This is a genomic window from Microvirga sp. jy35 (assembly GCF_056148915.1).
Genome location: NZ_JBWBEW010000012.1, coordinates 1 through 114,045 on the forward strand (window position 1 = coordinate 1; position 114,045 = coordinate 114,045).

The window sequence follows — 114,045 nt, forward strand, 5'->3', positions numbered from 1 at the left end:
TTCTCCTACCTGACCAAGCCCGTGGCCGACAACATGGCCAAAGCCTTCCGCGAGGAGTAGCCGCCACAAAAAACACCAGAACTCAAGAACTCCAGATACCCTTTCTGGCTTGAGGCGTTCGCACGTCCTGGCAGTCGGTCTGCCGCGGTTCGAGGAGGAAAATTCATGACGGGCAGGGGCAAAGTTCGTCGAGGACCGTGCCACTTCCGATAACAGCTGGAGGCGCCATTTTAGGGAGCGTCAAGGGTCAGCCGAGTGCCGATTCAGCTTTCCTTGTGCGAACCCACGCTTTCGGCGGCCCCATTCCTCATCAACGTTGAACCCTCTCAGAAGCTTGGACCAGCACTCGAGAGAGTTTCACTTGGGAACTGTCCGGGCAATTGATGGATCTCGGACATACTTACTGACCGATAAAGGCGGATGCCAGGATCGTCGTTGCGTAGGCCGATATCACAAAGAATGGGCCGAGCACGGAAGCCGACACAAGCAGGACAAGCGAGTTCTTGAGGATACGCATCGTGAGACTCCTTTACCTTGGAGCCTCAACCTTAGGAGCGATAGGGTTAACTGCAGGCTAACCTTGGCAGACGAAACGATGATCCTGGAAGAACCCCCGCACATCGTGAAATCAGTCTCACATGCGAGGGTCCGAACGCTCTCAGTCGCAGCGGCGAACACGCCGCGTCACGGAGCCACCCCAGCGGTCCTGTTCGACAATAGTGACGTTGCGGCATGATTCTTCATAGGCACCATAGCGCCGCTCATCGCGTCGGGCGTCACGCCGGCCCTGCTCGTATGCACGCTCACGTTCGGCGTCCCGGCGCTGACGCCACCGCTCGCGCCGCTCGTATTCCTCCTGCTGAGGATCGCGAACGCCGATCTGGGGGCGGCCATCGGGGCCGATGCCGAACTGGATGGACGGCTGAGCCATCGAGGGCGTGCCGATAAAAAGACCGGAGCCAATGGCGGCAACAGTCAAAAGAGCAAATTTTCTCATGGGCTTGATCCCTTCAGATAGTCGCGATGCAACGTCTGATGATCGGGGCGGTTCCAGCCCATGGCCCTGTCGCGGCACCTTGCCTCATAACTCGGAGACTTCTCAGGTTGTGCCCCTGGATGGCTTTACTCCCACAAAACTGCTGATCCTCTGGTAAAGGCTCATGCTCGGATCGAGCCGGGCGCAGCACCTCTTTCGATGATCTAGGCTTTGACGCGCTCACGGGGGAGATGCCGGATCGGCAGGTCAGGGGACTTCAATCGGCCTTCTGCGCCGGGCGTTGGACCTGCATGCAGCAGCTGCTCTCCCGCGGTGAGGCATTCCTGTCGGATGATCGGCCGGTATGACTTGCCCGGCGGGTCAATCGTTATCTGGCGGCCGGAAATGGGATCGAAAACGGTCATGAAGTTCGCTCTTGCCGAGGCGGCGAGATCTCGCCGCCTGCAGGAGAGAAACGGCTTCATCCATATTCCGTTCGGGGGGATGATCGTGCGGTGTGCGCTCCAGCACCAGAACCGGCAAGACGGTTCTGCGTCAGGGCCTTCGGCGTGCGATGATCCAGACCGCATGGACGATGCCCGGGATGTAGCCCAGGATCGTCAGCAGAATGTTGAGCCAGAACTGACCGCCCAGGCCCACGGTGAAGAACACGCCAACGGGCGGCAGAAGAATGGCGAGGATGATGCGAAGCAGGTTTCCCATGGTCTCAGGTCATTGTGCTCAGGTCTTGATGGAGATTATGAGTGGAACGGGATCGCGGTCCTCCTGTTCCACCCCGCGTCATGCAATCGTGACGCCGCCGTCCACCACCACGGTCTGGCCGGTCATGAAGCTTGCGGCCGACGACGCCAGGAAGGCCGCCACCGGGCCGATCTCGTCGGGCGTGCCGATCCGGCGCAGGGGCGTCTGGCTGTTGCGCTGCTCCAGGGCCTGCGGATCTTCCCACAAGGCGCGGGCGAAATCAGTCTTGACCAGGCCCGGGGCGATGCAGTTGATGCGCACGTTTTGCGGCCCCCATTCCACCGCGAGATTGCGGGCGAGCGCGAAGTCCGCAGCCTTCGAGATGCCGTAGCCGCCGATCACGCCCGTACCGCGCAGGCCTGCGATCGAGGAGACGATCACGACCGCTCCGCCGCCCCGCTCTGCCATCTCCGGGATGACGAGATTGCAGAGCCAGAGATTGCTCTTCACGTTGGCGCCCATGATCTTGTCGAAGGCCTCGTCGCTCAAGGAGCTCATGGGGCCGTAGACTGGATTGACGGCGGCGTTGCAGACCAAGATGTCGACCGGCCCGAGCCGCTCTCGCGTCTGAGCGACGAGCGCTTCGACTTCCAGTTTGCGCGAGATGTTGCAGGGGATGGCCATGGCCTCTCCGCCCCTCTCGCGGATGCCCTCGACCACAGGCTCGCACGCCTCGATCTTGCGGCTCGACACCACCACCCTGGCTCCGAGCGACGCCATGGTTTCCGCGATGGAGCGGCCGATGCCGCGGCTCGATCCGGTGACGATGGCCACCTTTCCGGAGAGGTCGAACGGGTTGGTCATGCGGCAGGCCCTGCATTGTGCGGCTTGTCGGCCGGCTTGTACTTGGCGAGTTCGATCTTCGCGACGGTCTCGCGGTGAACTTCGTCGGGGCCATCCGCGAGGCGCAGCACGCGGGCGCGGGCATAGGCGTAAGCCAAGTGGAAATCCTGAGACACCCCGCCGCCGCCGCAAACCTGGATCGCCCGGTCCACGACCTTCTGCGCCACGTTCGGCGCCACCACCTTGATCATGGCGATCTCGGCGCGGGCCGCCTTGTTGCCGACCTCGTCCATCATGCGGGCGGCCTGGAGCGTCAGCAGGCGGGCCTGGTCGATCTCCATGCGCGACTCGGCGATCCAGTGGCGGGTCACGCCGTGATCGGCCACGTGTCTGCCAAAGGTGCTGCGCGACAGGGCGCGCTTGCACATGGTCTCCAGCGCGCGCTCGGCGAGGCCGATGGAACGCATGCAGTGGTGAATGCGGCCAGGGCCCAGGCGGCCTTGCGCAATCTCGAAGCCGCGCCCTTCGCCGAGCAGGATGCTGGAGGCCGGCACGCGCACGTTTTCGAACACAACCTCCGCATGGCCGTGCGGCGCGTCATCGTAGCCGAAGACCGTGAGCGGACGGACCACTGTCACGCCGGGCGCGTCCATCGGCACCAGGATCATCGATTGCTGCTGGTGCTTGGGCGCATCCGGGTTCGTCTTGCCCATGACGATGGCGATCTTGCAGCGCGGATCCATGGCCCCGGAGGTCCACCACTTGCGCCCGTTGATCACGTATTCGTCGCCTTCGCGGCGGATCTCGGTGCGAATGTTGGTGGCATCCGACGAGGCCACCTCCGGCTCGGTCATGGCGAAGCACGAGCGGATCTCGCCGTCCATCAGGGGCTTGAGCCAGCGCTGCTTATGCTCCTCGGAGGCATAGAGAATGAGCGTCTCCATGTTGCCGGTATCGGGCGCGGAGCAGTTGAACGGCTCGGCTCCGATCGGCGAGCGCCCCATGATCTCGCACACCATGGCGTATTCGAGGTTCGTCAGGGAATCCGGATAGTGGCGCTTGGGCAGGAACAGGTTCCACAGCCCTTGAGCTTTGGCGCGCGCCTTCAGATCCTCCATCACCGGCGCCACGCCCCAGCGGCTGGGCATAGCGTTGAGCTGCTGCTCGAAGATCTCTTCGGCCGGATAGACATGTGCCTCCATGAATTCCGTGACGCGGTGGCGCAAGTCCTCGGCCCGTGGGCTTATGGGAAACAGCATTGGTTCCTCCTATCAGGCCGCGATCAGACCACCGGTTTCGGCGAGCTTGGACAGATGGTGGTCGGCATCGCCGAACAAGGTGTCGATCATCGTCACGCGCTTGAAGAGATGGCCGACCTTGTATTCCATGGTCATGCCGACGCCCCCATGCAGCTGGACCGCCTGCTGCCCGACGAAGCGGCCCGAGCGGCCGATCTGCACCTTCGCGGCCGAGATCGCCTTGCGGCGCTCCTCCGCATTCTGCTCCTGCGCCATCATGGCGGCTAACATTGCCATGCTGCGCCCCTGCTCGACGGCAATGAACATCTCGGAGGAGCGGTGCTGCAGCACCTGGAACGATCCGATGGTGGTGTTGAACTGCTTCCGGGTCTTCAGGTAATCGACCGTGAGCTTGAGCATCTCGTCCATGGCGCCGATGGCCTCGGCCGCAAGAGCCGCGATGGCGATGTCGGTCACCTTCTCCACCACGGGCAGAGCGCCTTCCGGGTTGCCGATAACGCTCTCGGCATCGACACGGACGGATTCCAGCGTCACCTCGGCGGCGCGTTGCCCGTCCTGCGTCGGGTAGCCCCGACGGGAAACGCCAGGTGCATTCGCATCGACGAGAAAGAGCCCGATGCCGTCGCGGTCGCGGCGGGAGCCGGCGACGCGGGCCGTCACCAGGAGCCTTTCGGCGCTGTCGCCATGCAGCACGACGCTCTTCTGCCCGTTGAGGATGAAGCTGCCGCCATCGCGCTGCGCAGCGGTCGCGACATCGAAGAGGTCGTAGCGCGACTGCCGCTCCGTGTGGGCGAGGGCGAGACGAAGATCGCCCGATGCGACCTGGGGCAGATGAGCCGACTTCTGCTCCTCGCTGCCGCCGTGGTGCAGCAGGCCGGCGCCGAGGATGACGGTGGCGAGGTAGGGCTCAAGCGCCAGCGAGCGCCCGAAGGCTTCCAAGATGGTCATGGTCTCCACGGGACCGCCGCCGAAGCCGCCATGGGCCTCATCGAAGGGAAGGGCGAGAAGGCCGAGCTCCGCGTAGGCGCTCCAGAGGTCCCTGCTCCAGCCCTCCGGCTCCTTGGCGTAGCGCTGGCGGCTCTCGAAGTCATAGCGGTCCGCCATCAGGCGATCGACGCTGTCCTTCAGCAGGCGCTGTTCTTCGCTGAGATCAAAGTCCATGTCGTGTCTCCTTGTCATTCCCGGCCGCAGCGCAGCGGGGGGAAGGGAATCCATCAATGTCGAGCAGGCGGGTGGATCCCCTTCCCGGTCCTGCGGACCGCCGGGGATGACATTCGTCGTCAGAACCCCAGGATCGCCTTGGCGATGATGTTCTTCTGGATTTCGTTGGAGCCGCCGTAGATCGAGATCTTGCGCCAGTTGAAATAGGTCGGCGCTGCGGTGCTGGCCCAGTCCGGACCGTCGATGGGCTCGTTACGGCCTTCCTCCTCCGGGTGGTAGGGCATGGCGAAGGGGCCGACGACTTCCATCAAAAGCTCGGTGGTGGCCTGTTGAATCTCCGAGCCCTTGATCTTGAGGATCGACGAGGCCGGATCGGGCTTGCCCTTCTCGCGCCGGCTCTCGGCGGCTACCACGCGCAGCTGCGTCATCTCGAGCGCCTTCAGCTCCACCTCGACGGCGGCGAGCTTCTCGCGGAAGCGCGGCACCTCGATCAGCGGCACGTCTCCGATGCGCTCCAGGCTTGCGAGTTCGCGCACCCGCTTCAGGCGCGCCTTCGAGATGCCGATGCGAGCAATGCCCACGCGCTCGTTGCCGAGCAGGAACTTGGCATAATCCCAGCCCTTGTTCTCTTGCCCGACGAGATTCTCGACCGGCACGGGCACGTCGTCGAAGAACACCTCGTTGACCTCGTGCCCGCCGTCGATTGTCTGGATCGGACGCACGGTGATCCCCGGCGTCTTCATGTCGATGAGCAGGAACGAGATGCCCTCCTGCTTCTTCACGGCGGAATCCGTGCGCGCCAGGCAGAAGATCCAGTCCGCGTGCTGGGCCAGCGTCGTCCAGGTCTTCTGGCCGTTGACGATGTAGACATCTCCATCGCGTTTCGCCGTGGTCTTCAGCGAGGCGAGGTCGGAGCCGGCTCCGGGCTCCGAGAAGCCCTGGCACCACCAGTCGTCGAGATTGGCGATGCGCGGCAGGAAGCGGCGCTTCTGCTCCTCGTTGCCGAAGGTATAGATCACCGGGCCGACCATGCTGACGCCGAAGGCAAGCGGTTCGGGGGCGGGCGCCTGCTGCAGCTCGTCGCGAAAGATGTACTGCTTCACCGGGCTCCAGCCGGTGCCGCCCCATTCCACCGGCCAGTGCGGCACCGCCCAGCCCTTGGCATTGAGAATGCGGCTCCAGGTGACGAGGTCGTCCTTGCTTGGATGATAACCCTGGATCATCTTGCGGCGGATGGAGTCGGGCAGGGCGGTGCGGAAGAATTCGCGAACCTCGTCGCGGAAGGCGAGCTCCTCATCGGTGAAGCGCAGATCCATGGGGGTTATCCTCTAGGCCGAGAAACGAAGGGAATGGGGGCGGCTGGTCATGGTGTGGCGTTCTCCGCCTTGCGGCGTTCTGCATCGCGCAGTTCGACCTTCGACAGCTTGCCGACCGAGGTGCGCGGAAGCGCCTCGCGGATTTCGAGAGCCGCCGGCATTTCGTGCTTGCCGACCTTGTCGGCCAGAAACGCCTGCAGCTCTTCCAGGGTGAAACCGGGCGCATCGTTCTTCAGCTTCACGAACACCTTGGCGGCTTCGCCGCGATAGGTGTCCGGAACTCCGATCACGATGGCTTCCTCCACCTGCGGGTGTTCGTAGACCGCCTGCTCGATCACCTGCGGATAGACGTTGAAGCCGCCGGAGATGATCATGTCCTTGCGGCGGTCGACGATGAAGAAATAGCCGTCCTCGTCGTGATAGCCGATGTCGCCGGTGAGGAGTCCGTCCGGTGTGAAGGCCTCGGCCGTCTCCTTCGGCTTGTTCCAGTAGCCGCGGCTGATGTTGAGGCCCCGGACGCGAAGCTCGCCGGTTTCGCGCACGCCGAGCACGCGGCGGGGCTCGTCGAGGGACAAGATGTCGAGCTCGACCCCCGGCATGGGAATGCCGATAGAGCCCGGCTTCGGCGGCCCCTTCAGCGGCAGGTTCGTGCCTGCGGGAGAGGTTTCCGTCATGCCCCAACCGCCGAGGAGACACTGTCCTGTGAGACGATGGAATCGCTCTCCCACCTCAACCGGCAGCGGCGCCCCTCCGGAGCTACAATGGATCATGGAAGAGAAATCGCGGTTCTCAATGCCCGGATAATTGGCCAGTGCGATCCACATGGTGGGAACGCCCGGAAAGGCAGTTGCCCGCTTCACCTCGATGTCCCGCAAGGTGGTCTCGGGGTCGAAGCGTAGGCGCAGCAGGATCTCGTTGCCGTTCCTGATCTGCCGCAGCAGGATCGTGGTCAGCGCGTAGATATGGAACAGCGGCAGGGCGCAGATCACCTTCTGCTCGCCAGGGCGCGTGTTCAACTGCGGGCCGAACCACGCCTCGTACATGGCAACCGCCGCCGTGAGATTGCCATGGGTGAGAATGGCGCCTTTCGGCGTGCCGGTGGTGCCGCCGGTATATTGCAGCAGGGCGATGTCGTCCGGCGCGATCGCGGGCCATTGTCCGGGCAGCGCCGCATCGCGCGTGAAGGCCTCAAAGGTGACGACGTCGGGCCGCTCCGGGATTGGCATCGTGGGCGCCGGGCACGGCCCCCACACTGCATCCTCGCCGACGATCAGCCGGTCCACATGCCCGGCATCCAGAAGTTTGAGCGCCATGGACAGCATGCTCGCGAGATTGGTGGTCACGAGAATGCGCGCGCCGCTGTCGTGCAGCTTGTGCGCCAGCTCTCGTTCGGCATCGAGCGGGCTCAGGTGAGCGAGGCGGATTCCGGCCTTGGCTGCGCCGAAGAAGGCATAAGGATGATAGGGCGTGTTCGGCAGATAGAGCGCGACCGCCCCGGCGGCATCGGCGGGCGAGCGGAGGAGGGCGGCGGCGAACGCATCGGCCTGACGACCGATCTCGGCGTAGCTGATGTGCCTGTCCCGGTACTCGATGGCCGGCCTGTCGCCATAGACCGCCACCGCCTCATCCAAGAGCTGCGGCAGCGTCGTTTGGACGATGGGTGCATCCCAATGAACGCCTGGCGGATAGGAGCGCTCCCAGGGAAAGGCCGTCCGGCTCATGATGCGTCCGCTCCATCCATGGTGACGACGATCTTGCCCATCGCCTTGCGCCGGCTCAAGGCCGCAATGGCCTCGCCGGCCCTGGCGAGGGGCACGCGTTCGGAAATCACCGGCTTGATTTGCCCACCAGCATAGAAATCGAGAAGTTCTCCCAGATTGGCCGCATTGGCATTCGGATCGCGTCTGGCGAAGGCGCCCCAGAACACGCCGACGATCTGGCAGGATTTCAGGAGCGGCAGGTTGAGGGGAATCTTCGGAATCCCGGCCGGGAAGCCGACCACCAGGAATCGTCCCTCCCAGGCAATGGCGCGCAAGGAGGCTTCCGAGTAATCGCCGCCCACAGGGTCGTAGATCACGTCGGCGCCGTCCGATCCGCAGGCCGCCTTGAACTGCTCGGCCAAGGCCTTGACACCATCACGGTCGAAGGGACCTGACGCATAGACGATGCTCTCGTCGGCGCCATGCCGCTTCGCAAGCGCCGCCTTCTCGTCCGACGAAGCGGCGGCGATGACCTTCGCGCCCATCGCCTTACCGAGCTCCACGGCTGCAAGCCCGACGCCTCCGGCTGCGCCCAGCACCAGCAGGGTCTCGCCTGCCTTCAGCCCGGCCCGGTCCTTGAGAGCGTGATAGGAGGTGCCATAGGTCATGACGAAGGCGGCCGCCTCGTCGAAGGGCATGGCATCGGGCATGGGGATGCAGCGGTCGGCCGAGAGGGCGAGCTTCTCGGCCATGCCGCCCCAGCCGCAGGAGCCGATCACCCGATCGCCGGCTTTCAGGAAGGACACGCCTTCGCCCACCGCCTCGACGATGCCGGAGACCTCGCTGCCCGGCGCGAAGGGGCGCTCGGGCTTGAACTGGTAGCGATCCTCGATGATCAGCGCGTCGGGGTAGTTCACCCCGCAGGCCTTGATGGCCAGCAGGACTTCGCCCGGCTTCGGGCAGGGCTCGGCCACGGATTCCAGCACGAGCGTCTCAGGTCCGCCCGGCTGTATGCTGAGTAGGGCCAGCATCCTTCGCTTCCTCCCCAGAAAGCGCGCACTATGTGTTTGAGGTAGGGTATCCCCGTCATCTCCAGATGCAAGCCGATTTTTCGAAAATAATAGGCGACGTGAATTTTCCTCATATTTTCAAATGGATTTGGGCTAGACAAAAACATACCGCTTTTGTCATTAATAGCACCAGACAAGGTCAGGAGCGCTCGTCGCCGCCGGCGCCGGGTGGCTTGGAATGAAGGGGCTGCACCGCCCCAGCGATCCAGGGAGGATCCCAAGATGCGTGAAGCTGTCATCGTTTCCACGGCTCGCACCCCCATCGGAAAAGCCTATCGCGGCGCCTTCAACGACACCCAGGCCCAGGCGCTGGGCGGCCATGCCATCGCCGAGGCCGTGAAGCGCGCCGGCATCGATCCGGGCGAGATCGGCGACGTCGTGATGGGCGCAGCGCTGCAGCAGGGCTCGACCGGGTCGAACATTGCCCGTCAGGCAGCCCTGCGCGCGGGCCTGCCGACCGGCGTCGCCGGCATGAGCATGGACCGTCAATGCGCCTCGGGCCTGATGGCCATCGCGACTGCTGCCAAGGAGATCGTGGTCGACGGGATCGGCATCGCGGTGGGCGGCGGCCTCGAGTCGATCTCTCTTGTCCAGAACGAGCATGCGAATCGCTACCGCGCCAAGGATCCCGCGCTCGTGGAGACGGTTCCGGCGCTTTACATGAGCATGCTCGAGACGGCCGAGACGGTGGCGGACCGCTACGGGATATCCCGCGAGGCGCAGGACGAATACGCCCTCAAGTCGCAGCAGCGCACCGCGCAGGCCCAGACCGAAGGGCGCTTCGCGGCCGAGATCGTTCCCATGACGACCAGCATGGTCGTGGTCGACAAGGCCACCGGCGCCGCCTCCCAGCGGGAGATCACGCTCTCGCAGGACGAGGGCAACCGCCCGCAGACGCGGCTCGAGGATCTGCAGGCGCTGAACCCCGTATTCAAGGATGGGCTGCGCGTGAAGGAAGGCCGCTTCATCACGGCCGGCAACGCTTCGCAATTGTCGGACGGCGCCTCGGCGGCTGTCCTGATGGAAGCCAAGGAGGCCGAGCGTCGTGGTCTGCAGCCGCTCGGCGCCTATCGCGGCATGGCGGTGGCCGGGTGCGATCCGGACGAAATGGGCATCGGGCCGGTCTTCGCCGTTCCGAAGCTGCTCAAGCAGCATGGTCTGACGGTGGACGACATCGACATCTGGGAGCTCAACGAAGCCTTCGCCTGCCAGGTGCTCTATTGCCGCGACCGGCTCGGCATTCCCAACGAGAAGCTCAACGTGAACGGCGGCGCCATCTCCATCGGCCATCCCTATGGCATGTCGGGGGCGCGCATGACCGGCCATATCCTCATCGAGGGCAAGCGCCGCGGCGCGAAGTACGGCGTCGTCACCATGTGCGTGGGCGGCGGCATGGGGGCTGCCGGTCTTTTCGAGATCTACTAAGACACGTCCTCAAGACAAGCGCACCGAATCAGGGGAGAGAACAGCATGAGCAGCGCGGCCGAGACGAGTTACGCAACCCGCATCAATCCCGTCGTCGAGTTGAGACGCGACGGCGAGATCGCCGTGCTCGCCGTCAACTCGCCTCCCGTGAACGCGCTCTCGGCGCAGGTGCGCGAAGGCATTGTGGAAGGCATCAGGCAAGCCGGCGCTGATGCGAGCATCAAAGCCGTGGTTCTGCATTGCGAGGGCCGCACCTTCTTCGCCGGTGCCGACATCAGCGAGTTCGGCAAGCCGCCGAAGCACCCGATGCTGCCGGAGGTCGTGGACTTCATCGAGGCCTCATCGAAGCCTGTGGTCGCTGCCCTTCACGGCACGGCGCTCGGTGGCGGTCTGGAGACGGCGCTGGCCTGCCATTACCGCGTGGCCGTGCCTTCGGCGAAGTGCGGCTTTCCGGAAGTGAAGCTGGGATTGCTGCCGGGTGCCGGCGGCACGCAGCGCCTGCCCCGCCTCGTGGGTCCGGAGCGGGCCATGGAGATGGTCACCTCCGGCAGCCCGATCCCGGCGAAAGCCGCGAAGGAGATGGGCATCGTCGACGAACTCGTCGACGAGAACGATCTGCTCGCAAGCGCCATCGCCTTTGCGCGCAGAGCAACTGCCGAGAACCGTCCCCTGAAGAAGGTGCGGGACCTCGATGACAGGATCGCGGCAGCGCGTGGCAAGCCGCAGATTTTTGATGCATTCCGCAAGGCCAATGACCGCAAGTTCCGCGGCTTCCAGGCGCCGGAATACAACATCCGCTGCATCGAGGCGGCCGTGAACCTGCCCTTCGATGAGGGCATCAGATTAGAGCGCCAGCTGTTTCAGGAACTCGTGAGCGGCGAGCAGTCGGCGGCCCAGCGGCACGTGTTCTTCGCCGAGCGCCAGGTCTGGAAGATCCCGGACATTTCCGACGATACGCCGACCCTGCCGGTGAAGAAGGTCGGAATCATCGGCGCCGGCACCATGGGCGGCGGCATCTCGATGAACTTCGCCAATGCAGGGCTGCCCGTCACAATCGTCGAGGCGAAGCCCGAGGCCCTGGAGAGGGGCCTGGGCGTGATCCGCCGCAACTACGACAGCACGGCCAAGAAGGGCCGCATGAGCGTGGAGGATGTGGAGCGCCGGATGGGGCTTCTCACCGGCAGCCTCAACATGGAGGATCTCGCCGATTGCGACCTCATCATCGAGGCCGTGTTCGAGAACATGGCGATCAAGAAGGAGATCTTCACCAAGCTCGATGCCATCGCCAAGCCCGGGGCGATTCTGGCCACCAACACCTCCTATCTCAACGTGAACGAGATCGCCGCGATGACGAAGCGGCCGGAACACGTGCTGGGCATGCACTTCTTCTCCCCGGCGAACATCATGCGGCTGCTGGAGGTGGTGCGCGGCGAAAAGACCAACAAGCAGGTGATCGCCACCGCCATGCAGCTCGGACGCCAGATCGGCAAGATCGCCGTGCTGGTGGGCGTCTGCCACGGCTTCGTCGGCAACCGCATGCTCGAGCCGCGCCAGCGCGAGGCCAACCGCCTGGTGCTGGAAGGCGCCATGCCCTGGGACGTGGACCGCGTTCTCTACGAGTTCGGCTTCCCCATGGGGCCCTTCGCCATGGCCGATCTTGCCGGCCTCGACATCGGCTGGTCGCGCGAGACCTCGAAGGGCGAGACCGTGCGCGAGATCCTTTGCGAGCAGGACCGCCGCGGCCAGAAGACGGGTGCGGGCTTCTATGACTACGACGAGAACCGCAACGCCAAGCCGTCCAAGCTCGTGGAGCAGATCATCCTCGATCTCTCGGCGAAGAAAGGCATCACGCGCCGGGAAATTTCCGATCAGGAAATCCTGGAGCGCTGCGTCTATACGATGATCAACGAGGGGGCGAAGATCCTGGAAGAGGGCATCGCCATCCGCTCCTCCGACATCGATATCGTCTGGATCAACGGCTATGGCTGGCCGGTCTATCGCGGCGGCCCGATGTTCTACGGCGAGCAGGTGGGCCTGGGCAAAGTGCTCGACCGGCTGCGCGCCTACGAAGCCAAGTTCGGAGGCGATTTCAAGCCGGCCGCGCTGCTTGAGCGCCTTGTCGCCGACGGCAAGGGGTTTCGCGATCTCTGAACAGAGATCGCGCCTGCCATGAGCGACACGGCTCCCGACCCGCGGCGTCAGACGCTGCTTGCCTCGTTTGACGGCGCACGTCCGAGCGCTCCGCACTGGTTCGATCAGGCACTGGCGCATGCGCCTGAGCGGGGCTTCACCGTGGCCGCAGGCGCCCGGATCGAAACGCTCACCTGGGGCGAGCGCGGCAGGCCCGGGCTCCTGTTCCTGCACGGCAACGGAGCTCATGCGGAATGGTGGAGCTTCATCGCGCCGTTCTTCTCGGGCGAATTTCGCTGCGCTGCCCTGTCATGGTCGGGCATGGGTGGCTCGGACCGGCGGGAGCGATACTCCTTCGACATCTTCGTCGAGGAGGCGATGACGATCGCCGAGGCGACGGGATTGTTCGCAAGCAAGGCCAAGCCTGTCTTCATCGGCCATTCCTTCGGGGGCTTTCCCATCATCGAGGCCGCCGCGCGGCACGGGGAGCGGCTCGGCGGAGGGATCATCATCGACACGCCGATCTTCTCGCCCGAGAGACGGAAGGAGCGGCGGGAGAAGGGCGCCGCCTGGGACATGCGCCCGCACAAGGTCTATTCGACCTTAGAGGCCGCTCTGCAGCGCTTCCGGCTCGTGCCGGCTCAGCCCTGCGAGAATCTCTTCATCGCCGACTTCATCGCCCGAACCTCGCTGACATATGTCGAGACGCCCGAAGAAAACGGGTGGACCTGGCGCTTCGATCCGTACCTCTGGCGCGACTACGAATGGGAGGACCCGGCTCCGTCCCTGTCAGCGCCCCGATGCCCGCTCGCGGTTCTGCTCGGCGCCCGGTCCACCCTGATGCAGGAGGGGGATATCGCGCGAATGCGGCGGATCCTGCCGCCCGTCACACCGGTGATCGATATCCCCGAGGCCTACCACCATGTGCCGATCGATCAGCCCCTCGCGCTTGTCGCGGCGCTGCGGGCCCTGCTGGCCGGCTGGGCCTCGGCGTCCGCCTCCGGCGAGAACACGCCGATGAACAGAGGCCTGGCGTAGATATCCGCCGCCGTTTCCCTCGTGACGCCCGAAATCCAGCGCTCGAGTTCCGCCGCCGCGTTGATGGCGCTGTCGACCACGTGGGCCGCCACGAAGGGGTCGAGCGGGCGGATCGAGCCGTCGACCATACCATCGACCACGAAGCTGCCGAAGCGCTGGGCCAGGCGGTCCATGGTGCGCTTCGTCTGGCCCCTGAGCCCTTCCGGCAGGGCGCTGAAGGCGGAGATGCGCAGCAGCGGCCCTTGATCGGAGATCTGGTAGCGGATCAGCTCGCTCGTTGCCGCGCAGAGACGGTCCCAGCCCGTCTCCCCATCCGCTTCTGCGGCCTGCTGGACCTGCCGCACCACGGCGAAGGTGCGCTCGAAGCAGGCGGTGACGAGATCGTCCTTGTTGTCGTTGTGATGGTAGAAGGATCCCTTGGTGACGTTCAGCCGGGCCGAGATCTTCTCCACGGAGGCCCCGCGATAGCCCTGTTCGTTGATCAGGATGGTGGCCGAGCGCAGGAACGCCTCGGGTGAAATTTCCTCGGCCGAGGGCCAGCTGATCTGCGGCAGCACCGTGGGGCGCCAGGCGGATCGCGGCGCGGCGAGCCCGTGGATGAGGATGTCGCTGATCCTGTCGGCGACGCGCCGGTAATCCTGGGGCTCGTAATGGTCGATCCAGTGCCGGACGCCGTGCATGACGGAGATCAGCAGATGGGCCCGCGCGTTCTTCTGAGCTCGGCTTAAGGAAGGCGCGCCGTCGAGGTCGTACAGACTGCGCAGGTGCCGGAACATCTGGTTGTAGGTGCCGAACACCAGCTCCACGTGCGGGCTGGTCAGGGACCGCATGTCGCTGAAGCTCATGAGCGGCGGCCGGGCTCCCGAGGCGCTCTCCGCCAGCCTCTCGCAATAGAGCCGCAGGATCGCCCGCAGGCGCTCCTGCGGCGTCTCCTGCTGCAGAGCGTCGGCGATGAGCTCGTCCAATGCTTCGATGGAGCGCAGGAGGCAGGCCGTCGCCAGCTCCTCCTTCTTGCGGTAATAATAGGTGACGCTGTTGGTGATCAGTCCGACGCTCTGGGCCACATCGGCCAGGGTCGTGCCCTTCAATCCTTTCTGATTGAAGAGCTGGACAGCCCCGTCAAGGATGGCCTGTCGCTTCTGCTCATAGCGTTTGGTTTGACGCGGGAGAGCGTTGGAGGTCGGCGTCATGGTAGTTTCGTGGCTCCTGGCCCGAGGGCCGGCCCAAAGGCTGCCCATGGTTGAGCTCCTAGCACGAATCCATGCCGGGAGCGATGCCGCGTGTGCAACAGTTCGACTGTACCGGTTATTCTAATAGAGAGTCGAGGGTGAATCCCGGGCTGCCGGAAATCGGTGCAATTCTGCTTCCATGATCCGTTGACGAGGCCATAGTCTCGTGTCAGTCTCCTTTCCAGACACAGGACAGGGCCAATGAAGCCCTGCCGGCGGTGCGACCTTGAAAAGGACCGTACCGTTCATTCGAGAGGAAACGATCCGAGGAGCCTGCTCCGTCCGGTTTGAGGGTCCAGTGCCGTAAGTCACAGGCCCTCGTTCCTGCTCCAGCCAGGCAGGAAATCGCGGTCGAGCACGGGAGCCCGGAGCCCAGGAGGAGGACGCGGCTCCTTGAACATCTTCTTTCAGCAGGTTCTGAACGGGCTGACGCTCGGGAGCGTCTATGCGCTCGTGGCCCTCGGCCTGACGCTGGTCTACGGGATTCTCCACATTCCCAACTTCGCCCATGGGGCGCTGTACATGGTGGGGGCCTATGCGGCCTTCTACCTGGTGGGTTCGCTCGGCGCGAATTACTGGGTCGCCATGGCTGGCGCGGCCGTTGTCGTGGCGGCTCTCGCGGTTCTGTCGGACCGTCTCATCTTTCATCGCCTGAGAAACGCGCCGCCGCTGCACGACATGATCGCGGCGATCGGCCTTCTGCTGTTTCTGGAGGCCGGCATTCAGGCGATCTGGGGTGCGGAATTCCACCGCCTTGCTCCTCCTTATCCGCAGATCGTGCGCATCTTCGATCTCGTTGCTCCCGCGCAACGCCTGATCATCATCGCGGCGGCGTTCGGGTTAATGCTCGTTCTCCACCTCTTCCTGACGCGCACGCTCACCGGCTCCACGATCATCGCCATGGCACAGAACCGGGAGGGAGCCTCCCTCGTCGGCATCGACGCCACGAAGGTGTCCGTTCTCACCTTCGCCATCTCCGGCGCCCTGGCGGCGGTGGCCGCGACGCTCTTTTCTCCCATCAACCTGATCTATCCCTCCATGGGCCATCTCGTGATCATGAAGGCCTTCGTGATCATCATCCTGGGCGGCATGGGCAGCATTCCGGGCGCCATCGTCGGGGGGCTCGTGATCGGGTTCGCCGAGAGCTTCGGGGCCTTCTACGTCTCCACGAACTACAAGGACATCATCGCCTTCGCGCTGCTCGTCCTGATCCTGTCATTCCGGCCCCAGGGCCTCTTTCCCAGCGGAGCCCGGTAATGACGTCGAAGACCTGGCAGAAACCCCTTCTCGCCGTCCTCCTGGCCCTTGCCGTTATCTTCCCGATGATCGCTGCGAACGACTACTACATCTACGTGATGTCGCTCGCCTACATCATGGCGATCGCTGCGGTAGGGCTGAACCTGATCCTGGGCTATACGGGCCAGCTCAACCTGGCGCATGCGGGCTTCATGGCCATCGGCGCCTATACGGTCGGGATCCTCACGGTCGATTACGGTGTGCCCTACTGGTTCGCCTTCATCGTGGCTGGTGCCTTGAGCGCGATCATCGGCTTCTTTGCCGGCCTCCTCTCGTTGCGGCTCAAAGGGCACTTCTTCTCGATCTTCACCCTCTGCGTCGGCTTCATGATCTATCTCATCATCGAGAAATGGGAGGCGCTGACCCATGGAACGGTGGGCATCATCGATATTCCGGCACCCACTGGCATTGGTCCGATCCGCTTCGACAACACCTGGTCGCAGTACTACCTCGTGCTGTTCTTCCTCGTGGTGAGCCTGTGGCTGATGAGCCGGATCGTGCATTCCTTGCTCGGGCGCGCCTTCATCGCCATCCGCAACGGTGAGGACTTGGCCGAGACGCTGGGCATCAACCTGATGCGCACCAAGGTTCTCGCCTTCGTGCTCTCCACGTTCTACGCCGGAATGGCCGGCGCCCTCTATGCGGGCTTCGTGCGCTTTATCGGCCCGGCCATGGCGCTGGAGAGCCACACCTTCGACATGATCGCCTTCATTCTCGTGGGCGGCATCGGCACCCTGTTCGGGCCGCTGCTCGGGGCGATCCTGCTCACCTGGCTCACCCAGTCGCTGCAGTTCCTGCAGGACTTCCGGATGATCGTGTTCGGCCCGCTGCTCATCCTCCTGGTCATGTACTTTCCGCAGGGCCTCATCGGCTACTGGCGCGAAAGGCAGGCGCGGCGGGCAGCGGCCTCCATGAAGGACAGGCGCCTTCAGCGATCCGTGATCGGCTCGCAGCAGGAGGTCAGCACCAATGCTTGAGATCCAGGGGCTGACCAAGCGTTTCGGCGGTCTGACGGCTGTGCGCGATGTGACCACCACCTTTGAGAAAAACCGGATCAACGCGATCATCGGCCCGAACGGCGCCGGCAAGACCACGTTCTTCAACCTGGTGAGCGGCTATCACAAGCCCACCTCCGGGCGCATCATCTTCGACGGGCAGGACGTCACGGGCCTGAGGCCCGATCAGGTTGCCAAACTCGGCGTAGCGCGCACCTTCCAGTCGACCACCCTTTTCGACAAGGCGACGGTGCTCGACAACCTCATCGTCGGGCATCGGCTTCGCACCACCTCCACCTTTTGGGATGTGGTGTTGAACACGCGCCGCTTGCGGGAAGACGAGCATCGCTGCCGCGCCAGGGCCGAGGAGGTGCTCGATTTCGTTGGCCTTTCGTCCGTGGCGCACCACCTGGCAGCGGACATCTCACAGGAGGAGCGCAAGCGCGTGGCGTTTGCCCTGGCGCTCGCCACCGATCCGAAGATCGTGCTCCTCGACGAGCCCGCCGGCGGCGTCAACCCGGAGGAGACGCTGGGTCTTGCCGAACTCATCAGGAAGATGATCCGCACGGGTCTGACCGTGTGCCTGATCGAGCACAAGATGGACATGATCATGAGCCTTGCCGACAAGATCGTGGTGCTCGACCATGGCGAGATGATCGCCGAGGGCACGCCGGCGCAGATCCGCTCCGACCAGCGCGTGATCGAGGCCTATCTGGGAGCTGACTATGCTGCGGCTTGAGGGAGCACAGCTCAATTACGGCAGCTTCAGGGCGCTCGACGGAATCTCGATCCATGCGGAGCCTGGCGAGCTCGTGGTGATGCTCGGCGCCAATGGGGCCGGCAAGAGTTCGCTGTTCCTGGCCATCAGCGGATTGCGCAAGCTCACCCGCGGCAACATCTGGTTCAGGGACCAGAACATCGCCGGGCGCAAGCCGTCCCAGATCGTGCAGTCCGGCGTCGTGCATTGCCCCGAGGGGCGCAAGCTCTTCCCCGAGATGTCCGTGCGCAAGAACCTGCTTCTCGGCGCCTATGTCCATCGCCAGGACAAGAAGGAAACGGAGAAGATCCTGAATCAGGTCTTCGAAATGTTCCCGATCCTGCACGAGAAGCGCCACGACATGGCCGGATCCTTAAGCGGCGGCCAGCAGCAGATGGTGGCCATCGGCCGCGCCCTCATGGGGCGGCCGCAGGTCCTGCTGCTGGACGAGCCGTCGCTCGGCCTCGCGCCCCTCGTGGTCAAGCAGGTGCTCGGAGTCATCAAGGCGATCAACGACAAGGGCACGACGGTGCTTCTCGCCGAGCAGAACGCCTATGCGGCTCTGCAGATCGCCCATCGCGCTTACGTTATCGAGAGCGGCCGGATCGTCATGGAAGGCGACCGGGACACCCTGCTCAACGATGAGCGCGTTCGGAAAGCCTATATCGGCGCCTGATCCGGCGCCGGTTGTGGAAGCCCGCGAACCTTGGAAGGTTCGCCAACAGAGAGACGGGAGCCGATCACGGTCGAACTCCTGCCCCATGAAGAAAGAACAAGAGGAGAGGAAAGCAAATGGCTCTTTGGAAACACCTGGTTCACACCGCAGGCGCAGTGACGCTTGCGGCCGGCTTCGCGTCCGTCGCATCGGCTCAGGAGACGGTGAACATCGGCTATACCGGCCCGCTCAGCGGCGGCGCTGCCCTGTACGGCAAGAACACCCTGGTCGGCCTCGAGATGGCCGCGAAGGAGATCAACGACGCCGGCGGCTTCGATGTCGGCGGCAAGAAGTACAAGTTCAACATCGTGGCGCTCGACGACAAGTACTCGCCGAGCGAAGCGGCCGTGAACGCCAAGAGGCTCAAGGCGCAGAACAACACGCCGATGGTCTTCACGCCCCATTCCGGCGGCGCCTTCGCGATCCAGGCCTTCAACGAGCAGGACAACTTCATTCTCGGCGCCTATACTAGCGTGCCGAACATGACCGAGCGCGGCAACAAGCTGACCTTACGCATCCCGCCGTCCTTCGCGGGCTATGTGCAGCCCTTCATCAATGTGCAGATGAAGACCTTCGGCAAGAAGCTCGCCATGGCCGGCGGCGACCACGACTATGCGAAGGCCTGGGCCCAGCTCTTCGGTCCCGCCTGGACGAAGGCCGGGGGCCAGATCGTGGCCGAGAACCCCATGTCCTACAACAAGGACACGGACTTCTACAGCGGCGTGAGCCGCGTGCTGGCAGCGAGCCCCGACGTGCTGTTCATCGGCGGCGCCTCCGAGCCGACGGCTCTGGTGGCCAAGCAGGCGCGCGAACTCGGCTTCAAAGGCGGCTTCGCCGTAATGGATCAGGCCAAGCTCGACGAGATGGCGGCCGTCACCGGCGGCATGGACATGCTCGAAGGTTCGGTCGGCGTTCTGCCGCTGATCTATGACAAGCGTCCCGGCACGGAGAACTTCATCGCGAAGTTCAAGAAGCTCTATGACCGCAATCCCGGCACGGAAGCCTCCTACCACTACTCGACCCTGAATGCCGTGGCCGAGGCCATGAAGCTCGCCGGCAGCGTCACCGACCCGAAGGCGATCCATGCCAAGCTGAGCGAGGCCTATGGCAAGCTGCCGCCGGAGAAGAACCCGGCGCGCATCACCAGCGTCGATGATCGCGGCGGCACCAACGCCAACATCGTGGTGGGCGTGGTCAAGGGCGGCAAGGTCGAGACCGTCGAGGCCGCAAGCCTCGGCCAGTAAAACCCTCGATGGGCAGGGCCGGCCTCGGAGCCGGCCCTGCCTTCTTCCACAGAGGTGCAGGCGATCCCCATGGATGCAATCCCCTTCGAAAGCCGCGCCGCCGGCATCCGGGAGAGGGTGGCCCTTCAGGGCTTCATGCATCTCGTAGGGGCACAGATCGGCGAACTGGCGCCCGGCTCCGCAACAATCTCAGTTAGTCGTCGGGATGCTCTACTTCAGCAGCATGGCCTGTTCCATGGCGGCGTCACGGCTTTCCTGATCGACAACGGCACGACCATTGCCGCCGCCACGGTGCTCAAGCCTGGACAGGGCGTTCTCACGGCCGAATACAAGCTCAACCTATTCTCGCCGGCCGATGGAGATCGGCTCATCTGCCGCTCGCGGGTGGTCAAGCCCGGAAAGCGCATGATCATCGTGACGGCGGACGTGTTCACCGAAAAGGATGGATGCGAGAAGCAGACGGCGGTTGCCCTCGGCACCATCGCGGTCCTGGATCAAGCCTCGATGCCGCCCCTGCGTGAGGCTGGACAAGTTCCGAGCGGCCGATAAATTCCTGACAACAAGCAAAAAACGGAGGGAAGAAATGATGTTGAATGGAATGATGATGGATCGGCAGCTGTCGATCCCTGCGATCATCGATCTGGCCGCGGAGGTGCACGCCACCACCGAGATCGTCTCGGTGGCGACCGAAGGCGGCATCCACCGCACCACCTACAAGGACATTCACAAGCGCATTGCCCAGTTGGCCCATGGCCTGCGGGCTCTCGGCGTCAAGCCGGGCGACCGCGTCGCGACCCTCGCCTGGAACGGCTACCGGCATTTGGAGCTGTACTATGCCATCTCCGGCATTGGCGCCGTATGCCACACCATCAACCCGCGTCTGTTCCCAGCACAGCTCGTCTACATCGTCAATCACGCGCAGGACACGGCGCTCTTCTTCGACATCACCTTCGCGCCGCTCGTGGCGGCCCTGCGGCCGAAGCTGCCCCAGAACATCACCTTCGTGGCGATGACCGGCCGCGAGACGATGCCGGCGCAGGAGGGGCTCGACGGTCTTAAATGCTACGAGGACCTGCTGACCGGACAGCCGGACACGATCACCTGGCCGGATCTCGACGAGAACACCGCTGCGGCGCTGAGCTACACCTCCGGCACTACGGGCGAGCCCAAGGGCGTGCTCTACTCGCACCGTTCGCAGGTGATCCACGCCATGACGTCGGTCATCGGCGCCTCGCGCTATTTCGGCATGGGGAAGAAGATCCTCCCCGTCGTGCCGCTCTTCCACGTCAACGCGTGGGCACTGCCCTATTCGGCGCCGCTCTCCGGCACCTCGCTCATCTTCCCGGGGGCCAAGCTCGATGGCGCGAGCCTGTTCAACCTCATGGAGGTTGAGAAGGTCGACAGCAGCTGGGGCGTGCCGACCGTATGGCTCGGGCTTCTGCACGAGATGAAGCAGAGGGGCCGCAAGCCGGAGGGTCTCGATTACGTCATCATCGGCGGCTCGGCGGCGCCGCAGCCGATGATCGAAGCCTTCGAGCGTGATTACGGCATCAGCGTCTGTCACGGCTGGGGCATGACCGAGATGAGCCCCATCGGCACCTTCGGCATGCTGAGCCCGGAGATGGAGCAGCTGCCCTTTGACGAGAAGGTCGCGCTCAAGGTCCGCCAGGGGCGCCGGCTCTTCATGGTCGACATGAAGATCGTCGATGAGAACGGCAAGGAGCTGCCCAAGGACGGCGTGGCCTTCGGCGAGCTCTGCGTGCGCGGACCCTCGATCGCCTCGGGCTACTACAACAACGAGGCCGCGACCGCGCAGGCCCTCGATCCGGAAGGCTGGTTCAGGACCGGCGACGTGGCCAAGATCACGCCGGACGGGTTCCTCCAGATCGTGGACCGCACCAAGGATCTCGTGAAATCGGGCGGCGAGTGGATCTCCTCCATCGATCTGGAGAACGCGGCCCTGGGCGCTCCGGGCGTCGCCAACTGCGCAGTGCTCGCCATGCCGCATCCGCGCTGGGGCGAGCGTCCGCTGCTGGTGGTGGTGCCGAAGCCCGAGGCGAAACCCGCGAAGGAGGATATCCTCGCCTATCTCGCCACCAGAGTGGCGACGTGGCAGGTGCCCGACGACGTGCTCTTCGTCGACAGCATCCCGCTCACGGCCACGGGCAAGATCTCCAAGCTTGAGCTGCGCAAGATCCTGAAGGACTATGTCCTTCCCTCGGCCGCGTGAGCGGCCGATGGCTCAGGATTACCTCAGCTCATTGTTCTCGGTCGCGGGCAAGACGGCGCTCGTGACCGGGGGCGCCACGGGAATCGGCCGGATGATCGCCGAGGCCCTCGTGCGGGCCGGCGCGCGGGTGCTGATCGCCTCCCGCAAGGGCGAGGCCTGCGAGGCTGTGGCGCGGGAGCTGAACGCGCTCGGTGCCGCCGGCACGGCGGAGGGCTTCGCCGGCGATGTGGGGACGGAAGCCGGCGTGACGGCTCTGGCCTCCGAGGTGAAGGCGCGCACGGCGCATCTCCACATCCTCGTCAACAATGCCGGCAAGACCTGGGGCGAGCCGCTGGAGAACTTCCCGCACAAGGCTTGGGACGGCGTGTTCTCAGTCAATGTGGCAGGGCTCTTCACGCTGACCCAGCAACTGCTGCCCCTGCTTGAGGCGGCAGCCAGCGACGACGATCCCGCCCGCGTCGTCAATCTCGGCTCCGTCATGGGTGCCGCGCCCATCGGCGACAACGCCTATTCCTACGCGGCCTCGAAGGCCGCCGTGCACCACCTCACCCGCATTCTCGCAAAGGAGTTCGCCCCGCGTCGCATCACCGTGAATGCGTTTGCGCCGGGTCCATTCCAGAGCCGCATGACGGCTTTCGCCACGGGCGACGAGCACAAGCGCGCGCAGGTTGCCGCCAGCATTCCCTTCGGCCGCATCGGCCGGCCGGACGACATCGCGGGGGCGCTGCTGTTTCTCTGCGGCCGGGGTGGAGCCTACACGACGGGAGCCATCATTCCGCTCGACGGCGGCATCGGCGTGGAGACCGGGCACAGGATCTTCGGAGAGGCGGCGCTATGAACGTGCATGCACCGCTGCCCGTCTCCATCGACGACCTGAAGAACCGAATCGGTCAGGAGGTGGGCGTCTCGTCCTGGAAGGTGATCGATCAGGACAGGATCGACCGCTTCGCAACTGTCACGGAAGACCTCCAGTTCATCCATGTGGATCCCGAGCGCGCTCTCGCGGAGACGCCCTTCGGCGGCACCATCGCGCATGGCTTTCTCACCCTGTCGCTCCTGTCCGCCATGGGGCAGGAGGCGCTGCCGACGATCAGGAACCGCACCATGGGCATCAATTACGGGCTGGAGCGTGTTCGCTTTCTCTCGCCGGTGCCGGTGGGAACTCGGGTGAGGGGACGCTTCACCCTCTCCGAGGTCTCCATGCGCTCCGCCGTGCAGGCCATGCTGCGCTACCAGGTGACCGTCGAGATCGAGGGGGCGGAGAAGCCGGCCCTTGCGGCCGAGTGGATTACGCTCGCTGTGGTCGGGTGACGCTTATGACGGCGCAAGCAGCAGCCCATCTCGACACGGAACGCCTCGCCCCCTATCTCGCGGCGCATGTTCCGGGTTTCGGCCACCTGATTGGGGCGGAAAAATTTGCCGGCGGCCAATCGAACCCGACCTTTCTGATCACATCGACGCAAAGCCGCTTCGTCCTGAGGCGCAAGCCGCCCGGAACGCTGCTGAAGTCGGCCCATGCGGTCGACCGCGAGTACCGGGTCATGGCGGCGCTTTCTCGCGCCGACGTGCCGGTGCCCCACGTCCTGCATCTGTGCGAGGACGAGACGATCATCGGCTCCATGTTCTATGTGATGGATTACGTGGAGGGCCGCATCTTCTGGGACGGCAGGCTGCCGGATCTTCGTCCTGAGGAGCGAAGCGCGATCTACGATTCCATGAACGCGGCGCTTGCCGCCCTGCACAGGGTCGATCCTGCAGCGGTCGGCCTCTCCGATTATGGCAGGCCGGGCAGCTATTTCGAGCGCCAGATCGCCCGTTGGACGGGCCAGTACCGCTCTTCCGAAACGCATCCTGTTCCAGCGATGGACGATCTCATCGATTGGCTCGAACGCCACACGCCGGAAGATGACGGGCGGGTGAGCCTCGTCCATGGCGATTACCGGCTCGACAACATGATCTTCGAGCCCTTGGGAACGCGCATCCTGGCGGTGCTCGACTGGGAATTGTCCACCCTGGGCCACCCCTTGGCCGATCTTGCCTATCAATGCATGCAGTGGAGGCTGCCCTCGGAGGGCGCGTTCCGGGGCTTAGGCGGCATCGATAGGAAGGCCCATGGCATTCCCACGGAAGCCGAGTATGTCGAGCTCTATTGCCAGCGGACAGGAACCGAGGTGATCGGCAACTGGCCCTTCTATCTCGCCTTCAGCTTCTTCCGCCTCGCTGCCATTCTCCAGGGCGTCTACAAGCGCTCCCTGGACGGCAACGCCTCCAATCCGGAGCGTGCCCGCCGGATGGGCGAGGCCGTGCCGATGATGGCCATCATGGCGCTGGAGGTCGTTGGAGCGCGCTGATCCTTCAGCGATCTCACTTGATGTTGAGCGCGCTCGTCACGAGCCGGTCGACGAGAACCGGCGCGTCGGCGGCCATGCGCTCGATCCCGGCTACGGCCTGGCGCGTCATGCGCCCGTTCAGGAACGCGTAGTCCATCACGATGGCGCTGACGAGCGCGATCACGGTCTTGAAGGCGCGCGAGGCAAGATCCGACCAGGTCATAGGGCCTCTCAGGGAAACGGTGTTCGCCTCATGCCTGAAAGGCTTAGGCAGATCAAGAGACAGACGGTCTCAGGCTTAGCGCCTCGTGCAGACCCATAGGGCCGCGTCAGCGAGAAGTGGTTCCGGCTGTCCGCTCCTGACGATGCGCCAAATCAAGACTTCAGCATCCACTCGTGGTCCGGGTCGTTGTGGAACTTCCAGACCCGCTTCGGGCCGGCCATCACGTTGAGGTAATAGAGCTCGTAGCCGTGCGGCGCGCCGACCGGATGATAGCCCTTCGGCACCAGCACCACGTCGCCGCTTGCCGCCGCAAGGGTCTCGTCGAGGGAGCGGTCGTCCGTATAGACCCGCTGGAGGGCAAAGCCCGAAGGGGGGTTGAGGCGGTGGTAGTAGGTCTCCTCGAGCAGCGATTCCTGCGGCAGCATGTCCCGGTCGTGCTTGTGGGGCGGGTAGCTCGACCAATGGCCCGAGGGCGTGATGACCTCGACCACGAGCAGGCTCTCCGCCGTCTCCGTTTCGGGCAGGATGTTGCGCACATGCCGCGTATTGGTGCCCTTGCCGCGGGTCTCCTGACCCACCTGATCGGGACCGATCACGCGAGCCGGCAGCTTGCCTTCCGCCGGCGCGGTGCAGACGGCGATCTCGCAATCGGTCTGCGCCTGCAGCGACCACTCCGATCGGGCGGGCGCATAGAGCGACCACGGATCGGCCTCGAACGGCGAGTTGCGCCCGCCGATCATGCCGAAGTCCTGGCCGGCGGCGCCAACATGCGCCTTGCCGGAAAGCATGACGATGCAGGCTTCCCGGTCACCTGTCGCTTGCTTCAAGGTCTGACCGCTTGTGAGCCGGTAGACCTCGAACCCCACATAGGTCCAGCCGGCTGATTCCGGCGTGATCGCGTGGATCCGCCCGTTGCCATCGGGCGTCGACGGTTTGACGAGAAGCTTTGACATCGCATGTCTTCCTTATCGCAGGCCGGCTTCCTTGAGGGACCGGGTAAGATTGGCATAGCCCATCTTGGCATAGGTGAGCGGATGCGCCTTCTTCGGGTCCTGCTCCGCCTCGATCACCACCCAGCCGCTGTAGCCCGGCAGTTCCCTGAACACGGAGACGAAGTCCACCATGCCGTCGCCTGGCACAGTGTAGACGCCCTCAATGACCGAATCGAGGAAGCTCCAGCCTTCCGCACGTGACTTCTCCATCACGGCTTTGCGCACGTCCTTGGTGTGCACGTGGCTGATGCGGCTCCGGTAGCGGCGGGCAAGCGCCGCCGGATCCGCGCCGCCCCAGGTGGCGTGGCCGGTATCGAGCAGGAGGTGAACAGCCTCGCCGGTCGCGTTCATGAAGGCGTCGATATCGGCTTCCGATTCCACAATGGTGCCCATGTGGTGGTGATAGACCACGCGCACGCCTTCCTGCAGGGTGCGCTCGGCCACTTGCGTGATGCGGCGGCCGAATTCGGCCCAGTCGCCACCCTTCATCACGGGCCGCTGCGAGAGCGGCTTGGATCGATCACCATGAATGGCATTGGAGGTTTCGGCGAAGACGAGCACGTTCGAACCCATGGCTTTCAGCAGGTCGAGATGCGGGCGCAGCGCCTTCATCTCCGCATCGGCATCGCGGGTGAGAAGCTCGGCGGAATACCAGCCGGACACGCAAGCCATGTCGAAGGGTGCGAGCGCCTTCTTCAGAGCCTCCGGCTCACGCGGAAACTTGTTGCCGAGCTCCATGCCCTCGAAGCCGGCCTCCTTGGCTTCGGCCAGGCACACCTCCAGCTGCGTCTCGCCGCCGAGTTCCGGCATGTCGTCGTTGGACCAGCCGATGGGATTGGCCCCGATGCGGATCGTCATGTTCTTTTTCCTTCTGTTCTTTTTGGTGTCGCATAATTTTTTTCGGCGAACCGGTTTCCACTTCGCCGGATCATGCTTCTCATCAATCGCCCACCCGCTGCGCGGCGAGGGCTGTCTCATAATCCTTGCGGGCGGTCTCAACCTGCTCGCGCACTGAAACCTCCGGCACCGCCACATCCCACCAATGGCCACCCGCATCGGTGGAGGCGAGGGGATCGGTATCGATGACGATCACGGTGCTGCGCTCCGCATTGCGCGCCTTCTTTAGCGCGTCCTCGAGCTCGCCGATGCCCTTCACCTTCACGGCCTGCGCTCCGAGGCTCGCCGCATGCGCGGCGAAGTCGATGTCAGGCAGGGTCACGTGGTTCGTATGCTGCAGGAGATTGTTGAAGCTCTCGCCGCCGGTGGCGCGCTGCAGTCGGTTGATGCAGCCATAGCCGCGGTTGTCGAGGAGCACCACCGTGAGCTTCTGGCCCAGCATCACCGAGGTGGCGAGCTCTGAATTCATCATGAGATAGGAACCGTCGCCCACCATCACGATCACCTCGCGGGTGGTATCGGCCATCTTCACGCCGAGCCCGCCGGCGATCTCATAGCCCATGCAGGAATAGCCGTATTCCAGATGATAGCCCAGCGCGGCGCTTGCCTTCCAGTGCTTGTGCAATTCGCCCGGCAGGCCGCCGGCCGCGCAGACCACCACGTCCGTCGGCTGCGAATTGCGCTGCACCGCGCCGATCACCTGCGCGTCTGAGGGCAGCTCCGCATTGGTTGGGTCTGTAAAGCGCGCGGCGGTGTCGAACCAGCGGGTCTTCTCCTCGCGCGCTTTCCCGGTCCAGGTGTCCGGCGCCTTCCAGTTGCCGAGCGCTTGGCTCAGCTCTTCAAGACCCACGCGAGCGTCGGCGACGAGCGGCAGCGCGTTGTGCTTCGTGGCATCGAAGGCCTGCACGTTGAGGCCAACGATGCGCCTGTTAGGGTTCTTGAACAGGGCCCAGGAGCCGGTGGTGAAATCCTGCAGGCGCGTGCCCACCGCGATCACCACGTCGGCCTCCTCCGCGAGCGCATTGGCCGCGCCCGTGCCGGTGACGCCCACGGCGCCGAGATTGGCCTGATGATCGTGCAGCAGGCTCGACTTGCCGGCTTGCGTCTCGCCGACGGAGAGGCCATGCCTCTCGGCGAAATCGGCCAGCGCCTTTTCCGCGGCGGAATAGAGCACGCCGCCGCCAGCGATGATGAAAGGCTTCTTGGCATTGCGGATGAGATCGGCGGCCTGAGCCAGTTCCGCATCATCGGGACGGATGCGGCGCGGTGTCCAGATCTTTTCCGCAAGAAAGCTTTCTGGATAATCGTACGCCTCGGCCTGCGTGTCCTGGCACAGCGCCAGCGTCACCGGGCCGCAATCGGCTGGGTCCGTGAGCACCGCCATGGCGCGCTGGAGCGCGGGAATAATCTGCTCGGGACGTGCGATGCGATCGAAGTAGCGCGAGACGGGCTTGAAGCAGTCGTTGGCCGAGACCGTGCCGTCGGAAAAGCTCTCGATCTGCTGCAGTACCGGATCGGGCCTGCGGTTGGCAAAGACGTCGCCAGGCAGGAGCAGCACAGGCAGGCGGTTCACATGCGCCACGGCGGCTGCCGTCACCATGTTCGTGGCGCCTGGGCCGATGGAGGTGGTGCAGGCCATCATGCGGCGCCGCCGCGAGGCCTTGGCGAAGGCGATGGCCGCATGGGCCATGCCCTGCTCGTTGTGGGCGCGGAAGGTGGGCAGCCGGTCGCGCACCCCATGCAGCGCCTCGCCCATACCGGCCACGTTGCCGTGGCCGAAGATGGCCCAGACGCCGCCGAAGAGCGGCATCACCTGCCCGTCGATCTCCGTCTTCTGCGCCGTCAGGAATCGGGCGACGGCTTGCGCCATGGTCAGGCGGATCGTGCTCATGCGTGTTCCTCTCGAATGGCGCCGACCTTGGCGGAGGGGCGCAGCCTTCTCAAGCTGGTCTTCAGGATAACAGGGGCGCTGGTGTCATGGGATCGCCTCCTTGAACTCACGCGGCCTTCGCGCGGCTGGAAGCCCGCTGCCAAGCATCAACGAGGCGCTGGAAGCGGGAGGCCATGTCGTCGATGGCGGCCTCATCGGTGATCTCGCCCTTCAGCCAGCGACGCGCAGCGTCGTTGAAGATCGTGCGGCCTACCGCGAAGCCCTTCACCTGCGGCTCCCTGGCGGCCGCCGCGAAGACCGCTTCCAGCTCGTCCTCAGGCGCTTCGAGGCCCAGCAGCACGATGCCGCGGCAATAGGGGTCGTTCGTCGTGATCACGTCGCCGATGGCATGCCAGGAGGCTTCGTCGCGCTGCGGTTCGAGCTTCCACCAATCGGGCTTGATGCCGAGATTGTACAGGCGCTGCAGGATGCCCGCGACGGTATCGGTCTTCAGCGCCCCGTGCTTGCCGGCGATGATCTCCACCAGCAGCTCGCGGCCGATGCGGCGGGCGGCATCGTGGAGGCGCAGCAAGTCGCGCTCCTGGCGCTCCTTAAGCTCCGGCGGATCGTCGGGATGGTAGAAGCACAGGCACTTGATGGTGTGCCCGACCGGCCATTCCACCAGCTTCGCGCCGAGCGAACCGCCCCCCTCGAAATCGAGCGGGCGCGAGCCCGGCAGCTCCACCGGACGGCCGATCCAGAAGGGATGGTCGGCGGCGCGGAACAGGGCCTCGCGGCCATAGGTGCCGTCGATCAGCATGCCGAAGCCGGGACGGCCATCGGCGACCCGCGCAGCGGCCTCGACGGCAAGCACCTTGAAACTGGAAATGCGCTCGACCGGCGCACCGATCTCGTTCGCCATTGTCTCGAGCTGCATGCGATGGTCGATGGCGAGCGCCATGAGGGTGTCGGATTGCGGCCGGCGCGTCGTTGCCCAGTGGATGTGGTTGATGTTCTCATCGAAGCGCAGGGCCTTGTGCCGGCTGCCTGTCTTCAGGAAGTGCTGCAGCTCCGGGAAGGTCGGGATCTCGGGCGAGCAGAGCAGGCGCGAGACCGCAAAGGCGCCGCTTGCATTGGCATAGGCGCAGCAGGTCTCGAGCGGCTCATCCCGCAGCCATCCGCGCAGGAAACCGGACAGGAAGGCATCGCCCGCGCCCAATACGTTGTAGACCTCGACCGGGAAGCCGGGACCCTTGATGCCATCGTCGAGCGATGCCGGAATGGCATCGGGAAAGACCACGCAGCCCATGGGACCGCGCTTGCACACGATGGTGGCCTTCGAGATCGCCCGAATGGCCCGGATGGCCTCGAGCGTATCCTCGGAGCCGCCGGCGATGTGCAGCTCCTCCTCCGTGCCTACGACGAGATCGCAATCGGCCAAGATGGGCTTCAGGTGCTCCGTCACTGCGTCAGAACGCACGTAGCGCGACTCGCCCGCGCCATGGCCGAGGAGACCCCAGAGATTGGGGCGATAATCCACGTCGAACACCACCTTGCGACCGTTCGCCTTCGCGAGGCGAATCGCCTTCTTCTGGGCGGTGGCGGTCGTTTCCCGGGCAAAATGCGTGCCCGTGACGACGATGGCTGCGGCGGAGGCGATGAAGCTCTCGTCGATGTCCTCTTCCGTCAGCGCCATGTCGGCGCAATTGTCGCGATAGAAGATCAGCGGAAAGGAATCCTCGTCTCGCACGCCGAGGATCACGAGAGCCGTGAGACGCTGCCTGTCGGTGACGATGCCCTGCGTCGCGACGCCTTCGCGCTCCATCTGCTCGCGGATGAAGCGGCCCATGGCCTCATCGCCGACGCGGGTGACGAGGCCCGATTTGAGCCCGAGCCGTGCCGTTCCGATGGCGATGTTCGCAGGGCACCCGCCGACCGCCTTGGAGAAGGACGCCATGTCTTCCAGCCGCCCGCCCACCTGCTGACCGTAGAGATCGACGGAGGAGCGGCCGATGGTGATGACATCAAGGGCTGGCTTCATGTTATTCCTCCCGCTTCCGGTTTTAGCGAACCGTGTGAGAGCCCGCGCGGCCCTTGCAGATATAGAACGTTTATTCTATTAGCAGCTTATGCTGGAATATCAATTCCAAATACTGCCGTAGCCGGCAAAGGATCTGGGGAGAAACATGATCAGGATCGCCGTTCTGGGCGCAGGCCGCATCGGCCGCATTCACGGGCGCAATGCCGCCAGCCATCCCGACGCCCGGCTCGTGGCGGTCGCTGATCCGCATACTCCCGCGGCGCAGGAGCTGGCGGCGGCGACGGGCGCGGAGGTCGCGTCGCTGGAGGAGATCGTCGAGCGCTCCGATGTGGACGCCATTCTCGTCTGCACGCCGACCACGACCCATGCCGACCTGATCGAGCGGGGCGCGCGTGCCGGCAAGGCGGTATTCTGCGAGAAGCCGGTCGATCTCTCGAGCGCCCGCATCGAGGCCTGCCTCGCCACCGTCGAGAAGGCCGGCACCCCACTGATGATCGGCTTCAACCGCCGCTTCGATCCGAACTTCGCGAGCCTTCGTCGCCGTCTCGCCGACGGCGAGGTGGGCGAGGTGGAGATCGTGACGATCCTCTCCCGCGATCCCGGTCCGCCGCCGGTAAGCTACATCGCCACCTCGGGCGGCCTGTTCCGGGACATGATGATCCACGATCTCGACATGGCCCGCTTCCTGCTGCTGGGCGACGAGCCGGTGGAGGTGCATGCGGTCGGCTCCTCCCTAGTGGACCCGGCCATCGGCCAGGCCGGCGACGTGGACACCGCTGCCGTGATGCTCAAGACCGCCAAGGGCCGGATCGTCCAGATCTCCAACTCCCGCCGCGCCACTTACGGCTACGACCAGCGCATCGAGGTCCACGGCTCGAAGGGCATGATCCGCGCCGGCAACATCCACCGCACGACGGTGGAGTTGGCGAACGCTTCCGGCATCACCGCAGATCCGGTGCAGGACTTCTTCCTGGAGCGCTATGCGGACGCCTATCGGGATGAGCTCGCCACGTTCCTCAACGCCATCCGCGACGGCAAGCCGTGCAACCCCACCGGCCATGACGGGCTTATGGCCCAGCGTCTTGCCGATGCGGCGACGGAATCGGCGAACGAAGGCAAGCCGGTGAAGCTTTAATCCAATGTGTCATCCCGGACGGAGCGCTGCGAAGATCCGAGATCGCCCTCAGAGCAGAGCATTGTCATTCCGGGACCGCGCAGCGGAACCCGGAATCCATAACCGCTACCGATGCAGATTGAAGCGCGGTGAATGCCGCTGCGTTCCTCCCGTAAACGTCGTGGTTCGAACATTACATCCTATATGCGATCCTGCGTCGGCTTCGCCGCCCGGGATGACGGGCGCTAGCCCTCCGCCCGCTTCTCAGCCGTACCGACCGCCAGCGCCATGGCCAGCGCAAACGACGCGGAAAGCGAACGGAAGGCGCCGAAATCGGCTTCCGCTACTTCGAGCCACACATCGGCGCTCGTCACAAGCGGGCTGAAGGCCGAGTCGGTGATCGCCACCACCGGTACATCCCGTTGCGCGGCCGCTGCCGCGAGGTCTGCCGTCACAGGCGCATAGGGCGTGAAGCTGATGGCGAGCACCGCATCCCGCTTCGTGGCGGTGGCGAGCTGCTCGGGACCGATCTGGCCCACATGGTCGATGAGGATCGCCCGCACTCCGAGCTTGCCGAACGCGTAGGCGCAATAGGCGATCACGGGAAAAACCCGGCGCGCGCCGAGCAGGTAGATCGTGTCGGCCTTGGCGAGCGTCTCGATGGCGCGGGAGAGTTCCTCCAGGCGCACGGATTCGCGCATCCGCTCCAGGGAGACGGAGGCGGCATGGGTGAAGCCTTCGAGCAGGGATGCGGCGTGAACGTGATGTCCTTCCGCCTCGCGCAGACCCTTCAGGCGCTCGCGATAATCCGGAAAGCGCTCCCGCAGGCGATCGCGAAAAATCTGCTGGAGGTGGGAGAAGCCGTCATAGCCGAGGCTTTTGGCAAAGCGCACCAGGGTGGAGGGCTGCACGCCCGCATGCTCGGCGATTCCCGCGACCGTACCGAAAGCCACGTCTTCCGGATGATCGAGGGCGAAGGCCGCAAGCTGCTTCAGACGCTTGGGCATGGCGTCGCGACGGCCGAGCAGGAGGGTCCTAAGCCCCTCATAGTCGCCTGGCGCTTCACTCGCGTCTGCCTCTGCGCCGCTCATCCTGCCCTCTGGCTCCATGCGCCCGTCAACGCCCATCAGGTCGGGCCCTTGACCCGATCCTACAAAAATGGAATAAAAATTCCAATACTGAAACAAAAAGGTTCTGACGTTCCGTTTTGGCGGACGATCGGATCGGCAGAGGGAACGCTGTACGAACGGTGATTCGCCTTTCGGCTCATTTGTTTTCTCTCTGCCTCCCTAGGCAAGCGGCCGGACAGCCGCTCTGACCATCGCGGCCGGATTCTTTCGCTGCGATGATCGAACGAGGAAACAATTGGGAGGAAGCCTATGAAAGCATTTGTTACCGGACTGGCGGCCGCAGCGGCTCTGACGCTCGCCACCGCAGCGCCCGCCTCAGCCCAGCAGAATTCCCGCATCATCGTCGTCAGCCACGGACAGGCGAACGACCCGTTCTGGTCGGTGGTGAAGAACGGTGTCGCGGCAGCCGGTCAGGACATGAAGGTCCAGGTGGATTATCGCGCGCCCGAGACCTTCGACATGGTCGCCATGGGCCAGCTCATCGACGCGGCCGTGAACCAGAAGCCCGCAGGCCTGATCGTGTCGATCCCCGACGCCTCGGCGCTTGGGCCGTCGATCCAGAAGGCCGTGGCCGCAGGCATTCCGGTGATCTCCATGAATTCGGGCTCCGACGTGTCGAAGAAGCTCGGCGCCCTGCTCCATGTGGGACAGGACGAGGTCGAGGCCGGGCGCATCGCAGGCGCCAAGCTCAAGGAGATGGGCGGCAAGGTCGGCCTGTGCGTGAACCAGGAGGTCGGCAACGTCTCGCTCGATCTGCGCTGCAAGGGCTTCACCGAAGGCTTCGGCGGCAAGGTGACGGTCCTGCCGGTTTCCAACGATCCGGCGGACATCCGCGCCAAGGTGAAGGCGGCGGTTGCCTCGGATGCATCCGTCGATACGATCCTGGCGCTGGGCGCCGGCACGGCGGGCGAGCCGTCGGTTGCCGCCGTGAAGGAGGCCGGCAAGACGGGGGCCATTCGGGTTGCCACCTTCGACATGTCGGCGGGCTTCCTCAAGTCCGTGGCGGGCGGCGAGGCGGTCTTCGCCATCGACCAGCAGCAATACCTCCAGGGCTATCTGCCGGTGGTGTTCCTGGCCAACTATGCCAAGTACGGCCTGATGCCGGGCGGCGATGTGGCCTCGGGCCCCAACCTGATCACCAAGGAAAAGGCCAATCAGGTGGTTGAGCTGTCCGCCAAGGGCATTCGCTAAGCCGGTCTGAAGCCCGCAGTCCACGGACTGCGGGCTTTTCATTTCGCGTCGTCATTCGGGGAGGCGCCCATGGTGAACACCACTCAGCCGACCGCAGATCTGTCCTCGGCTCCAACCGTCAAGAAGATCCAGGACGAGCGGCTGCGGGAGGTCTCCCTCGTGACCAAGATCATGCGGCGTCCCGAGCTCGGGGCGCTTGCCGGTCTCATCCTGGTCGCGATCTTCTTCGCCTCCACGGCCGATCCGTCCATGTTCACGCTGGCGGGCATCATGAACATCCTCTCGCCGGCAGCCCAGCTCGGGATCCTGGCCATTGCGGCGGCCCTGCTGATGATCGGCGGCGAGTTCGATTTGTCCATCGGTTCCATGGTGGCTTTCACGGGGCTCATCTTCGGCGCCTTCATCACCTTGAGCGGTTGGCCGCTGCTGCCGGCGATTGCCGCTACCTTAGGTGTCGCGGCCGTGCTCGGCGGCCTGAACGGCCAGCTCGTCATCCGTACGCGACTGCCCTCCTTCATCGTGACGCTCGCCTTTCTGTTCATCCTGCGCGGCCTCTCTCTCGTAGGCCTGAAATGGGCCACCGGCGGATCGACCCAGATGCGCGGCATCGGCGATCAGGCGGGCGAGGGCCTGATCCGCGAGCTCTTCTCGGGCGTGGCCTTCGAGGGGGTCTTCTCCTGGCTCGCCGCCAACGACCTCATCGGCAAGTTTCCCAATGGCACGCCGACGGTCACGGGTGTGCCGGTCTCCATCGTGTGGTTCGCCGGCTTCGCGCTTCTCGCCACCTGGATTCTCCTGCGCACCCGTGCCGGCAACTGGATTTTTGCCGCCGGCGGCGATCCCAACGCGGCGCGCAATTCCGGCGTGCCGGTGGACCGGGTGAAGACGGCGCTCTTCATGCTCACTGCCTTTGCGGCCGCGCTCGTGTCCGTTCTCACGGTGCTCGATGCCGGCTCGACCGATGCGCGGCGCGGATTCCAGAAGGAGTTCGAGGCGATCATCGCGGCAGTGATCGGCGGCTGCCTGCTCACCGGCGGATACGGCTCGGCCATCGGGGCGTTCTTCGGCGCCATCATCTTCGGCATGGTATCCATCGGCCTCACCTACACCCGGTTCGACTCCGACTGGTTCCAGGTTTTCTTGGGCGCCATGCTGCTGCTGGCCGTTCTGTTCAACAACTTCATCCGCCGCAAGGTGACGGGAGAGCGCTGATGGACGGACAAGTCCCCCTCATCGACATCCGAAACCTCGTCAAGCATTTCGGCTCGGTGATCGCCCTCTCCGGCGTGTCGCTCACGGTCAATCGCGGCGAGGTGATGTGCCTGCTCGGCGACAACGGCGCGGGAAAATCCACGCTGATCAAGACGCTGGCCGGCGTGCATAAACCCACATCCGGCGATTTCCTCGTCGAAGGCCAGCCTGTGAGCTTCGCCAGCCCGCGCGACGCGCTCGATGCCGGGATCGCGACGGTGTACCAGGATCTCGCGATGATCCCGCTCATGTCGGTCACACGCAACTTCTTCATGGGCCGCGAGCCGGTGAAGGGCATCTGGCCGTTCCGCCGCGTCGACTTCGACCATTGCGATGAGGTCACCCGCGAGGAGATGCACCGGATCGGCATCGACGTGCGCGATCCCCATCAGGCGGTCGGCACCCTGTCGGGCGGCGAGCGCCAATGCGTGGCGATTGCCCGCGCGGTCTATTTCGGCGCCAAGGTGCTGATCCTCGACGAGCCCACCTCGGCGCTCGGCGTGGCGCAGACCTCCATGGTGCTGAAATACATCCATCAAGTGCGCCAGAAGGGGCTGGGCGTGATCTTCATCACCCACAACGTGCGCCATGCCTATGCGGTGGGCGACCGCTTCACGGTGCTCAACCGCGGCAAGACGCTCGGCACATACGAAAAGTCCGGGATCCAGATCGAGGAACTTCAGAACCTCATGGCCGGCGGCAAGGAATTGCAGGCGGTTTCGCAAGAGCTCGGCGGGATGGTGTGATTGTCTCAAGCGATGTTCTCATCCATTCCCCTGAACGTCATCACCGGCCTTGTCCCGGCGATCCCGACTGATTGAAACGCTGAGCCTCACCGGATCGAGAATGGCCGGGACAAGGCCCGGCCATGACGTGGGAGTTTGTTCTAGCGAGTAATTAGTTTCAGGAGCACGCAGCATGACAGCACTCGGCATCGGCCTCATCGGCACCGGCTATATGGGCAAATGCCATGCGCTCGCCTGGAACGCCGTTGCGGCCGTGTTCGGGGATGTTGCGCGGCCGCGCCTTGCGGTGCTGGCCGAGCACTCGCAGGATCTGGCTGAGCGCAAGGCGCAGGAGCTCGGCTTTGCGCGCGCCACCGGCGACTGGCGCTCGCTCGTATCCGATCCGGCGGTCGATGTGGTGTCGATCACCACGCCCAACGCCTTCCATCCCGAGATGGCGGTTGCGGCGCTGGAGGCGGGCAAGCATGTGTGGTGCGAAAAGCCCATGGCGACGAAGCTGGCAGATGCGGAGCGGATGCTCGCCGCGGCCCGTGCGTCCGGCAAGGTCGCGGCGCTCGGCTACAACTACATCCAGAACCCGATCATCCGCCTGATCCGCCGCTTGCTCGACGAGGGGCAGATCGGGGACATCAACCACATGCGCCTCGAAATGGACGAGGACTTCATGGCCGATCCGGAGGCGCTCTTCTACTGGAAGAGCGAGGCGGGTTCCGGTCATGGGGCGCTCGACGATTTCGGCGTTCATGCCTTGAGCTTGATCTGGACATGGTTCGGCGGCGTGCGACGGGTCTGCGGGCATATGACGAAACCCTACGCGGATCGTCCGGTGCAGGGCGGCGGGCGCCGCGCGGTCGAGACCTACGACATCGCCACCACCCTGATCGAGCTGGAGAACGGCGCCTCCGGGGTGATCGCTCTGAACCGCTCCGCCTGGGGCCGCAAGGGGCGCATCGCCGTGCAGCTCTTCGGCTCGAAGGGCACCATCGTGTACGACCAGGAGCGCATGAACGAGGTGCAGCTCTACACCGTCGATGGGCCTAAGGAGACCCAGGGCTTCCGCACCATCCTCACCGGGCCGCAGCATCCGCCTTACGACAAGTTCATCCCGGCGCCCGGCCATGGGCTTGGCTTCAATGACCTGAAGATCATCGAGTGCCGGGAGCTCATCCACCGCATCGATGGCGAGAGCGCGCATCTGATCACGTTCGAGGACGGCATCCGCATCGAGCGCACGGTGGATGCGATTGCCAGGAGTGCGCATGAGGGGCGTTGGGTGGAGGTGGAAGGCAGATAGAAGGCAGATAGAAGGATGTGCGACGTTGATCCGCGTGTCATCCCCGGCGCACGAAGTGCGGGAAGGGGATCCACTCGCACGCTCCACGGCTATGGATTCCCTTCCCCTCCGCTGACGCGTCCTCCCGGGAATGACAACCACTCCGTCATGGCCGGGCTTGTCCCGGTCATCCCGATCATGTGAAGCGCCGGGCTTTTCCTCATCGGGATCACCGGCACAAGACCGGTGATGACGGGGGGTAACTTTACGGCCATACCTCGGATGAGCCGTGAGAATGGTTGCTGGTCAAGACGTGGATGGCCGGAACACATCCGGCCATGACGATCCGAAAAACTTAAGCCGCGTGCGCCTTCACCACCTCGAGAAATGCATCCGCGTATCGATCGAGCTTGGCCTGCCCGACGCCGTGGATCTCGCCGAAGGCGCGCACGGTCACCGGGCGCTTGACCGCCATGTCGATGAGGCTGCGGTCCGAGAAGATCACGTAGGCCGGCACACCCTCTTCCTTGGCAAGGCGCGTGCGCAGGGCCTTGAGGTCGAGGAGCAGGGGGTCGTCGGAGGGCACGATCGATTCCGCTTCCATCCGTCCGCGCCGGCGGCGGCGCTCGGCGGGCTTCATAAGTACGTCGGAGCGTAGCTCGATCCGCTCTTGGCCTTTGAGCACGGCGACGCCCCTGTCGGTCAGGGTCCAGCGCCCGTATTCGGCGAGTTCCAGGCCGATGAGGCCGGCGGCGTAGATCTGTCGCAGCAGCGAACGCCACTCCTGCTTCGACCGGTCGTTGCCGACCCCGAAGGTCTTGAGCTTGTTGTGGCCGAAGCGCCGAATGGAATCCGTGTCCTCGCCGACGAGAATGCTGATGAGGTGCTCCGTGCCGAAGCGCTCGCCCGTGCGCACGATGGCGGAGAGAATCTTCTGCGCCTCGATGGTGCCGTCGAAGGACATGACACCGTCGATGCACAGGTCGCAATTGCCGCAGGGCTCGGTGGTTTCGCCGAAATAGGCGAGCAGGGTCTGGCGGCGGCAGCGCGGCGCCTCGCACAGGGCCACCAGCGCGTTGAGCCGCTGACGCTCCACACGCTTCTGCTCGTCCGCCGCATCGCTCTCCTCGATCTGCAGGCGGCGCAGGCGCATGTCGTCGAGGCCGTAGAGGGTGAGCGTGTCGGCGGGCGCGCCGTCGCGCCCCGCACGGCCGATCTCCTGGTAATAGGCCTCGATGGATTTCGGCAGGGCCGCGTGCGCCACGAAGCGCACGTCGGGCTTGTCGATGCCCATGCCGAAGGCGACGGTCGCCACCATCACCACGCCGTCCTCCTGCAGGAAGATATCCTGATTCTTGGCGCGGTCCTGCTGATGCATGCCCGCATGGTAGGGCAGAGCGCGGTAGCCGGCCTGGCTAAAGGAATCGGCCAGTCGCTCCGTGGCGTCGCGGGAGGAGCAATAAACGATGCCGCTCTCGTGCCGGTGCTTGTCGAGGAAGCCGAAGAGCTGGCGCTTGGAATTCTCCTTTGCCTGCATGGCGAGCCGCAGGTTCGGCCGGTCGAAGCCGTGGATGAAGAGGCGCGGCTCCTGCTCGAACAGCCGGTGCATGATGTCGCCCCGCGTCGCCACATCGGCCGTGGCGGTGAGCGCGATGGTCTGCACGTTCCCGAGCCGCTGGCGCACCTCGCCGAGCATGGCGTATTCGGGCCGGAAATCGTGGCCCCATTGCGAGACGCAGTGGGCCTCGTCGATGGCAAGCAGGTTCACGCCCGAGCGGCCGAGCCACTCGGTCGTGCTCGTATTCGCAAGCCGCTCCGGCGAGGCGTAGAGGATGCGCATGCGGCGGTCGCGCACCGCGTCGACCACGCGGCGGTTCTCCTCAGGGTCGTTGGCGGAGTTGAGGCTGCCCGCCTCGATGCCGAAATGGCGCAAGGCCGCCACCTGGTCGCGCATGAGGGCGATCAGCGGCGACACCACGAGGGTCAGCCCTTCCCTGGCCAATGTGGGCAGCTGGAAGCAGAGGGACTTCCCCGCGCCCGTGGGCATGACGGCCAGAACGTCCTCGCCGGCCAGCACCGCGCGCACGATCTCCTCCTGTCCTTCGCGGAAGGAGGGGAAGCCGAACACGTCGTGGAGGATTTTAACCGGATCGATCACGTCTGCCGTGTGGCCGATGAAGGCTTCGAGGTCAATGCGGCATCGGGAATCCGGAAAGAGGCCAGCACCCCACGGGCGGCCGCGATTCCCGTGGCGAAGGTGGCCTGCAACAGGTAGCCGCCGGTGGGCGCCTCCCAGTCCAGCATCTCGCCGGCCGCGAACACGCCCGGCATCCGATGCAGCATCAGGTGCCCGTCGAGTTCGCCGAACGGCACGCCGCCAGCGCTGGATATGGCCCGGTCAAGGGATTTCGCGCTAGTGAGCCTCAACGGCACGGCCTTGATCAGGCGGGCCAGAGCCTCGGGCTCGGCCGGCATGGCTGGGGATGCTTCCCGCAACAGGGCGATCCCGACCGGGCTTAAGCCCGCTGCTTTCCGCAGGAAGGTCGAGGCGGATTGCCCTTTTCGCGGGGTGCCGAGCTTCTTCAGCAGGGTCTCGCGGGAGAGGTCGGGCCTGAGGTCGATGTGCAGGAGGGCGCTGCCATCCCGCTCCATGGCGTCGCGCAGCCTTGCCGACAGGGCGTAGACCGCCCCGCCCTCAAGGCCATCCTGCGTGACGATGGCCTCGCCCCGAACGGTCGTGCCCTCGAAGGTGAGCGCAATGCGCTTCAGGGGCTCCCCCTCGTGGCGGCGCATGAAGGCGGACCAGGGCAGAGTGAAGCCCATATTGGCCGGGCGCAGGGGCCGGATATCGACGCCTCGTCCGGCCAGGAGGTCGACCCAGCTCCCATCCGAGCCGAGCCGGGGCCAGCTCGCGCCGCCCAGCGCCAGGATCGTGGCGTCGGGCCTGGCCTGCACGGGCTCGCCCGCCGCATCGGTGAAGATCAGACGGCCCTCCTCGTCCCAGCCCTGCCAGCGGTGGCGCAGGGCGAAGCGAACCCCGAGCCCGTCCAGCCGCGCCAGCCAGGCCCGTAGCAGCGGAGAGGCCTTGAACGCCTTGGGAAAAACGCGTCCGCTGGTGCCTACGAAGGTCTCCTGCCCCAGGCCCTCGCACCAGGCGCGCAGATCTTCCGGGCGGAAGGCTTCGATCAGGGGGCTGAGCCGCGGCTGCGCCTCGGCATAGCGGGCGAGGAAGTGCTCGAACTTCTCCGAATGGGTCAGGTTCAGCCCGCCCCGGCCCGCCATGAGCAGCTTGCGGCCGACCGACGGCATCCGGTCGTAGACCGTCACCGACAAGCCCGCGCGCGCCAGAGCCTCCGCGGCGATCAGGCCGGCGGGGCCGCCGCCGATGACGGCGACTTCGGTAGGAGAGGGGGACGGGAACATGCGGTCAGCTGACGCGGAGGTGAGAGGAATCTGGACCCTCACGCGGCAACATGGCATGCAGCGGCATCGGGTTCATGGCTCGAAGCACATGAACGCCAAAGGTTCTTTTTTCAAGAGGAGCGGCGCCTCAACGCCGCCCGAAGGGGAATGCGATGCGTGCTCTTTTCATCTCCGGCTTGATCGCCCTGGGGCTGGCCGGCTGCGCGGGCGACTCGGCCTTGATCCCCAAGGACACGATCCTGGCGAGCTCGACCAGCGATGCTGCCCAGGCGGCGACCCTCATCTCGGCCTATCGCGTGTCGAAGGGCCTGAGTCCGGTGACGGTGGATTCCCGCCTCAACAAGGCGGCGGAGCATCAGGCGCGGGTCGTCGCCGCTGCGGGCCGGCTCAGCCACGGCAGCTTCGTGAGCCGCATGGATCAATACGGGATCAGCGGCTATTCCGCCGAGAACCTGTCGGCGGGCCAGGACTCTGTCGATGGCGCTATCAGCCGCTGGAAGGCCTCGCCCGGCCATAACAGCAACCTCCTGATGCCCCAGGCCCGCAAGATCGGGCTGGCCCGCGCGGATGCCGACAACCGCTACGGCCGCTACTGGGCGCTCGTGCTCGGACAGTAGGGCCTCAAGGCACAAACAAGGTCATGCCGCGTTAGGACTCCGATTCCTCTCGCTTGCAGATTTCATGACCCAGCCACAAATACTCTCCTTCGCCATCGTCGCCGGGATGATGGCCCTCTTCGTCTGGGGTCGCTTCCGCTACGATCTCGTGGCGGTTCTCTCGCTCCTGGTGGCCGTGCTGGTCGGCATCGTGCCGGCCGACAAGGCCTTCGAGGGCTTCAGCGACGACATCGTCATCATCGTGGCGAGCGCGCTTCTGGTCAGCGCGGCCGTAGCCAAGTCCGGCATCCTGGAAGCGGGGCTCAACCGCGTCGGACCCTATCTTCGCACGACGCAGATCCAGATCGTGGTTCTGGTGGGCGTGGTGACGGTGCTCTCCGCCTTCGTGAAGAATATCGGCGCGCTGGCCATGATGATCCCCGTGGCGTTCCAGATCGCCCGGCGCACCAACACGCCGCCTTCGAGCTTCCTCATGCCGATGGCGTTCGGATCGCTTCTCGGCGGCATCGTGACCCTGGTCGGCACCTCTCCCAACATCATCGTGTCGCGGGTCAGGCAGGAGCTGATGGGCGAGCCCTTCGGCATGTTCGACTTCACGCCCGTGGGCATCGGCATCGCGCTCGCGGGCGTCGTTTTCCTCGCCTTCGGCTACCGCCTGCTGCCGCAGGGCCGAAAAGGGGCCGCATCCCTAGATGCTGCCCTCGACATCAAGGACTACGTGACCGAGGCCCGCGTGACCCCTGAATCCGATGTGATCGGGCAGACGGTGGCGGACCTTCACAAGCTCGCCAACGGCGAGGTGAAGGTGGCGGCGATCATCCGCAACGAGACCCGCAGCTCGAGCCCTCTGCCCGATGCAACCATCCGCGAGAACGACGTGCTCATGCTGGAGGGCGAGTCGGATGCTCTGGAGAGCGCCGTCGCCAGGGCCGGGCTGAAGCTCAGCCGCGACCACAGACAACCCGAAATGGACGAGGCCACGGACGAGATCGGGGCCATCGAGGCGATCGTCGGGCCGAGTTCGGTGTTGACCGGGCTGTCGGCGGAACGCATCGGCCTCTACGAGCGCTTCGGCGTTAACCTGATCGCGGTGAGCCGCAGCGGCGAGCGGTTCAAGGAACGGCTGCGCACCATCACCCTGCGGGCCGGCGACGTGATCGTGCTCCAGGGGAATCTGAAGCGGCTGCCGGACACCCTGCGCGACATCGGCTGCCTGCCGCTCGCGGAACGGGAGATCCGGCTCGGCAGCGCGCGCCGCAGCCTGATCCCGGCCGGCATTCTGGTCGTGACGATGGTGATCGTCGCCTTCAACATCCTGCCGGTGGCGATCGCGTTCTTCGGGGCCGGCGTCCTGCTCGTGCTGTTCGGCGCGCTCACCCTGCGGGAGGCCTACGAGACCATCGAATGGCCGATCATCGTCATGCTCGGCGCCCTGATCCCGGTCAGCGAATCGATTCGCACCACCGGCGGAACGGACCTGATCGCCGGCTGGCTGTCATCGGCCGCCAACATGCTGCCGCCGACGGGCGCCCTCGTGCTCATCATGGTGGCGGCCATGGCCGTGACGCCGTTCCTCAACAATGCCGCAACCGTGCTGGTGATGGCGCCCATCGCGGCGAGCTTCGCCGCCCAGCTCGGCTTCAGGCCGGACGCCTTCCTGATGGCGGTGGCGATCGGCGCGGCTTGCGACTTCCTCACCCCCATCGGGCACCAGTGCAACACCCTCGTCATGGGGCCGGGCGGCTACCGGTTCGGCGATTACTGGCGGCTTGGGCTGCCCTTGTCGATCATCGTGGTGGTGGTCGGCATCCCGCTGATCATGCTGGTCTGGCCGCTGAACTGATTTAAGGAAGGAAGGCGGCGAGCAGCAGGGTCGTGCCGGCCGCCGAGGTCGAGAGAGCCACGATCATGGCCCAGATGTGCAGCCGGTCCCGCTCCTCCTGATTGAGCAGGGGACGGTAGCGCGAATCCGAGCGGCCGAAGATGAAGCTGGCGTTCCTCGCCGGCCGCGGATCATGGGGCATCACGCAGAAGCTCGATCGGGCCACGGACCGCACCGGCTGAGGTTGAACGCTGTAGGACGGCTCACGAGACATCGGCGGGGTCATGGCTTGACGCTACACAGGAAGAGATCGTGACCAGACGCTCGCCCTGAAGCCATGAACGCGGAGTAAAGATGCAGCATCACTTGTCGGCGTCGTAAACCAAACCTTTACAAGCCGGTCGATCTTACCGGTGGACAAGTCCAGGGCCGCGGCGCAAGGGCGCTTTCCGTGCATGCCGTTCCGGCAGTGATCCGTTCTCGTCCGGTCACAGGAAACGGGTCGCCCGCCGGCGGGACTTGTGTCATTCCCTAGTTCCAGTTGCGCAGGGCACCCGAATGACACAAGCACCCGTCCAGAAGACCATGACCGCGTCCGACTGGGCGCTTCTGGTCGCATTATCCGTTGTGTGGGGCGGATCCTTCCTGTTCGTCGGGATCGCCGTCAAGGAGCTGCCTCCGCTGACCATCGTGGCGTCCCGCGTCCTGATGGGAGCGGCGGCCCTGCTGATCGTGCTTCGCATCCTGGGACTTCACCTGCCCCGCACCCGGCAGGCCTGGGGCGCTTTTCTGGGCATGAGCATTCTCAACAACGTCATTCCCTTCACGTTGATCGTCTGGGGGCAGAGCCATATCGCCAGCGGGCTCGCCTCCATCCTCAATGCAACCACGCCGCTCTTCACCGTGATCGTCGCGCATTACCTGACGGACGACGAGCATCTGACGGCTCAGAAATTTGCAGGCGTCCTTGTGGGCTTTGCCGGCGTGGCCGTGATGATCGGTGCTGCGGCCATGACCGCGTGGGATGCAAGCATCCTGGCGCAGCTCGCCGTTCTCGGGGCCGCCCTGTCCTACGGCTTTTCCGGCGTGTTCGGGCGACGCTTCAAGACCATGGGCATCCCACCGCTCGCCACCGCCGCCGGGCAGGTGACGGTGTCGAGCGCGCTTCTCCTGCCCGTAGCGCTGATCGTCGACCAGCCCTGGACCTTGAGCGTGCCGAGCACGGGCGCCGTTCTGTCCATGCTGGCCCTTGGCCTCGTCTCGACGGCCTTCGCTTATCTGATCTTCTTCCGCTTGCTGGCGCGGGCGGGAGCTACGAATGTGGGTCTCGTGACCTTCCTCATCCCGGTCAGCGCCATTCTTCTCGGCGTGCTTGTTCTCGGCGAGACCCTTGCTCCGCGGCACATCGCCGGCATGGTCCTCATCGCGGCGGGCCTCGTGCTGATCGACGGTCGGCTGGTCTCGCGCTTGAAGGGGCTCGTCAGCGCTAGCGCATCCTGCGGACCCAGCGGGCCGCGCCAGCGAAAAGTGGTCCCGGTTTTCCGCGCTGAAGGATGCGCCAGCCAAGAGAAGAAGCATCGGAATTGACCCCAAAAGTGCATTCCACTTTTGGGTCCGATGCTACTGAGCCGGTGATGCGCGGAAACGGTTGAACATCATGTCGGGCGCGCTGGTGTTGTGGCGCGACGGCACGAGCCGGCCCATCCAGGCATCTGTCGCCTTGCCGCCCTGAAAATTCATGATCATTTCCTCGCGCCAGGAACGGGCGCCCTCCTCCCGCACGGCGACGCGGGCCACGTCCGCGTTGAACTCGGTCACGTACATGGACCGCAGCCCTGCGAAGGGCAGGCCGGAGATCGCCTGATCGAACGTCACGTCGAGGGTCATGCGCTCTTCGTTTAGCGCCTTCATGGACACCGCCGCCTTGCTGCCTGTGGCCAAGGTGAGCGTAAAGGTCATGGTCTTCGGATCGAAGGCGACGTCCTTCAGGTTCACCACTGGCCGCTGGTCGAACTCCACAGGGCCGACCAGGAAGGAGGAGCCGTAGGAGGTCCAATCCAGGTGCTCGGGCGGAAGCGGCTTGATGCGCCAATAACCGTCGCCCGGATAGATCACGAGCACTTCGATGGCCTTGTCGCCGCGCTTCTTCAGGAGTTGGAGAAGGTGGATGTTGCGCTCGACCTTGTCCCCGATGGTCACGGTCACGTCGCTGGGGCGCCAGAATTCGGTAAAGGACAGGCCTTTGATCTGCACATCTGCATCCTCGTAGAGGGTGCTCATGGTCGGGTGCGGCTTGGCGGAGGTCTCCTCCGAGATATCCTCGCAGGCGGTCCAGTCCGGCTCCCAGCGATCCTGGCGCAGCGTGCCCATATAGGCGGGATGCACGGCCTCGATCTGGAAATGCTTCACGTCGGACGAGGCGAAATTGATCGCAACATTGTCCTTCTCGGCGCAGAGCACCGGCTCGCTGGTGTTCGTCACCTCGACCGCCAAGCCGTCGAGGGTGGCGGCGCCGGCCGCGGTGGCAAGGCCGAGGAAGCCGAGGGCGAAGAGCCGCGTAGGAAGCATGAGGATCATCCGGTGTTCTGCGGAAGCGGGGCTGTCGAGGCGGACAGATAGCGCATCGTGCGGAAAAGTGGACCCGGTTTTCGCTGACGCGGCCCATCGGATCCGCTCCGAACGATGTAGCCCGTCGAGGAAGGGGCACCCGACCGACTATGCCGGCGAGCCAGGTAACCTTTGCACCGAGGCCCGTTGATCCGTCATGGCAGACGTCACATCTCTGGCATTAGAGATCGGAACGTGCCTGTGCTAGGGTGCAGTCGAACCTGAAGCGTGGCTTCAGGGGCGGCTGTCCCGGGACACCCGATTTTCCGCCAAATATGAGGCTGTTTGCCCGAGTTTTCGATGATGCGCCTGACCTTGAGCCTGTCCGACAATCCCGCCCTGACCTTGGTCGAGCGGGCCATCATGGAGTTCCGCAGCGCCCGCCCGGTCGTGATCGACGGGGCCAAGGGGAGCGCGCTCGTGGTCGGCGTCGAGGATCTGGACGAGGCCAGGGCCGCTGAAGCCGGGGCCGTTGCCGGCGGCCACGCCCATCTGGTTCTCCCGGCGGCAAGGCTGCGCCGGCTCGGGCTCGAGCGGGAGGCGCCCGGGCGCGTGGCCCTGCCTGTGGTCGACCGCACGCGGGTGGAGACCCTGGCCCTCAAGGTGGACAGCCGCATCGATGCGCCGGTTCGTGCCGCCGACGGCCTTGACGAGGAGGCGCTGGAGCTCGCTCGCCTGTCGCTGGTCCTGCCCGCCGTGATCGTGGTGCCGCTGGCCACAGGCATCGACATCGATTCGTCGGTGATCCGCGTCCCGGGGGAGGCGATCCGAGGCTACCGGCGCGCCAAGGTGGCCGATCTGACCATCGTCAGCCGCGCACCCGTGCCCCTGGAGGGCGCCCCCACGAGCGAATTCGTGGTGTTCCGCGGCGGCGAGGGCCTGCGCGATCAGGTGGCGATCATCATCGGCAAGCCGGACCTCTCCAAGCCCGTTTCCGTGCGCCTGCACTCAGCCTGTCTAACGGGCGATCTCTTCGGCAGCCTCAAATGCGATTGCGGCGACCAGCTGCGGAACACCGTGCGCTTCATGGCCGAGAACGAGGGCGGCATCCTGCTCTACCTTGATCAGGAAGGGCGCGGGAACGGCATCGCCAACAAGATCCGGGCCTACAAGCTCCAGTCTCAAGGCTACGACACTTACGACGCCGACGAGGTGCTGGGGTTCGAGGCGGATCCGCGCCGGTTCGATTTCGCAGCCGTCATGCTCAAGGAACTCGGCGTCGGCAAGGTCCGGCTGATGACCAACAACCCCGAGAAGATCGCAGCCCTCAGCAAGGCAGGGCTCGAGGTGACCTCCGATCACCGCGTCCTGGGCCGCCCCACGGCGGAAAATGTAAGCTATCTCGCTGCCAAGCGGGATCGGGCAGGGCATTATATTGATCTCGAAGGCATGCTCGCCTGCTCGAGCAAGGACTGAATCCTCTTCCGTCGGAAGCCCGTTTGACCGCACACAGGAAGGGAGGTTCCTGTGGATCGCGCATGCGCTCCGTCACGACGAAACTCACATAAATCATTGCAGTCATTGATATTACCTCTGCAAAATCTCCCGAGCTTGCTACGCTTACAGGCCCCGTATAGTATACTATACATAGTGCCTGAACATGAGGAGACATCAACGCATGCTGCGTCAACTAACGCTTGCCCTGGCCATTGCCGGAGCCCTGACGAGTGCCGCCCACGCCCACGGAATCTGGACGGCCCAACGCCATGGCGATCTCGCCATCGTCTATGGCCATGGCGCCGGCGACGATGCCTACAGGTCGGAAAAGGTGAAAGGCGCCGTCTCGTATCTCGCCTCGGGCGAGAAGCGGGACAGCAAGGTTCTGCATCAGGCCAAGAACGCCCTGGTCGAGCCCGCACAGGATGCGGTCGCCCTGACCGTGATCCTCGACAACGGCATCTGGACGAAGGGTCCCGATGGCAAGTCGGTCAACAAGCCGAAGGGTCAGGTGTCAGGGGCTCAGTCGGCGAGCCACTCCGTCAAGATCAACACGACGATCCTGAAAAGCGGTGCCGCGCTGAAGCCGACCGGGCAGGGTCTCGAGATCGTGGCGCTTGCCGATCCCATGACCTTGAAGATGGGTGACGATCTTCCCGTTCAGGTCTTCGCGGATGGCAAGCCGCTTGCGGGCGTTCCGCTCTACGTCGATTACGTGAACGACGGGCATGCCCAGAGCAACAGGACGGATCAGGATGGCAAGGTGACGCTGTTCGTCCGCAACGACGGCCTCAACGTGATTGGCGTCTCCCATACGAAAATGACGCCTGACAATACGGAGATCGATCAGGTGAGCTATTTCGCGACCCTGTCCTTCACCCTGCCGCACGGCGAGGATTAGGCGCGGCAGAGCCGCACAGTTTCGGACATGGAAAAGGCTGGCCTCTTGCGCGAGAGGCCAGCCTTCTTGCTTAGAGCTGTTTCCACTTGCGTGGCATCATCTCTTCTTTGTTTTGCCGCATCTTCTGACGGCGAACTGGATCCACTTCGCCGAAAGATACTCTAGCGCGCCGGCATGCCGGTTTCGACGATCTTCGCCCACAGGGAGACGCCGTAGGGGCTCGCCTCGTCGTTGAAGTCGTAGGCCGGATGATGGACGCCCGCCGTGTCGCCGTTGCCCAGGAAGATGTAGGCGCCCGGCCGCTGCTCCAGCATGTAGGAGAAGTCCTCCGCGCCCATGAGAGGCGGGACGGTGGTGTCCACCGCATTCTCGCCGGCCACCGCACGGGCGACGCTGGCCATGAACTCGGTCTTGTCGGGATCGTTCATGGTGACCGGGTAGCCGCGGTCGTATTCGACCTCGGCCTTGGCCCCGAAGGCGGCGCACACGTTCTCGACGATAGCGCGGATGCGGGTCTCGGCGAGGTCGCGCACCTCCGGCGAGAGGGTGCGCACGGTGCCGAGCAGCATGGCCGTCTGCGGGATCACGTTGAAGGCCTCGCCCGCCTTTACGGTGCAGACGGACACCACCACGGATTCGAGCGGGTCGGCATTGCGGGAGGCGATGGTCTGCAGGGCCGTGATCACCTGGGCGGAGATCACCACCGGGTCGATGCAGTCATGCGGGCGGGCCGCATGGCCGCCCTTGCCTTCGATGGTGATCGTGAATCGGTCGGCCGCCGCCATCATCGGGCCTGGACGGATGGCGAACTGGCCGACGGGAATGCCCGGCATGTTGTGCATGCCGTAGACCTCCTGCACGCCGAAGCGTTCCATGAGGCCGTCCTTCACCATCTCGTTGCCGCCGCCGCCGCCTTCCTCCGCCGGCTGGAAGATTACCACCGCCGTGCCGTCGAAGTTGCGCGTCTCGGCCAGGTACTTCGCGGCGCCCAGCAGCATGGCGGTGTGCCCGTCATGGCCGCAGGCATGCATCTTGCCCGGGATCTTGGACGTGTGCGGGACGTTCGTCGCCTCCTCGATGGGAAGTGCATCCATGTCGGCGCGAAGGCCGATCACCCGTCCCGAGTCGTTCGAGCGGCCCCTGATCACACCCACGACCCCGGTCCGGCCGAGGCCGGTCACGACCTCGTCGCAGCCGAAGCTCTTGAGCTTCTCGGCGACGATCCCGGCGGTGCGGTGAACGTCGAACAGGAGTTCCGGGTTTTCGTGAAAGTCGCGGCGCCACCCGGTGATTTCATCGGCGAGATCGGCGACGCGGTTGATGATCGGCATGAAGGATCCTCGAGCAGAGAAGCAGGAACCCTCAGCCAAGCAGAGGCAGGGGCCTTCCGTCAACCGTTACGGCATCACGGGGCTCGGCTTTAGAACTTCCGGCGCAGGACGGCCTTGGGGCGGGTGGTGCGGAACTGCCCGCGCTCGATGGCGACGAAGATCAGCACCAGGACCACAAGCGCGGTGAACCACCAGACCTGCGTGGTGCCGATCCCGAGGCAGCCCAGGGCATAAGCACAGGTGAAAGCCGCCATGATGCCGGGCGCAACGGTGGCGCGATGGCTCCGGATCCCGACCACGGCGCGGTAGATCAGCAGGCTCCCGGCGACGGCCCCCACGAGGCCGAGCTCGTACCAGATCTCGAACAGCAGGGTGGAGGGGGCATTCCGGGGAACCAGGCCGAAGAGCCGTCCGCGCAGGGCGGTTTCCATTCCATGCCCTGTCAGCAGCCGCAGCGGCTCGTTGAGGACGATCTGGCGCCAGACGTCGAGGCTCACCGTGACCGGGGCCCTCGCGCCGAGCAGGCCCGCCGCGAGGGGCTTCAGGAGAAAGGGCAGGAGCGGGGCGAGCAGCAGGAGGCCCGCCATGACCAGCCCGGTCAGGCGCGGCCCGATGTTGGGGCTTGCGGCTGTCAGGACGAACACGATGGCGCCGGCGGCGAGACCGTAGAGGGGCAGCCCCTCCCGCGTGAGGAGGGCCGCAACCGCGACCGCAAGAGCCAGCGCGACGGCTTCCAGATTCCTGCCGCGGGAATGGAGCCAGGCGAGCGCCGGCCAGACCAGCAGGGCGAGCATGAGCATGCCGCGCTCGAGGCTCAGGCCTTCGGGGTCGAAGCGGCTGCTGCCCTGGAGCGCCAGGGGAATGCTGATCACCGCCGCCAGGCCCACGCCGACGGGCAGGAGATAGAGGTTGGCCGCGCGCATCCGCTCCGGAACGGCCAGATAGCCGCCGAGGCCCATGAGAATCATGCCCACGATGTTGAACAGCCGTTCTGACGCCTCGGGCAGGAAGGGCGTCCAGACCAGGGACAGCCCGGCCCAGAACAGCAGGACCAGTCCGGCAATCCCGCCCGTGGAGGTGGCGAGCGCCAGCATCTTCTCCCGGGCCTGTCTTGCGCTCCCGTCCAGCACCGAGGCGAGAACGAGGAGGATGACCGCGAGCGGCGCCATCACCACGAGGGCCCGCCGCGTGAACAGGGCCGCCAGGGGCACGGCGAAGAACAGGGTCGCGAAGCCGAGGCGCCGCAGCACGGCGGCGGCATCGGCGGAAGGGTTGGCCGTCTGGGAAACGGGGCGGACCATGCGGGCAGGCAATCGACCTTGGACGTTCAGGGACCGGGAGCCTAATGGACGAAGTCGCCAAATGCTGTAGGTGTCGTGCAACACATCCCGTTCCTTTGCGCCCTCTCCGGGAGAGCACGACCTCCATGGCATCGAGCGCCATTCCCGCCCGCAAGCACCTCCTCCTGGTCGGCGGAGGGCACGCTCACGTTCTGGCGCTGGAAGCCTTTGCCCGCGATCCCGCGCCTGGGGCGACGATCACCCTGGTCAGCAAGGACCGCCTGACGCCCTATTCGGGCATGCTGCCGGGACACCTGGCCGGAACCTACAAGAGGGACGAGATCCACATCGACCTAGAGCGCCTCGCCCGCGCCTGCGGCGTGGGACTGATTCTGGACCAGGCTGTCGGATTCGACAGGGCTGCCCGGCGCGTGCAGCTGAAAGGCGGCGGGGAATTGGCCTACGATATCCTCTCCATCGATATCGGCATCACGCCGGACCTGTCGGGGATCGCCGGGGCGGACGAGCATGCGCTTGCGGTCAAACCCATCGGCAGCCTGCTGGAGAAATGGGACCGGCTCGTGGACAGCGCCCTTGCGTCGGACGGACCCCGCCGTTTCGCCATCGTCGGCGGAGGGGCCGCCGGGATCTGCCTTGCCTTTGCGGCCTCTGCCTTCTTCGCATCGCAGGTGAGCGATCCCATCGAGGTCTCGCTGATCGGCGCATCCGAGGCGCCGGGGTTCAATGCAGGGATGCGCAGGCGCGTCGCGCGGGCGCTCAAGCGGCACGGAATCACCGTCCATGCCGAGGATTCGGCTTTGCGCATTGATCAGGATGGCGTGACGCTCGCGAGCGGCAAGTTCGTGCCGGCTGATGCGGTTCTGGTCTCGACCCATGCCGCGCCGCCGCCGGTGCTTGCCGCGACGGACTGGGCCAAGGACGAGAGTGGCTTTCTCGCCATCGGTCCCACGCTCCAGATCCTGAACGATGAAACCGCTTTCGCGGCTGGCGATTGCGCCACGATGGTCGCGCATCCTCGCCCCAAGGCCGGCGTCTTCGCCGTGCGGCAGGGGGCGGTGCTGGCCCGCAATCTGAGACGCGCCGTCCGGGGCGAAGCCCTCGAACATTACGTCCCGCAGCGCGATCACCTGCTGCTGATCGCAACGGGCGACGGCCGCGCCATCGGCGGACGCGGCCGGCTTCTTGCCTTTGAGGGCCGCCTCGCCTGGCGGCTGAAGGATCTTATCGACCGGCGCTTCATGCGCCGGTTCGGGTGAGCAGATCGCTGCTCTCCTTCGTCATCACCGGCCTTGTGCCGGTGATCCCGATCATGAAAAGCGCAGCACTCTTCCAATCGGGATGGCCAGGTTAGGCCCAGCCATGACGGGCGATGATGCCAATCACTTCTTCTGCCCACGGATGAAGTTGATGATGCCGGAGAAATCGTCGCCGTCATGGCCCGCATTGGCGAAGAGCGCATAGAGCTGCGCGGCCTCAGCGCCGAGCGGCGTGGACGCGCCGGATGCGAGCGCCGCCTCCTGGGCGAGCTTGAGGTCCTTCAGCATCAGGGCTGCCGCGAAGCCCGGCTTGTAATCGTTGTTCGCCGGCGAGGTCGGCACCGGACCGGGAACGGGGCAATAGGTGGTGAGCGACCAGCACTGGCCCGACGAGGTGGAGGCGACGTCGAACAGTGCCTGATGCGAGAGCCCGAGCTTTTCCGCCAGGACGAAGGCCTCCGCCACGCCGATCATCGAGATGCCGAGGATCATGTTGTTGCAGATCTTCGCCGCTTGGCCGGCGCCGGGCTCACCGCAATGAACCACCTTCTTGCCCATCTTGGACAGGATCGGCTCGGCCCGGTCGAAGGCTTGCTTGGCGCCGCCCGCCATGAAGGTGAGCGTCGCGCCCTTCGCGCCGCCCACGCCGCCGGAGACCGGGGCATCGAGGCTCGTGAGATTGCGGTTCTGTTCGCCGGCCATCGCATGCACCTTGCGGGCACTCTCCACGTCGATGGTCGAGCAGTCGATGAGGAGCGTGCCCTCCTTCACGGACGGCAGAATATCGGCCCAGACCGAGACCACGTGCCTGCCCGCGGGCAGCATGGTGACCAAGATCTCCGCCTCCCGCACGGCATCGACCGTAGAGCCGGCAACGCTCACGCCGTCGGTCTTCGCCTGATCGCAGGAGGCAGGCGACAGGTCGAAGCCGGTGACTTTGTGCCCCGCCTTGACGAGATTGGCCGCCATGGGGCCGCCCATGTTGCCGAGGCCGATAAAGGCGATGCTGGTCATGAGAATCCTCCCTTGTTGTCGTGTGATGATTGAGCGAGCAGCCAGAGCGAGCCTGCCGCCATGACGAGGCCGCTGCCGGCGTGCAGCAGAAGATGCATCGGGCTCTCGAAGCCGCGCTCCAGAGAAACCAGGACGACGTCGCCCGCCGGAATGAGAACCGTCAGTCCCAACACGGTGCCCACGGCGCGCCGGGTCGACAGGCGCGACAGGGCGGCGAGATAGGCGCCGAACGCAAGGTCGCGCAGGCCGATGGCCGAGACATAGGACAGGCCTGAGCCGTCGGGAGCAGCGATTCCGAACAGGGCGGCGCCAGCGCGCGGCGCGAAGACGAACAAAAGTCCGAGGAGCACGAAGACGCCCGACAGGGCGAGCACGAGCCAGGTGCTGGGCTCATGCAAAGGCAGTCCCGACCTTTCGCTCCGCCTTGTCATGCGCGTCGCGCCACCCACAGGGCTCCTGCCAGCGAGAAGCCGTAGAACCACAGCATCAGCGATCCGAACACTTTGTCGAGAGCCGGGTCGAGGCGCGGGAAGAACACCGCGAAATGCGAGCCCACGGCAGCCATGATCAGCATGCCGGGAACCGCGGTCAGGGCCATGGCCTGTATCGCGGCTTTTCTGGAAACTCGCAGAACGAGATGGACCATCAATCCCAGAACGAGGCCGAGTGCGGCTCCTGCCGCGAAGTTGAGCTGGAAGGGCCTGCGACCATCAAGGAAGAACCAAGGGCCTGCGAAGTGAAACAGCGCGAAGATCGCTGCAGCGATGCCGAGGCCTAGGCCGAGCGATTTAAGCGGGATGCTCATAAGGCTCCGACCTCATCCTGAGGAAGCGCTATTTCCCTCCCCCTTGTGGGGAGGGATCAAGGGTGGGGGTGTGAGCGCTGAACTGGACCAGTGTGACGCCGGCACCCCCACCTCCAACTCCTCCCCACAAGGGGGAGGAGAGTCATGGTGCGCTCTAATGAGTGGGCGGTCTTTCACAGTCATCGATTGCCGCGCCCCACCAGATCGCGCGCCACGATCAGGCGCATGATCTCGTTGGTGCCCTCCAGGATCTGGTGCACCCGCAGGTCGCGCACGATCTTCTCCACGCCGTAATCGGCGAGATAGCCATAGCCGCCATGGAGCTGCAGGGCATCGTTGGCCACCTGGAAGCCCACGTCGGTGGCCATGCGCTTGGCCATGGCGCAGAGCTTGGTGGCATCGAGCGCCTTGGCGTCCAGCGCCGAGGCCGCGCGCCAGAGGAAGGTCCGTGCCGCTTCCAGTTCGGTGGCCATGTCGGCGAGCTTGAACTGTAGCGCCTGGAAATCCGCGATGCGCTTGCCGAAGGCCTTGCGCTCGCCCGTATAGGCCAGCGCCTTGTCGAGGGCGGATTGCGCGCCGCCGAGGGAGCAGGCGCCGATATTGATGCGCCCGCCGTCGAGACCCGACATGGCGATCTTGAACCCCATCCCCTCGTCCGAGAGCCGGTTGGCCACAGGCACGCGCACGTCCTCGAAGATCACCGCGGCGGTGGGCTGCGCGTTCCAGCCCATCTTCTTTTCCTGCGCGCCGAAGGACACGCCGGGCATGTCCTTCTCGATCACCAGCGTCGAGATGCCGGAAGCGCCGTCCTCGCCCGTGCGCACCATGGTCACGTAGATGTCCGAGGTGCCTGCGCCCGAGATGAACTGCTTCACGCCGTTGACGATGTAATGGTCGCCGTCGCGCACCGCCTTGGTCTTGAGCGCCGCGGCATCCGAGCCGGAGCCCGGCTCGGTCAGGCAGTAGCTCGCGATCAGCTCCATGGTGGCCAAACGCGGGATGTAGCGTTGGCGCTGCTCATCCGAGCCGTAGCGGTCGATCATCCAGGCGGCCATGTTGTGGATCGAAAGGTACGCCGAAACGGCCGGGCAGCCGGTGGCGAGCGCCTCGAAGATCAGCGCCGCATCGAGCCGAGTCATGCCCGATCCGCCCACGTCGTCGCGGGTGTAGATCGCTGCCATCCCGAGGGCGGCCGCCTCCCGCATGACGTCCACGGGGAAGTGCTTCTTCTCGTCCCATTCGAGGGCATGGGGCGCAAGATTGTCCGCAGCAAAAGCAAGCGCCATGTCGCGGACGGCGATTTGATCGTCTGTGAGGGAGAACTGGGTCATGGTCCTAAATCGTCACGGCAGAGGCAGTTGTGCACCCCGACTTTGGATCTAGAGCATCTTTCGAAGAAGTGGATGCTCACGCCTGACGGCAGCCTTGGCGGCACCGCCAACAACCCTATCTGAACTTTGTAACGTCCTCGCGCAGGTCGATTCAGGAGGAGCTCATGCCGCAGGATGAACTCATTCGCGCCATCACGGCCGCCCTTGCGGATCAGGCGCAGTTGCGGGGGCTGTTTCTGGTGGGCAGCTTCGGCAAGGGAACGGCGGACGCCTTCAGCGACATCGATCTTCTGGCGATCGTCGAGGAAGCTGGAAGAGTTGAATTTCCAGCGGTCTGGCGCGCCACCCTGGAAGGCATCACCCCTGTGGTGTTCTGGAACCAGAGACCGATCGGCGGCACCCTCATCAATGCGATCACGGAGGATTGGACCCGGTGCGACCTCGCCATTCCGGCTGAAGCGGGGCTTCGTGGCCAGACGAAGGACAGGACCTGGGTTCTCATCGACCGGGGCGGCCTATACGACACTCTGCCGCCGCACCTCGCTTATGGCGGACCCAATGTGGCCAAGGTGACGTTCCTCATCAGCGAGTTCATTCGCATGATGGGTCTTCTCAGCGTCGGCATCGGTCGGGGCGAGTACTTCCTGGGCACCGTCGGGGCAGGCATGCTCCGTGATCATCTGGCGAGCCTTATGGTGGAGGAGGCGACCATCCCCGATCCGGGCGGCATGCTCCATCTGAGCCGACTGATTTCACCCGATCAGATGAGGGTTCTCACAGACCTGCCATTCCCCAAGCCCGAGCGCAGGTCGATCATCGAAGCTCACTTCGAAACGGCGCGCGCGTTCATGCCGCGGGCCCGCGTTATGGCGGCAAAGCTCGACATTCCTTGGCCAAATACCTTCGAGAAAGCGACTCTTCGGCATCTCCGGCGCAGATTCGGTGAGGAGTTCGATGTGAGTTGGTAGCGCTTGGCTCCACCAAGCTCAGGCACAAGCGAAAACCGCCGCTCTTGAGGCAAGAGCGGCGGCAATGCTTATTGCGAAGCGGCCTTCAAGCCGTCCTCACTTCATCGTCGGAATGGAGAATTCCGCGCCTTCCTTGATGCCGGACGGCCAGCGCGTGGTGACGGTCTTGGTCTTGGTGTAGAAGCGCACCGCGTCCGGGCCGTGCTGGTTGAGGTCGCCGAAGCCGGAGGCCTTCCAGCCGCCGAAGGTGTAGTAGGCGAGCGGCACCGGGATCGGCACGTTGATGCCCACCATGCCTACGTTCACCCGGGAGGCGAAGTCGCGGGCGGCGTCACCGTCGCGGGTGTAGATCGCGACGCCGTTGCCGTATTCGTGGTCGGAGGGGAGGCGCAGGGCATCCTCGTAATCCTTGGCGCGGACCACGGAGAGCACGGGCCCGAAGATCTCCTCCTTGTAGATGCGCATGTCGGTGGTGACCTCGTCGAAGAGGCAGCCGCCCATGTAGAAGCCGTTCTCATAGCCCTGCATCTTGAAGTCGCGGCCGTCGACCACGAGCTTGGCGCCTTCCTGCACGCCGATATCCACGTAGGAGCGCACCTTCTCCATGTGCGCCTTCGTGATCATCGGGCCGAAATCGGCGGACGGGTCGGTGGAAGGACCGACCTTGAGGGTCTCGACGCGCGGGATCAGCTTGTCCATGAGCGCGTCGGCGGTGGCGCGGCCGACGGGGACGGCCACCGAGATCGCCATGCAGCGCTCGCCCGCCGAGCCGTAGCCGGCGCCGATGAGCGCGTCCGCCGCCTGATCGAGATCGGCGTCGGGCATGATGATCATGTGGTTCTTGGCGCCGCCGAAGCACTGGGCGCGCTTGCCGTTGGCGGTGGCGCGGGAATAGACGTATTGCGCGATCGGCGAGGAGCCGACGAAGCCCACGGCCTTGATGTCCGGATCATCAAGAATCGCGTCCACCACTTCCTTGTCGCCGTTGACCACATTGAGGATGCCGGCCGGCAGGCCCGCCTCCATCATGAGTTCGGCGAGGCGCATGGGCACGCCCGGATCGCGCTCGGAGGGCTTGAGGATGAAGGCGTTGCCGCAGGCGATCGCCGGCGAGAGCTTCCACAGGGGGATCATGGCCGGGAAGTTGAACGGCGTGATGCCGGCGACCACGCCGAGCGGCTGGCGGATCGAATACATGTCGATGCCGGGGCCGGCGCCTTCCGTGAACTCGCCCTTCAGGAGATGCGGGATGCCGGTGCAGAACTCCGCCACTTCGACGCCGCGCTGGATGTCGCCCTTGGCGTCCACGATGGTCTTGCCGTGCTCGCGAGCGAGCATCTCGGCCAGCGGATCCATCTCCTTGGCGATGAGCTCGAGGAACTTCATCATCACGCGGGCGCGGCGCTGCGGGTTGGTGGCGGCCCAGGCGGGCTGGGCGGCCTTGGCGTTCTCCACGGCCTGACGCAGCTCGTCCTTGGAGGCCAGCGCGACACGGCCCAGAACCTCGCCGGTCATGGGCTGGAAGAATTCGGTGGTGCGTCCCGATTTGCCGGCAACCTGCTTGCCGCCGACGAAATGTCCGACCTCGCGCATGGCGTTTCTCTCCTGATGGGTGTTTTTCGTGCCCCTCTTCTATCATTGTTGAAATCGCACGACTATGGGTGAAACCGAGGCACCATTGTGCGAAAACGCCAATATTCGGGATTGTATGAGCGCATTCGATTGGGACGATCTCCGCTTCTTCCTGGCCGTTGCCCGCGCCGGCCGGCTGACGGCGGCTGCCCGCCAGCTGGAGGCGGACCACACCACCGTGTCCCGCCGCATCTCGGCCCTCGAATCGTCGCTCAAGGCCAAGCTCTTCGAGCGCAGCCCGCAAGGATACACCCTGACCGAACAGGGCGAGCGGTTGCTGAAGCACGCCGAGACCATGGAGACCCAGGCGCTGGCGGTGGCAAGCGAACTCGGCGGCGCGGACCTTGCGCTCTCCGGCACCGTGCGCATCGGCGCGCCGGACGGGATCGGCACCTATTTTCTTGCCCCCGAGCTGGGGGCGCTGGCCGAGCGGCACCCGGGGTTGACCCTCCAGCTCGTTGCGCTGCCGCGCACCTTCTCGCTCTCCAAGCGCGAGGCCGACATCGCCGTCACCCTGGAGCAGCCGACCGAGGGGCGCCTCGTCTCGCGCAAGCTCACCGATTACCGGCTTCGACTCTATGCCTCGAAAGATTATCTCGCCCGTCACGGGCCGATTGCGGAGCTTGCAGACCTCTCGGGCAAAACCCTCGTGACCTACGTGGCCGACCTGCTCTACAGCCCGGTGCTCGACTATTTTTCGGCCATCGAGAAATTCACCTCCCGCCGGTTCGAGTGCGCCAGCGTGGTGGCGCAGGCCGAGGCCGTGCGGGCGGGAATCGGCATCGGCATCCTGCACGACTACGCCGTGCGGTCCTTCCCGGAGCTCGAAGTCGTTCTGCCGGAGGTCTCGTATCTTCGCACCTACTGGCTCGTGACCCATGCGGATGTCCGGAACCTGCGTCGAGTCGAGGAGGTCTATTCCTTCATCCTGAGCCGCGTGAGGGCCAATCGAGGGCTGTTTGTCTGAGGCCCCAACCGCCTCCCTCCCCCTTGCGGGGAGGGATCGAGGGTGAGGGTCGTAGTGTTGGAGTGCTTGCTTCATTCAGCGCGCTTGAGGGCCGCTACAATGCCTTCCCTCTCCCACCCGGGAGAGGGAGACCCGCGCTTCACCCGGCTGCCGCTCACCCGGCCACACCACCCCCACCCGAGCGCTACCGCGCCCACCCTCCCCGCAAGGGGGAGGGAAAGGGGTATTGCGCTCTCCAGGGCTTCACGAAGTCTCCTCAACCCACTAAGTCAAACCGAAACGAACCCCACGGAGATCCCGATGCCCTCCAAGCTCGACCAATTGCGCGCCATGACGGTCGTCGTTGCCGATACCGGCGACCTTGATGCGGTGCGCCGCCTGAAGCCCCAGGACTGCACCACCAACCCGACCCTGCTCCTGAAGGCGGTCGAGACCCCGGCCTATGGCCACATCGTCGACGAGGCCCTCGCCTGGGGCCGTTCCCAGGGCGGCTCCCGCGAGGGCGTGGTGGCTGCCATCTGCGACCGTCTCGCCGTCGCTTTCGGGGCGGAACTCGCCGGCATCGTGCCGGGCCGCGTCTCGACGGAGGTGGATGCGGACCTCTCCTTCGACACGGAGGCGACGGTCGCCAAGGCACGGGCCATCATCAAGGCCTACGAGGAGCGCGGCATCGGGCGCGAGCAGATTCTCATCAAGATCGCCGCCACCTGGGAGGGCATCCGCGCCGCGGAAGTGCTCCAAAAGGAAGGCATCGACTGCAATCTCACGCTTCTCTTCAGCCAAGTGCAGGCCCAGGCCTGCGCGGAAGCGGGCGTGTTTCTCATCTCGCCCTTCGTCGGCCGCATCCTCGACTGGCACGTGAAGGCGGGCGGCGGACCCTATACCGGCGAGACGGATCCCGGCGTGCTGTCCGTGCGCAAGATCTATGCGTCGTACAAGGCGCAGGGCATCAGGACCGTGGTGATGGGCGCCTCCTTCCGCAACATCGGCGAGATCGAAGCGCTCGCGGGCTGCGACCGCCTCACCATCTCTCCCGCGCTTCTCGACGAGCTGGCAAACGCGCAGGGCGAGTTGCCGCGCAAGCTGTCACCGGAGGGTGTCGAAAAGATCGCGCCGCTGCCGCGCACGGACGAGAAGAGCTTCCGCTTCGCCATGAACGAGGATGCGATGGCATCCGAAAAGCTCTCGGAAGGCATCCGTTCGTTCGTGAAGGATTTGCGGTCGCTGCGCAGCCTCGTGGCGCAGCGGTTGGAGGAGAAGGAGGCGGCCTGACACCGCCTCCCGCTTTAGCATATCAGAGCCGGCTCAACGGTTGTCGGGCCGGCTTCTCACCGCCTGCAAGCCCTGCCGCGTGATGCGGTAGGGCCCGCCGTTTGTGGAGGCGATGAGCCCTTTCTGGCGCAGCGCCTTGGACAGATCGAGGGTGCAGAGTGACAGGAGCCACCCCTCGCGGGTGAGACATTCGATGTCGGAGATGCGGCCGGTGTCGTCCTTGTAATGACGGATGACCCCGCCCTGCGCGAGCACGTGGAGCACGCGCTGCCCATTGCGTGAAACGTTCACGGGAATAACCTGAAGCTTTGATGATGGTGTCGGAGAGTGCGCGCACGTGCGCGTTCGGCTGAATCGTCAGCCGCTGCCCGCTGTACTGCCAGCGGGCCTTACCGGGTCTCGGTCTCTCCGCGCATAAAAGCTCCAAAAGGAAACGGCGGCGTTATAAGCGCCGCCGTACAGGGTCGTCAATGCTGCGCAGGTTGCTCACCACTGTCATTCCGGGGCCGCGCAGCGGAGCCCAGAATCCATAACCGCTAACGTTGTAGAATGAAGCGCGACGCTGATAACTCTTTTTGAAGCGTTGTGTGTATGGATTCCGGGCTCGGCCCTTGGCCGCCCCGGAATGACAGTGGAAAACTATTTCCCGCTGGCCAGCGCCTTCTCGCGGATGGCCGAGAGCGACATGCTGGGCGTGATCGCTTCCGGATCGAGGATGCAGTGCAGGATGGCAGGCTTGCTGGAGGTGAGCGCCCGCTGGAGGGCGGGGGCGAAGTCCTCCGTCATCTCAACGCGCTCGCCGTAGCCGCCGAAGGCGCGGGCGTAAGCCGCGAAGTCCGGGTTCTGCAGCATGGTGGCCGAGACGCGGCCGGGATATTCGCGCTCCTGGTGCATGCGGATCGTGCCGTACATGCCGTTGTCGAGCAGGACCACCAGGATCGGAAGGTCGTATTGCACGGCGGTGGCGAATTCCTGCCCGTTCATGAGGAAGTCGCCGTCGCCGGCGAACACCACCACCGGGCTATCGGGCCGCAGGCGCTTGGCGCCCACGGCTGCCGGAACCCCGTAGCCCATGGAGCCGGAGGTGGGCGCGAGCTGCGTGCCGTACTCCCGGAACGGCCAGAAGCGATGCACCCAGGTGGCGAAGTTGCCGGCCCCGTTGCAGAAGATCGTGTCGGTGGGCATCACCTCGCGCAGGTGCCGCATCACCTGGCCCATCTGCAGGGCACCGGGATGACGGATCTCGCCAGGATCGCTCCAGGCCAGGTAGCTCTCATGCGCCGCCTTCGTGCCCTCGCTCCAGGGCAGCGAAGCCGGCGGATGCACGCCCTCCAAGGCCGCCGTGAAGGCAACGGGTGAGGCGTTGATGGCAAGATGTGGCGCGTAGACCCGGCCGAGCTCGCTCGAATCGGGATGAATGTGAACCAGGGTCTGCTTCGGGGCCGGAATGTCGAGGAGCGTATAGGCCTGGCTTGGGATCTCAGAGAGTCGCCCGCCGACGAGCAGGACGAGGTCGGCGTCCTTGATGCGCGCTAAAAGCTTCGGGTTCACCCCGAGCCCGAGATCGCCGATGTAGGAGGCGTGGTCGGCGGGAAACAGCATCTGGCGGCGGAACGTGCAGGCGACCGGCAGCTCGAAGCGCTCGGCAAAACGTTTGATGCGCTGCACCGCCGCTTCCGACCAGCGGCTGCCGCCGAGCAGCGCGATCGGGTTCTTCGCGCCGTGCAGAAGCTTCTGCAGCTCCGCCATCTGGGCCGGGCCTGGATGGGTCTCGATCACCTGATAGCGCGGCGCGTCGGCGACCGCGGCCATCTCGGTGAGCACGTCTTCCGGCAGCGCGATCACCACGGGGCCGGGACGGCCCGAGGTTGCGACGTGGAAGGCGCGGGAGACGATCTCGGGGAAGCGCGCCGGATCATCCACTTCCGTGGCCCATTTAGCGAGCGGCCCGAAGGCGGCGCGGTAGTCGAGCTCCTGGAACGCCTCGCGCTCGCGCATGCCGCGCTCGATCTGGCCGACGAACAGGATCATCGGCGTCGAATCCTGCTTGGCGATATGGATGCCGGGCGAGGCATTGGTGGCGCCGGGGCCCCGCGTCACGAAGCAGATGCCCGGGCGGCCCGTGAGCTTGCCGTAGGCCTCCGCCATCATGGCCGCGCCGCCTTCCTGGCGGCAGACCGTGATCGTGATGTTGGCATCATGCAGCGCGTCGAGAGCCGCGAGGTAGCTCTCGCCCGGAACGCAGAAGATGTGATCGACTCCGTGCAAGGTCAGTTGATCGACAAGAATCTGGCCACCGGTGCGGGAGGGCGCTGTCATGGAAGGCTCACAGTGTAAGAGGGTAGATAGCCAAAACGGAGGGCATCTCTGCCCTCCGCCGTATGGTTCGAGAACGATCAGGCGTCCACGTCGAACTTCACGCCCTGGGCGAGCGGAAGCGTGTTGCCGTAATTGACAGTGTTGGTGGCGCGGCGCATGTACGCCTTCCAGGAATCCGAGCCGGACTCGCGGCCGCCGCCCGTCTCCTTCTCGCCGCCGAAGGCTCCGCCGATCTCGGCGCCCGAGGGGCCGATATTCACGTTGGCGATGCCGCAATCGGAGCCCGTCGCCGAGATGAAGGCCTCGGCCTCGCGCATGTTGAGCGTGAAGATCGAGGAGGAGAGGCCGGCGCCGACCGCATTGTGCAGTTCGATGACCTCGTCGAAGCTCGAATAGCGCATCACGTAGAGGATCGGCGCGAAGGTCTCGCGGGTCACCGGGCCGGTCTGGCTCGGCATCTCCACGAGGGCGGGACGGGCATAGATTCCCTCGCCCGCCACATCCGTGTAGCGTCCGCCGCCATGCACCGTGCCGCCGGCCGCGCGGGCTTCATCCAGCGCGCGCTCCATGCCGTCGAAAGCGGCCTGGTCGATCAGCGGGCCGACCAGCGTGCCGGGCTCGCGCGGATCGCCGATCTTCACGCTGCCATAGACCTTGGCGAGGCGCGGCACGAGCTGGTCGTAGACGCTCTCATGCACGAAGAGGCGGCGCAGGGTCGTGCAGCGCTGTCCCGCCGTGCCCATGGCGGCGAATGCGATGCCGCGCAGCGCCAGATCGAGATCGGCGGAAGGAGCCACGATGGCGGCGTTGTTGCCGCCGAGCTCCAGGATCGCGCGGGCGAAGCGCTCGGCGAGCTTCGGGCCGACCTGGCGGCCCATGGCCGTGGAGCCGGTGGCGGAGAGGATCGGCACGCGGTGGTCTTCCACGAGGATCTCGCCGACCTCGCGGCCGCCCAGCAGCACCTCGCACAGGCCCTCCGGCACGCCGCCGAAGCGCTTGGCCGCGCGCTCCACAATGGCCTGCGTGGCGAGCGCCGTGAGCAGGGTCTTCTCGGACGGCTTCCATACCACGCTGTCGCCGCACACCAGCGCGAGCGCCGCGTTCCAGGACCACACGGCCACGGGGAAGTTGAAGGCTGAGATCACGCCGCAGACGCCGAGCGGATGCCAGGTCTCCATCATGCGGTGGTCGGCGCGCTCGGTCGCGATGGTCAGGCCGTAGAGCTGGCGCGAGAGGCCGACGGCGAAGTCGCAGATATCGATCATCTCCTGCACCTCGCCGAGGCCCTCGGAGACGATCTTGCCGGCTTCCAGGGTCACGAGGCGGCCGAGGTCGTCCTTCGAAGCGCGCAGCTCCTCGCCGAGCAGGCGGATGAACTCGCCGCGCCGGGGCGCCGGGATCCGGCGCCAGGCCTTGAAGGCGGCGTCCGCCCGGCCGATGGCGGCCTTGGCCTCGTCCGGCGTGGTTTCGCGCACATGGGCGATCACCTCGCCGGTGATCGGGGAGCGGGCCGGGCGGCCGCCGGCCGCGAAGGCGCTGTCCGGCACGCCGAGCCGCGCGAGAATGGCGCGGGCCTCGTCTGCAACGGAGGCAGGCGCGGAGGATACGGGTTTCAGGCTCGCTGTCATGGTAATCTCCCTCGATGCGGGCTCGGGCTCAGCATAAGGCCCTGGCCATCGCTTGGTCTTGGAACGAAACGACGGCGGCTGTCAGGCCACCGTCTTAAAGCATTTCGGGACAAGCAGGGAACTGCTTTTCCCGAATAGGGTCATGCGGTTTGGTCAAGAACCTGGGCGGCTCGCGCGAAAAGCGGCGGGAGCCAGTCCTTATCGTCACGCCACCGCGTCGAGACGGATGTTCTTCACCGCCGGCTCGTGGCTCTCGTCCAGGCGCTCGCCCGCATAAACGCGGCCGAAACGGTTGGCCAGGAAGGCGTCGAGGCCGATCTCCTCCTGACGGACGAAGCCCTGCTTCGGCAGCTTGCCCTCGACGAGCAGGTCGAGCATGGCGCAGATGCCGGCAGCAGTCGTCACCTGGATGGCGGTGCGCTGGGTTCCGGCGACCTTCTGGCCGTAGATGCTGCGGGCGTAGGTCTCCTGCACGTAGCGGCCGCCGCGCTCGCCGGTGACGGTCACGAACACGATGACCATGTCCTGCATGGTGGCCGGCACCGCGTTCTCCAGGATGTCCTTCAGGACCTCGCGGCGGTTGCGTAAGCCAAGGTCGTTGAGGAGCACGCGCATCAGCGCGCAGTGGCCGGGATAGCGGATCGTCTTGTAGTTCAGGTTGCGCACCTTGCCGTCCAGGGTCTCGCACAGGGTGCCCAGGCCGCCGGAGGTGTTGAAGGCCTCGTAGCGGGTGCCGTCGAGGGAGAACTCCTCGAGCTCCTCCATGGCCGGAACCTCGCGCAGCTTGCCGTCGACCACGGCTTCGCAGCGCTCGATGTATTCGTTGATGACCCCGTCCGTGCTCCAGGTGAGGTTGTAGGACAGGGCGTTCGACGGATATTGCGGCAGGGCGCCCACGCGCAGGCGCACCGTGTCGAGCTTGTCGAAGCGGCTTGCGATGTCATGGGCCACGATGGAGATGAAGCCGGGGGCGAGGCCGCACTGGGGAATGAAGGCGGTCGCGGCGCCCTCGGCCAGCTCCTTCACCATCCGGGTGGTGGCCACGTCCTCGGTCAGGTCGAAATAGTTGACGTCCGCAAGGCGCGCTGCCTTGGCCACGTGGCTCGTCAGGTGGTAGGGCGCTGCGCTCAGAACCGCATAATGCCCTTTGAGAGCATTCTGCAGGGCGACCGCGTCACTGAAGTCGAGCTGGATCGTCTCCACGCCATCCTTGGCAACCGCCTCCAGCGCCTCAGGCGAAGAATCCGCGACGGTGACGCGGTAGGCGCCGGTGTCATGGAGCATGTCGACAATGGTGGAGCCGATCTTTCCGGCGCCGATGACGAGAATCGAGTGCATTCAAACCTCCCTGTGATGGGAGCAGAAAAAGGCAGAACGCTGCAGAGCGCCATAGACAAGCTGACGGAAAGCCAAGTAGGTTTCGGCAGAGTGACGACTTGACTGGTCATAGTGATGCTTGATGCTACCGACCGCGCCTTGATTGCTCTCCTGAGGGAGAATGCCCGCATCGGCCATGCGGAGGCCGCCCGTCGTCTCAAGCTCTCCCGCACGACGGTGCAGGCTCGGGTCGAGAGCCTGGAACGACGCGGCGTGATCACCGGCTACACCTTGCGCCTCGCCGAGGAGGTCACCAGCCGCATGGTGCGGGCGCATGTGACCATCGTGGTCGCGCCCAAGGCGTCCGGCGGGGTCGTGTCGGCGCTTCAGCGCATGCCTGAGTTGCGCGCGCTTCATTCGGTCGCGGGTGTCTTCGATCTCCTGGCGGTGGTAGAGGCTCAGGACGTTCCCTCCCTCGACGCCGCCATCGACAGGATCGGCGCAGTCGAGGGAGTCGAGCGCACCCAATCCTCCATCATTCTCTCAACGAAGTTCGAACGATGACCCTAGCCACCTCCCTCTCAGCCGATGTGGTGATCGTCGGCGGCGCCGTCATGGGCTCCTCCGCGGCCTATCACCTGCTCGCCGATTCCGGCTTCAAGGGGCGCGTCATCGTCGTCGAGAAGGACCCCACCTACCAGCTCTCGGCCTCGGCGCTCTCGGCCGCCTCGATCCGGCAGCAATATTCCAGCGCGGTGAACATCCGCATCTCGCTGTACGGCATCCGGTTCCTGCGCGGCATCGGCGACCATCTGGCCGTCGATGGCGACCGGCCGGAGATCGGTCTGAGGGAGGCCGGTTATCTCTATTGCGCATCGGACGCGGGCGAGCAGGTTCTGCGCGAGAACCAGGCGCTGCAGGCCGCAGAGGGCGCGGACATCCTTTTCCTGCAGCCCAACGAGCTGAAGACCCGCTTCCCCTGGCTCAACGTCGAGGATCTCTCGGCCGGCACCTGGGGCCGCTCGGGCGAGGGCTGGTTCGACGGCTGGGGCCTGCTCCAGGCTTTCCGCAAGAAGGCCCGTTCGCTCGGGGCGGAATATGTGAAGGGCGAAGTGGCCGGGATCGAGCGCGACGGCACCGCCGTCACGGCGGTGCACTTCCGGGACGGGACGCGGATTGCCTGCGGCACGCTCGTCAATTGCGCGGGCTCCGGCGGGCGGGCGATCGCCGCCATGGCGGGCCTCGACATTCCGGTCCGGGCCAAGCGCCGCTACGTCTTCACCTTCGCCTGCAAGGAGCCGGTGGAGAACTGCCCGCTGCTCATCGACACATCGGGCGCCTATGTGCGGCCGGAAGGCGAGGGGCACTTCATCTGCGGCGCCTCGCCGGAGGCCGAGATGGATCCCGATTGGTTAGACGAGGATCCTGCAAGCCAGGAGATCGATCACGCGTTCTTCGAGGAGTTCATCTGGCCGTCGCTCGCCCATCGCGTGCCGGCCTTCGAGGCGATCAGGCCGGGCCGGGCCTGGTCCGGCCCCTACGACATGTGCCTGCTCGACCACAACGCCATCATCGGCCAGGCGGGTGAGCTGGGGAATTTCTATCTCTGCAACGGCTTCTCGGGCCACGGCCTGCAGCAGGCCCCGGCCGTCGGGCGCGGGCTCGCCGAGCTGATCGTTCACGGCGGCTACCGCACCCTCGATCTGTCGGAGCTCGGCTACGAGCGCGTGCTCGCCAACCGGCCGCTGCTCGAGCGGAATGTGATTTAGAGCGCCTGACAAGCACATCATAAGCCTCATCCTGAGGAGCGTAGCGTCTCGAAGGACGAGGCGTCTCCAGTGCTCTCTGGAACCTCCTTCGAGACGCAGCCTCACGGCTGCTCCTCAGGATGAGGGGTGTTTTGTTAGAAAGCCTTAAAAGCCGCCTTCGCCGGACGTGCGATAGGCCCAGATCCGGCCGCCGCGGTTCATGTGGCGCTGCATCAGGCCCGGCTGATCCGGCGCGGGCTGGGTGTCCACAGCCAACTCGTTGACGCCTTCCCGGTCTGCGCGCTCGTCGCTGCGGCGGGCGCCGGTGCCCACCGTCGTGCCCGACCCCTGGTTGGTCTGGGCGAACTCGTCCGTCCTCAGGTCCGTGGTGCCCAGATCGTCCGCGCCTTCCGCCATGAGCCCCATGCCGGGCAGGGCGCTCGTGGTGGTCATGCCGCCACTGGCGCCGCCGGTGATCCCGGCGCCGAGCGGCGCGCCCACATCGGCGCCCGCCTGATCGGAACCGTTCGAGGAGAGCCATTCCCGGCTGCTGCCGTCGAGGTCGACCGGGTCGAACATCTCTAACGCCTGCACCGCCCTCTCGGCATTGTCCCGGTCGACCTGGGCGGCGATCAGGGTATGGCCCCTGTGCAGGCCCTGCTCGAAGATCCGCTTGTCGGATTCCGGCAGGTTCAGGTCGTGGAGGGCCTCCATGGCGTCGTCGCGGGCGGAGAGGGTGCGAAAGCCCGAGATCGAGGAGACCTCGCGGGCGTCCTGGTTGCCGACGGCGACGATCCTGTTCTGGGCTATCCCCATCTCGAGCAGGGACTGGAGAGCCTGGCGGGCTTGGGCGGGGTCCCTGAACAGGGCTGTGATCATCTGGGGCATGGGACTCTTCCGTTGGGTTACTTCCTCAACGAAGAGGCGCTTCGGCCTGTTCCCGAGATCCGCCATTAAGCCTTTTGTATGAAAGGGCTTCCATTTTGAAGCCGGCTATGATTGTCATGGTTTCGTCATAGAACCGTCATCCGGGCTTAACGCAGGGATGATGAACGACAAGAACGTCCCGGACGGGATGATATGGGAGAGATGAGAATGATGAAGAAGTCCCTCCTCGGCGCTCTGGCCCTGGGCCTTGCGACGAGCACCTCCGCCTTCGCCCAGACGGAGCTTCAGTGGTGGCACGCCATGACGGGCGCCAACAACGACGTCGTGAACCGCCTGGCTGACGAGTTCAACAAGTCCCAGACCGAATACAAGGTCGTCCCGACCTACAAGGGCCAGTACGCCGATACCCTGAACGCCGGCATCGCCGCGTTCCGTGCGGGCGGCGCCCCCCACATCATCCAGGTGTTCGAAGTCGGCACGGCGACCATGATGGGCGCCCGCGGCGCCATCAAGCCGGTGCACGAGATGATGAAGGAAGCGGGCGAGACGTTCGATCCGCAGGCCTACCTCCCGGCCATCACCGGCTACTACTCCACGGCGAAGGGCGAGATGCTCTCCTTCCCGTTCAACTCCTCCTCCATGGTCATGTGGATCAACCGGGACGAGCTGAAGAAGGCCGGCGTCGCCGAGATCCCGAAGACCTGGCCTCAGGTGTTCGATGCCGCCAAGAAGCTGAAGGCTGCCGGTCATGACACCTGCGGCTTCTCGAACGCCTGGGCTTCCTGGGCTCACATCGAGCAGTTCTCGGCCTGGCACAACGTGCCGATGGCCACCAAGGCCAACGGTCTCGACGGCTTCGACACGGAGATGAAGTTCAACTCTCCGACGCACGTGAAGCACCTGCAGAACCTCATCGACCTGCAGAAGGACAAGACCTACGACTATTCGGGCCGCGACTCGAAGTCTGAGGGCCGCTTCACCTCCGGCGAATGCGCGATCTTCCTCACCTCCTCCGGCTTCTACGGCAACGTGAAGGCCAACGCGAAGTTCGACTTCACGTCCGTGCCGATGCCGTACTACCCGGACGTCCAGGGCGCTCCGCAGAACTCCATCATCGGCGGCGCTTCGCTGTGGGTCATGGGCGGCAAGAAGGCTGAGGAGTACAAGGGCGTGGCGAAGTTCTTCGCCTTCCTGTCCGACACGGACCGCCAGGCTCGTCTGCACCAGGAATCGGGCTATCTCCCGATTACCAAGGCAGCCTACGAGAAGACCAAGGCATCGGGCTTCTACGAGAAGAACCCGGTCCTCCAGACTCCGCTGATGGAGCTGACCAACAAGGAGCCGACCGAAAATTCCCGCGGTCTGCGCTTCGGCAACATGGTCCAGATCCGCGACGTGATCTCGGAGGAGATCGAGTCGGCTCTCGCCGGCCAGAAGCCCGCGAAGGACGCTCTCGACGCGGCCGTGACCCGCTCCAACCAGATCCTGCGCCAGTTCGAGCGTACCGTACGCTAAGCTGATCGGAGACTGGCAGAAACCCATCCCGGGGAGCTCGAGAAGCTCCCCGGGATGATCTTATAGATCATCCTCGCAGACCGGTTGCCGCCGTCATCTGCCCCATCCTCGAGCAGCCGTAATAGCGATGGAAAAACGAGCTCACATTTCAGGTTGGACGCTGCCGCTTCTGCTGATCCTTCCGCAGATGGCCATCACCCTCGTCTTCTTCTACTGGCCGGCCTCCCAGGCCATCTGGCAGTCGTTCCTGCGGGAAGACGCCTTCGGCCTCGCGTCCGAATTCGTCGGCTTCGAGAATTACGTGTCGCTGTTCGAGCAGCCCGAATATTACCGGGCCATGGTCACGACTGCGATCTTCTCGTCGCTCGTCGCCTTCTTCTCGCTCGCCTGCGCGCTGCTGCTGGCCAGCCAGGCCGACAAGAACATCCGCGGCGGGCACGCCTTCAAGACCCTTCTGATCTGGCCTTACGCGGTGGCTCCCGCCATCGCGGGCGTGCTGTGGCTCTTCATGTTCCACCCGACGCTCGGCACCCTGTCGCGCCCGATCAATGCCCTGGGCATCAACTGGAATCCCATGCTCAACGGCACCCATGCCATGACGCTCCTGGTGCTCTCGGCCACCTGGAAGCAGATCAGCTACAACTTCCTGTTCTTCCTGGCCGGGCTCCAGTCGATTCCGAAGAGCGTGATCGAGGCGGCCGCCATCGACGGCGCCGGTCCCCTGCGCCGCTTCTGGACGGTCATCTTCCCGCTCCTGTCGCCGACCACGTTCTTCCTGCTCGTGGTCAACATCGTCTACGTGTTCTTCGACACCTTCGGCATCATCGATGCCGTGACGGGCGGCGGCCCAGCCGGGCAGACCACGACCCTCGTCTACAAGGTCTACGCGGACGGCCGTCTCGGCGGCGATCTCGGCGGCTCGGCCGCCCAGTCGGTGATCCTGATGATCATCGTGATCGCTCTCACCGCCGTCCAGTTCCGTTATGTCGAGCGCAAGGTGCAGTACTGATGGTCGAGAATCGTCCCTTCGCACAATTCATAGCCTACCTGACGCTCGCCCTCGGCGTCGTCATCGTGGCCTTCCCGGTCTACCTGGCGATCATGGCCTCGACCTTCGACGCCGCCACCATCATCAACGGCAACATGCCGCTGGTGCCTGGCGACCAGGCGGACGAAAACTACGCCCGGACGCTGTTCTACGGCGGCATGCATGCCCGCCAGCCCGTGGGCGGCATGATGTTCAACTCGATGATCATGGCGCTCGGGATCGCGATCGGAAAGATCCTGATTTCGATCCTCTCGGCGTTCGCGGTGGTGTATTTCAAGTTCCCGTTCCGCAAGACCGCCTTCTGGATCATCTTCATCACCCTGATGCTCCCGGTCGAAGTGCGCATCTATCCGACCTACAAGATCGTCGCGGATCTCGGGCTGCTCGACACCTATACGGGCCTCGTCATGCCGCTCGTCGCGTCGGCCACCGGCACGCTGCTCTTCCGGCAGTTCTTCATGACCATCCCGGACGAGCTGCTCGAGGCCTCCAAGATCGACGGCGCGGGCGCGTTCCGCTTCTTCAAGGACACGCTGCTCCCGCTCTCCATCACGACGATCGCGGCGCTGTTCGTGATCCAGTTCATCTACGGCTGGAACCAGTACCTCTGGCCGCTGCTGATCACGACCAAGAGCTCGATGCAGACCATCGTCATCGGCATCAAGATGATGATCACCACCACGGATGCCTTGACTGAATGGAACGTCGCCATGACCACCGCGGTGCTCGCTATGCTGCCCCCGGTGTTCGTGGTGATCTTCATGCAGAGGCTCTTCGTGAAGGGTCTCGTGGAAACGGAGAAGTGACGCGCCGACCGGCGCATGGCCCTTGCGGCGAGAAGCCGTGAGGGCTCCTTCTCGAAAAGCTTCAACGAATTTTGCCCGACGCTTTGAGCCGACCGGGCCACGGTTAAAAGGAAGAGTACGATGGCAGGGGTGACGCTGGATACTGTCAGGAAGATCTACGCGGGCAATGTGGAGGCCGTGAAGGGCGTGTCGCTCGGCATCGAGGATGGGTCCTTCTGCGTGCTGGTCGGCCCGTCGGGTTGCGGCAAGTCCACGCTGCTGCGCATGATCGCCGGCCTCGAGACGATCTCCGGTGGCGAGGTGAAGATCGGCGACCGGGTCGTGAACCAGGTCGAGCCCGCCGACCGCGACATCGCCATGGTGTTCCAGAACTACGCGCTCTATCCGCATATGAGCGTCTACGACAACATGGCCTATGGCCTGAAGAACCGCGGCACGCCCAAGGACGAGATCGAGAAGCGCGTGAATGAAGCCGCCCGCATTCTCGCCATCGAGTCGTTCCTCGCCCGCAAGCCGCGCCAGCTCTCGGGCGGTCAGCGCCAGCGCGTCGCCATGGGCCGTGCCATCGTGCGCAAGCCCCAGGTCTTCCTCTTCGACGAGCCGCTCTCCAACCTCGACGCCAAGCTGCGCGTGCAGATGCGCGTGGAGATCAAGCGCCTGCAGCGGGCACTCGGCGTCACGTCGATCTACGTCACCCACGATCAGGTCGAGGCGATGACGCTCTCCGACAAGCTCGTGGTGATGTCGGGTGGCCAGATCGAGCAGGTCGGCACGCCCTCAGAGGTGTATCGCCGTCCTGAGACCCGGTTCGTCGCCACCTTCATCGGCTCCCCGCCCATGAACATCCTGCCCGGAACCGTGGAAGGCCCCGGCCGCGTCTCCGTCGGCGGGCAGTCGATCGCCGTGACGGACATGCGCGAGGGTCTCGCCCCGGGCTCCGCCATCGAGGTGGGCCTGCGGCCCGAGGACGTGCAGGCGGGCGGCACCGGTGCGAGCTCGCTCTCCATGGACGTGGACTTCGTCGAGGAACTTGGCGCCACCCAGCTCTTCCACGGCAAGGTGGCCGGCGCCGAATTCATCGTCCAGGCCTCGACCGGCCAGCTCCCGGCGGACACGCGCAAGCTCACGCTCGCGGTCGATCCGGCCAACGTCCACCTCTTCGACCCGCAAACCACGAAGCGTTTGGGACGGGTGTGATCCTGACCGGCACGAAGTCCGGTATCGAAGCGTCTCAGGGCCTTGGATCACTCCAGGGCCTTTTTGTTGCTCCCTGCCGACATGAACCCCTCCACGTCATCCCGTCCCCGGACTTGATCCCGGGATCAGTTCCGGGGATCCCCGTCTTCCTTCGCGCTCCTTTTCACAGCCCTCATCCTGAGGAGGATTGCGGGAGCAATCCGTCTCGAAGGAGGGCTTCAGAGGTCTCTGGATCCTCCTTCGAGACGCAGCCTGGCGGCTACTCCTCAGGATGAGGGTTGAACGTTTCGGGAAGCGGAGGGTGTCATCCCTGGCGGTCCGCAGGACCGGGAAGGGGATCCATGATCATGCTCGGCGATGTGGATTCCCTTCCCCTCAGCTTCGCTCCGGCCGGGAATGACACTCGCCAGTCCTGACATCCTCCGCGTCATCCCCGGGCTTGTTCCGGGGATCCACGTCTTTGCACCGCTACGGTTCCAAGGCGTGGTTGGCCGCAACAAGTGCGGCCATGACCGGGTGGGCGTGAGTACGTGTTCTCACTTTGTTCTTGACAGGGGCTCCAAGCTCGGCTATATGTGTGGTCATCCTCGCCCGACGAGGGGCGCGCTCGCGAGGCGTCGCAGCAGTGGGGCAAGGAGCGGTCCCGCCGCAGGTCTCGCACACCTGTGGTCGCGGGAGGTCGATTCTGGCTTCGTCAGGTCCACCTGAAAAGAACCGCGCGTGATGAGCAGTCTGGCTCTCACTTTCACCATCACACATCGAGCCGGTCTGCGCGACACGCCACCCTCGATCGACCTTCAGGCTCGCAGCTCACACGCTGCGGGCCCGAAGGCGCCGGTTCTTTGACAAGCCAACAGCGTCATCCCGGACGAAGCGTCAGCGGCGATCCGGGATCGTACAAACCAGCCGGCCCTGTCATTCCGGGGCGGCATAGCCGGGCCCGGGATCCATCACCGCCGACGGTGCCGGACTGAAGCAAGGTCGTGACTATGGATCCCCGCCTGCGCGGGGATGACAGCGGTGGGGTCCAGCGCCACACCCTGATCCGATCCCGGATCGGCTTCCGCCGTCTTGGGCGAGAAACACCGCCGCGAAGCAGCGGTTGCCTCGCATCCGAACCCTCGGTATCCCTTTTGCTTCAACGTGAGGAACAGCAATGACGGTCAAGCTCGACGGGGCCACTCTCGGCATTCAGGACGTGGTGCGCGTGGCGCGCCGCGATGCTCAAGGAGCCTTCGCGCAGGCAGCCCTGGCGCCGGAGGCGCGCGAGTGGATCGCCGCGACGCGGGACTACATCGACCGCACCTGGATGCATGACGACGCCCCGCTCATGTATGCCTTCAACACCGGCGTCGGCCTGTTCAAGGACCAGCGCGTCCTCATCAGCGACATGGCGGCCTATCAGCGCAAGACGGTCTACGCCCATGCCACCGGCGTCGGCGAGCCCTTCGCCGAGGACGTGACGCGCGCCATGATGCTCCTGCGCGCCAATGCCTTCGCGTCCAACTATTCCGGCCCGCGGGTCGAGCTCGTCGAGCGGCTCGTCGCCTTCCTCAATGCGGGCCTGCATCCGGTGATCCCGCAGAAGGGGTCTGTCGGCGCCTCGGGTGATCTCGCGCCGCTGGCCCACATGGCCGGCGCCGTCTGCGGGTTCGACGAAGCCGACATGATCTATCAGGGCCGCGTCATGCCGGCCCGTGACGCCATTCGCCTGGCGGGCTTCGAGCCCGATTTCGAGCTCGGCGCGAAGGATGCCTCGGCGCTCATCAACGGTTCCACCACGTCGCTCGCGCTCGGCGCTCTGGCCACTCACGACGCGCGCCGCCTGCTCAAGCATGCCGACATCGCCATGTGCCTGTCGCTCGAAGCCATGCGCGGCGAGCTCGCGGCCTTCGATCCGCGCGTGCACAAGGCGCGGCCGCATCCCGGTCAGGCGCGCGTGGCGCGAAACCTCCTGCGCATTCTCGACGGCACGAAGCGGTGCTCGCAACAGGCGCGCGACATCGTCTTCCCCGACGAGCCGCGTCAGCCCGGCCAGCCCGCATCGCCGCGCGTGCAGGATGTCTACTCCCTGCGCTGCACGCCGCAGGTCCACGGGCCCGCCGTGGAGGCGATCGAATATGTGGAGCGCATCATCGGCACGGAGATGAACTCCGCCACCGACAATCCGCTCATCTTCGATGATGGACAGGGCGGCTACGTGTCGATCTCGGGCGGACACTTCCACGGGCAGTACATGGCGCAGGCCATGGACTTCCTCGCCATTGCCATGGCGGATCTCGGCACCATCTCCGAGCGGCGCCTCGCGCGCCTCGTCGATCCCACCATGTCCTACGGCCTGCCGCGCAACCTGCTCGCCGGCAAGCGCGGGCTCAACACGGGCTTTGCCACCGTGCAGTGCTCCATGTCGGCGCTGGTCATGGAGAACCGCGGGCTTGCGACACCGGGCTCGGTGGATTCAATTCCCGGCAAGTCCAACGCGGAGGATCACATCTCCAACTCCACCTGGTGCGGGCGCAAGGCGCGCATCATCGTGGAGAACGTGGAGCAGATCGTGGCGGGCGAACTCCTGATGGCAGCCCAGGCGCTGTCCCTCGTGGAGCCGCTGGCAGGGGATTATCCGCTGGGCAAGGGCTCGCGCGCCGCCATTGAGGCGATCCGCGCCGTCATTCCGCCGGCCCTCGAAGGCGACCGCTGGTATGCCACCGAGATGCGCCAGGCCCTCGACCTTGTGCGCTCCGGCGCTGTTGTCGAGGCAGTCGAGAGCGCTATCGGCGAGCTGGAGTAAACGAAAAGGGCCCGGTGATTCCGGGCCCCGAAGTCTCGAGTGCGGTGCCGGTTCAGCGGCAGCGGCGCACGGTGCGGTAGACCACATTGCCGTTCGGGCGCACGATGCGCTCGCGGATGGTGCGGCAGCGATCCACCCGGCGCTGCCAGGCAGGGACGCCGCACTGGCGCACGGTGCGATAGACCACGCGGCCGTTCGGGCGCACGGTGCGGATGCGGCGGGTCACGCAGGCCACATCGTCCACGAGCGAAGGCGCCTGAATCTGCTCGGGGCTGAAACGCGCATGAGCCTCCTGCGGAGCGGCGAAGAAGCCGGCGCCGAGCGCGAGGGCGAATGCGGGGAGAATGATGGCGCGCATGGTCCATTCCTTATGATTCGAGGAGGGGCTGACGACAACGGCAGGTCTATGCCATGGTTCCTGAAGCCGGAATGAACCTCATGTTGTCACGCGTTACGATTCGCCCCGTTCAGGCCTCGGATGGTGCCGAGCTGGTGACGGCCAATCTTGCCAGCATCGCCCTGCACGAGCCCTGGGTGTCGCCCTGCCGCGATCATGCGAGCTTTCTCGGTTACCTCACCCGCTGCGACGGAGACCGCTCTGTGGGTTTCATCGCCCGCGAACGGGAGAGCGGGCGGATCGTCGGCGTGGTGAACCTGAGCGAGATCGTGCGCGGCTACTTCCAGAGCGCCTATATGGGCTATTACGGCATGGCCGGCATGAACGGGCGCGGGCTGATGAGGGAGGCGGTGAGCCTCGTGGTCACGCACGCCTTCCGCGACCTCGGGCTGCATCGGGTGGAGGCGAACATCCAGCCCGCCAATCAGCCCTCCCGCACCCTCGTACAGGGGCTCGGCTTTCGCCAGGAGGGCTTCTCGCCCCGCTACCTGAAAATCAACGGCGAGTGGCGCGATCACGAGCGCTGGGCGGTGCTGGCCGACGAGTGGAAGGATTGACGGGATTCAGGCGGCAGGACCGAGCTTCTTCTGCAGGAAGAAGCGGTTGCTGCCGACGGGATAATCCTTGAGCTCGCCGAAAATCTCGTAGCCCAGGCGCCGGTAGAGCGTGAGCGCCTGCGGGTTCATCGTATCGAGCCAGGCCGAATGGCAGTCGCGCCGCTTCGCTTCCTCCTCGGCCATGGCAATCAGTCGTTTGGCAAGGCCCATGCCTCTGAAGGACTCGGGCACGAAGATCAGCTCGATGGCCAGCCAGCCGCCGGCCGTGCGGCCGCAGAGGCCTCCCACGGGCTCATTGCTGTCCGGGTCGCTGATCGCGATGGCGAGATCCCGGCCCGGCGGATGATCGGGAAAGAGCGTTTTGTTGAAACCCCGCACGCCTTCCAGGATGACCTCGTGGAGCGCGGAATCGTCCTCGACGAACGCGATTGTGGGTACCTGAGTCATTCGTAAACCTTACGCGGTCATCTGCTTGACCGCCGCGAGCAGCACGCGCGCAGCCGCATCGGCATCCTCGACGGTGATCGACTCCGCCGGGTTGTGGCTGATACCGCCCTTGCAGCGCACGAAGAGCATGGCGGAGGGGCACAGGGTCGCCATCGCCACCGCATCGTGACCCGCGCCGGAGGAGAGATGAAGCGGCTCGATCTCCAGGCTGCGCACGGCGGTTTCGAGCTGCTCGATCAGGGCTTTATCCATGGGCGTGGCGGGCGAGTCCATAAACGGTTCGATGACGAGCTCGACCCCGCGCCTCTGGGCTGCCGCCCGGCACTCGGCGAGGATGTCCTGCACCATGGCCTCGCGGACCGCATCGTCCGGTGCGCGGGCATCGAGAGTGAAGTCGACGCGCGCGGGAATTACGTTGATGGCGCCGGGCTGCACTTGAGCGACGCCCACGGTCGCCACCGTGTCGGTGCGCGTGGAGCCTGCCCGTTCCACGATGCCGATCATCTCGGCCACGGCCGCCAGCGCATCGCGGCGCATGGTCATCGGCACGGTGCCGGCATGTCCCGCCTCGCCGATCACGTGAGCGCGGGCCCGGGTGATGCCGTTGATGGCGGACACGATGCCGACGGGCAGGTCCCTTGCCTCGAGCTGCGGGCCCTGCTCGATATGAACCTCGAGATAGCCCCGATAGCGCGCCGGATCGCGGGCGAGCGCCGCTGCGCCCTCCGGATCGCCCCCGAAGGCGATCAGTGCATCGCGCAAGCTGATGCCGTCCTGATCGCGACCGTCGAGCCACGCCGGGTTGAAGCGGCCGGCAAGCGCGTATGAGGTGGAGAGATTGGTCGGAAAGCGCACGTTCTCCTCATCCCCGAAGGCCACGATCTCGATGGGACAGGCAGGCGTGATCCCCTGCCGCCGCAGAGCCTCGACCACGGCGATGCCGAGCACGACGCCGAGATTGCCGTCATAGCGGCCGGCATCGACGACGGAATCGATGTGGGAGCCGATGACAAGGGCAGGCGCATCGGGATCCGCCCCTTCGATGCGGCCGATGACCGAGCCGAGCGCATCGATATGCGCATCAAGGCCCGCCGCCTGCATCAGGCCAAGCGTCGCTTCGGCGGCCCTGCGATGAGCGGTGGAAAGATATAGTCGCGTGATGCGGCCGGGCTCGTCCGTATGCTGGGCAAGGTCCTCGATCATCGCCATCACGCGGCGGCCGAGGGTGAGATCTGTCGCGTTTGTCATGGGCGCGAGAGTTTCAGGAACCGGGACGCTTCGCAAGAGGCGGGCGGGTGTCTTCTCGAAAGAGGATTCAGAGCGCTCTGAAGCCGCCCATGTCATCACCGGCCTTGTGCCGGTGATCTCGATGACTTGATGCGACGCGCTTCACAGAATCGGGATGGCCGGGACGGGCCCGGCCATGACGAAGAAGATGTTTACAGAGCCCTGCAACGAAACCTCTTAAGCCGCGACGCCGAGCTTCTTCTGCAGGCTCGTGGACGAGGTCGTGTATTGGAACAGGAGCTTCTTCTCCGGGTACACGTAGCGGTGCACCCTCTGCGCCGCCAGCGCGCCCTCGTGGAAGCCCGAGAGGATGAGCTTCAGCTTGCCTGGATAGGTGTTGATGTCGCCGACGGCGAAGATGCCGGGCACGTTGGTCTCGAACTTCTCCGTATCGACGGGGACCAGGTTCTCGTGCAGGTTCAGGCCCCATTCGGCGATGGGCCCAAGCTTCATGGTGAGCCCGAAGAAGGGCAGCATCACGTCGCAATCCACAAGGTGTTCGGAGCCGTCGTCCTTGCGGATTACGGCGCCTTCCAGCACGTGATTGTTGCCCTTGAGCGCGCTCACCTGCCCGAGATGCAGGTCCATGTCGCCGGAGGCGACCAGGGAGCGCATCTTCTCCACTGTATGGGGCGCGGCGCGGAAGGCGTCGCGGCGGTGGAGCAGGGTGAGGCGCTTGGCGATGGGCTGCAGGTTCACGGTCCAGTCGAGGGCGGAATCGCCGCCGCCGACGATCAGCACCTTCTTGTTGCGGAACATCTCCATCTTGCGCACGGCATAGAACACGCTCGTGCCCTCATAGGCTTCGATGTTGTCGATCGGGGGCTTCTTGGGCTGGAACGAGCCGCCGCCGGCCGCGATGATCACCGACTTGCAGACGAAGGTGGTGCCGTTCTCGGAGGTCTTGACCCGGAACAGGGGCGCCTCGGGCGTGCCGATGGATTCCAGGCTCTCCACCATCTCGTTGAGGTGGAAGGTGGGGTTGAACGGCTCGATCTGGGCCAAGAGATTGTCGACGAGCCCCTGGCCCGTCACCATCGGGAAACCCGGGATGTCGTAGATCGGCTTCTCAGGGTAGAGCTCGGCGCATTGGCCCCCCACTTTCGGCAGGATGTCGATGAGGTGGCATTTGATATCGAGGAGGCCCAGCTCGAACACGGCGAACAGGCCCACGGGCCCGGCACCAATGATGACGACGTCCGTTTCGATATGGTCGGTCATAGACAGGCTCCTTCGAGAGGCCTTTTCGAAAGCACGGCCTCTCCGTCATGGCAATGTGGCAGGGTGTCGGTCAGGCGCCCGTAGGCGCTAGCGTGACCTCCAGGCCGTCGAGTTCGGGGGTCCACAGGATCTGGCAGGACAGGCGGGAACTGGGCTTCGTCACCACCGTGTCGAGCTGGTCCTCTTCCTCCTCCGTGGGAGGAAAGAGCTTGTCCAGCCACTCCTCGGATACGAAGACATGGCAGGTGGCGCATTCGCAGGCTCCGCCGCACAGGCCCTCGATGGGCAGGCCCCAATCCCTGATGATCTCCATGACCCGCCAGCCCTCGATGGCCTCAAGGGTGTGGCGCTGGCCGGCCCGGTCGGTCACATGGATGACGCCCATGAAGCGGGATTTCCTTTGCGCGGATTCTGGGATGGGGCGCGGAAGCGGTGCGCCGGATGGGCTGCATATCGGACTTTCGGTCCGCTCCGTCAATGGTTTAAGGCCCCGTTTGTTTCTCGAGGCCCGGCCGTTCTAGACCCCCAGCGTCTCCGCTCTCAGGGCCTCGTCCGCCATGAGCTCGGCCATGGAGCCCTGGAAGCGGATTTCGCCGCGCTCGACCACGCAAGCTCTGTCGCTGATGCCGGCCGCGAAAGCCCAGTTCTGCTCGGAGAGGAGCACCGCCACGCCTTCCGCCTTCATGGCCCGGATCGCCTCGGCCAACATCTGGACGATCACCGGGGCGATGCCCTCGGAGGGCTCGTCGAGCAGGATCGCGTCCGGGTTGCCCATGAGGGTGCGGGCGATGGCCAGCATCTGCTGCTCGCCGCCGGACATCTGGTTGCCGCGCCGCCCCCGCATTTCGGCGAGGTTGGGAAAGAGCCGGAAAAGGCGCTCGGGCGTCCAGGGCGAGCGGTCTGCGGCTGCCGGCCGGCGACCGGTCTCCAGGTTCTCCTCGACGGTGAGATCGGTGAAGATGCGTCGGTCCTCAGGCACGTAGCCCAGGCCCAGCCGGGCGATCTTGTAGGTGGGCAGCCTGGCCAGGGACTGACCCTTGAAGGTGGCCTGCTTGGCCGAGGCCGAGACCAGCCCCATGATCGCCTTCAGGGTGGTGGTCTTGCCGGCCCCGTTGCGGCCGACCAGGGCCATGACCTCGCCGGCCTGGAGCCGGAAGGTGAGGTTGAACAGCACCTGGGCGCGGCCATAGAAGGCACAGAGATCCCAGACCTCGAGAAGGGGCGCATTCATGCGGGGCTCATCCCTCTCAGTGGCTCCAGGGCGCGCTCGTCGCCCAGATAGGCGCGCTTGACCTGCTCGTCCTGCCGGACCTCGTCCGGGGTGCCTGCGGCGATGATCTGGCCGCGCAGGAGCACCAGCACGCGGCCCGCATGGCCGAAGACCACATCCATGTCGTGCTCTGTGAAGAGAACGCCGATTCCCTGGGACGCGGCGATGGAGGCGGTCAGATCCATCAGCGCCGCCCGCTCGCGCGGGGCCATGCCGGCGGTGGGCTCGTCCATGAGGAGCAGCCTGGGCTGGCCGGCGAGCGCAATGGCGAGCTCCACCCGCTTCACGTCGCCGTAGGCCAGCGCCGAGCAGGGCACATCCGCCGCCTCCGCCATGCCGACCCGCGAGAGCAGCTCGGCGGCCTTGTCGCGATGGCGCTCCCGAGCCGGGGTCCAGAGGCGATTGCTCTGCCGGTTGCAGCTGATCAGCGCCATCTGGACGTTCTCGGCAGCGGTCATGGAGAGGAACGTCTGCGCCACCTGGAAGGTACGCCCCACGCCGCGGCGGAAGCGCTTCTGCGGCGAGGCGTGGGTGATGTCCTGCCCGTCGAGAAGAACCTGGCCCCGATCCGGCTTGAGCTGGCCGCCGACCATGTTGAACACGGTGGACTTGCCGGCCCCGTTCGGCCCGATGATCGCGAGCATGTCGCCCCGCTCGACCGTGAAGGTCACGTCGCGGGCCGCCACCACGCCGCCGAAGGATTTGTGCAGGCCTTGTACCGCAAGAAGCGTCATGCCCGCGCCTCCCACCAGTGGCGGACAGAGCCGACAAGGCCGCGCGGGAAAATCAGCACCATGGCGATGATGCTCAGGCCCAGAAGCAGCCGCCAGAGCGGCGTGAGCGGCATGATCCAGTCACGCAGGGCATGCAGGGCCGCAGCCCCGACAAGGGGGCCCATTATGGTCTGGATGCCGCCGAGCAGCAGCATAGTGAGAGCATCCACGGAGGTGGAGATGCCGAGCAGGCTCGGATCCACGGAGCCACGGGAAAACGCATAGATGCCACCGGCGAGGCCGGCCGCGGCGCCGGCGATCATGAAGGCAAGCCAGCGATGCTGACGAACGTTCAAGCCGATCGCCTCGGCACGGGGCTCCGAATCGCGGGCCGCCCTTAAGGAATAGCCGAACGGGGCATCGATGATGCGCTTCAGAAGCAGCACCGTCACCACCGTCAGCCCGGCGGTCAGCAGGTAATAAGGGGCCGGTCCGCCCGCCCAGGGCGAGGGCCAGACCCCGACGATGCCGTTGTCGCCGCCGGTCACCTCCACCCATTGGAACGCAACCGCATAGAGGATCTGGGCCGCGGCCAGGGTCATCATGGCGAGATAGATGCCGGACAGGCGCACCACGAAGGCGCCAACCAAGCCTGCGCCGAGGGCCGCCAACACCAGCCCGAGCGGGAGGGCTGCTTCCATCGAGACCCCATACCATTTGACCGCGAGCGCCGCCCCATAGGCGCCGAGTCCGAAGAAGGCCGCATGGCCGAAGCTCACGACCCCGCCGACGCCGATCAGGAGCTGCAGGCTGAAGGCGAAGAGGGCGAAGATCAGGATCTCGGTGGCGACCTTCAGAAGATACGCATCCGCCACCAGCGGGACGATGGCGAGAACGGCAATCGCGACCAGCAGGATGAAATGGCGGCCGGGCAGGGGGCTGCGGCTGGCAATGCCCACCGCATGGGTTCCGCCGACGGTTTCGGCCCTGCCGAAGAAGCCATGGGGCCGGATCGCCAGCACCACCGCCATGAGCAGGAAGACGACGACGAGCGTACTTTTGGGAAAGATCAGAATGCCGAAGGCCTGGAGCTGGCCGATGATGAGCGCCGCCAGAAAGGCGCCCGGCACACTGCCCATGCCGCCGACCACCGTGACCACGAAGGCCTCGGCGATGATCGACAGGTCCATGCCGGTATTCGCCGAAACACGCGGGATCTGCAGCGCGCCGCCGAGGCCCGCGAGGAACGCGCCCAGAAACAGCGTGCCGGTGAACAGCAGGGCCTGATTGACGCCGAGCGACGCCACCATGTCGCGATCCTGCGTGGCCGCGCGCACCAGCACGCCGAAGCGCGTCTTGCGCAGGAGGAGCCACACGAGGCCGAGCACGATGGGGCCTGCCGCGATCAGCACGAGCTCGTAGGACGGGAAGCGCCGTCCGAGAATCTCGACCGGCGCGCGCAGGCCCGGTGCGCGTGGTCCCAGAATGTCCTGCGGGCCGAAGACCTGCACCACGAGATCCTGCACTACGAGCACGATCCCGAAGGTGGCAAGGAGCTGGAAAAGCTCCGGCGCGCCGTAGATGCGCCGCAGGAGCAGAACCTCGATGATCACGCCGATGAGCCCGACGATGAGTGCCGAGGCCAGGATCCCGGCCCAGAAGGTGACGGGCCCGAAGGAGAGTTCGAGCAGCCGCGGCACCAGGGTCGCGGCCGTGTAGGCGCCGATCATGTAGAGCGAACCGTGGGCGAAGTTCACGATCCGCGTGACGCCGAAGACGATCGTCAGACCGCAGGCGGTGATGAAGAGCGAGGAGGCGCTGGACAGGCCGCTGAGAGCCTGAACGGCCAGGAAGGCGGGGTCCAGCGCCAGCAACTCGCTAGTCCTTCCGAACCGCCTTCACCTCGGCCTCCGTCGGCATGAACGAGGCGCCATCCTTGTAGGTCCAGTCGGTCATGCCGCCGGCGGCACCCTTCAGCACGAGCTTGCCGACCCAGGCTCCCATGGTGGACTGGTTGTCGATGCCGCGCATGGTGACGGGGCCAATGACCGTGTCGAACTTCGCATCCTCCAGCGCCTTGATGACAGCTTCCGTCTCCGTGGAGCCGGCGCGCTCGATGGCATCGCGGATCATGGTCACGACCATGTAGCCCAAGAGCGAGCCGAGGCGCGGCGTGTCGTTGTACTTGGCGCGATAGGCATCGATGAAGGCCTTGTGCTTCGGCTCCTTGATCTCGTCCCAGGGGTAGCCGGTCACGGTCCAGCCCTCGGGCACCTCGTCCTTGAGGGGCAGGAGCCATTCGGGCTCGCCGGTCAGGAGCGAGAGGACGGTCGCGCCCTCGAACAGGCCGCGGGTGTTGCCCTCGCGGACGAACTGGGTGAGGTCGGGGCCGAAGAGCACGTTGAAGATGCCGTCGGGCTTGGCCTGCTCGATGGCGGACGCGGTGGCGCCGGCCTCGATCTTGCCCAGCGCCGGATACTGCTCGGCGACGATCTGGGCTCCGGGCACACGCTCCTGAATCAGGCGCTTGAAGACGGCCGCTGCGGACTGGCCGTACTCGTAATTGGGCGCCACGATGGCCCAGCGCTTGGCCCCGGAGGCCTTCGCCTGATCCACCAGCATGCCGACCTGCATGAAGTTGTTGGGCCGGACGCGGAAGGTGTAGCGATTCCCTTGCGCCATCGTCACGGCGTCGGTGAGCGGCTCGGCGGCGATGTAGACGATCTTCTTCTGGTTGGCATAGTCGGCCATGGCGACGCCGACATTGGACAGGAAGGAGCCGAAGAGCAGCGAGACGCCCTCGCGGCTCACGAGCTCGTCCGCCACGCGGGTGGCGCTGCCCGTGGTCGCGCCGTCATCGCGGGAGACGATCTCGATCTTGCGGCCGAGCACCCCGCCTTTGGCGTTGATCTCCTCGAGGGCCATCTGCCAGCCGTTGCGGTAGGGCACGGTGAAGGCCGCCCACTGGGCGTAGGAGTTCAGCTCGCCGATCTTGATCGGGGGCTGCTGCGCCTGGGCCGCCGGGGCCCCGAGGGCGAGCGCCGCTCCAAGAGCAAGCCAGGCCGGAGCCAGCCAGCGGATCGTCGATGTTGTCGCCATGACGGCATCCCTTCAATCGAGAATGTGCGAGGATTTAGGGCCAACCGGGTCGAGAAGAAAGACACAAACCGCCAAGGTTCACTGAATCCTGCCTTGCCCCCGCCTGCAAGAGGATGACACATTCGGTTCCCGTCCGTTCCTTCAGCGCAGTTGACCCATGCTTCTCGACCAAGATCCCGCCCGTGCCTTCATGCCCTATCCGGCCGTTCCGGTTCCCCATGCGCCGACAGGGCCGTTGGCGGGCCTGACCTTTGCCGCCAAGGATCTGTTCGATGTGGCGGGCTATCCGACGAGCGCGGGATCGCCCCACATGCTCGCCATGTCGGGCATCAAGACGCGCACGGCGCCGACCGTCCAGAAGCTGCTCGATGCCGGTGCGCGTCTGGTGGGCAAGACGATCACGGACGAACTCGCCTTTTCCATGAGCGGCAAGAACGCCCATTTCGGCACGCCGGTGAACGGCGGCGCTCCCGACCGGATTCCCGGAGGCTCGTCCTCGGGCTCGGCGGCGGCGGTCTCGAACGGGTTGTGCGATTTCGCTCTGGGCACCGACACGGGCGGCTCCGTGCGGGCACCGGCGAATCATTGCGGCCTCTTCGGGATCCGGCCGACCCACGGCCGCGTCAGCCTCGAGCTCTGCCACGATCTGGCTCCGTCCTACGACACCTGCGGCTACTTCACCCGCGATGGTGCCACTTTCGTCGGGGTGGGCGAGGTGCTGCTGGGCGAGGACGGTACGCCCCTGCCTCAGAATCCCCGGGTGCTCCTGGCACGGGACGCCTTCGGCCTGCTCCAGGGGCAAGTGCGGGAGGCGCTCGCCCCGGCCCTGCGCCGGAGCGAGGCGGTGCTCGGCGAGCCTCAGGAGGTCGATGTGGCCACGGAGGGCTTCACGGCGCTCTACTGGGCCATGCGCTATATCCAGAGCCGGGAGGCCTGGACGGTCGATGGACCGATGATCGAGCGCTACAATCCGCCCCTCGGCCCAGGGGTCGCCGACCGCTTCGCGTTCTCCAGGGCGGTGACGGACAGCCAGTTCACGGAGGCCCAGGTGATTCGCGCCGCCTTCCGCAAGCGGTTCAATGCCCTGTTCGGCACTGATGCAGTGCTGATCCTGCCGACCATGCCGGACATCGCGCCGCTTCTCACCGAGAGCGACGAATCGCTGAACGACTACCGCAACAATGCCCTGAACCTGCTCTGCCTGTCGGTGCTGTCCGGCCTGCCGCAGGTGTCGATCCCGCTCGCCTCCCGGTCGGGCGCTCCGCTGGGGCTGTCCCTCATGGGGCCGGCCGGATCGGACCTCGGTCTCGTACGGCTGGCGCGCCGCATCGCCGAGTGCGCGTAGCGCATCGTGCGGACAAGTGGATCCGGTTTTCCACACCATGCGCCAGCCATGGATTGAGCATCGTGCGGATCCCAAAGGTGCAAATCCCCTTTTGGGCCCGATGCTCTGGCCAACGGGACCCATCGGACGCCGCCGGAGTTACCGGCACAGCGAGAAGCACATCACAAGCCTCACGAGGGGAGCCATGACGCATCCAGCCGTTCACCCGGAGACACCTCATGTAGCCGTGGCCAGCGCCTGCGTGCTGGGAGAGGGTCCCGTGTGGGACCACCGCTCGAACACCCTGTTCTGGGTCGACATCAAGAATCCGGGGGTGTGGCGCTACCGGCCGGAGACGAAGGAGCATTTCCGCGTCGATGCGCCCGAGCGGATCGGCTTCATCGCCCTGACACCTGACGAGGATGTGGTGGTCGCCGGGTTCAAGTCGGGCTTGGCCCGGTTCAACCTCAGGACCGGCGCGGTCGAGCCTCTCGTGTCGCCGGACAGGGACAAGCCGGGCAATCGGATCAACGACGGGCATGTGGGCCCGGACGGGGCAATCTATTTCGGCACCATGGACGACGAGGAGGAGAATGCCTCCGGGGCCTTCTGGCGCTGGGACGGCAGGGAGCTGACCCAGTTCCATTCCGGCATCGTGGTCACCAACGGTCCGGCCTTCAGCCATGACGGGCAGAGGATCTACGCCACCGACACGACGGGACAGACGATCTATGCCCTCGACGTGGGCGAGGGCTCCATCGGCGAGCCACGCCCCTTCACCCGCTTCGAGCAGAGCTGGGGCCATCCCGACGGCATGGCGGTCGATGCGGAAGGCCATGTGTGGGTCTGCCACTGGGGCGCCTCGCGCATCACGCGTTTTGCTCCCGACGGTTCGGTGGAGCGCACCGTGTCGGTTCCGACCGCCCAGGTGACGAAATGCGCCTTCGGCGGGCCTGATCTCACCACGCTCTACATCACCACCGCGGCCATCGGCCGGGATCCGCACATCGACGTGATGGCGGGCCACCTCTTCAAGGTGGAGACCGGGGGCATCCGCGGGCTGAAGTCCAACATCTTCGAGGGATAGGCACCATGAGCATCGAGCGCTTCGGCTCCCTCAACGGGCAGGATGTCCTGCAGATCTCTCTCACAGGTCCTGACGGCATTGAGATGAAGGTCCTGACATGGGGCGCTGTGGTGCGCGATCTCGTCGTGCCCGCCGCAGCAGGCTCGCAGCGCGTGGTGCTCGGGCTCAACTCCATCGAGGATTACGTCGCCCATTCTCCCTATTTCGGTGCCATTGTTGGACGACACGCCAACCGCATCGGGGGGGCGTGCTTCACCCTGAACGGAGAAACCTGTCGTCTCGATGCCAACGAGGGCCGGAACCAGCTGCATGGCGGCACCATGGGCTTTGGTACGCGGCTGTGGAGCCTCATCGATCACACGGCCACCAGCGTCACCTTGAGCCTCGTCTCGGAGGATGGCGACATGGGCTACCCGGGCCGGCTCGTCGCCACCTGCACCTACACGCTCCTGCCGTCATGCGGTTTGCGGATCGTGCTGGAGGCCACCTGCGACAGGCCGACTCCGGTCAACCTCACCACCCACGGCTATTTCAACCTCGATGGCAGCGCGGACATCCTCGCCCACCACCTGATGATCGCGGCCGACTACACCACGCCGACCCGCCCCGATCTCATCCCGACGGGAGAGATCCGGCGCGTGACGAATACCGGCTACGACTTCACCACCCTCAGGCCCATAGGCGCGGCCGAATTCATGCAGGAGCGCATCCTCTACGACATCAACTACGTGCTCCATGGACCCTACGGGGAGCTGCGCCATGCAGCGACCCTCGCGTCTCTCAAGAGTGGGGTATCCATGGAGCTCTGGACCACGGAGCCCGGCGTCCAGTTCTATGACGGGCACCTGCTCAATATGCCCGTCGCGGGCCTGGGAGGGGCCAGATACGGCCGGCACGGAGGGCTCTGCCTGGAGCCGCAGCGCTTCCCCGACAGCCCCAATAAAGCCCATTTTCCGTCGTCTCTTCTTACGACCAATCAGGTATCCCGCCAGGTCAGCGAATTGAGGTTCTCTCGCTGACGGAAGGAACTTTGCTCATGTGTGCGGGTTCTTCTTTGTAGGCGTTGCGTTTCCAGATAAACACAAACAGTAGGGGAAGGCGCCCATGCCGGTGCTCGATGCCAAAGCTCTGGAGATTGATCCCAAGGGAACGACTTTCCTGAAGAGCATCCTGCGCCCGCTCGCCTCTTCCGAGGTAACCCCGAAGGATGATTCCCGCATCGGCCGGATCCGGCTTCACATGCCGAGACGGACGCGCGAAGCCGTAACCGGAACGGCGTGACGGACCCCTCTCGAGCCCGCCATCTTCTCCATCAGGCGTCCGCACCCGCAATGACCAGCCCGCGCTTGGCCAGGAGAGCGTCTGCCGTGGGCAGGCGTCCCCTGAAAGCTGTGTAGGCCTCGGCCGGATCACGCAGGTTGCCGGCGGAGTAGATGAAGCGCTTCAGCTTGTCGGCCATGTCCCTGTTGAAGGCATCGCCCGTCTCCTCGAAGGCCGTAAAGGCATCCGCGTCCAGCACCTCCGACCATAGATAGCTGTAATAGCCCGACGAATAGCCGTCGCCGGAGAACACATGCGTGAAATGCGGCGTGCGGTGGCGCATGATGATTTCGTGCGGCATGCCGATCTTCTGCAGCGTCTCAGCCTCGAAGGCAGATGCGTCGAGGCTGCTCAGGTCCTTGCGGCGGTGCAGCTCGAGATCGACGAAGGCCGAGGCGAGATATTCGACTGTCGCGAAACCCTGGTTGAAGTTGCGTGCCGCCATCAGGCGCTCGAGCAGTTCCTCCGGAATCGGCTCGCCCGTCCGGTAGTGGGTCGCGTAGCGCCGCAGGATATCCGGCTGCGAGAGCCAGTGCTCGTAGAGCTGCGAGGGCAACTCCACGAAATCCGTCGACACGGCCGTTCCCGCAAGCAACGGATAGGTCACGTTCGAGAGAAGGCCGTGCAGGCCATGGCCGAACTCGTGGAACAGGGTGCGTGCATCGTCGAAGCTGAGGAGCGACGGCTCGCCTGCGCCGCCCTTCGCGAAGTTCATCACGTTGACGATGACAGGACGAATGTCGCTGTTGAGCCTTTCCTGGGACCGGAAGGCGCTCATCCAGGCGCCGCTGCGCTTCGAGGAACGCGCGAAGTAATCGCCGATGAAGGTGCCGACGGGGTGGCCGCCCGCATCCACCACCTGCCAGGCGCGAATGTCGGGATGGTAGCGCGGAAAGTCCTTCAGCTCCTGGAAGCTCAAACCGAACAGCCGGTGCGCGGTCTCGAAAGATGCCTCGATGATCCGGTCGAGCTGGAAATACGGTTTGATCGTCGCCTCATCGAGGTTGTGCCGGGCCATGCGGACCTGATCCGCATAATAGCGCCAGTCCCATGGCTCGATGGTGATGTTGTCGCCGATCGACTGCGCCTGCGCCTGCAGGTCGTCACGCTCCTCCTCAGCGCGGGTGCGGGCCGGCGCCCAGACGTCGTTGAGGAGTTTCATGACGTTGTCCGGCGTCTTCGCCATCGTGTCGACGAGCTTGAAGTCGGCGAAGGTCTCATATCCTAAAAGCTTCGCCCGCTCGGCGCGCAGAGCGGCGGTTTCCGCGATGATGGCCTTGTTGTCGGTGGCATTGCCATTGTCGCCGCGCGCGGCCCAGGCCTTGAAGGCCTGCTCGCGCAGGTCGCGCCGCTTGGAAAACTGCAGGAACGGCTCGATGCTGGAGCGGGAGAGCGTGATGACGTACTTGCCCTTGAGCCCGCGCTCTTCGGCAGCCTGCGCGGCGGCCTCGCGCAGGAAGGAGGGCAGGCCTTCGAGATCCGCTTCGCCGTCGAGGACGAGCTGATAGGATTTCTCGTCCGCCAGCACGTTCTGCGAGAATTGCGTGCCGAGGCTCGCCAGCCGCTCGGTGATCGCTGCCAGCTGCTTCTTCTCATCCGGCCCGAGCTTCGCGCCGGCCCTGACGAAGATGGTGTGATAGCGGTCAAGGACGCGCATCTGTTCAGGGGTAAGGCCGAGGGTCTCGCGCTGCTCGTGGAGCGCCGCCACGCGCCTGTAGAGCGCCTCGTTCATGAAGATGCTGTTGCGGTGCTTGGCGAGGACCGGCGCCATCTCGCGCTCGATGGCCTGAAGCGCGTCGTTGGTGTGCGAGCCCGCGAGGTTGAAGAAGACGCCGCCCACCTTCTTGAGCGTCCGGCCGCTGCGCTCCAGGGCCTCGATGGTGTTGGCGAAGGTGGGAGCTTCCGGGCTCTGCGCAATGGCGGCGATCTGCGTCTGCTGTTCGGCGAGCGCGTTGTCGAAGGCCGGCCTGTAATACTCCGGCGCGATGCTCTCGAAGGGCGGAAGACCGAACGGCGTCGACCATTCCGAAAGGAGGGGATTGCCCGCGAAAGCCGCGTCTGAAGCCGTCATGATCGCTCCTGCCTGTTGATCTGGATGAGAAGTCTTAGACGCCTCATCCATCCACGGAAAGAGGGTCTGAATTCGTCGAGGCCCGGCTGCCGGCGAGATGGCGCTGCAGGAATGCGAGGGACCTGCGGGTCGCATCCTCTTCCGCCGCCCCCCTGAAGCCGTGGCCCTGGCCGGGATAGACCTTGATCTCGTGCGGCACGTTCTGCTGTCGCAACAGGGCCTCGACCGCATAGGCGTTCGCCACCGGCACGATGGGATCGGCCGAACCGTGCAGCACCAGGGTCGGCGGCAGGCGCGAGGTGGTGGCGACCGCGCCCTGCGGGAGCGGTCCGAAATAGTTCACCAGCGCCCTCACGCGAGAATCGGTGCTCGACACGGCCAATCCCAAGGCCGCTCCTAGGGAAATTCCCACGATGCCGAGCCGGCTCGAATCGGCGCCCGGATGCTTCTCCGCAAAGGTGAGAGCATCCTGGACGGTATTCATCCAAGGCATGAAGTTCTGGAACAGGGTGCTGAACGAAGCTCGCTTCTCACCGGTACGGTCGAGGTAGTGAACCAGGTGAACCTGATAGCCGGCCGCCGCCAAGCCGCGGGCGGCCTCGCGGTACCGGCCATTATAGCCCAAGCCGTCGGCGCCATGCAGCATGAGAAGCCCCGGGCGGGGCGAGGGGCCGGATCCCTGGAAGGTTTCGACGGCAATGGCCTTGCCGCCGCTCTTGAACGCATTGCGCTGTGCGGTCACGGGCATCGAGATGGACTTATCCTGTTGAGCCTGGGCGGTGGAGGAGGCAGCAAGGGCTGCCCCGATCAGAAGGTTGCGTCTGGTGATCGACATGAGGAATCAGGGCCGCTGGGCGGGGATTTCGTCCCCATGAGATGGGTTTGCATCCTCAAGGCTTGCAGATGGCAAAAGGTCCCAGCGTTCTGAGCGGCCAAGCTTTCGGCCAAGGTTAAGGATCGTTTCAGGCTTGAGCACGTTGTTTGCAGGCCAGCGAGATCGTCTCGCGGCTTGCAGAGATCGATCGAATGCGCCCCGCACCTACCCCCGTGCCTCCTCCGGAGACGGAAATCGAGCCGCCTGGCGTCCCGGGGCTTTCCGGCCTGCTGACCCTGGCCGTGGGTGTGGTCGTGCTGGCCGCACTCTATGTCGGGCGAGAGGTGTTCCTGCCCGTCGTGCTCGCCATCCTGCTGGCCTTCGTTCTCGCTCCCTTCGTCGAGCTGCTGCGCCGCGGGCGTCTTAGCCGGGTGCCGGCCGTCATCATTGCCGTGCTGGTCGCCTTGGGGATCATCGTGTCCCTGGCCACCGTCATCGGCTTCCAGGTGGCGGGGCTGGCATCCGATCTGCCGCGCTATCAGAGCACCATCGAGAACAAGATCGGCCACCTGCGTGAGGGGTCCCTCGGCAAGCTGCCGGCGCTCCTGAAGGATTTCGGACGTCGCTTCGACCAGGCTGTCGCCGAGCCGCCGGAACAGCAGGCGCCCGCGTCTCCCAATGCGGCCACCCCCCCGCCGCCCGAGGAGCCGAAGCCTCTCCCGGTGGAGGTGCACGAGCCGGATCCGACCCCGGCCCAGGTCGCCCGGAACGTGCTCCTGCCGTTGCTCGAACCCCTGGCCACCATGGGCATCGTCTTCGTGGTCCTGGTCTTCATCCTCATGCAGCGGGAGGATCTGCGTGACCGCATGATCCGCCTGTTCGGAGCCAGCGACCTGCATCGCGCCACCGCCGCCATGGACGATGCCGCGCGGCGCCTCAGCCGATACTTCCTGACCCAGCTTGCGCTGAATGCATCCTTCGGCGTCGTGGCAGCCATCGGTCTCTGGCTGATCGGGGTGCCGAGCCCGATCCTGTGGGGCGTCTTTGCGGCCCTCATGCGCTTTGTGCCCTATATCGGCTCGTTTCTCGCCGCCGTGCCGCCGATCCTGCTCGCAGCTGCCGTCGATCCCGGTTGGTCCATGGCCCTCATGACCCTGGCCCTCTACGCGATCGGCGAGCCCCTGATGGGCCATGTGGTCGAGCCCATCGTCTATGGGCAGAGCACCGGGCTTTCACCCTTTGCGGTCGTCATCTCGGCCATCTTCTGGACCTGGATCTGGGGACCGGTCGGCCTGCTGATCGCAACCCCGTTGACCCTTTGCCTTGTGGTGCTGGGCCGCCACGTGGAGCGGCTCGAGTTTCTCGACGTGCTGCTCGGCGACAGGCCAGCCCTGACGCCGGCCGAGAACCTCTACCAGCGCATGCTGGCGGGTGATCCGGACGAAGCCTTGGAATCCGCCGAGCTCCTCCTGAAGGAACGTTCCCTGACGTCCTATTACGATGAGGTCGCTCTCAGGGGGCTTCAGCTTGCCGCCAACGACGCGACACGCGGTGTCCTCACCCATCGTCAGCTCGATCAGGTCAGGGACGTGATCCGGGCCCTGGTGCAGGATCTGGGCGGACATGACGATGTGGAGCCCGAGCCGGACGATACCAAGGATGAGCCGGTTGCGGCTCCTGCGAGCGACAAGCCTGCAAACAAGGAGCCGGCGGTGCCCGAGGCCTTGCCGGAGCAGAGCCGGATTCCGGAGGCTTGGAGGGCGGAGGGTGCGGTCTTGTGCATCGCAGGCCGCGGACCTCTCGACGAGGCAGCATCGGAGATGCTCGCGCAACTCCTGAGCAAGCATGGGCTCGGCATCCGCGTGGTGCCGCACGAGGCCGTGTCGCGCCGACAGATCTTCAACCTGGATATGACTGGCGTGCAGATGGTGTGCATCAGCTATCTGGAGATCAGCGGCACGCCGGCGCATCTGCGCTACCTGTTGCGGCGACTGAAGCAGAAAGCCAAGGCTCCGACCCTTGTCGGCCTCTGGCCTGCGGAGGATGCGGTGCTGAAGAGCGAGACGATGCGCACCCAGCTCGGCGCCAATTACTACGTCTCATCCCTGCGCGATGCGGTGGTGCAGTGCCTGAAGGTGGCAACCGGCGAGGAGAAGCTGCCGGAGCCGGCCAATGCATCGAGCGTGAATGAAGCAACGGCAGCCAAGCGACTGCCGTTGCCTGCTTGATGGTTCTTTAGGCTGCCGCTTCCTTCAGGAAGTTCTCCGCGTAATGGCAGGCGACCTGCCGCCCGTCGAGTTCGCGCAGGGCGGGACGTTCGACCTTGCAGCGCTCGGTTACATAAGGGCAGCGGGTTGAGAACACGCAGCCCTTCGGTGGGTTGAGCGGCGAGGGAAGCTCGCCTTTCAGCACGATGCGCTTGCGCTTCACCCCGGTGATGCCGGGCGTGGAGGAGAGAAGTGCCTGCGTGTAGGGATGCAGCGGACGCGCGTAGATCTTCTCCTTCGGCCCATGCTCGACCGCATGGCCCAGGTACATGACAAGCACGTCATGGGCGATATGCCGGACGACGCCGAGGTCGTGCGAGATGAAGAGATAGGCAAGTCCCATCTCTTCCTGCAGGTCGGCGAGAAGATTGAGCACCTGGGCCTGAATCGACACGTCGAGGGCCGAGACCGGCTCGTCCGCCACCACGAGCTTGGGTGAGAGCATGAGCGCACGGGCGATCGCGATGCGCTGGCGCTGGCCGCCGGAGAACATGTGGGGATAGCGGGCGTAGTGCTCGGGCCTCAGGCCCACCTTCGCCATCATGGCCCGGGCACGCTCGGTGCGCTCCGAGCTTGAAAGCTTGGTGTTGATGGCCAGCGGCTCCTCCAGGATCGTGCCCACCTTCTTGCGCGGGTTGAGCGAACCATAGGGATTCTGGAACACGAACTGCACCATGCGGCGCAGATCCTTGGCGTAGTTGGCCGGCGGATTGACCGCATCAATGCCATCGAGGGTGAGCTGCCCCTCGGTGGGCTTCTCGATGAGCGTCACCATGCGGGCGAGCGTGGACTTGCCGCAGCCCGACTCGCCCACGACCGCAAGGGTCTTGCCAGGCTCGATGGCAAAGGAAATGCCGCCGACGGCCTGCAGGTTGGCCGGCTCCTTGAACATACCACGCTTGATTTTATAGACCTGCTTCAGGCCCTTGGCTTCAACAACGGGAGCCTTCACGACGCAGCCTCCGTTCCAACGGGATGATCATGCTGAATGTCGGCGTTCCGGTTCGGGTCGCCGAGAGGATAATGGCAGCGGATATGGCCGCCGGCCCAGGAGCGCAGGTCAGGGCGCACATTGCGCGAATGCTCCGTGGCATAGGCGCAGCGCGGGCTGAACAGGCAGCCTTTCGGGCGGTCATAGAGGCCCGGGACCACTCCGGGGATTGTCGCCAGCCGTCCACCCTCGCTGCGCTCAGGCAGCGCCGCCAGCAAGGCCGCCGTGTAGGGGTGCTGCGGAGACGCGAAGAGGTCGTCGGCGGAGCGCTCCTCCATGATCTGCCCAGCATACATCACCATCACGCGCTTGGCGGTGTCGGCCACGACGCCCATGTTGTGGGTGATCATGACGAGGCCCATGTTGCGCTCCTTCTGGAGCGATATGAGCAGATCCAGGATCTGCGCCTGAATCGTCACGTCGAGGGCGGTGGTCGGCTCGTCGGCGATGAGCAGCTTCGGATTGCAGGCGATAGCCATGGCGATCATCACGCGCTGGTTCATGCCGCCCGACATCTGGTGCGGATAAGCGGACAGCCGGCTTTCCGGCGAGGGAATGCCGACCTGGCCAAGAAGTTCGATGGCCCGGCGCTCGGCGGCCTTGCGATCCATGCCCTCGTGCAGGCGCAGGGTCTCCGTGAGCTGGAAGCCGACCGTGAAGGACGGGTTCAGGCTGGTCGTCGGCTCCTGGAAGATCATCGCGACATCTTTGCCGGTGAGCTTGCGCCGGTCCTTGTCCGAGATCGTCAGGAGGTCGCGACCATTGAAGGCGAGCTTGTCAGCCCTCACGCGGCCAGGGAAGGGGATGAGGCCCATGAGGGCCAGCATCGTGACGCTTTTGCCGGAGCCTGACTCGCCCACGACGCCGAGAACCTCGCCCTCTTCGAGCTTGAGGCTCACGCCGTCGACGGCGCGCATGATGCCGCCTTGGGTCGGGAATTCGACCGACAGGTTTTCAATTTCAACAAGAGCCATGATCAGCGCTTCAGTTTTGGATCGAGGGCGTCACGAAGACCGTCGCCCAGAAGATTGAAGGCGAGCACCGTGATGAGGATGGCGAGACCAGGGAAAGTCACGACCCACCAGGCGCGGAGCACGAACTCGCGGGCATCGGCCAGCATGGTGCCCCATTCGGGAGAAGGGGGCTGCGCACCAAGGCCCAGGAAGCCCAGGGCCGCCGCGTCCAGGATTGCAGTCGAGATGCCCAGCGAAGCCTGCACGATCAGGGGGGCGGTGCAGTTCGGCAGCACCTCCCTGAACATCAAACGCGTCGTGCCGGCACCGCTGACGCGGGCGGCCGTCACGTAGTCCTTCGAGGTTTCAGTAATCACCGCTGCGCGGGCGAGGCGCACATAATGCGGCAGAATCACCAGAGCCACCGCCAGCATGGCGTTCATCAGGCCTGGACCCAGCACCGCCACGATCACGATGGCGAGCAGAAGGCTCGGCAGCGTGAGGATGATGTCCATCAGGCGCATGATGAAGATCTCGGTCAGGCCGCGGAAGAAGCCTGCCACGAGGCCGAGAACGGTGCCGATGGCAATGGAGATCGCCACCACCACGATGCCGATGAGCAGCGACAGCTGCGCCCCGTAGATCAGGCGGGACAAGATATCGCGGCCGATGGGATCCGTGCCGAGCGGGTAGGCGATCGAGCCGCCCTCCTGCCAGAACGGCGGCTTCAGGGCGATTGTGGTGTTGGTGAGATTCGGATCGTGGGGTGCGATCACATCGGCCAGCAGCGCGACGAGCACGACCGCGACAATGATCACGAGCCCGGCGACGGCGCCATGGTTGGCGCTGAAGTAGCCCCAGAACTCGCGCAAGGGATGAGGAGGGGTGGCCGTCGGCACTGCGACGGCCGGAGCTTCCATGGTTTCAGTGGTCATCGCGTATGCCTGATGCGAGGATTAATGAGGCCGTAGGCGAGGTCGACAAGAAGGTTCACGCTCATGACGACCACGCCGAGCAGAAGCGCACCGCCCTGCAGGACGGGATAGTCGCGGCGGAAGATGGCATCGATGAGCCACTTGCCGACGCCCGGCCAGGAGAAGATCGTCTCGGTGAGGATCGCGCCGGTGAACAGCACGCCGATCTGCAGGCCGATGACGGTCACGACAGGAATGAGCGCATTGCGCAGGGCATGCAGGGCGACGATCCGGAACCGGGAGAGGCCCTTGGCCTTGGCGGTGCGTATGTAATCTTCGCCCAGAACCTCAAGCATCGCCGAGCGGGTCATGCGGGCGATCACCGCGAGCGGCACCGTGCCGAGCACGATGGTGGGCAGGATCAGGTGCCTGACCGCCGACCAGAAGGCCTCCGGCTCGTCGGACAGGAGCGTGTCGATCAGCAGGAAGCCGGTGGTCGGCTCGATATAGTACAGCACGTCGATGCGGCCTGAGACGGGCGTCAGGTCGAACTGCACCGAAAATAACAGGATGAGGATGAGGCCCCACCAGAAGATCGGCATGGAATAACCGGCAAGCGAGATGCCCATGACCCCATGGTCGAAGATCGAGTTTCGCTTAATCGCGGCGATGATGCCGGCCGGAAGACCGAGCAGAAGCGCGAAGAGGATCGCGCAGGTGGCGAGCTCGATGGTGGCCGGGAACAGCGCCGAGAATTCGCTCAGCACCGGCTCCTGCGTGATCATGGACTTGCCGAGATCTCCCTGCAGGACGCGGGCCAGATAAATCCCGTACTGGACGAGGATCGGCTTGTCGAAGCCGTATTCCTTGCGGAGCTGCTCATGGCGCGCAGGATCGATCCCGCGTTCGCCGGCAAGGGTTTCGATGGGATCGCCTGGCACGAGGCGGATCAGGAAAAAGGCCAGCAATGTGATCCCGATGAAGGTCGGGATGATCAGGCTGACACGAGTGAGGATGAAGCGGAGCATCGGCTGGATGTAAAAAGGCGGAGCGGCCTTGGGAAGCCGCTCCGCCGTAGGTTGAAGGGAAATGAGCTTACTTGCTGTTGATGTCCACGCCGTAGAAGGTGTGGCGACCGAACGGCGAGAGCTTGAAGTCCACGACTTCCTTGCGGACCGGCTTCAGCTGCACGGCGTGAGCCACCGTGAACCAGGGAGCCTGCTCCTTGAAGATCTTCTGAGCTTCTTCATAGAGCTTGGTGCGCTCGGCCTGGTTCGTGGTGACCTTCGCCTTCGTCACGAGATCGTCGAAGGGCTTGTGGCACCACTTGGCGATGTTCGAGCCGGAAGCGCTCTGCGCCGAGGCGCAGCCCAGCAGGGTGTGCAGGAAGTTGTCCGGGTCGCCGTTGTCGCCGGTCCAGCCGAGCTGAGCCATCTGGTGCTCGCCGGCCTGGGCCCGCTTGCGGTACTCACCCCACTCGAAGCTCTTGATCTCGGCCTTCACGCCGATCTTGGCGAGGTCGGCCTGCATGAGCTCCGCGATGCGGCGCGCATTCGGGTTGTAGGGACGCTGAACCGGCATGGCCCACAGGTCCGTCTCCAGACCGTTCGGGTAGCCAGCCTCGGCGAGCAGCTTCTTGGCGGCTTCCGGGTTGAACTCGTCGTCCTTGATGGACTTGTTGAACGACCACATGGACGGCGGGATCGGGTTCGTGGCGGGAACGCCCGAGCCGAGGAACACCGCGTCGACGATCGCCTTCTTGTTCATGGCCATGTTGAAGGCCTTGCGGACGCGCACGTCGTCGAAGGGCTTCTTCGTGGTCTGATAGGCGAGGTAGCCCACGTTCAGGCCGGCCTGCTCAAGGATCGTGACGTTCGGATCCTTCTTCATGGCCTCGAGGTCAGCCGGGTTCGGATACGGCATGACGTGGCATTCGCCCTTCTGGAGCTTCGCCCAACGCACGGAGGCATCAGGGGTGATCGAGAAGACGAGGTCGTCGATCTTGGCCTTGCCGCCCCAGTACTCAGGGAAGGCCTTGTAGCGGATGATCGCGTCCTTCTGGTACTGAACCAGCGAGAACGGACCCGTGCCGATCGGCTCTTGGTCGATCTTCTCCGGGGTGCCGGCCTTCAGCATGGCATCGGCATATTCCTTCGACTGAACGCTCGCCCACTGCATGGCGAGGTTGGCCAGGAAGGGAGCCTCAGGCTGATTGAGGGTGATGCGCACGGTGTAGTCGTCGACCTTCTCCACCGACTTCAGCAGCTTGGGCATGCCCATGTCATTGAAGTAGGAGTGGTTCGGGCTGGTCACCTTGAAGAAAGCGTTATCTTCTTTCCACTGGCGCTCGAACATGAACACGACGTCGTCAGCATTGGCATTACGAGTCGGCTTGAAGTTCTTGTTCGAATGCCACTTGGCGTTCTTGCGGATGTGGAAGGTGTAGACGGTGCCGTCAGCGGAGACGTCCCACTTCTCGGCCAGGCCGGGGGTCACCTGCGTGCCGCCGCGCTCGAAATCGACGATGTTGTCGTAGATCTGCTCGCTGGCGTCGAAGGACGTGCCGGTGGTGTTCACGCCGGGGTAGAAGTTCTCCGGGCTGCCTTCGGAGCAGTAGACGAGGGTCTTGGCGGCCAGGGGAGCGGCGGCCAGGAAAGCCGGAACGCAGATGGCTGCGAAAAGGGCTGATTTTTTCATTACCTTTGGTCCTCTGAGACGGCTCTACTCATGGCCGTTCTGTGACGGAGTTAAGGTGCGAAGCCCCGATATTGTCAATCTGTCCATGCAACAATGGATAATTTTTAGAGAGAATTAACCCTTTTCTGTCCTAGCGGCAGCCTGAAAACGAGGATTTCGGAGTCAATTTTCCGCGATTCTTCTCGATTCTCGCCACGCAGCGGGAAGGGCAGGTTCGTCCACAATCGGGCGGGAGATCTGCCCCGCGGGTGTCAGCATCATCCCTGCTTCTGACCGGCCGCCTCACCGACCTTGGTGGCGAGATCGACGCGGCTGAAGGGTTTATGCAGCATCAGATAACCGTCGGGAACGCGCTTGGGGTCAGCGTATCCCGTCACCAGCAGGACGCCGAGGCCGGGCCGGACGTCGCGAGCCTTATCGGCGAGCTCGGTTCCCGTCATGCCCGGCATCGCAAAGTCGGCGATCAGAACGTCGAGATGGTCGTCGGCCTTCAGGATGTCCAGGGCAGTGGCTCCGTCCGCCGCCTCCACGACCCGGTGCCCCATCTCGCTGAGGTAGGCCGCCGTGACCGTGCGCACTTCCGCATCGTCATCCACGAGCAGGATGCGCACCTTGGGAGCATCAGGGGCAATGGAATGCCCCTCGTGAGGTCTGCCGTCCTGTGCTTTGGCCGCGCGTGAGAGGTAGAGTTCCACCGTTGTGCCGATGCCCACCGTGCTGTGGATCGTCACCGTGCCGCCGGACTGCTGCGCCAGGCCGTAGACCATGGGAAGACCCAGGCCCGTACCCTTGCCCACTTCCTTCGTGGTGAAGAAGGGCTCCAGCACCCGTGCCAGGACTTCCGGCGGAATGCCGCTGCCCGTATCCACGACCGAGATCACCACGTAATTGCCCCCGGTGAGGTCGCTGATCCGGCCCTCCTCGACCGCCTGGTTGCGGGTCGCGAGGGTGAGAATTCCGTTCTCGGGCATGGCATCGCGGGCATTGATGCACAGGTTCAGGATGGCGAGTTCGAGCTGGTCCGGGTCGACCATGGCGGGCCAGAGCTCATCCGCTAGATGGCGCTCGATCCGAATCACGCCGCCGAGCGTGCGGGTCAGCAGATCGCTCATGCCGGAGATGACCTGATTCACGTCCACGGCCTGCAGCCGCAGGTCCCGCTGGCGGCTGAAGCTCAGGAGCCTCTGGGTCAGGGATGCGCCCCGCTCCGCCGCATAGGTGGCGTTCTGCAGCAGACGCGTCAGACGCGGGTCGTCGGGAGCCCGGCGCGAGGCGAGGTCCAGGCTGCCGAGCACGGCCATCAGCAGGTTGTTGAAGTCGTGGGCCACGCCACCGGCGAGGGTGCCGAGCGCCTGCATCTTGTCGGCCTGACGCAGGCGCATCTCCATCAGCTTGCGCTCCGTGATGTCGCGTTCGATGGTGGCAAGATTGGTGACGGCGCCCTGATCGTCCAGAATCGGGATGTGGTTGATGAGACACCACTGCGTCCTGCCATCGGGCAGGGTGCGCTCCTCGATCACCTCATCGGGCTGGCGCGCTTCGATGGCGCGGCGCTCCGCCTCCTCGATCATCGTGGCCCGTTCAGGCGAGACGTAATCCCTTTCCTTGCGGCCCAGGCAGGCGCCGGCCGTACACCCGAGGCTCCGTGCCTTGCCGGCGTTCAGGCGCACGAACCGGCCTTCCAGATCCTTGAACGAGATCAGATCGCCCGTGCTCTCCATCAGCCCGTGCAGGAGCGCGCGTTCGGTATCGAGCTCCCGTGCCAGCAGGCGCCGCTGATAGGCCGCCGCAACCATGTTGGAGAGAGCGGTGGGATCCCAGGGCTTGGGCACGTAGGCCATGATGCGGCCTTTGTTGACCGCGCCGATGACCGCCTTCAGATCCGCATAGCCCGTGAGGAGGATCGCCTCGGCATCGGACACATCCCGGGCCTTGGCCAAAAACTCATCGCCCTGCATCTCGGGCATGCGCTGGTCCGAGATGATGATGGCGACCTCCGGCTCATGGCGGAGGATGTCGAGCGCTTTGGTCGGAGACGAGGCCGTCAGCACCCGGTAATCGTTCTCGAACAGGTCTTCGAGAGCGACCAGAATGTCCGGCTCATCGTCGACGACCAGGATCGTGCCATGTGGTGAAGTCATCTCGCTCGGCAAGGTCATGAAACAATCTGCCTCGGGATCGTGATGATGAAGCTGGCACCGCCGGCCAGCCCCGCACTCACCGTGATCGACCCCTTGTGGGCTTGGACGACGCTATAGGCGATGGCCAGGCCAAGTCCAGTTCCAGACCCGACGGGTTTGGTCGTGAAGAACGGTTCGAAGATGCGCTCCCGCAATTCTGGTGGGATTCCCGGTCCCGTATCACTGATCCTGATCGTATAGGTTGTCTCGCTGCTCTCGGTTTCAATGTCTATGCCCCCGGTTCCCTTGATCGCGTCAGCGGCATTGCCGACGATGTTCATGACGACCTGGTTCAGCAGGGCGGGCGAGCAGTAGAGGTCCGGAACCGCATTGTAGCGACGGCGCACGTCGATCCGGGTCCCCAGCTTGTGGCCCAGGAGGGCCAGCACGGTCTCGATCGATTCGGGCACGTTGACGGTCTGGAAATCGCCCTCGTCCAGCCGCGAGAAGCGGCGGAGATTCAGGACAAGTTCCTGGATTCGACCAAGCCCCAGCTTCATCGCGCCGATCCGGTCGAGGCATTTCCGGACCTGCCGCTCGAGGCCAGCCTCGGGGGGAAGCTTTCCCTCGACCTCCGTCAGGAGCCGTTCGACGGTTCCCTGATGAGCCTGGACGAAGGCCAGGGGGTTGTTGATCTCGTGGGCGATGCCCGCCACCAATTCACCAAGGGAAGCCATCTTGGCGGCCTGGACAAGCTGGGCCTGGGTCCCCTTCAGGAGATCGTTGGCCTCTTCCAGCTCACGATTTGCCTTGGCCAGCGCCTCGGCCGAGGCGGCTTCGGCCCTGGCCCGGGCGAGGGCAAGCTCGCGCTCGCGAAGCTCGGCCTCGATGCGCCAATTCTCGTCCTGCATGAGCTTGCGCCGGACGAGCGCGCGGATGCGCACCCGCATCCCATCGGCTTCGATGCTCGTAGGAATGATGTCGTCCACACCTGCGGCAAAGGCCCGGGCGAGGAGCTGTCCCCCGTCCTCGTTTCCAAGACCCACGATGGCGAAGCTCGGGGCGTCCGCCCCCGGCAGGGGCGCCAGGCCCCGGTAGAGGTTCAACTGGCGGCACAGCTCGATGCCATCGAAGCCTGGACTGAGCAGGTTCACCAGAATGCAGTCCCAGGTGGCACTCACCGAGCGGACGAGCCGCAAGGCCTCGGTAGGATCCGGAGCCGCCGTGACCGCATAGCCCTCATGGGCCAGCATGTCCTGGAGGTAGGTGCGGCGCGTGAGGCTGTCGTCCGCGATCAGGATGCAGGCCCGGCGGAACGTTCCGAAGCTGGGGGACTGCCGCTCCTCCTGTTCATCGCTGACGGGCGATGAGCGCCGGCGCAGCAGCGCCTTGATCCGCAGGATGATCAGCTCCTGTTCGGCAGATTTGGAGATGTAGGCATCCGCACCGCTCTCCAGCCCCTGCCGTTCGACGGTGCGCTCCCGGGCCTCCGTGAGCATGATGACTGGAATGGCGCGGGTGCGAACGTTAAGGCGCATCTGGCGGGTCAGCTCATCCCCGTTCATGCCGGGCAGGTGGTAATCGGCGATGACGAGGTCGGGAAGCCTCTCGTTCAGCCCGTCAAGGGCGGCCTCCGCGGTCGAGCGCCAGGATACCTGGAAGCCGTTCGTCTCCAGCATGTGGCGCAACTGTAGCGCCTGGGTCTCGGAATCCTCGACAAGGAGGATTTCCGCAGCCTGCGTCATGGACTCCGCGCTCATTCGCCGTCTCCCCGGGCCAAGCGCAGGATGCGGGGTGCGATCAGATCGAGCGGCAGGCTGACATTGACGCCGCCCATGCGCGCCGCCGCCGCCGGCATGCCGTAGACGACGGCGGTGCTTTCATCCTCCGCCACCGCATAGCCGCCGGCCTGGCGCAGATCGACGAGGCCCTGAGCGCCATCCTCGCCCATGCCGGTGAGGACCACCCCCAGGCTCCTGCGGCCGACCGAGCGGGCCATCGACTGGAACAGCATGGTCGCCGAGGGGCGCTGGCTACCGAGCGGCGGCTCGGCGCTCAGCTTCAGGGTGCCGGCGGGGGAGAGAATCAGGTGCCGGTCCCCGGGCGCGACATAGACCCGGCCCTGTACCGGGGTCTCCTGGTCCTGGGCGAGGCGCACCTCGAGGGGGATCAGCCCGTTCAGCCAGGAAGCGAAGCCTTCCATGAAGGGAGCGCCCATGTGCTGGACGAGGAGGATCGGAAGCGGGAACTCAGGCGGCAAGGCGCCGAGGACCTTCGCGAGCGCAGGGGGGCCGCCGGTGGACGCGGCAATCCCCATGATGCTCGGGCGCGTCATGCTCCATTCCGGCTCGCGGCGGGATGCGCTGGTCTCGCGCCAGGAAGCAAACAAGCGCTGCCGGACGACGGGCACCTGGCTCATGATGTAGAGCTGGGTGCAGATGGTGCTGGCGATGGCGGCATAACCGTCGCTGGAGAGGCCCACAGGCTTCTCCACCACCGTGAGGGCGCCGGCCCGCAGGGCGTTCATGGAAATCTTGAGCGATGAATCCTCGATGCTGTCGGCGATGACCACGATGGGCGTCGGGTGCTCCGACATGATTCTGCGTGTCGCCTCCAGCCCGTCGATTCCGGGGAGCCGGATGTCCATCGAGATGACATCCGGCCGGATGCGGCCGATCTCCCGTAGCGCCTCCTCGGCGGAACCGACGGCGGCGGCCACCACGAGGCGCGGGTCGCTGGCGATGATATGGACGAGCAGTTGACGGACGACGAGGGAATCCTCGACGATCATCACCCGAACCGGAGACTGCGGCGCCATACTCATCACGCGGAACTCACAACACCTGTCCGATCGTTGCCAGCAGTTCGCGCTGATCGAACTTCTGCTTGGTAATATAGGCGCTCGCGCCCAGATCGAGACCCTTGCGCACGTCTTCCGGGTCGGCGCGGGACGTCATCAGGATCACAGGAAGGCTGGAGAGCCTCGGGTCGTTCCTGATCGCCTGCAGCAGGCCGAAGCCGTCCATGCGCGGCATTTCAACGTCGGCGATCACGAGATCGATCATGGCCTCGCCTGAGCGCAGCACATGGAGGGCGTCGATGCCGTCGACGCTGAGGAAAACCGCGTAGCCCTGAGCCTCCAGGATGCTCTTCTCCAAGGTGCGAGTGGTAATGGAATCGTCGACCACGAGGATCGTCCTGGCTTGGCGTTCCTCTTCCTCAGCCCATCCTGTGAGACCCAGACCGCCGGCCGCCAGACGGCCTTCGTTTCTGATCCAGTGCTCGATCAGCCTGTCCGGGCTGAGCACGAGAGCCGGCATCTCGTCGTCCAGAAGCACGGTTCCCGAAACCAGATCGCTCAATCCGATGGCCTGAACATCGCTGACGAGCATCGTGCGCACGTCGTGGAAGGCATTGACGGCAAAGGCGCAGGTTCGGGAGGCATGGCGCACGAGAACGGCTTTCACGTGTCCGGCCTCGGTGGGGAGGGGAGCATTGGGGGATCCTGTCAGAGCGGCAAGGGCGACGACCGGAACGACAACGTCCTGCCCCCCGATCTCGATCCGGGCTGCCGGCCGGCCCTCCACACTTTCCAGCGATCCGGTGCGGAGGCGCAGGAGACGCTCCACCGCGTGGGCGGGCAGGCCGAACATGCGGCCCTCCGCCTCGAGCAGCAGCAGCGGCTGACGGGCGGCCGTGAACGGAACGTTCAGCAGAGCCTCCGTGCCATGCGGGTAGCGGGGCCGGAGCAGAACTGACCCTTGCAGCTTGCGGACCGCTTCCGCCACGACGGACAGCCCCATGCCGCGGCCCGACAGCCTGTCGACTTCGCCGGCCGTCGAGAAGCCCGGGGTGAAGACGAGGGCGAGGAGCTGATCCATCATCGGCGGGTGGCCCGAGTCCCGGGGCTGAAGCAACCCGCGCTCGATGGCGACCTGCTCGATCCGGGCGAGATCGGGACCGCGTCCGTCGTCGCGGATGCTGATGATGAGACGCCCCCCGCGTGAGGCCAGCTCCAGGGTTACTTCGGCCCGCTCGGGCTTGCTCTTGGCGATGCGTTCCTCAGGAGGTTCCGCCCCATGGCTCACTGCATTGCGCAGAAGGTGCATCACGGAGTCCTTGAGGGTTTGAAGCACCTGCCGGTCGACTTGGATGTCGAGACCGATGCTGCGCACATCCACATCCCGACCGGCCTTGCGGGCAATCTCACGCACCATCTGCCCGAAGCCGCCGAACACCGTCTCTGCCGAGACGAGCGACACCCGGTCGATGTTCTCGCGGACCTGCCGGGCGGCCTGCTCGATGGACCAGCTCGACTGCCGCCGGTCGCGCGTCACCGCGGAGATCCTGCGGAACAGACCTTTCAAGCCTTGGTCGAAATCGCGCAGGCGCGGCGCGAAGGATGCGGCGCTGCGCCGGGTGGGATTGAACCCTTGTGCGGCAGCCCCCGAGGCATTCATCTGCTCATTCAGCTGATCCCAGCTCCGCCTCAAGCCGCGGATATCGAGCTCGATCTGCCGCAGGACGTCATCAAGGCTTTCGTTCGCCTGCAGCTGCGTCAGAAGCTGATGCATGGAGGTGGAGAGCTCCTCGATCTGCTCGGCCTCCACACGCAGGTATGAGCTGCCGCCGGCGTCAGGGGGAGTGACAGCGTCGGCTTTTGCAGAGGAGGGCTCTTGTTCGCGAGGCGCCGTCGCCAGCGCAGGCGCGGGCTGCATCCCGACGGGAGGCGCGGACGGCTTGAGAACGCCGGCGACGAGATCCTCAATCAGATCGAGATTGCGCCGCACGGTCGCGATCGTTGGCTCCACGAGGGATTGCTGCCCTTCCAGAACCTGCGAGAACAGCTCCTCGAGCTGGTGCGCGACTTCCTCCACCGCAGGCAGGTCGACGGCACGCGCAGCGCCTTTCAGGCTGTGCGCCCGGCGAAAGACATCCGTCAGGTCGATCTCGCCCCGGCCCGCCTGATCGAGCGCAGACCGGATCACATCGAGATGCTCCCGATGCTCCACCTCGAAGGCCGCCAGCAGCTGTTTGCGGATGTCCGTCACGATGCGCGCATCTCCATCTCCGCTCGTTACAGGCGGTAGCGTTCGGCGAGGCCGAGGAGCTGCTGCGAGAGCTGGGACAGATTGGCCGCCGCCGTGTCGAGCTGGCGGGTGCCGGCGGCCGTCTGCTGGCTCGCCTGGCGGATGTTCTGAAGTGCGCCCATCACCTGCTCGATGCCGAGCTGCTGCTGGTTCGTGGAGGCGACGATCTGCTGGAAGGTCTGTACGCTCTCCTGGATCTGACCCGAGATGCCGGTGATCGTCTGCTGCGTGATGTCGGTGCGCTCCTTGCCGGCGGTCACGCGCTTGACGGCCTCTTCGGTCAGCATCACGGATGAGTTGATGCCGCGCTGGATGTCGCCCAGGATCGAGCGCACCTGCGTGGTTGCATCCTTTGCCTGATCGGCGAGCGTCTTCATCTCGGACGCTACCACCGCGAAGCTGCGGCCGCTCTCGCCGGCCGCAGCCGCTTCGATAGCCGCATTGAGGGCGAGAAGATGCGTCCGTTCGGAGATGTCGTTGACGGAGGCGATGATCTCGCCGACAGCCTGCGTCTTTTCGCTCAAGGCGACGATGTTTTCCGCCACCGCTTCGGCCTGCTCGCGGATCGCATCCATGGCCCGTGCGGTGTCGTCGACCGCCTGCAATCCAGCCATGCTGGTCTGTGCCGCGGCTTGAGCGGAAGCGATGACCTCCTGCGCGCGCTTGCCGATCTGGGCGCCCGAATGGGTGATCTCGTCGACGGTTGCTGCAGTCTCCTGAACGGCCGCCAGCTGCTCCTCGACGGAGGCTGCCTGCTCCTGGGTCGAGGCACGGATTTCGGCTGCTGCCGCATTCAGGTTCTCGGTCGCCTCACGGCTCTGGCGCGCGAGTTGGCGCAAGCCTTCGACCATGGAATTGAGCGTAGCGCCGAGATGTCCGATCTCGTCCTTGCCGGTCACGGCCATCTTGCCGCCGAGCTCTCCGCGTCCGATCCGCTCGACGAAGCCCATGAAGGCTCCGAGTGGTGTGATGATGGAGGAGCGCAGGAGATAGCTGATGATTAGGCTCAGCAGCGCGGTGCCCGCCACGGCGACGATGATCGAGGTTCGGCTTCTCTCATAAATCTCGCCGGCTTGTCGCTGTCCAACCGCGTTGGCCTCGGCCAGTACGGCTCTGGCATTGTCGAGGGTTCTGACCCATTCGCTGCGTCGCGCATCCAGGACGGCCTGAGTTCTCTGCATGGTGGCGAGATCGCCACTCTGGAGTTCCGCAAACTGCCGCTCGCTCGCACTTCGCAGCTGGCGAAGACCTTCATTGGCCTCCCTGAGCAGATTGGCGACACGCTGCCAAGCGGCTCCGCGCTCTTGGGAGATCGACTGCGCGGCGAAGCCGTTTGCCATCGTCGTCGCCTGGGCGATATCGGTTTCTGCCTTCGCTGCCACCCTGCTCCATTCCTGGATGCGGTCTTCAAAGGAAACCTGCTGCCCCAGAGCGCGAAGCAGGTAGCCTGCCATGATCTGCTGCCGCAGGTTGCGCATGACGTTCTGGTCATCGTCGATGACCTCCAACTGGCGCATCAATGAGATGTCCCGCGAGACAATCCGCTCGGTTGTCTGGCGAACGTCGTCGAGGCGATTGATCGCATAGAGGCCAAGCCCGACCATCAGGGCGACAATGACGGCGAAGCCGAGAAGAATACGGTTGGCGATCGAGATCGTCACGTCAGTCTCCAGGAACAGGGGAAGAGGACAGGAAGGGGCGCAGAAGGCGCTCGGTATCGAGAAGAGACAGGGTGTCGGCCGGATCGCCCGCGGCGTCCTGCACCCGGGCATAGCCGGTCACCGCATCGGTCCGGAAGCCAGTGGCCTCTTCAACCGTGAGGAGACGGACATCGGCGACCGCATAGGCGCGTTCGACCCTGAGAGCCACCTGAGGCTGATTCCCGCGGAGCAGCACGAAGTGATAGCTTCCATCCTCCACGGGGGAGGGTTCGATGCCGAGGGCCAGCGCAAGATCGATCACGCTCACCAACCGGCCGCCGCGGCCGAACAGGCCGACCAGTGCCGGTGGTCCATCCGGGACGGGCATATATTTCTGAGGCGGCAGCACTTCGGCGACGGATTCAATCGGAATCCCGAAACGCTCGCGGCCCGAACCGCAGACGAGGGCGCGCGGCAGCGTCTGCGCCGGAGATGCTTCATCCTTGCGTCGCGAAGCAAGATTCTCGGTTCTCTCATCGAGGATATGCTGCACCCGCTCCTCGGCCGAGCGGATCCTGCCTCTTTCGATCTGCCTCAGCTTGCGGCGTGCCGATCTTGCCATGGTCATGGCTTCGGCCTCGACGGGGTTGCGGCGTCAAGCTGGATGCGGACCAGGTCACGCAGTTCCCCCGCGGTGACCCCGTCCCCTTCCTCGAGCAGTCCATCGTCGGCCATCGCTGCCACGCTCTGGGCCGCATGGGTCAGGGAGCGCCGCCCGGGAGCCGGTCGCCCCTCGGCGAGCAGCAGAAGTCCGAGGTGGTAATGAGCCATGGCGAAGCTTCTATCGAGATAAAGACACTTAAGGAAGCTTTTCTCAGCCTCTACAGGGCGCCCGAGCGCCCGCAGGATGAGGCCTTGGTAAAAATGCAGCGCGGCCCTCAGCGGCTCGGCGGCGAGGGCCTCCCGGCAGAGGTCCGCTGCGGCGGCAAAGTCGCCCGCATCGGCGCGCGTCCTGATATCGGCGAGGAGGTCGCCCGCTCCCTGGGAGGGGGGAAGAGGTGATTCCTTTTGCGGGGTTGTAGAGAGGTGCGCGAGGGCTGGCCTTTGATCCGGCGCTGCGCGTCTCGGCTCAGGCAGAAGCGGCCTCCAGTCCTGCAGGATGGACCTGGTTTGCAGCGGAGCAGGCGCCGGCAGCGGCGCATCCCCGGCGCCATGCCGGTAAGCCACGGTCCCCGGCAGGTTCAGAGTCTGCATCATGGATGAGAAAATGGGATTGGGCTCCGCATGGCCCAGCAGCATCCAGCCGTCGTGGTCCAGGCGGTCGCGCAGGGCTCCCACGATCCGGGTTACGGTGTCGGGGTGGAAATAGATCAGCACGTTCCTACACAGGATCAGGTCGAAGTCGGTGAGTTCAAGCGGGGATGTCCCATCAAGGAGGCTCAGCAGGTTGTGCCGCTCGAAGCGCACCAGCGAGCGGAACTCCCGCCGTACCTCCCACTGCTCCCTGCCTGCGTCGACGAAATAGCGCTGCCGCTGCTCGTCCGGCATGGAGCGTAGCGCCCATTTGCCGAACCGGGCCTGCCGGGCCGCTTTCAGGAAGCTGTCGTTGATGTCGGTTCCCAGAATGCTGACGCGCCATGTCCCGAGGCTCTCGCCGAGGATCTCATTTGTGAGAATGGCCAGGGAATAGGGCTCCGCTCCCGTGGAGCATCCGGCGCTCCAGATCCGCAGCCGCCGCATGCCGGCCTTCCTGGCGATGATCTCCGGCAGGATGGTCTCGCGCAGGGCCGCGAACTGCTCCGCGTAGCGGAAGAAGAAGGTCTCGCCGATGGTGATCTCGGCTTCGAGCCTTCCCCATTCCGCCGGGCCTGAGATGGGGTCGTCCAGAAGAGTCAGGTAGGCACTGGAATTGGACAGGCCCGTGGCGCGCAGACGCTTGCGCACGCGCTCCCACAGGAGGTCGTCCTTGTCCTGGTAGTAGAAATGTCCCGTGCGCTCAATCACACGGCTTTTCAGATGAGGAAAGCCGGCGTCGAGCAGCGGAACAGGATCGGGGCGTGCGGCCATCAGGCCGGAGCCGCCCATTCATCGAGGCGGCTCTGCGCCTGGCGTCCGAGCTCCGCCAGCGCCTGCTGTTCTTCGGCCAGCAGGATTCGTTCGGCGGAGAGGAGATGAACGAGCTGGCCACCCCAGGTGACCTCCGCTTCCACGCAGCCGTTCAGGGTCTCCGCCTGCCGCACGTCCGAGACCTGCGTGGCGTTCACCGTCGCCACATCCAGAACGCGGTCGACGAGGAGCGCACTGGGACTGGAGGCGCCGCCGGCTCCCACCAGAATCAGGTGCCGGTAGAGGTCGGCCTCCGGGTCATGCTCGCTCTTTTGCAGGCCGAACAGCGCGTCGAGCCGAAGGACGGGAACCGCATCTCCGCCGAGATTGAAGAAACCAGCCACCGGCCGGGGCAGGGCCGGCGGACGCCACAGGCGGGGCAGGGGCAGGAATTCGCGAACGGCGCTCCGGTGCAGGGCGCAAGCGGTGCCGCACACATCGAAGATTATGATCTGCAGGCTCGCCATGGATCAGATCGCTGGACGCTGGTTCCGAGGAAGGGGTTGATGGCCTCAACGAGCATTAGATAGGCACCGGACCGTCTGCGGCAACCGCGCCGTCAGGCTACTGGGATACCTGGTCTGTGGCCTCTTGGATGGCGTTCAGGCCGACGCTGGCCTCTTCCGAATGACCGGTCCGCTGGACGGCACGGAAGACCTGCTCGGCATCCTTGTAGCGGCCGAGATTGAAATACGACCAGCCGCGAATCAGCAGGAGATCGTTCTGCTCCGGCACGAGCCGCGCCCGCTCGCTCAGGGCGAGAAGCGTTTCCACGTAGCGCTTGTCGCGGTAGGCCGCCAGGGCCCGCTGCGTCAGGATCGACGCTCCGAGCTCCACCTGGCGCGAACGGGTCTGCGGCGCCTCGGCTGCCGCGATGGCAGCCTCGGAGGTCAGGTTCTTGCGCAGGTAGGCCAGGGACTTGCCGTAGGCTGCCTCTTCGCGGGCCCGACCGCTGCCGGTGGCAACCGCCTGGTCGAAGGCCGCCGCCGCCTCCAGGGGACGATTGATCTCCATGAGGCACCAGCCCCGGGTGAGAGCGGCGTTGCCCGAGAGGCCGGCGGGATTGCGCGTCATGGCGCAGCTGCGCCCCAGGACGGAGCGAGCCTCGGACTGCCGGCGCCGCACGGCTTCCTCGGTTCGGACGAGAGGCTGTTCCATCTCGACACGCTCCACAGTGACCTGTCGGGGCGCGGCAGGCCGAGGCGCGGCATCCATCTCGGCCCGAGGCTGGATCGGGGCGGACCGCCGCCTGGAGCGAGGATCGGCAGCGTCCGCTAGATCGGCGATCCGCTGGGAGCGCTCCCGCCATTGGGCGACGACGGCGGCGAACGCCGCGCGCTCGTTCAGGCGCTGCGTCGACAGGGCAAGGCCATAGGCCGAGGGTTCGTCATCGGACTTCCAGCCGAGGGCCGTCCGGAACCAGTCCCGCGCGGTCCGGATCTGCTCCGTGTTGTAGGAATACCAGCCCAGGGCCTGGGCTCCGTCGGGGAAGCGTTGCGCGGTCACGACCGGCACGATTCGCGAGACCACCTGGGTGTCGAGCCGTGGCGGCGGATCCTGACCGAGGAGCGCCGTGGCGATGTCCAGGTAGATCTTCATGTTTTCGGGAGCGCGCTCGCGCCATTCATAGGCGAAGGCCTCAGCGTCCGCGAGCCGTTCGAGGGCCCGCAGGGACATGGCATAGCCTTCCGCCGCCTTGGTGCCGCCGTTGCGGTCAAGGGCCGTCTTGAACAGCTCGAGCGCCCGCGCGGGATTACCATGGTGGTAGTTGTACCAACCCAGGATCAGCACGGGGCCGGCCTCGCTCGAGTTCCGGATCAGCCGCTCGACTGCCGCGAGGTCTTCGGCCGATGCGGTCATCTTACTGTCGAGGGAGGCCCGTTCGACCCTGCGGCGGGCCAACTCGTCGCGGATGGAGCCGAAATCGTCCGGGGTCTCGCCGGTCCTGCGTTCGAACTGGAGCAGGTCGGCGACCTGCTGTTCGGGCAGGAGGGTGAGGGCCTTCTGCAGTGTCGCCAGGCGTTCGGCCGGGTTGGAGCAGTTCGTCAGGAGGTAGGTGTAGACATCCCGGGTCCGGGTGGGCTGGTCCGTCCGGGCGAACGCCTCCGCCACGCGCCAGAGCACGTCCACGTTCGTGCAGGTGAGAAGGCCGGGCGATTCGGTCGCTACGGACAGGACCGTTCGCCATTGGCCGGTATCGGAGGCGTTGACCAGACGGCGGCGCGCCTCCACCGTCTCCAGGGCCGTGACCAATTCCTCCGGCGGCTTCCAGTTCGTGTCTGAGGCCTGGCGTTCGGCGATGGCGGCGCGGACCTCGGCGATCCGATCCTCGCGATAGAGGTTCCACAGGCGCTCGATGATCGGATCGGGCGGAGTGGGCGCGCCGCCCGCCGAGAGCTGCGAGAGGTCGCTGGGCGGTGTCCAGTTGGGATAAAGCGCCCGCAGCCGGGCGATCTCCGCATTGACCCGCCGGGTGTCGCCCTGGGACGCGAAATAGCGAAGGGCGGATTCGTCGACCTGCGGCTGGGAGCCGTTGGCCGCGGGTGCTTCAGACGGCGGCGATCCGGCGGGCGGCTGAGAGCCGCCGGGGCCGGTCTGCTGCGCAATCGCCGCAAAGCCCAGGATCAGGACCGCAGTCGTTATGGCGCTGCCGACGAGACGCATTGCGGATATTTCTCACCCAGCAGGGATTTCGCCAAAAGATACAGGGTGGACGGATAATAGAGACTCGGCTCGAACGTCCTCATCGCTGCCGGAACAGGTGTTCCTTCAAGCGCACAGGCCAGAGCAGCGGGCAGGATGGCATAGCCTTGATCCGTCAGCCGCTCCCGGACCTGTCCGGTTACAACATTGACCACGGCAACCCCTTCGTTCTCCGCAGACCAGCGCTGCTTGAGGGCTCTCAGCCACTCCATGTCAGTCATCCCTGCTCTCAACAGGTAAAGCGGTATCCTTAAGGAGTTGTAACCGAACTCGGGCGGGAAGCCGTCTGCCGGCTTGGGCTGCAGACCGTTCTGAAGGGAGAGCCAGTCTGCCGGAAGCCGCACGCGACCCGATGTGGCCTGCTGAAGCAGCAGGACCCCATCGCGCCAGACGCGGTTCCATTCGTACTCCGGCGCAAGCGCCGCCATCACGGGAAAGGTCTCGAAGACCCAGTAGGAGAGGTTGACCACCGGGCCATCGGGACGGTCGCCGGCTCCGAAGCCATCGGCACCGGGCAGAAGCACGAGGGTGCGGCCGCTGCGACCGAAGGTGTTCTTGCCGATGGCCTTGGCGAGTTTCTGCGCGGCCATGGTGAAACGGGGCTCCTGCCAGAACTCCCCGGCCTTTGCCAACGCATAGGCAATAAGAAGATCGCCGTCGGTGGCGTTGTTGCGGTCCGTCACGCGAGGCTTTGCGCCGGGATCCCACTTCCACACTGCCAGGCCGTCGTCCCGGATAAGAAGTTCGGTGAAGGTGAAGCTCAAGATCTGCTCGAAGGAGCGCCGATCGGAGGCCGCCAGGGCGAGGAGGAGGCCGTATCCCTGTCCCTCGCTGTGGCTGATGTTGCCGTTGGCGGTGTCGACCACCCGGCCGTTGTCCTCAACGAAGCGGGATCGGTAGGCTTCCCAGTCGGTCGAGGAGACGGTTCCCGCAATTTTCAGCGGCTGGACGGAGAGGCTTTGAGAGGATGCCAGCGGTGCCATGGCGAGGGAGATCATGGCGACGAGCCAAAACAGGAGCGGTGCGCGCCTGGCGCATCGTGCGGACCCGGAAGGGCCCGTCAGCGAAAGGTGAGCCCGGTGTTCCTCGATGAGCGATGCACCAGCCAAGAGAAGGAGCATCGGGCCCAATAGCCGGCCCGCTATTGGGCCTGATCCTCTGGGCACCCGCGGCGTCATGAGCGTCGACCCAGTCGGCTCAGGAGCAGAGCGGTGGCGACACCCAGAAACATGCAGCATGCCAGCATGACGAGAGCATACTGAAGTATGTTCGCGGACATCCAGTTGGCCGCAACGAGACGAAGATTCGTCAGCGAGGGCGGCTGCGTCTGCACGAAACGATAATCGTTGATGGGCTCGACCTGCAGCTTCATCTCCCTCGGCTCCAGGGCGATGGCGCGTCCCGACACCTGAGACCAGAGCATGGGATTGGCCAGACGGGCCATTTCGTCCGCCAGAGCACGATCCGTGCGGGCCGTCACGAGGGTCCAGACGCCCGAGGTTTCCGTTCGGCTCTGCGCCATGAGCAGGGATGCCCGCTGCGGCGGCTCGTAGGCCGCATCGGTGCGCTCCTCCAGGCTCAACGACGAGAGGGAAAGGCTGAAGGTCCTCTCCAGCCAGTCCTGCACGGCGCCGATCGTCTGCTGAACGATGCCGCGGCGCTGGAACGTATCGGACCAGCGCCTGCGGACCTCATCTGTCGAGGCCGTGGCCGAGCGGTCGGGCGATGCTTGGCTCAGCGGCATGGTGAAATCCGCGCTTGCCGTCTGTGGCGCTCCTTTGTCAGCCGGCGTCGAGGGCCATATCATGCGCAGGTGCTCCGTCACCCTCACCCGGTTGAGCATGCCGGGCGGAATCTGGTCGACGGCGCCGATGA

At 65.2% G+C, this 114,045-nt stretch carries 99 protein-coding genes (1 of these 99 only partly in view); 40 read left to right on the plus strand and 59 right to left on the minus strand.

Annotated elements, in window-relative coordinates; translation table 11 throughout:
* Window positions 1–658 precede the first annotated feature (658 nt).
* The 9 genes from AC0QTX_RS11585 to AC0QTX_RS11625 form a co-directional block, all read right to left on the minus strand.
* Window positions 659–997: a hypothetical protein gene (locus AC0QTX_RS11585; RefSeq protein WP_474603979.1), complete on the minus strand. Its 339-nt coding sequence runs from the start codon at window positions 995–997 to the stop codon at window positions 659–661.
* A 203-nt stretch (window positions 998–1,200) separates the two neighbouring features.
* A complete protein-coding gene (locus AC0QTX_RS11590) occupies window positions 1,201–1,401 on the minus strand; it encodes a hypothetical protein (RefSeq protein ID WP_474603980.1) in 201 nt (66 codons plus the stop codon).
* Window positions 1,402–1,531: 130 nt separating this feature from the next.
* Window positions 1,532–1,699 (minus strand): YqaE/Pmp3 family membrane protein, encoded by a 168-nt coding sequence (locus AC0QTX_RS11595; RefSeq protein ID WP_474603981.1) that lies wholly within the window; start codon window positions 1,697–1,699, stop codon window positions 1,532–1,534.
* A 78-nt stretch (window positions 1,700–1,777) separates the two neighbouring features.
* Window positions 1,778–2,542, minus strand: a complete 765-nt coding sequence (locus AC0QTX_RS11600; protein WP_474603982.1) for an SDR family NAD(P)-dependent oxidoreductase — start codon at window positions 2,540–2,542, stop codon at window positions 1,778–1,780.
* Entirely contained in the window at window positions 2,539–3,780 is a 1,242-nt protein-coding gene (locus AC0QTX_RS11605) for an acyl-CoA dehydrogenase family protein (protein ID WP_474603983.1), read from the minus strand. The genes AC0QTX_RS11600 and AC0QTX_RS11605 overlap by 4 nt, the downstream gene beginning before the upstream one ends.
* 12 nt (window positions 3,781–3,792) lie before the next feature.
* Entirely contained in the window at window positions 3,793–4,941 is a 1,149-nt protein-coding gene (locus AC0QTX_RS11610; RefSeq protein WP_474603984.1) for an acyl-CoA dehydrogenase family protein, read from the minus strand.
* A 119-nt stretch (window positions 4,942–5,060) separates the two neighbouring features.
* Window positions 5,061–6,257, minus strand: a complete 1,197-nt coding sequence (gene pimC, locus AC0QTX_RS11615) for a pimeloyl-CoA dehydrogenase large subunit (protein WP_474603985.1) — start codon at window positions 6,255–6,257, stop codon at window positions 5,061–5,063.
* Window positions 6,258–6,304: 47 nt separating this feature from the next.
* Window positions 6,305–7,978 carry a dicarboxylate--CoA ligase PimA gene (gene pimA, locus AC0QTX_RS11620; RefSeq protein WP_474603986.1) on the minus strand — a complete coding sequence of 558 codons (1,674 nt, stop codon included), beginning with the start codon at window positions 7,976–7,978 and terminating at the stop codon, window positions 6,305–6,307.
* Window positions 7,975–8,988: an NADPH:quinone oxidoreductase family protein gene (locus AC0QTX_RS11625; RefSeq protein WP_474603987.1), complete on the minus strand. Its 1,014-nt coding sequence runs from the start codon at window positions 8,986–8,988 to the stop codon at window positions 7,975–7,977. Before AC0QTX_RS11625 ends, pimA begins: the two co-directional genes overlap by 4 nt.
* Window positions 8,989–9,249: 261 nt before the next feature.
* On the opposite strand from AC0QTX_RS11625, the gene AC0QTX_RS11630 reads away from it, so the two are divergent.
* The 3 genes from AC0QTX_RS11630 to AC0QTX_RS11640 all read left to right on the plus strand — a co-directional run bounded on the left by AC0QTX_RS11630 (window position 9,250) and on the right by AC0QTX_RS11640 (window position 13,620).
* The gene (locus AC0QTX_RS11630; protein ID WP_474603988.1) at window positions 9,250–10,452 is read left to right on the plus strand and encodes an acetyl-CoA C-acyltransferase; all 1,203 of its coding nucleotides are present in this window, start codon (window positions 9,250–9,252) and stop codon (window positions 10,450–10,452) included.
* 81 nt (window positions 10,453–10,533) lie between these two features.
* On the plus strand, window positions 10,534–12,603 hold the full coding sequence (locus tag AC0QTX_RS11635) for a 3-hydroxyacyl-CoA dehydrogenase NAD-binding domain-containing protein (RefSeq protein WP_474604111.1): 2,070 nt from the start codon (window positions 10,534–10,536) through the stop codon (window positions 12,601–12,603).
* 18 nt (window positions 12,604–12,621) lie between these two features.
* Window positions 12,622–13,620: an alpha/beta fold hydrolase gene (locus AC0QTX_RS11640; protein WP_474603989.1), complete on the plus strand. Its 999-nt coding sequence runs from the start codon at window positions 12,622–12,624 to the stop codon at window positions 13,618–13,620.
* Here the strand turns inward: AC0QTX_RS11640 and AC0QTX_RS11645 are convergent.
* Entirely contained in the window at window positions 13,518–14,810 is a 1,293-nt protein-coding gene (locus AC0QTX_RS11645) for a TetR/AcrR family transcriptional regulator (protein ID WP_474603990.1), read from the minus strand. The genes AC0QTX_RS11640 and AC0QTX_RS11645 overlap by 103 nt on opposite strands.
* A gap of 432 nt (window positions 14,811–15,242) precedes the next feature.
* Between AC0QTX_RS11645 and AC0QTX_RS11650 the strand changes: the two genes are divergently transcribed.
* From AC0QTX_RS11650 to AC0QTX_RS11695, 10 genes are all read left to right on the plus strand, one after another.
* Window positions 15,243–16,106, plus strand: coding sequence for a branched-chain amino acid ABC transporter permease (locus AC0QTX_RS11650; RefSeq protein WP_474603991.1), 864 nt, complete (start codon window positions 15,243–15,245; stop codon window positions 16,104–16,106).
* Window positions 16,106–17,122 carry a branched-chain amino acid ABC transporter permease gene (locus tag AC0QTX_RS11655; RefSeq protein WP_474603992.1) on the plus strand — a complete coding sequence of 339 codons (1,017 nt, stop codon included), beginning with the start codon at window positions 16,106–16,108 and terminating at the stop codon, window positions 17,120–17,122. Before AC0QTX_RS11650 ends, AC0QTX_RS11655 begins: the two co-directional genes overlap by 1 nt.
* A complete protein-coding gene (locus AC0QTX_RS11660) occupies window positions 17,115–17,879 on the plus strand; it encodes an ABC transporter ATP-binding protein (protein ID WP_474603993.1) in 765 nt (254 codons plus the stop codon). The genes AC0QTX_RS11655 and AC0QTX_RS11660 overlap by 8 nt, the downstream gene beginning before the upstream one ends.
* Entirely contained in the window at window positions 17,866–18,573 is a 708-nt protein-coding gene (locus AC0QTX_RS11665; RefSeq protein WP_474603994.1) for an ABC transporter ATP-binding protein, read from the plus strand. The genes AC0QTX_RS11660 and AC0QTX_RS11665 overlap by 14 nt, the downstream gene beginning before the upstream one ends.
* A 116-nt stretch (window positions 18,574–18,689) precedes the next feature.
* Window positions 18,690–19,856 (plus strand): ABC transporter substrate-binding protein, encoded by a 1,167-nt coding sequence (locus tag AC0QTX_RS11670; RefSeq protein ID WP_474603995.1) that lies wholly within the window; start codon window positions 18,690–18,692, stop codon window positions 19,854–19,856.
* Window positions 19,857–19,925: 69 nt separating this feature from the next.
* Window positions 19,926–20,405: a PaaI family thioesterase gene (locus AC0QTX_RS11675; RefSeq protein WP_474603996.1), complete on the plus strand. Its 480-nt coding sequence runs from the start codon at window positions 19,926–19,928 to the stop codon at window positions 20,403–20,405.
* Window positions 20,406–20,439: 34 nt separating this feature from the next.
* A complete protein-coding gene (locus AC0QTX_RS11680; RefSeq protein WP_474603997.1) occupies window positions 20,440–22,086 on the plus strand; it encodes a long-chain-fatty-acid--CoA ligase in 1,647 nt (548 codons plus the stop codon).
* A gap of 7 nt (window positions 22,087–22,093) precedes the next feature.
* On the plus strand, window positions 22,094–22,924 hold the full coding sequence (locus AC0QTX_RS11685; protein ID WP_474603998.1) for an SDR family oxidoreductase: 831 nt from the start codon (window positions 22,094–22,096) through the stop codon (window positions 22,922–22,924).
* The gene (locus AC0QTX_RS11690) at window positions 22,921–23,397 is read left to right on the plus strand and encodes a MaoC family dehydratase (RefSeq protein ID WP_474603999.1); all 477 of its coding nucleotides are present in this window, start codon (window positions 22,921–22,923) and stop codon (window positions 23,395–23,397) included. Before AC0QTX_RS11685 ends, AC0QTX_RS11690 begins: the two co-directional genes overlap by 4 nt.
* A 5-nt stretch (window positions 23,398–23,402) precedes the next feature.
* Window positions 23,403–24,437, plus strand: coding sequence for a phosphotransferase (locus AC0QTX_RS11695; protein ID WP_474604000.1), 1,035 nt, complete (start codon window positions 23,403–23,405; stop codon window positions 24,435–24,437).
* Window positions 24,438–24,450: 13 nt separating this feature from the next.
* Here AC0QTX_RS11695 and AC0QTX_RS11700 read toward each other — a convergent pair whose 3' ends face one another.
* From AC0QTX_RS11700 to AC0QTX_RS11720, 5 genes are all read right to left on the minus strand, one after another.
* Window positions 24,451–24,639, minus strand: coding sequence for a hypothetical protein (locus tag AC0QTX_RS11700; protein ID WP_474604001.1), 189 nt, complete (start codon window positions 24,637–24,639; stop codon window positions 24,451–24,453).
* Between the two features lie 152 nt (window positions 24,640–24,791).
* On the minus strand, window positions 24,792–25,592 hold the full coding sequence (gene iolB, locus AC0QTX_RS11705) for a 5-deoxy-glucuronate isomerase (protein WP_474604002.1): 801 nt from the start codon (window positions 25,590–25,592) through the stop codon (window positions 24,792–24,794).
* A 12-nt stretch (window positions 25,593–25,604) separates the two neighbouring features.
* Window positions 25,605–26,489: a myo-inosose-2 dehydratase gene (gene iolE / locus AC0QTX_RS11710; RefSeq protein ID WP_474604003.1), complete on the minus strand. Its 885-nt coding sequence runs from the start codon at window positions 26,487–26,489 to the stop codon at window positions 25,605–25,607.
* 82 nt (window positions 26,490–26,571) lie between these two features.
* A complete protein-coding gene (gene iolD, locus AC0QTX_RS11715; protein WP_474604004.1) occupies window positions 26,572–28,419 on the minus strand; it encodes a 3D-(3,5/4)-trihydroxycyclohexane-1,2-dione acylhydrolase (decyclizing) in 1,848 nt (615 codons plus the stop codon).
* 106 nt (window positions 28,420–28,525) lie between these two features.
* A complete protein-coding gene (locus AC0QTX_RS11720) occupies window positions 28,526–30,439 on the minus strand; it encodes a bifunctional 5-dehydro-2-deoxygluconokinase/5-dehydro-2-deoxyphosphogluconate aldolase (RefSeq protein WP_474604005.1) in 1,914 nt (637 codons plus the stop codon).
* A 145-nt stretch (window positions 30,440–30,584) separates the two neighbouring features.
* On the opposite strand from AC0QTX_RS11720, the gene iolG reads away from it, so the two are divergent.
* Window positions 30,585–31,574 (plus strand): inositol 2-dehydrogenase, encoded by a 990-nt coding sequence (gene iolG, locus AC0QTX_RS11725; protein ID WP_474604006.1) that lies wholly within the window; start codon window positions 30,585–30,587, stop codon window positions 31,572–31,574.
* Between the two features lie 224 nt (window positions 31,575–31,798).
* On the opposite strand, the gene AC0QTX_RS11730 is transcribed toward iolG, so the two are convergent.
* Window positions 31,799–32,644, minus strand: a complete 846-nt coding sequence (locus AC0QTX_RS11730) for a MurR/RpiR family transcriptional regulator (RefSeq protein WP_474604007.1) — start codon at window positions 32,642–32,644, stop codon at window positions 31,799–31,801.
* A gap of 288 nt (window positions 32,645–32,932) precedes the next feature.
* Between AC0QTX_RS11730 and AC0QTX_RS11735 the strand changes: the two genes are divergently transcribed.
* From AC0QTX_RS11735 to AC0QTX_RS11750, 4 genes are all read left to right on the plus strand, one after another.
* Window positions 32,933–33,874, plus strand: coding sequence for a sugar ABC transporter substrate-binding protein (locus AC0QTX_RS11735; RefSeq protein WP_474604008.1), 942 nt, complete (start codon window positions 32,933–32,935; stop codon window positions 33,872–33,874).
* A gap of 69 nt (window positions 33,875–33,943) precedes the next feature.
* Window positions 33,944–35,086, plus strand: coding sequence for an ABC transporter permease (locus AC0QTX_RS11740; RefSeq protein WP_474604009.1), 1,143 nt, complete (start codon window positions 33,944–33,946; stop codon window positions 35,084–35,086).
* Window positions 35,086–35,871 (plus strand): ATP-binding cassette domain-containing protein, encoded by a 786-nt coding sequence (locus AC0QTX_RS11745; protein WP_474604010.1) that lies wholly within the window; start codon window positions 35,086–35,088, stop codon window positions 35,869–35,871. The genes AC0QTX_RS11740 and AC0QTX_RS11745 overlap by 1 nt, the downstream gene beginning before the upstream one ends.
* Window positions 35,872–36,043: 172 nt before the next feature.
* Window positions 36,044–37,165 carry a Gfo/Idh/MocA family protein gene (locus AC0QTX_RS11750; RefSeq protein WP_474604011.1) on the plus strand — a complete coding sequence of 374 codons (1,122 nt, stop codon included), beginning with the start codon at window positions 36,044–36,046 and terminating at the stop codon, window positions 37,163–37,165.
* Between the two features lie 334 nt (window positions 37,166–37,499).
* Here AC0QTX_RS11750 and recQ read toward each other — a convergent pair whose 3' ends face one another.
* Together recQ and AC0QTX_RS11760 are read right to left on the minus strand one after the other, a co-directional pair.
* Window positions 37,500–39,302: a DNA helicase RecQ gene (gene recQ, locus AC0QTX_RS11755; protein ID WP_474604012.1), complete on the minus strand. Its 1,803-nt coding sequence runs from the start codon at window positions 39,300–39,302 to the stop codon at window positions 37,500–37,502.
* Window positions 39,299–40,567: a BaiN/RdsA family NAD(P)/FAD-dependent oxidoreductase gene (locus AC0QTX_RS11760; RefSeq protein ID WP_474604013.1), complete on the minus strand. Its 1,269-nt coding sequence runs from the start codon at window positions 40,565–40,567 to the stop codon at window positions 39,299–39,301. Before AC0QTX_RS11760 ends, recQ begins: the two co-directional genes overlap by 4 nt.
* Window positions 40,568–40,719: 152 nt before the next feature.
* On the opposite strand from AC0QTX_RS11760, the gene AC0QTX_RS11765 reads away from it, so the two are divergent.
* Together AC0QTX_RS11765 and AC0QTX_RS11770 are read left to right on the plus strand one after the other, a co-directional pair.
* A complete protein-coding gene (locus AC0QTX_RS11765) occupies window positions 40,720–41,184 on the plus strand; it encodes a CAP domain-containing protein (RefSeq protein ID WP_474604014.1) in 465 nt (154 codons plus the stop codon).
* 64 nt (window positions 41,185–41,248) lie between these two features.
* Entirely contained in the window at window positions 41,249–43,027 is a 1,779-nt protein-coding gene (locus AC0QTX_RS11770; protein ID WP_474604015.1) for an SLC13 family permease, read from the plus strand.
* A gap of 1 nt (window position 43,028) precedes the next feature.
* Here AC0QTX_RS11770 and AC0QTX_RS11775 read toward each other — a convergent pair whose 3' ends face one another.
* Window positions 43,029–43,280: a hypothetical protein gene (locus AC0QTX_RS11775; protein ID WP_474604016.1), complete on the minus strand. Its 252-nt coding sequence runs from the start codon at window positions 43,278–43,280 to the stop codon at window positions 43,029–43,031.
* Between the two features lie 284 nt (window positions 43,281–43,564).
* On the opposite strand from AC0QTX_RS11775, the gene AC0QTX_RS11780 reads away from it, so the two are divergent.
* Complete coding sequence (locus AC0QTX_RS11780; RefSeq protein ID WP_474604017.1) at window positions 43,565–44,593, plus strand: DMT family transporter; 1,029 nt, start codon at window positions 43,565–43,567, stop codon at window positions 44,591–44,593.
* Window positions 44,594–44,626: 33 nt separating this feature from the next.
* Here AC0QTX_RS11780 and AC0QTX_RS11785 read toward each other — a convergent pair whose 3' ends face one another.
* Entirely contained in the window at window positions 44,627–45,574 is a 948-nt protein-coding gene (locus AC0QTX_RS11785; protein WP_474604018.1) for a hypothetical protein, read from the minus strand.
* A gap of 342 nt (window positions 45,575–45,916) precedes the next feature.
* Here AC0QTX_RS11785 and ribA point away from each other — a divergent pair, with 342 nt between their 5' ends.
* A complete protein-coding gene (gene ribA, locus AC0QTX_RS11790; protein WP_474604112.1) occupies window positions 45,917–47,029 on the plus strand; it encodes a GTP cyclohydrolase II RibA in 1,113 nt (370 codons plus the stop codon).
* A gap of 202 nt (window positions 47,030–47,231) precedes the next feature.
* Window positions 47,232–47,951 carry a DUF4198 domain-containing protein gene (locus AC0QTX_RS11795; RefSeq protein WP_474604019.1) on the plus strand — a complete coding sequence of 240 codons (720 nt, stop codon included), beginning with the start codon at window positions 47,232–47,234 and terminating at the stop codon, window positions 47,949–47,951.
* A 161-nt stretch (window positions 47,952–48,112) separates the two neighbouring features.
* On the opposite strand, the gene AC0QTX_RS11800 is transcribed toward AC0QTX_RS11795, so the two are convergent.
* Both AC0QTX_RS11800 and AC0QTX_RS11805 read right to left on the minus strand, forming a co-directional pair.
* A complete protein-coding gene (locus AC0QTX_RS11800) occupies window positions 48,113–49,282 on the minus strand; it encodes a M20 aminoacylase family protein (RefSeq protein ID WP_474604020.1) in 1,170 nt (389 codons plus the stop codon).
* An 89-nt stretch (window positions 49,283–49,371) separates the two neighbouring features.
* Complete coding sequence (locus AC0QTX_RS11805; RefSeq protein WP_474604021.1) at window positions 49,372–50,583, minus strand: peptide ABC transporter permease; 1,212 nt, start codon at window positions 50,581–50,583, stop codon at window positions 49,372–49,374.
* A 125-nt stretch (window positions 50,584–50,708) separates the two neighbouring features.
* Between AC0QTX_RS11805 and AC0QTX_RS11810 the strand changes: the two genes are divergently transcribed.
* Window positions 50,709–51,839 (plus strand): FAD-dependent oxidoreductase, encoded by a 1,131-nt coding sequence (locus tag AC0QTX_RS11810; RefSeq protein ID WP_474604022.1) that lies wholly within the window; start codon window positions 50,709–50,711, stop codon window positions 51,837–51,839.
* A gap of 123 nt (window positions 51,840–51,962) precedes the next feature.
* Here AC0QTX_RS11810 and mmsB read toward each other — a convergent pair whose 3' ends face one another.
* The 4 genes from mmsB to AC0QTX_RS11830 form a co-directional block, all read right to left on the minus strand.
* Window positions 51,963–52,853 carry a 3-hydroxyisobutyrate dehydrogenase gene (gene mmsB, locus AC0QTX_RS11815; RefSeq protein ID WP_474604023.1) on the minus strand — a complete coding sequence of 297 codons (891 nt, stop codon included), beginning with the start codon at window positions 52,851–52,853 and terminating at the stop codon, window positions 51,963–51,965.
* Window positions 52,850–53,251: a DUF4267 domain-containing protein gene (locus AC0QTX_RS11820; RefSeq protein WP_474604024.1), complete on the minus strand. Its 402-nt coding sequence runs from the start codon at window positions 53,249–53,251 to the stop codon at window positions 52,850–52,852. The genes mmsB and AC0QTX_RS11820 overlap by 4 nt, the downstream gene beginning before the upstream one ends.
* Before the next feature lie 29 nt (window positions 53,252–53,280).
* Window positions 53,281–53,658, minus strand: coding sequence for a DUF5367 family protein (locus tag AC0QTX_RS11825; protein WP_474604025.1), 378 nt, complete (start codon window positions 53,656–53,658; stop codon window positions 53,281–53,283).
* Between the two features lie 179 nt (window positions 53,659–53,837).
* The gene (locus AC0QTX_RS11830) at window positions 53,838–54,989 is read right to left on the minus strand and encodes an isobutyryl-CoA dehydrogenase (protein ID WP_474604026.1); all 1,152 of its coding nucleotides are present in this window, start codon (window positions 54,987–54,989) and stop codon (window positions 53,838–53,840) included.
* Window positions 54,990–55,153: 164 nt separating this feature from the next.
* Here AC0QTX_RS11830 and AC0QTX_RS11835 point away from each other — a divergent pair, with 164 nt between their 5' ends.
* Window positions 55,154–55,957, plus strand: coding sequence for a nucleotidyltransferase domain-containing protein (locus AC0QTX_RS11835; RefSeq protein ID WP_474604027.1), 804 nt, complete (start codon window positions 55,154–55,156; stop codon window positions 55,955–55,957).
* A gap of 96 nt (window positions 55,958–56,053) precedes the next feature.
* On the opposite strand, the gene AC0QTX_RS11840 is transcribed toward AC0QTX_RS11835, so the two are convergent.
* Window positions 56,054–57,550, minus strand: coding sequence for a CoA-acylating methylmalonate-semialdehyde dehydrogenase (locus AC0QTX_RS11840; protein ID WP_474604028.1), 1,497 nt, complete (start codon window positions 57,548–57,550; stop codon window positions 56,054–56,056).
* Window positions 57,551–57,665: 115 nt separating this feature from the next.
* Here AC0QTX_RS11840 and AC0QTX_RS11845 point away from each other — a divergent pair, with 115 nt between their 5' ends.
* Entirely contained in the window at window positions 57,666–58,556 is an 891-nt protein-coding gene (locus AC0QTX_RS11845) for a LysR family transcriptional regulator (RefSeq protein WP_474604029.1), read from the plus strand.
* 300 nt (window positions 58,557–58,856) lie between these two features.
* Window positions 58,857–59,828, plus strand: coding sequence for a transaldolase (gene tal, locus AC0QTX_RS11850; RefSeq protein WP_474604030.1), 972 nt, complete (start codon window positions 58,857–58,859; stop codon window positions 59,826–59,828).
* Window positions 59,829–59,861: 33 nt separating this feature from the next.
* On the opposite strand, the gene AC0QTX_RS11855 is transcribed toward tal, so the two are convergent.
* The 4 genes from AC0QTX_RS11855 to AC0QTX_RS11870 form a co-directional block, all read right to left on the minus strand.
* Window positions 59,862–60,119 (minus strand): YjhX family toxin, encoded by a 258-nt coding sequence (locus tag AC0QTX_RS11855; RefSeq protein ID WP_474604031.1) that lies wholly within the window; start codon window positions 60,117–60,119, stop codon window positions 59,862–59,864.
* 348 nt (window positions 60,120–60,467) lie between these two features.
* A complete protein-coding gene (locus AC0QTX_RS11860; RefSeq protein ID WP_474604032.1) occupies window positions 60,468–62,147 on the minus strand; it encodes a thiamine pyrophosphate-binding protein in 1,680 nt (559 codons plus the stop codon).
* 77 nt (window positions 62,148–62,224) lie between these two features.
* The gene (gene amaB, locus AC0QTX_RS11865) at window positions 62,225–63,775 is read right to left on the minus strand and encodes an L-piperidine-6-carboxylate dehydrogenase (protein WP_474604033.1); all 1,551 of its coding nucleotides are present in this window, start codon (window positions 63,773–63,775) and stop codon (window positions 62,225–62,227) included.
* Between the two features lie 204 nt (window positions 63,776–63,979).
* The gene (locus AC0QTX_RS11870) at window positions 63,980–65,113 is read right to left on the minus strand and encodes a saccharopine dehydrogenase family protein (protein ID WP_474604034.1); all 1,134 of its coding nucleotides are present in this window, start codon (window positions 65,111–65,113) and stop codon (window positions 63,980–63,982) included.
* Between the two features lie 114 nt (window positions 65,114–65,227).
* Between AC0QTX_RS11870 and AC0QTX_RS11875 the strand changes: the two genes are divergently transcribed.
* Both AC0QTX_RS11875 and AC0QTX_RS11880 read left to right on the plus strand, forming a co-directional pair.
* Window positions 65,228–65,656, plus strand: coding sequence for an Lrp/AsnC family transcriptional regulator (locus AC0QTX_RS11875; RefSeq protein WP_474604035.1), 429 nt, complete (start codon window positions 65,228–65,230; stop codon window positions 65,654–65,656).
* Complete coding sequence (locus tag AC0QTX_RS11880; RefSeq protein WP_474604036.1) at window positions 65,653–66,861, plus strand: NAD(P)/FAD-dependent oxidoreductase; 1,209 nt, start codon at window positions 65,653–65,655, stop codon at window positions 66,859–66,861. Before AC0QTX_RS11875 ends, AC0QTX_RS11880 begins: the two co-directional genes overlap by 4 nt.
* 144 nt (window positions 66,862–67,005) lie before the next feature.
* Here the strand turns inward: AC0QTX_RS11880 and AC0QTX_RS11885 are convergent, their stop codons facing one another.
* Window positions 67,006–67,728, minus strand: coding sequence for a hypothetical protein (locus tag AC0QTX_RS11885; RefSeq protein WP_474604037.1), 723 nt, complete (start codon window positions 67,726–67,728; stop codon window positions 67,006–67,008).
* 207 nt (window positions 67,729–67,935) lie between these two features.
* Between AC0QTX_RS11885 and ugpB the strand changes: the two genes are divergently transcribed.
* The 5 genes from ugpB to AC0QTX_RS11910 all read left to right on the plus strand — a co-directional run bounded on the left by ugpB (window position 67,936) and on the right by AC0QTX_RS11910 (window position 75,082).
* The gene (ugpB, locus tag AC0QTX_RS11890) at window positions 67,936–69,243 is read left to right on the plus strand and encodes a sn-glycerol-3-phosphate ABC transporter substrate-binding protein UgpB (protein WP_474604038.1); all 1,308 of its coding nucleotides are present in this window, start codon (window positions 67,936–67,938) and stop codon (window positions 69,241–69,243) included.
* Between the two features lie 127 nt (window positions 69,244–69,370).
* On the plus strand, window positions 69,371–70,252 hold the full coding sequence (ugpA, locus tag AC0QTX_RS11895; protein WP_474604039.1) for a sn-glycerol-3-phosphate ABC transporter permease UgpA: 882 nt from the start codon (window positions 69,371–69,373) through the stop codon (window positions 70,250–70,252).
* A complete protein-coding gene (gene ugpE / locus AC0QTX_RS11900) occupies window positions 70,252–71,097 on the plus strand; it encodes a sn-glycerol-3-phosphate ABC transporter permease UgpE (RefSeq protein WP_474604040.1) in 846 nt (281 codons plus the stop codon). The genes ugpA and ugpE overlap by 1 nt, the downstream gene beginning before the upstream one ends.
* Window positions 71,098–71,217: 120 nt before the next feature.
* Entirely contained in the window at window positions 71,218–72,294 is a 1,077-nt protein-coding gene (locus tag AC0QTX_RS11905; RefSeq protein ID WP_474604041.1) for a sn-glycerol-3-phosphate import ATP-binding protein UgpC, read from the plus strand.
* 1,156 nt (window positions 72,295–73,450) lie between these two features.
* Window positions 73,451–75,082, plus strand: coding sequence for an HAL/PAL/TAL family ammonia-lyase (locus AC0QTX_RS11910; protein WP_474604042.1), 1,632 nt, complete (start codon window positions 73,451–73,453; stop codon window positions 75,080–75,082).
* 52 nt (window positions 75,083–75,134) lie between these two features.
* Here AC0QTX_RS11910 and AC0QTX_RS11915 read toward each other — a convergent pair whose 3' ends face one another.
* Entirely contained in the window at window positions 75,135–75,440 is a 306-nt protein-coding gene (locus AC0QTX_RS11915) for a hypothetical protein (RefSeq protein ID WP_474604043.1), read from the minus strand.
* A gap of 80 nt (window positions 75,441–75,520) precedes the next feature.
* Between AC0QTX_RS11915 and AC0QTX_RS11920 the strand changes: the two genes are divergently transcribed.
* A complete protein-coding gene (locus AC0QTX_RS11920; protein ID WP_474604044.1) occupies window positions 75,521–76,036 on the plus strand; it encodes a GNAT family N-acetyltransferase in 516 nt (171 codons plus the stop codon).
* A 6-nt stretch (window positions 76,037–76,042) separates the two neighbouring features.
* Here the strand turns inward: AC0QTX_RS11920 and AC0QTX_RS11925 are convergent, their stop codons facing one another.
* From AC0QTX_RS11925 to AC0QTX_RS11960, 8 genes are all read right to left on the minus strand, one after another.
* The gene (locus AC0QTX_RS11925; protein WP_474604045.1) at window positions 76,043–76,483 is read right to left on the minus strand and encodes a GNAT family N-acetyltransferase; all 441 of its coding nucleotides are present in this window, start codon (window positions 76,481–76,483) and stop codon (window positions 76,043–76,045) included.
* A 9-nt stretch (window positions 76,484–76,492) separates the two neighbouring features.
* Entirely contained in the window at window positions 76,493–77,731 is a 1,239-nt protein-coding gene (locus AC0QTX_RS11930; RefSeq protein ID WP_474604046.1) for an allantoate amidohydrolase, read from the minus strand.
* A 216-nt stretch (window positions 77,732–77,947) separates the two neighbouring features.
* Window positions 77,948–78,991, minus strand: a complete 1,044-nt coding sequence (locus AC0QTX_RS11935; protein ID WP_474604047.1) for an NAD(P)/FAD-dependent oxidoreductase — start codon at window positions 78,989–78,991, stop codon at window positions 77,948–77,950.
* A 70-nt stretch (window positions 78,992–79,061) separates the two neighbouring features.
* Window positions 79,062–79,376 carry a 2Fe-2S iron-sulfur cluster-binding protein gene (locus AC0QTX_RS11940; protein WP_474604048.1) on the minus strand — a complete coding sequence of 105 codons (315 nt, stop codon included), beginning with the start codon at window positions 79,374–79,376 and terminating at the stop codon, window positions 79,062–79,064.
* Window positions 79,377–79,508: 132 nt separating this feature from the next.
* Window positions 79,509–80,222 (minus strand): ABC transporter ATP-binding protein, encoded by a 714-nt coding sequence (locus tag AC0QTX_RS11945; RefSeq protein WP_474604049.1) that lies wholly within the window; start codon window positions 80,220–80,222, stop codon window positions 79,509–79,511.
* Window positions 80,219–80,995, minus strand: coding sequence for an ABC transporter ATP-binding protein (locus AC0QTX_RS11950; RefSeq protein ID WP_474604050.1), 777 nt, complete (start codon window positions 80,993–80,995; stop codon window positions 80,219–80,221). The genes AC0QTX_RS11945 and AC0QTX_RS11950 overlap by 4 nt, the downstream gene beginning before the upstream one ends.
* Window positions 80,992–82,848, minus strand: a complete 1,857-nt coding sequence (locus AC0QTX_RS11955; protein ID WP_474604051.1) for an ABC transporter permease — start codon at window positions 82,846–82,848, stop codon at window positions 80,992–80,994. The genes AC0QTX_RS11950 and AC0QTX_RS11955 overlap by 4 nt, the downstream gene beginning before the upstream one ends.
* A gap of 4 nt (window positions 82,849–82,852) precedes the next feature.
* The gene (locus AC0QTX_RS11960) at window positions 82,853–84,073 is read right to left on the minus strand and encodes an ABC transporter substrate-binding protein (RefSeq protein ID WP_474604052.1); all 1,221 of its coding nucleotides are present in this window, start codon (window positions 84,071–84,073) and stop codon (window positions 82,853–82,855) included.
* Window positions 84,074–84,230: 157 nt separating this feature from the next.
* On the opposite strand from AC0QTX_RS11960, the gene AC0QTX_RS11965 reads away from it, so the two are divergent.
* The 4 genes from AC0QTX_RS11965 (at window position 84,231) to AC0QTX_RS11980 (ending at window position 87,765) form a co-directional block, all read left to right on the plus strand.
* Window positions 84,231–85,418 (plus strand): amidase, encoded by a 1,188-nt coding sequence (locus tag AC0QTX_RS11965; RefSeq protein WP_474604053.1) that lies wholly within the window; start codon window positions 84,231–84,233, stop codon window positions 85,416–85,418.
* A gap of 184 nt (window positions 85,419–85,602) precedes the next feature.
* Entirely contained in the window at window positions 85,603–86,484 is an 882-nt protein-coding gene (locus AC0QTX_RS11970; protein ID WP_474604054.1) for an SMP-30/gluconolactonase/LRE family protein, read from the plus strand.
* Window positions 86,485–86,489: 5 nt separating this feature from the next.
* Complete coding sequence (locus tag AC0QTX_RS11975; protein ID WP_474604055.1) at window positions 86,490–87,503, plus strand: aldose epimerase family protein; 1,014 nt, start codon at window positions 86,490–86,492, stop codon at window positions 87,501–87,503.
* 85 nt (window positions 87,504–87,588) lie between these two features.
* A complete protein-coding gene (locus tag AC0QTX_RS11980) occupies window positions 87,589–87,765 on the plus strand; it encodes a hypothetical protein (protein WP_474604056.1) in 177 nt (58 codons plus the stop codon).
* Window positions 87,766–87,796: 31 nt separating this feature from the next.
* On the opposite strand, the gene AC0QTX_RS11985 is transcribed toward AC0QTX_RS11980, so the two are convergent.
* Together AC0QTX_RS11985 and AC0QTX_RS11990 are read right to left on the minus strand one after the other, a co-directional pair.
* Window positions 87,797–89,875 carry a M3 family metallopeptidase gene (locus tag AC0QTX_RS11985; protein ID WP_474604057.1) on the minus strand — a complete coding sequence of 693 codons (2,079 nt, stop codon included), beginning with the start codon at window positions 89,873–89,875 and terminating at the stop codon, window positions 87,797–87,799.
* 43 nt (window positions 89,876–89,918) lie between these two features.
* Window positions 89,919–90,710 carry a dienelactone hydrolase family protein gene (locus AC0QTX_RS11990; protein WP_474604058.1) on the minus strand — a complete coding sequence of 264 codons (792 nt, stop codon included), beginning with the start codon at window positions 90,708–90,710 and terminating at the stop codon, window positions 89,919–89,921.
* A 191-nt stretch (window positions 90,711–90,901) separates the two neighbouring features.
* Here AC0QTX_RS11990 and AC0QTX_RS11995 point away from each other — a divergent pair, with 191 nt between their 5' ends.
* Window positions 90,902–92,917, plus strand: a complete 2,016-nt coding sequence (locus AC0QTX_RS11995) for an AI-2E family transporter (protein ID WP_474604059.1) — start codon at window positions 90,902–90,904, stop codon at window positions 92,915–92,917.
* 7 nt (window positions 92,918–92,924) lie between these two features.
* Here the strand turns inward: AC0QTX_RS11995 and AC0QTX_RS12000 are convergent, their stop codons facing one another.
* From AC0QTX_RS12000 to AC0QTX_RS12075, 16 genes are all read right to left on the minus strand, one after another.
* A complete protein-coding gene (locus AC0QTX_RS12000; RefSeq protein WP_474604060.1) occupies window positions 92,925–93,908 on the minus strand; it encodes a peptide ABC transporter ATP-binding protein in 984 nt (327 codons plus the stop codon).
* Window positions 93,905–94,921 (minus strand): ABC transporter ATP-binding protein, encoded by a 1,017-nt coding sequence (locus AC0QTX_RS12005; RefSeq protein WP_474604061.1) that lies wholly within the window; start codon window positions 94,919–94,921, stop codon window positions 93,905–93,907. Before AC0QTX_RS12005 ends, AC0QTX_RS12000 begins: the two co-directional genes overlap by 4 nt.
* A 2-nt stretch (window positions 94,922–94,923) precedes the next feature.
* A complete protein-coding gene (locus AC0QTX_RS12010) occupies window positions 94,924–95,835 on the minus strand; it encodes an ABC transporter permease subunit (RefSeq protein ID WP_474604062.1) in 912 nt (303 codons plus the stop codon).
* A complete protein-coding gene (locus tag AC0QTX_RS12015) occupies window positions 95,832–96,842 on the minus strand; it encodes an ABC transporter permease subunit (protein WP_474604063.1) in 1,011 nt (336 codons plus the stop codon). The genes AC0QTX_RS12010 and AC0QTX_RS12015 overlap by 4 nt, the downstream gene beginning before the upstream one ends.
* Before the next feature lie 67 nt (window positions 96,843–96,909).
* Window positions 96,910–98,511, minus strand: a complete 1,602-nt coding sequence (locus AC0QTX_RS12020; protein ID WP_474604064.1) for an ABC transporter substrate-binding protein — start codon at window positions 98,509–98,511, stop codon at window positions 96,910–96,912.
* A gap of 257 nt (window positions 98,512–98,768) precedes the next feature.
* A complete protein-coding gene (locus AC0QTX_RS12025; RefSeq protein ID WP_474604065.1) occupies window positions 98,769–100,670 on the minus strand; it encodes a response regulator in 1,902 nt (633 codons plus the stop codon).
* Window positions 100,667–102,391: a response regulator gene (locus AC0QTX_RS12030; RefSeq protein ID WP_474604066.1), complete on the minus strand. Its 1,725-nt coding sequence runs from the start codon at window positions 102,389–102,391 to the stop codon at window positions 100,667–100,669. The genes AC0QTX_RS12025 and AC0QTX_RS12030 overlap by 4 nt, the downstream gene beginning before the upstream one ends.
* Window positions 102,388–103,455, minus strand: a complete 1,068-nt coding sequence (gene cheB / locus AC0QTX_RS12035; RefSeq protein WP_474604067.1) for a chemotaxis-specific protein-glutamate methyltransferase CheB — start codon at window positions 103,453–103,455, stop codon at window positions 102,388–102,390. Before cheB ends, AC0QTX_RS12030 begins: the two co-directional genes overlap by 4 nt.
* A gap of 10 nt (window positions 103,456–103,465) precedes the next feature.
* On the minus strand, window positions 103,466–105,682 hold the full coding sequence (locus AC0QTX_RS12040) for a hybrid sensor histidine kinase/response regulator (RefSeq protein ID WP_474604068.1): 2,217 nt from the start codon (window positions 105,680–105,682) through the stop codon (window positions 103,466–103,468).
* A gap of 26 nt (window positions 105,683–105,708) precedes the next feature.
* Window positions 105,709–107,382 (minus strand): methyl-accepting chemotaxis protein, encoded by a 1,674-nt coding sequence (locus AC0QTX_RS12045; RefSeq protein WP_474604069.1) that lies wholly within the window; start codon window positions 107,380–107,382, stop codon window positions 105,709–105,711.
* A 1-nt stretch (window position 107,383) separates the two neighbouring features.
* Window positions 107,384–107,983, minus strand: a complete 600-nt coding sequence (locus AC0QTX_RS12050) for a chemotaxis protein CheW (protein WP_474604070.1) — start codon at window positions 107,981–107,983, stop codon at window positions 107,384–107,386.
* Between the two features lie 2 nt (window positions 107,984–107,985).
* The gene (locus AC0QTX_RS12055; protein ID WP_474604071.1) at window positions 107,986–109,446 is read right to left on the minus strand and encodes a CheR family methyltransferase; all 1,461 of its coding nucleotides are present in this window, start codon (window positions 109,444–109,446) and stop codon (window positions 107,986–107,988) included.
* Entirely contained in the window at window positions 109,428–109,934 is a 507-nt protein-coding gene (locus tag AC0QTX_RS12060; protein WP_474604072.1) for a chemotaxis protein CheW, read from the minus strand. The genes AC0QTX_RS12055 and AC0QTX_RS12060 overlap by 19 nt, the downstream gene beginning before the upstream one ends.
* A 97-nt stretch (window positions 109,935–110,031) precedes the next feature.
* Window positions 110,032–112,131 (minus strand): tetratricopeptide repeat protein, encoded by a 2,100-nt coding sequence (locus AC0QTX_RS12065; RefSeq protein WP_474604073.1) that lies wholly within the window; start codon window positions 112,129–112,131, stop codon window positions 110,032–110,034.
* Window positions 112,107–113,153 carry a family 8 glycosyl hydrolase gene (locus AC0QTX_RS12070; protein ID WP_474604074.1) on the minus strand — a complete coding sequence of 349 codons (1,047 nt, stop codon included), beginning with the start codon at window positions 113,151–113,153 and terminating at the stop codon, window positions 112,107–112,109. Before AC0QTX_RS12070 ends, AC0QTX_RS12065 begins: the two co-directional genes overlap by 25 nt.
* Window positions 113,154–113,344: 191 nt before the next feature.
* Window positions 113,345–114,045: the final stretch of a cellulose biosynthesis cyclic di-GMP-binding regulatory protein BcsB gene (locus tag AC0QTX_RS12075; protein ID WP_474604075.1), read on the minus strand. The gene runs 1,861 nt beyond the window's last position; only the last 701 of its 2,562 coding nucleotides appear in the window; its start codon lies beyond the right edge, outside the window; the stop codon is at window positions 113,345–113,347.

Coding starts and splice junctions, on each gene's coding strand:
- AC0QTX_RS11585 (WP_474603979.1), bottom strand. CDS start 997: ATGAGAAAATTTGCTCTTTTGACTGTTGCCGCCATTGGCTCCGGTCTT.
- AC0QTX_RS11590 (WP_474603980.1), bottom strand. CDS start 1,401: ATGACCGTTTTCGATCCCATTTCCGGCCGCCAGATAACGATTGACCCG.
- AC0QTX_RS11595 (WP_474603981.1), bottom strand. CDS start 1,699: ATGGGAAACCTGCTTCGCATCATCCTCGCCATTCTTCTGCCGCCCGTT.
- AC0QTX_RS11600 (WP_474603982.1), bottom strand. CDS start 2,542: ATGACCAACCCGTTCGACCTCTCCGGAAAGGTGGCCATCGTCACCGGA.
- AC0QTX_RS11605 (WP_474603983.1), bottom strand. CDS start 3,780: ATGCTGTTTCCCATAAGCCCACGGGCCGAGGACTTGCGCCACCGCGTC.
- AC0QTX_RS11610 (WP_474603984.1), bottom strand. CDS start 4,941: ATGGACTTTGATCTCAGCGAAGAACAGCGCCTGCTGAAGGACAGCGTC.
- pimC (WP_474603985.1), bottom strand. CDS start 6,257: ATGGATCTGCGCTTCACCGATGAGGAGCTCGCCTTCCGCGACGAGGTT.
- pimA (WP_474603986.1), bottom strand. CDS start 7,978: ATGAGCCGGACGGCCTTTCCCTGGGAGCGCTCCTATCCGCCAGGCGTT.
- AC0QTX_RS11625 (WP_474603987.1), bottom strand. CDS start 8,988: ATGCTGGCCCTACTCAGCATACAGCCGGGCGGACCTGAGACGCTCGTG.
- AC0QTX_RS11630 (WP_474603988.1), top strand. CDS start 9,250: ATGCGTGAAGCTGTCATCGTTTCCACGGCTCGCACCCCCATCGGAAAA.
- AC0QTX_RS11640 (WP_474603989.1), top strand. CDS start 12,622: ATGAGCGACACGGCTCCCGACCCGCGGCGTCAGACGCTGCTTGCCTCG.
- AC0QTX_RS11645 (WP_474603990.1), bottom strand. CDS start 14,810: ATGACGCCGACCTCCAACGCTCTCCCGCGTCAAACCAAACGCTATGAG.
- AC0QTX_RS11655 (WP_474603992.1), top strand. CDS start 16,106: ATGACGTCGAAGACCTGGCAGAAACCCCTTCTCGCCGTCCTCCTGGCC.
- AC0QTX_RS11660 (WP_474603993.1), top strand. CDS start 17,115: ATGCTTGAGATCCAGGGGCTGACCAAGCGTTTCGGCGGTCTGACGGCT.
- AC0QTX_RS11665 (WP_474603994.1), top strand. CDS start 17,866: ATGCTGCGGCTTGAGGGAGCACAGCTCAATTACGGCAGCTTCAGGGCG.
- AC0QTX_RS11670 (WP_474603995.1), top strand. CDS start 18,690: ATGGCTCTTTGGAAACACCTGGTTCACACCGCAGGCGCAGTGACGCTT.
- AC0QTX_RS11675 (WP_474603996.1), top strand. CDS start 19,926: ATGGATGCAATCCCCTTCGAAAGCCGCGCCGCCGGCATCCGGGAGAGG.
- AC0QTX_RS11680 (WP_474603997.1), top strand. CDS start 20,440: ATGATGTTGAATGGAATGATGATGGATCGGCAGCTGTCGATCCCTGCG.
- AC0QTX_RS11685 (WP_474603998.1), top strand. CDS start 22,094: ATGGCTCAGGATTACCTCAGCTCATTGTTCTCGGTCGCGGGCAAGACG.
- AC0QTX_RS11690 (WP_474603999.1), top strand. CDS start 22,921: ATGAACGTGCATGCACCGCTGCCCGTCTCCATCGACGACCTGAAGAAC.
- AC0QTX_RS11695 (WP_474604000.1), top strand. CDS start 23,403: ATGACGGCGCAAGCAGCAGCCCATCTCGACACGGAACGCCTCGCCCCC.
- AC0QTX_RS11700 (WP_474604001.1), bottom strand. CDS start 24,639: ATGACCTGGTCGGATCTTGCCTCGCGCGCCTTCAAGACCGTGATCGCG.
- iolB (WP_474604002.1), bottom strand. CDS start 25,592: ATGTCAAAGCTTCTCGTCAAACCGTCGACGCCCGATGGCAACGGGCGG.
- iolE (WP_474604003.1), bottom strand. CDS start 26,489: ATGACGATCCGCATCGGGGCCAATCCCATCGGCTGGTCCAACGACGAC.
- iolD (WP_474604004.1), bottom strand. CDS start 28,419: ATGAGCACGATCCGCCTGACCATGGCGCAAGCCGTCGCCCGATTCCTG.
- AC0QTX_RS11720 (WP_474604005.1), bottom strand. CDS start 30,439: ATGAAGCCAGCCCTTGATGTCATCACCATCGGCCGCTCCTCCGTCGAT.
- iolG (WP_474604006.1), top strand. CDS start 30,585: ATGATCAGGATCGCCGTTCTGGGCGCAGGCCGCATCGGCCGCATTCAC.
- AC0QTX_RS11730 (WP_474604007.1), bottom strand. CDS start 32,644: ATGAGCGGCGCAGAGGCAGACGCGAGTGAAGCGCCAGGCGACTATGAG.
- AC0QTX_RS11735 (WP_474604008.1), top strand. CDS start 32,933: ATGAAAGCATTTGTTACCGGACTGGCGGCCGCAGCGGCTCTGACGCTC.
- AC0QTX_RS11740 (WP_474604009.1), top strand. CDS start 33,944: ATGGTGAACACCACTCAGCCGACCGCAGATCTGTCCTCGGCTCCAACC.
- AC0QTX_RS11745 (WP_474604010.1), top strand. CDS start 35,086: ATGGACGGACAAGTCCCCCTCATCGACATCCGAAACCTCGTCAAGCAT.
- AC0QTX_RS11750 (WP_474604011.1), top strand. CDS start 36,044: ATGACAGCACTCGGCATCGGCCTCATCGGCACCGGCTATATGGGCAAA.
- AC0QTX_RS11760 (WP_474604013.1), bottom strand. CDS start 40,567: ATGTTCCCGTCCCCCTCTCCTACCGAAGTCGCCGTCATCGGCGGCGGC.
- AC0QTX_RS11765 (WP_474604014.1), top strand. CDS start 40,720: ATGCGTGCTCTTTTCATCTCCGGCTTGATCGCCCTGGGGCTGGCCGGC.
- AC0QTX_RS11770 (WP_474604015.1), top strand. CDS start 41,249: ATGACCCAGCCACAAATACTCTCCTTCGCCATCGTCGCCGGGATGATG.
- AC0QTX_RS11775 (WP_474604016.1), bottom strand. CDS start 43,280: ATGTCTCGTGAGCCGTCCTACAGCGTTCAACCTCAGCCGGTGCGGTCC.
- AC0QTX_RS11780 (WP_474604017.1), top strand. CDS start 43,565: ATGACACAAGCACCCGTCCAGAAGACCATGACCGCGTCCGACTGGGCG.
- AC0QTX_RS11785 (WP_474604018.1), bottom strand. CDS start 45,574: ATGCTTCCTACGCGGCTCTTCGCCCTCGGCTTCCTCGGCCTTGCCACC.
- ribA (WP_474604112.1), top strand. CDS start 45,917: ATGCGCCTGACCTTGAGCCTGTCCGACAATCCCGCCCTGACCTTGGTC.
- AC0QTX_RS11795 (WP_474604019.1), top strand. CDS start 47,232: ATGCTGCGTCAACTAACGCTTGCCCTGGCCATTGCCGGAGCCCTGACG.
- AC0QTX_RS11800 (WP_474604020.1), bottom strand. CDS start 49,282: ATGCCGATCATCAACCGCGTCGCCGATCTCGCCGATGAAATCACCGGG.
- AC0QTX_RS11805 (WP_474604021.1), bottom strand. CDS start 50,583: ATGGTCCGCCCCGTTTCCCAGACGGCCAACCCTTCCGCCGATGCCGCC.
- AC0QTX_RS11810 (WP_474604022.1), top strand. CDS start 50,709: ATGGCATCGAGCGCCATTCCCGCCCGCAAGCACCTCCTCCTGGTCGGC.
- mmsB (WP_474604023.1), bottom strand. CDS start 52,853: ATGACCAGCATCGCCTTTATCGGCCTCGGCAACATGGGCGGCCCCATG.
- AC0QTX_RS11825 (WP_474604025.1), bottom strand. CDS start 53,658: ATGAGCATCCCGCTTAAATCGCTCGGCCTAGGCCTCGGCATCGCTGCA.
- AC0QTX_RS11830 (WP_474604026.1), bottom strand. CDS start 54,989: ATGACCCAGTTCTCCCTCACAGACGATCAAATCGCCGTCCGCGACATG.
- AC0QTX_RS11835 (WP_474604027.1), top strand. CDS start 55,154: ATGCCGCAGGATGAACTCATTCGCGCCATCACGGCCGCCCTTGCGGAT.
- AC0QTX_RS11840 (WP_474604028.1), bottom strand. CDS start 57,550: ATGCGCGAGGTCGGACATTTCGTCGGCGGCAAGCAGGTTGCCGGCAAA.
- AC0QTX_RS11845 (WP_474604029.1), top strand. CDS start 57,666: ATGAGCGCATTCGATTGGGACGATCTCCGCTTCTTCCTGGCCGTTGCC.
- tal (WP_474604030.1), top strand. CDS start 58,857: ATGCCCTCCAAGCTCGACCAATTGCGCGCCATGACGGTCGTCGTTGCC.
- AC0QTX_RS11860 (WP_474604032.1), bottom strand. CDS start 62,147: ATGACAGCGCCCTCCCGCACCGGTGGCCAGATTCTTGTCGATCAACTG.
- amaB (WP_474604033.1), bottom strand. CDS start 63,775: ATGACAGCGAGCCTGAAACCCGTATCCTCCGCGCCTGCCTCCGTTGCA.
- AC0QTX_RS11870 (WP_474604034.1), bottom strand. CDS start 65,113: ATGCACTCGATTCTCGTCATCGGCGCCGGAAAGATCGGCTCCACCATT.
- AC0QTX_RS11875 (WP_474604035.1), top strand. CDS start 65,228: ATGCTTGATGCTACCGACCGCGCCTTGATTGCTCTCCTGAGGGAGAAT.
- AC0QTX_RS11880 (WP_474604036.1), top strand. CDS start 65,653: ATGACCCTAGCCACCTCCCTCTCAGCCGATGTGGTGATCGTCGGCGGC.
- AC0QTX_RS11885 (WP_474604037.1), bottom strand. CDS start 67,728: ATGCCCCAGATGATCACAGCCCTGTTCAGGGACCCCGCCCAAGCCCGC.
- ugpB (WP_474604038.1), top strand. CDS start 67,936: ATGATGAAGAAGTCCCTCCTCGGCGCTCTGGCCCTGGGCCTTGCGACG.
- ugpA (WP_474604039.1), top strand. CDS start 69,371: ATGGAAAAACGAGCTCACATTTCAGGTTGGACGCTGCCGCTTCTGCTG.
- ugpE (WP_474604040.1), top strand. CDS start 70,252: ATGGTCGAGAATCGTCCCTTCGCACAATTCATAGCCTACCTGACGCTC.
- AC0QTX_RS11905 (WP_474604041.1), top strand. CDS start 71,218: ATGGCAGGGGTGACGCTGGATACTGTCAGGAAGATCTACGCGGGCAAT.
- AC0QTX_RS11910 (WP_474604042.1), top strand. CDS start 73,451: ATGACGGTCAAGCTCGACGGGGCCACTCTCGGCATTCAGGACGTGGTG.
- AC0QTX_RS11915 (WP_474604043.1), bottom strand. CDS start 75,440: ATGCGCGCCATCATTCTCCCCGCATTCGCCCTCGCGCTCGGCGCCGGC.
- AC0QTX_RS11920 (WP_474604044.1), top strand. CDS start 75,521: ATGTTGTCACGCGTTACGATTCGCCCCGTTCAGGCCTCGGATGGTGCC.
- AC0QTX_RS11925 (WP_474604045.1), bottom strand. CDS start 76,483: ATGACTCAGGTACCCACAATCGCGTTCGTCGAGGACGATTCCGCGCTC.
- AC0QTX_RS11930 (WP_474604046.1), bottom strand. CDS start 77,731: ATGACAAACGCGACAGATCTCACCCTCGGCCGCCGCGTGATGGCGATG.
- AC0QTX_RS11935 (WP_474604047.1), bottom strand. CDS start 78,991: ATGACCGACCATATCGAAACGGACGTCGTCATCATTGGTGCCGGGCCC.
- AC0QTX_RS11940 (WP_474604048.1), bottom strand. CDS start 79,376: ATGGGCGTCATCCATGTGACCGACCGGGCCGGCCAGCGCCACACCCTT.
- AC0QTX_RS11945 (WP_474604049.1), bottom strand. CDS start 80,222: ATGAATGCGCCCCTTCTCGAGGTCTGGGATCTCTGTGCCTTCTATGGC.
- AC0QTX_RS11950 (WP_474604050.1), bottom strand. CDS start 80,995: ATGACGCTTCTTGCGGTACAAGGCCTGCACAAATCCTTCGGCGGCGTG.
- AC0QTX_RS11960 (WP_474604052.1), bottom strand. CDS start 84,073: ATGGCGACAACATCGACGATCCGCTGGCTGGCTCCGGCCTGGCTTGCT.
- AC0QTX_RS11965 (WP_474604053.1), top strand. CDS start 84,231: ATGCTTCTCGACCAAGATCCCGCCCGTGCCTTCATGCCCTATCCGGCC.
- AC0QTX_RS11970 (WP_474604054.1), top strand. CDS start 85,603: ATGACGCATCCAGCCGTTCACCCGGAGACACCTCATGTAGCCGTGGCC.
- AC0QTX_RS11975 (WP_474604055.1), top strand. CDS start 86,490: ATGAGCATCGAGCGCTTCGGCTCCCTCAACGGGCAGGATGTCCTGCAG.
- AC0QTX_RS11980 (WP_474604056.1), top strand. CDS start 87,589: ATGCCGGTGCTCGATGCCAAAGCTCTGGAGATTGATCCCAAGGGAACG.
- AC0QTX_RS11985 (WP_474604057.1), bottom strand. CDS start 89,875: ATGACGGCTTCAGACGCGGCTTTCGCGGGCAATCCCCTCCTTTCGGAA.
- AC0QTX_RS11990 (WP_474604058.1), bottom strand. CDS start 90,710: ATGTCGATCACCAGACGCAACCTTCTGATCGGGGCAGCCCTTGCTGCC.
- AC0QTX_RS11995 (WP_474604059.1), top strand. CDS start 90,902: ATGCGCCCCGCACCTACCCCCGTGCCTCCTCCGGAGACGGAAATCGAG.
- AC0QTX_RS12005 (WP_474604061.1), bottom strand. CDS start 94,921: ATGGCTCTTGTTGAAATTGAAAACCTGTCGGTCGAATTCCCGACCCAA.
- AC0QTX_RS12010 (WP_474604062.1), bottom strand. CDS start 95,835: ATGACCACTGAAACCATGGAAGCTCCGGCCGTCGCAGTGCCGACGGCC.
- AC0QTX_RS12015 (WP_474604063.1), bottom strand. CDS start 96,842: ATGCTCCGCTTCATCCTCACTCGTGTCAGCCTGATCATCCCGACCTTC.
- AC0QTX_RS12020 (WP_474604064.1), bottom strand. CDS start 98,511: ATGAAAAAATCAGCCCTTTTCGCAGCCATCTGCGTTCCGGCTTTCCTG.
- AC0QTX_RS12025 (WP_474604065.1), bottom strand. CDS start 100,670: ATGACCTTGCCGAGCGAGATGACTTCACCACATGGCACGATCCTGGTC.
- AC0QTX_RS12030 (WP_474604066.1), bottom strand. CDS start 102,391: ATGAGCGCGGAGTCCATGACGCAGGCTGCGGAAATCCTCCTTGTCGAG.
- cheB (WP_474604067.1), bottom strand. CDS start 103,455: ATGAGTATGGCGCCGCAGTCTCCGGTTCGGGTGATGATCGTCGAGGAT.
- AC0QTX_RS12050 (WP_474604070.1), bottom strand. CDS start 107,983: ATGGCAAGATCGGCACGCCGCAAGCTGAGGCAGATCGAAAGAGGCAGG.
- AC0QTX_RS12055 (WP_474604071.1), bottom strand. CDS start 109,446: ATGGGCGGCTCCGGCCTGATGGCCGCACGCCCCGATCCTGTTCCGCTG.
- AC0QTX_RS12060 (WP_474604072.1), bottom strand. CDS start 109,934: ATGGCGAGCCTGCAGATCATAATCTTCGATGTGTGCGGCACCGCTTGC.
- AC0QTX_RS12065 (WP_474604073.1), bottom strand. CDS start 112,131: ATGCGTCTCGTCGGCAGCGCCATAACGACTGCGGTCCTGATCCTGGGC.
- AC0QTX_RS12070 (WP_474604074.1), bottom strand. CDS start 113,153: ATGGCACCGCTGGCATCCTCTCAAAGCCTCTCCGTCCAGCCGCTGAAA.